The organism is Hafnia alvei, assembly GCF_964063325.1.
GTDB classification, from domain to species: domain Bacteria; phylum Pseudomonadota; class Gammaproteobacteria; order Enterobacterales; family Enterobacteriaceae; genus Hafnia; species Hafnia alvei_B.
The window spans coordinates 346,029-460,959 of sequence record NZ_OZ061315.1 but is presented as its reverse complement, the minus strand read 5'-3'; the positions used below and the strand labels follow the sequence as shown (position 1 = coordinate 460,959).

The window sequence follows — 114,931 nt, the reverse complement described above, 5'->3', positions numbered from 1 at the left end:
TTTCCTCTGGCCTACGCGGTGATTGTCGATGCGTTATCTATTCCCCTCACGCTGATGCTGATCGCATTGATTTTCCGCGGCGTCGCCTTTGAGTTTCGCTTTAAAGCACTACCTAATCATCGCGGATTCTGGGACAAGGCTTTTATCGTTGGCTCAGGCTGCGCCACGTTTATGCAAGGTATCGTGGTCGGTGCCGTGATTCACGGTTTCCCCGTGACAGAGCGCACCTTCGTCGGCGGTGCATTTGATTGGCTTACACCGTTTAACCTGTTCTGCGGTATCGGCCTGATGTGCGCCTATGCGCTGCTGGGCAGCACGTGGCTTATCATGAAAACCAGCCATCAGCTGCAAGATAAAATGTATCGCATTACGCGCCCTTTACTGCTGGCTCTGCTGGTTATTATTGCCATCATCAGCATTTGGACTCCGCTGGCGCACAGCGCCATTGCCGCGCGCTGGTTTAGCTGGCCAAACATCGTGTTCCTTTTGCCGGTTCCCGTGTTGACGCTAGTGTGTGCCGGAGTGATTTGGCGCGGAACGCGCCACGGCGATCACTATTTACCGTTTGTGATGACCCTATTGTTGGTTTTCCTCGGCTTCAGCGGGCTAGGGATCAGTATCTGGCCGCATATCATTCCGCCTGCTATCGACATCTGGCAGGCGGCAGCACCACCGCAAAGCCTTGGATTTATGCTGGTTGGTGCCTTGTTCATCATCCCCATTATTTTGGTTTATACCTTCTGGAGCTATTACGTTTTTCGCGGAAAAATCAGCGCAGATGAAGGCTATCACTGAGTCAGCGAGGTAAAAAATGACAACGATTGAAGCACAAACGCCCCGTTCTCCGTTATGGAAACGCATGCTGTGGTTAGCGGCTATCTGGGCTGGAAGCGTACTGGCGCTGGGCTGTGTCTCGATGGTATTCCGTTTATTGATGACGGCCGCCGGGCTGAAGTCACATTGAGCGCCATTAACCACACAAAAATGATAGAATTATGTTATCAAGCTGTAACATTAATACAGGTGAACGACCATGAGCGAAATTGAACGCATCCTTAAAGAAGAAATCGACAGGGTGAATAAAGCCGAACACCGCGATAATCGCCCACGCTTTAGCATCAGTTTTATTAAAAAACATCCCGGGTTATTCGTGGGAATGTATCTGGCCTATGCGGCTACGCTGGCGGTGATGTTGCAGTCAGAAACACTGGCAGACGTGACATGGGTGATGACGCTGCTGTTTGTGGGATTAAACCTGTTCTTCTTTTTTGACGTCAACCCACGCTATCACTACGACGATATCGACGTTCTGGACCTGCGCGTATGCTTCAATGGCGAATGGTATAACACGCGAATGGTACCGGACGCGCTGGTCGACAGTATTCTGCAATCATCTCAGGTAGATGAATCACGCAAACAGAAGCTACGCGCCATTATGCAGCGAAAATCTGAACTGTCGTTCTACGATATCTTTGCCGTGGGGCAGAATCGATCGCCGGTTTGATTGCCCTATTTAATTGTTAGCAACCCCCTCCCAGCCTCCCCCTTTGCAGGGGGAGGAGCAGACCGAGCACCTGATTAGTAACGAGCACAGATAAGCTCCCTCCCCTGCGAGGGGGAGGGTTGGGGTGGGGGCAATCGTGTTAAAGATGGGAGGAGGTAAAACTCAACTCAACAAACAATGATGATCCGGCTTCATCGGGATCGGCTTCTCATCATCTTCAATCATTTCTCGCAGATTAATCTCTATCGTGGCAGAAATCGCATTGAGCGGCAGATCGTTCGGCGCCATGCCAAAGGGATCTTCCAGTTCTTCAGCCAGTGAATCCAACGAGATAAAGGTATAGGAAATAAACACCGACACCAGCGGCGTGAGGTAGTGTAAATCCGACACCAAGGCAAATGGCAGCAACGCGCAGAATAAGTAAACGGTGCGATGCACAATCAGGCTATAGGCAAACGGGATCGGCGTATTGGAGATTCGTTCACAGCCGCCAAGAATAGAAGAAAGATGGTTCAAGTTGCTATCTATCGAATGAAAACTGATGTCGCTAATCCGTCCCAATCGACGCTGTTCACCTAACCACATCCCCATTTTCAACAACAGCGTATTACAGGGAGAATGGCTATTGAGCACCGAATTACGCTCCGATGGCGCCAGCAGCCGGTCCACATCAATACGCATATCGGTTTTACGCAGTTGATGCTTCAGGCAGTAGGTGAACGCAATCAGCAGCGAAGTGAAATAGCGCGCCTGTTCTGCCGGATCTGGCATCAGGCTTTTAACTTCCCTCAGCAGCGAACGTTCGGTGATGAGCAAATTCCCCCACAGCAGGCGCGCCTCGGTAAAACGCGCATAGCTGGCGTTGTTGCGAAACCCGAGAAAGATCGCAATGGCAACGCCCAGCAGGCTAAATGGAGCCAACGTCAGATTCACATCCAACATTTCATGCCACAGATAACAAACCACAGCGATGCAGGCAAAACCAAAATTTAAACTTAAGCGGAAGAGAATTTTAGGTAACACGGAGCCATGCCACACAAATAGGCGGCGAAACCAATGTTGTTGGGGTCTAACAATCATAATTAAGGTGTTTTGTAACGGATGGAGAAAAACCTGCGGCAGAACTTTTAGAAACGGTATTCATTAAAAACAATGTTCGCTGGAAATAATTTCCACCGGAAACAATGTTCGTTAAAAACGGCTTTCGTCAAAATCAGACAGGGACTGACGATCTCGGAATCGATCGACGCGCTAGTGTATGCCTGCATTTTACGTGCTTCAAGCGGTGATGCGCCTAGCGAGAATTATCTGATTAAAATCACGCCGAATCAGCTTTATTCCCGCGAATTCCCCCTGCGTTGATGCTTGTTTGCAGCCAGAGTGTTAGGCTGTGCCCTGCTTTTTTTAGCAACTCACATAGAAACAAAAAACCGCAACAATAAGGATAGGTTTCATGGAGACATTCAAAGCACAGACTCCGGCTGAAGAATATGGCGTGGGCATCACCCGCCGTAGCGGAGTTATCAGAAACGGCAAACCGGCCGCTGAGTTAACGTTTGAGTCTGGTGCTTTTAGCCAGCTACGCAAGCAGATGCAAGGTAACACCACGCATGTGGTTAGCGGAGAGTTTGAATTTACCGTTGGCGCAGAGACTCATCTGCTCATCGCCGGTGAATCCGTCAATATTCCCACTAACATAATCAGCGGATGCTTCTGCCTTTCCACGGGAGTTTTGGTGGAAACACCGCTCTAAAACGGCCCTCCCAGTGAATTAATATGAGAAAATTGTGATCCACATCAATTGTGGATCACCCTGAATCACCTTCTTTTACCCCGTTTTTCGTTCATTCACTCCTGCTTTAATGCATTTCATTCCTGCACTCAGGCTGTTCATTCCCAGAATGGATCGCTGCCCTATAGATAGCCTTAACATACTCACAGTTAATAAATATTTATCTGGAGCAGCATCATGAATATGACTGGCATGCAAAATTACAATCGCACCCGCTGGCTAACACTGGTTGGCACCATCATTACTCAGTTCGCTCTGGGTTCCGTTTATACCTGGAGCCTATTCAACGGCCCTCTGTCTGAAAAACTAGACGAACCCATCAGCCGCGTGGCCTTTTCCTTCGGCCTGCTGAGTCTGGCACTTGCCGTGGCCTCTTCCGTTGCGGGTAAATTGCAGGACCGTTTCGGCGTACGCAACGTCACTATCGCCGCTGGTGTGGTGCTAGCGCTGGGTTTCTGCTTAACCGCGCACTCGAACAACCTGATCATGCTGTATCTCAGCGCCGGTATTTTGGTCGGACTTGCCGATGGTGCTGGTTACCTGATGACGCTGTCTAACTGCGTAAAATGGTTCCCTGAGCGTAAAGGTATGATTTCAGCCTGCGCCATTGGTGCCTATGGTTTAGGTAGCCTTGGTTTCAAATATATCGATACCAGCCTGCTAGCCGCTTACGGCTTGGAAAACACCTTCATGATTTGGGGCGGCATCGCCATGGTGATGGTGATGGCCGGGGCAATGCTGATGAAAGATGCTCCAAAACAAGAAGTTGCTACATCAAGTGCGCAAGGTGAAAGCACCGCGCAGGATTACACACTGGCAGAAGCCGTGCGTCAGCCACAGTACTGGATGCTGGCACTGATGTTCCTAACCGCCTGCATGAGTGGCCTGTATGTGATTGGTGTGGCGAAAGATATCGGTGAAGGCATGGTTCATCTGCCTGCCATGACTGCCGCTAGCGCCGTGACCGTGATTGCCATTGCTAACCTGAGTGGTCGCTTGGTACTGGGCATCCTGTCTGACAAAATGGCACGTATTCGCGTTATCTCTCTGGCTCAGGTCATTTCTCTTATCGGTATGGGTACACTGCTGTTCGTGCCTTTGAATGAAGGCCTGTTCTTCGCCTCCGTTGCCTGCATCGCCTTCAGCTTCGGCGGCACCATTACCGTATATCCATCGCTGGTCAGTGACTTCTTTGGCTTAAACAACCTGACTAAAAACTACGGCCTGCTGTATCTGGGCTTTGGTATCGGCAGCATCATTGGTTCTATCATCGCGTCAATGTTTGGCGGCTTCATCGTGACCTTCTCGGTGATTATGACTCTGCTGGTGATTTCACTGGTGCTGTCCGCAACCATCCGCATGCCGGGACATCGTGAAGAGCATAACCAGCTAGCCCACGTCTAAATCTAGTTTTGAAGTAACACCTGCACTAAGCCACCGCCTGCGGTGGCTTTTTTCTTTATATTCCCCATCGCTGGCAGCATTGCTTTCCATCTTTGATTAGACCGATTTCCGACATTCTTTGCACCCACAGTATACTTGTCGTATGGCTATAATAAGCCAGAGATTTAGCTACCGAACGCAACCTCGAAAATGGAGTGTCATCATGTTAAATATCGATCGTAAAAGTTTGCTCGGTTTAGATGGAAACTTTCTCAAAAAACAGCGTACTTTGCTGTTAGTCATTTCCTTTCTGCTGCTATTAGGCGGAATTTTCTGCCTGATTAACCCCTTTGCTTCCGGTGCCGCGCTAAGTGCCATTGTGGGCACGCTGTTTGTGCTCAGCGGTCTGGGTTTGATTATTGGGATGATTGCTAACCGCACACGTAATTTCTGGCCGATGGTGGCAGGCATTCTAATGGGCGCCGCATACATCATTATGGGCTACGTATTTATTACCAATCCGTTGGTCGGGATTTTCACCATGTCGGTGATCCTAGCAACCCTATTTGCCATCGGCGGTATTATTCGTTTAAGTGCCGGTTTCAAACTGCGTGGCGTGAGCGGAGGATGGCTGCAAATCATCATTGGGATTTTAGACTTGGCAATTGCCGCCATGTTTATTACCGCTGGCCCAGCCATGTCATTCACGCTGGTCACTACCATCGTTGGGATTGAAATGCTGTTTAGCTCTTTCAGCTGCTTCCAGATCGCGGGGATGTTTAAGCGAGAGGCTTAATTTTGAAATATAGGTGAAAGGTTTCGTCCGCCTATTAGAAGCAATACAACTATGAAATCCTTGGTGTAGGCGTCCGATAAGAGGCCGCCAGCGCGCGGCCTCTTAACTCGCGCGCTTTTATCCGAGATGGCATTTTCGCTCCGGTTTGGTATCGCCCATCCCGGGCGCCCCAAACTCCACGCAGACGTCCTGTCTGCGTGGCTCGCCCTGCCAATGCTTAGACAAACTGCCCTCAGAGCTTTCGGCACAAAGGCCTACCCTTTTCGAAAATCAGTTTCTTTGCTTCATGGAAGTGCATGAGCTAATTGGCGTCCGAAATATTACACTTAAGCCTTCACTTAGCTCAGCATACAAACCTTCACATTGCCGCCCGATACAGCGCCCTGATCTCTGCGATTTTCGCCTCGCGCGGGTTCCCTCCGGTGCAAACATCGTCAAACGCAGCCTGTGCCAACTCAGCGATATCTTCCTCACGCACGCCAACTTCTTTCAGCGAAGCGGGAATACCCACGTCACTATTCAGTTTCTCTACCGCTTGAATCGCCGCTTCTCGCGCCTGTTCTAACGAGGCATGAACCACATCAACCCCCATCGCCTGCGCAATCTGGCGGTATTTTTCACCGGTATATGCGGCGTTATAACGCATGACATGAGGCAGTAAAATCGCGTTGGCAACACCGTGCGGGGTGTTATAAAACGCGCCAAGCGGATGGGCCATACCGTGCACCAAGCCTAATCCCACGTTAGAAAATCCCATCCCCGCCACATATTGCCCTAGCGCCATATCTTCAACCGCCTCAGGCAGACCGGCAACTGAGCTACGCAGCGAACGAGCAATGATTTCAATCGCCTTCAGATGCAGCGTATCGGTAAGCTCCCATGCGCCACGCGTGATAAATCCCTCAATCGCATGGGTAAGCGCATCCACGCCCGTTGCGGCTTTCAAACTGGCAGGCATGCCGTCCATCATATCGGCGTCGATAAAGGCCACCAGCGGGATATCGTGAGGATCGACACAAACAAACTTCCGGCGATTTTCCTCATCGGTGATCACGTAATTAATGGTCACTTCAGCCGCCGTTCCTGCCGTGGTTGGAATCGCTAAAATCGGCACGCTTGGGCTATGAGTCGGCGCTACGCCTTCCAAACTGCGCACATCCTCAAACTCAGGGTTAGCGCTGATGATGCCAATGGCTTTGCAGGTATCCTGCGGTGAACCACCGCCAATGGCGATCAGATAATCGGCTCCACTCGCGTTAAACGTTGCCAGCCCACGCTGCACAACGGCGATAGTGGGATTAGGCACCACGCGATCAAAAATCTGATATTCCAATCCGGCAGCATCAAGTTTAGCAGTCACCTTTTCCACCACGCCACAGGCAACCAACTGAGCGTCGGTCACGATCAACGCTTTACCATAGCCGCGGCGCAAAACCTCCGGCACTAACTCATTCACCGCGCCACGACCAAACCACGATGTTTCATTCAAAATCATTCGATTTGTCATAATGAAAACCCCTTAGTGAGAAATATTGTCGCCGCGCTACTCTTCCACTCGCAGGCCATAAGTCTTGAATTTCTCCAACACAATGGCGATCTCTTCATCAGACAATACCGGTACCGGATCAACGATTGGCAACGTTGCTAAATAAAGCTCGGCTAAAACTTCAACCTCGTGGGCCAACCATAAAGCCTTTTGTAAATTCGCTTCGCAGGCAATCATGCCGTGATGCTGTAACAGCGTGGCTTTGCGATTTTTCAACGCAACGGCGACATACTCAGAGAGTTGTTTGGTACCAAACGTCGCATAGGGCGCGCAGGGAATGGTGCTGCCACCGGCGGCGGCAATCATGTAATGAATGGCTGGGATGGGGCGATTCAGAATAGAAACCGCCGTACAGTTCACCGCATGGTTGTGCACCACCGCATTGGCTTCTGGGCGCGTTTGATACGCCACCTGATGAAAACGCCATTCACTGGAGGGCACTTTCCCCTCATCGTGTTTCCCATGCTGATCGATATAAACAATATGTGACTCGGTCAAATTCTCATAAGGAATACCCGTTGGGGTAATCAGCATCCCATCGCGGTAGCGCACGCTGACATTCCCCGCGGTTCCCTGATTTAGGCCCAGACGTGTCATTTCCAAGCAGGTATGAATTATTTCGCGAGCCAATGAGTCTCTTTCCATTTGTTGCCTCTCTGATTATTGATGGAATCAGTCATTTAAAAATAACGGTGTTGGTAGCTGTCATATTTATCCTGTAGAGAACAACAATAAAAACCCTGATTAAAATATGTGACACAGCTCAATAGAATTACATCGCCATTACATAAAAAGTGCATAAATAGGAAAAGAAAAATGTCCGTTTAAAATTCATTAAATAAAAACGGTCAAATCAAAAAAATAAACCAAGAACTGACCGTTTAAATTAAAAATAAAACAATCGGGCATTCTATTTGTGTTTTTTAAGCCTTATTTGATTAAAACGGGCATGTTTTTTGATTTATTAAAGTGACTGCCTTCACATTTCCGCCCCCAATAATATTGAATGTGACTGAACTCATACTTTTAGTGCTTTTTTGTTTTAAGAATAGCTTCACTTACCGCATAAACGGCATGATTGCACCCCGCCTCCGATTGAACGGAGAGTGCCTGAACGTGTTACTGCGGAAGAAGAACAGATTTATGCCAAAAATAACTGGCGCTGCATCCAGACTGTAAGAGAGTCCATCCCGATGAGCTGGTTTTAGCCGGTGATTCAGGTGACCAAGCGCAGTCGACACCGATGCAGCTTCAAGTATGAAGGGTATACACAATATCTCTGTATGACCTAACGAGGGCGCTATGGGAAACGTTTCAATCCAGTCAGAAAACTACCGCGTTGCCAGTCATGAGCGTAAAGGAAATTATTTAATTCCTTTTGCATTATTATGTTCACTTTTCTTTTTATGGGCTGTCGCTAACAACTTAAACGATATTTTACTTCCTCAGTTCCAGCAGGCATTTACCTTAACCAATTTCCAAGCAGGGCTTATACAGTCAGCATTTTATTTTGGTTACTTCCTAATCCCTATTCCTGCCGGAATACTAATGAAAAAACTCAGCTACAAGGCAGGGATTATTACTGGGTTATTATTTTACGCCATTGGTGCCGCACTATTTTGGCCTGCCGCCGAGGGAATGAATTACACTTTATTTCTCATCGGGTTGTTTATCATAGCTGCTGGGCTTGGCTGTTTAGAAACGGCGGCTAATCCTTTTGTTACCGTATTAGGGCCAGAAGAATCAGGACATTTTAGAATTAATCTCGCCCAAACCTTTAACTCATTTGGTGCCATTATTGCCGTAGTTTTTGGTCAGGGACTGATTTTATCTCATGTTCCACATCAGCCAGCCGAAGTGTTAAGCCAAATGGCACCGGAGCAGCTGGCGGCCTATAACCACAGCTTGGTGCTGGCGGTTCAGTCTCCCTACATGATGATCGTAGCCATTGTACTGTTTGTGGCCTTGCTGATTGCCTTCACAAAATTCCCGACCATCCAAAGTGATGCGCATAGTGATGATAAAGGTGGCTCCCTGCTGGCTTCGGTATCGCGTTTGCTGCGTATTCGTCATTGGCGCTGGGCTGTATTAGCGCAGTTCTGCTACGTCGGGGCTCAAACCGCCTGCTGGAGCTATCTGATCCGTTACGCCATTGAGGAGCTGCCAGGCACCACGCCAGGATTCGCCGCCAATTATCTCACTGCCACCATGGTGTGCTTCTTCATCGGGCGCTTTAGCGGAACGTGGCTTATTCGTCACTATGCGCCGCACAAGGTTTTAGCCATCTATGCCTTTATTTCCATGCTGTTATGCATCATTTCTGCGGCGGCAGGCGGACACGTTGGCCTCATCGCGCTCACGCTGTGCAGCATGTTCATGTCTATCCAATATCCAACCATTTTCTCCTTAGGGATTAAGGGATTAGACCAAGACACCAAATACGGCTCATCCATTATTGTTATGACCATCATCGGCGGCGGCATCGTCACACCGGTCATGGGCTTTGTTAGCGATGCGGCGGGCAACATCCCAACCGCAGAACTGATCCCGGCGCTGTGCTTCGCCATCATTTTCATCTTTGCCAAGTTCAGATCAAACATCATGCCGCGCGCAACGGCTTAAGCCATACAACCTTAATGCAATTCAACCTTAAAAAAGACAACCTACCGATTAACGTGAGGAAAATAAGAATGAATAGCCAACACCAGACCCTACAAAACCTGCCCAAAATTGGTATCCGCCCAGTCATTGATGGCCGCCGCATGGGTGTACGCGAGTCCCTTGAAGAACAGACCATGAATATGGCGAAAGCCACCGCGCAGCTATTAAGCGAGCAACTGCACCACGCCTGCGGTGCCGCAGTTGAGTGCGTTATTGCCGACGGCTGTATCGCTGGCATGGCCGAATCTGCCGCCTGCGAAGATAAATTCAGCCGCCAGAATGTGGGATTAACCATCACCGTTACCCCTTGCTGGTGCTACGGCAGTGAAACCATCGATATGGATCCAATGCGCCCCAAAGCCATCTGGGGCTTTAACGGCACCGAGCGCCCAGGCGCGGTTTATCTAGCGGCTGCGCTGGCGGCACATAGCCAAAAGGGCATCCCTGCGTTTTCTATTTATGGCCACGACGTGCAAGACGGCGGCGATGACAGCATTCCCGCCGACGTAGAGGAAAAACTTCTACGCTTTGCGCGTGCCGGTTTAGCCGTTGCCAGCATGAAAGGCAAAAGTTATATGTCGCTGGGCGGCGTCTCAATGGGAATAGCGGGTTCCATCGTTGACCATAACTTCTTTGAATCTTGGCTCGGCATGAAAGTGCAGGCTGTAGATATGACCGAGCTACGCCGCCGTATCGATCAGAAGATTTACGATGCCGAAGAGCTTGAACTCGCGCTTTCGTGGGCGGATAACAACTTCCGCTTTGGGCCTGACCTGAACGCCGAACAATATCGTCGTTCGCCAGAAAGCAGCCGAGCGGTATTACGTGAAAGCTTGCTGATGGCAATGTGCATTCGCGACATGATGCAGGGCAACAAAAAACTGGCTCAGCAAGGATTCGTCGAGGAATCGCTGGGCTATAACGCGATTGCAGCGGGCTTCCAAGGCCAGCGTCACTGGACCGATCAATATCCTAATGGCGATACCGCTGAAGCGTTACTCAATAGCTCGTTCGACTGGAACGGCGTGCGTAAACCGTTTGTGGTGGCCACTGAAAACGACAGCCTCAACGGCGTTGCGATGCTGTTTGGGCACATGCTCACCGGCACCGCACAGGTATTCGCTGACGTTCGTACCTACTGGTCACCTGAAGCCGTCAAACGCGTAACCGGAAGTGAGCTCACCGGCCATGCCAAAGACGGCATCATCCATCTGATTAACTCCGGCTCAGCGGCGCTGGATGGCTCGTGCCGCCAGCTTGATGAGCAGGGTAATCCAACCATGAAACCGCATTGGCAAATCAGCCAGAAAGAAGCGGATGCCTGCCTGCAAGCAACAGAATGGTGCCCTGCGATCCATGAATATTTCCGTGGCGGCGGCTATTCATCTCGCTTCCTAACCCGCGGCGGCGTTCCTTTCACCATGTCCCGCGTCAATATCATCAAAGGCATTGGGCCAGTATTGCAGATCGCGGAGGGCTGGAGCGTTGAGCTGCCGAAAGATGTACATGACACGTTAGATAAGCGCACCAACGAAACATGGCCAACCACGTGGTTTGCCCCACGCTTAACCGGCAAAGGGCCGTTTACCGATGTGTACTCTGTGATGGCGAACTGGGGGGCTAACCACGGCGTGCTAACCATTGGTCACGTAGGTGCAGATCTGATTACGCTGGCATCGATGCTGCGTATTCCAGTGTGTATGCATAACGTGGAAGACGGCGAAATCTATCGTCCATCGTCATGGGCCGCGCACGGCATGGATACCGAAGGTCAGGACTATCGCGCCTGCCAAAACTACGGGCCTTTGTATAAAAAATAATGTGCGGGAGTGACCCCCTCCCAGCCTCCTCCTTCGCAGGGGGAGGAGCACACCGAGTTCGGTTTGCGTCACTGAACGGCACCCTCCCCTGACAAGGGGAGGGTTGGGGTGGGGTAAATCTGTTTATATTTATTCACGAGGAGCCACCATGAACCATGATGTGGTGATCATTTTAGACTGCGGCGCTACCAATATTCGCGCCATGGCGGTAGACGCCAAAGGCATTGTGGTAGCTAAGGCGTCTATCGCTAATGCAAGCCGGCCCGCCGCAGAAAATGACCAATGGCATATCTGGTCATTAGATGACATTTTGCAGCGCTTTGCCGACTGCTGTCAGCGGCTCATGCCACAGCTAAACGGCTGCCAAATTCATGCGCTGAGCGTGACCACCTTTGGCGTTGACGGCGCGCTGGTCGATAAGAATGGCGAACTGCTCTATCCGGTTATTAGCTGGAAGTGTCCGCGAACGGCGGCGATTATGGAGAAAATTGATCGCTATATTACGCCCGGCGAACTGCAAACCATTTCCGGTATCGGTCAATTTAGCTTTAATACTTTGTATAAACTGATCTGGATAAAAGAAAATCGGCCTGAATTATTAGAACAAGCACACGCATGGCTGTTTATTTCGTCGCTGATTAACCACCGGCTGACCGGCGAATTCACCACCGATCGCACTATGGCGGGCACCAGCCAGCTGCTCGACGTACGCCAGGAAACGTTTAGCCAGACTATTTTACAACGCACTGGCCTCCCCTCCACGCTCTTCCCGCGCATGGCCGCCGCAGGAGAACATGTTGGCAATTTATTACCGAAAATCGCCGAGCGTCTTGGCATTCCCGCAGGCACACCGGTGATTTCCGCCGGCCATGATACCCAGTTCGCGCTATTTGGCTCCGGTGCTGAGCTTGATCAGCCCGTGTTGTCATCCGGTACATGGGAAATTCTGATGGTGCGCACACCGCAGGTAAATACGTCGCTGCTGCCGCGTTTTGCCGGTTCGACCTGCGAACTTGATAGCTGCCAAGGGCTGTTCAACCCCGGTCTTCAGTGGTTAGCGTCTGGCGTGTTGGAAAGAGTGCGCCAGCTCTATTGGCCTAACGAAAAAGTCCCCGATGCCTACGCCCAAATGATTACCGAAGCAGGCGTAATTCGCCCCGGCGCGGAAGGCCTTCGCATGAACTGCCAGCTGCTTGATAGCCACGCTCAAGCAGGTTGGCGCGGCATGCGTTTGCACACCGAGCGTGGCCATTTCTACCGTTCCGCTCTCGAGGGACTTGCTTGGCAACTACAGCAAAATCTCGCGGTGTTGGAAAACATCGGTGGGTTTACATCGAAGGAATTATTACTGGTTGGCGGCGGCAGCCGAAACGTGCTGTGGAATCAGATTAAAGCCGATGTTTTAAATCTCCCGATCAAAGTGTTGCACGATGCAGAAACCACCGTGCTAGGCGCTGCGATGTTCGCTTGGAGCGGCGTGGGTTACTACAATTCGCCAGAACAGGCTCGCCAGCAGGTGAATTATCACTATCAGTCTTATTATCCCGGCGAGCAACGCGAGATATATCAATCTCTTGCTCACGAAAATAATCTGCTTATGGAAGGAGTATAAAATGCTGAAAAATATCTCTCCGCTGATCTCACCTCAATTGCTCAAGACCTTGGCAGAGATGGGACACGGCGATGAAATCATTTTCTCCGATGCGCATTTTCCCGCTCATAGTATGGGGCCAAAGGTTATTCGAGCCGACGGATTAGCCGTTAGCGATTTACTGGCTGCCATCATTCCGCTATTTGAACTCGATAGCTACGCCCCGCCGTTGGTCATGATGGCTGCGGTTGAAGGCGATACGCTGGATGACAGCGTGGAGCAGCGCTATTTGCAGGCATTGTCGAGCCATGACCGCAGCGATCTTTCGGTTACTCGTATCGATCGCTTTGCGTTTTATGAGCGTGCCCAAAAGGCCTTTGCGATCGTCATCACAGGCGAGACGGCTAAATACGGGAATATACTGTTAAAAAAAGGGGTGACGCCTTAATCTCTTGCTCTGGATTTAACCATGCGCCAGCCATTAGGCCAGAACTCGGCGCATGGTTTTTCGTGAGAGGAGAGCCATCGTGAAAACAGATCGCCATCAGGCCATCGTAGAACTCATCCGACAGCATGAAACCCTGACAACCGAAGATCTTGCCGAGCTGCTGCACGTTAGCAAAGAGACGATCCGGCGCGATCTCAATACGCTGCAGGCACAAGGTAAGATCATCCGCCAACACGGTCGCGCCAAAAGTATAAAGCGCGATACGCAAGACAACGGCGATCCCTTCAGCGCTCGCTTGAAAAGCCATTTCACCAGCAAAGCCGATATCGCCCGCCAAACGCTTCCTTGGATCGATGCAGGAATGACGATTGCCCTTGATGCCAGCTCAACCTGCTGGTATTTGGCGAAACAGCTACCCGATATTGATATCACCGTGTTCACCAACAGCGTGCGTATTTGCCAAGAGCTATCGAAACGGGAACATATTCAGCTCATCAGCTCCGGTGGGCTGCTGCAGCGTAAATATGCATGCTATGTCAATCCAGCCATCCTTTCCCAGCTCAAAGAACTCGAAATCGATCTCTTTATCTTCTCGTGCGAGGGCATTGATAGAGAAGGCGTTTTATGGGATTCCAACAGCTACAACGCTGAATTTAAATCGCTGCTGCTTAAGCGTGCACTACAATCTTTATTGCTGATAGATAAAAGCAAAATGAACCGCACCAGTGAAATCAAGATTGGTGGTATTAGCGATGTAGTTCAGGTGATAACGAATTTAGAAACACCGGAAATTGACCCTTTATTGGAGGCCGAATATGAGGGCATCAGCCGTTAGTATGAAGTCTTACTTAAGCACGGATTAATCCAAAAATGCATGCGAACACTTGCCGGATGGGCATTATCTCCCTAGAGTTACGCCACTTTATGGCTTATCTGACAGGATTTTTAGGTATAACGCATTGGCTAAAACTATCCAACGAGAACACTATCTAGACTATATCCGCGCTACGCTCATGCTGTTGGGGATACCTTTCCATGTTTCACTGGTCTATTCAGCCCACCATTGGGTGGTGAATAGCACGCCTGAAAGCCTGACTCTCAGCTTATTTAATGATTTTATTCACGCCTTTCGCATGCAGGTCTTCTTTGTTATTTCAGGTTACTTTTCCTGCATGCTGTATCAGCGATACCCGCTTAAAAAATGGCTAAACATTCGCCTAACGCGCTTATTGATCCCCATGGCAACCGCGATGGTGCTGATCACGCTGCCCCAGTTCTGGTATATCCTGCATCACACGTCGGGGATCGGCGACTGGGATCAGGCTAATCTGTGGCAAAAAGCCAATATTTGCGTGTGGTATCTGATTTCACACCTTTGGTTTTTACTCACGCTAAGTTTGCTTACCGTCGTCAGCGCACCGCTGCTCAACGCCATCGTTAATCGCGGGCTTTGGAGCAAAGTATCACCCCACATGTTATTGCCAATTTTCATTACGTTAGGCGTGGTTTTTGCCGTTCTACACAAGCTTTGTGCAACGTTTATGCCCGACATTACCGGCTCAGCGTTATTTAACTTTTTAGTGGTTAATACATTGATGTATTTCCCATTTTATTTGCTAGGCGCTGTGGCATTCGTGCATATAAGGCATAAAGAAAACATCACGCGGGTGTCATTCAGCGATGGGCTGATTGCGGCGGCGTCGGTGGGATTATATTTGCTGAATGAAAATACACAGGTCTTCGCCCCGCTTCAGCTCAGCGTGCAATTTTGCCTGATTTTCATTATTGGCCTGACGATGACTAAAGTCGTGCTCACGCTAGGTCATCGCCTGTTGAACAGAGAGTCTCGCGGTGTCACCTATTTTGTTGGCGCATCGCTGTTTATCTATCTGGTTCATCATCCACTGACGATTATCTACGGCAGCCTGATGGAAAACGCGCATCCGAACCCATTCGTTGGATTCATTATTGGCATCACGCTGGTGGTATTAGGGTCGTTAGCGCTGTATGAAATACATCGTCGAGTGCCTCTGCTGCGCTACCTGTTTTCCGGTAAGCCACAGAAACCCGTGGTGAATTCAGTTAAATGATGAAATTTGCCAGCCGCTCTGGCTGGCAAATCATTTTGCAGGTTACGCCTTTGGCAGCTCTTTAATCAGCGCCTGACGCTGGTTGTCGAGCGTAGTAATGCGCGTGCAAACGTCTTTCCCGAAAGCTTTGAAGTCATCATCCTGTTTGCTCCACTCGGTACGGATCGCCTGCTGTAACCCACCCAGATTGCCCATAATGGCCTGTAACGGGTTATCAGACTTGGTAGCATTCGCAGCCTGTTTCAGCCCCATCTCATTGATGCTGTCTTGTAGAACGCCGCCCATGGTTTGGTTTACTAGATTCTGACCTTCCTGCTCAACTTTTGAAATGGCTTGGTGATGGAAGGTGTATCCATCGCTGCGCTTCTCTAGAATTTTTTGCATCTGCTCTTTGAGCTGAGAATCCAGTTTGGTCAGGCGGTTACGAATATTGCTGTCGCTACCCACCTGCTCAACGATCACTTTATCCAGAGAAACACGGGCTTTCTCCAAGCGTTGCTGAGCACCTTGATCGATCCACGGAAAATCAGTGCGAATACCCGATTGCAGATTCACCGCCTGCTGTTGCGCTTTAGCACTGAGCGCTACAGCTTTGCCATCGCGGGTCATATTGCCGTTTTTATCAATGGTAAGATTTCCGCTGGCACCCACGATCTGTACCTGCTGCGGATTAACAATGATGTCATCCTGCGGCTTAACGTTACATTCCCATGCTGCCTGTGCCTGCCACGCGGTTAGCATCAGCAGAGATAACCCTAATTTACGAATCATGCGTTCTTTCTCTCCTAAAAAATCGAGCGGCCAATGCGCTGTGCCAAGATTTCAAGCGCAGCGGTTCCCGCCAGTGAGTTACCCGAGGCATCCAGTTCTGGACACCAAACCGCGATACTCATTTCATGTGGAACAACGGCAATAATGCCACCGCCCACGCCTGACTTGCCGGGCATCCCGACACGATAGGCAAATTCGCCAGCGCCATCATACATACCGCTGGTTACCATCATGGCATTAATCTGGCGGTTCTGCCGCTCATTGATGAGAGGCTCATCCAGCGCAGGTGAATGCCCGTTATTGGCAAGATAGACAAAAGTACGCGCCAGTTCCATACAGCTCATTCTTAAAGCGCAGTAGTGGAAGTAGGTTTGCAGCACCGTAATTACGTCATTTTCGAAGTTGCCAAACGACTTCATCAGATACGCAATAGCCGCATTTCGATCTGAATGTTCAAACTCAGAGCGCGCAACACGAGCGTCATACACGATATCCGGCTCACCAGACAGCGCCCGTACCACTTCCAGCATACGCTGCTTAGGCGCGCTCAGACGCGACTGGAGCATATCGCACACCACCAGCGCACCTGCGTTAATAAAAGGGTTGCGCGGCTTCCCCTGCTCCAGCTCAAGCTGCAACAGCGAGTTAAACGGCTGACCAGACGGTTCTTTACCGACGCGCGCCCAGATATCCGACTCCGCATAGCGGCTCAGCGCCAAGGTCAAGCTCAATACTTTAGAAATCGACTGAATAGAAAAGCGCTCATCTGCGTCACCGGCTTGGTAGGTTTCGCCATCGACGGTACATACGGCAATCCCCAGCTTATTCGCAGGCACTTCAGCCAAAGCCGGGATATAGTCCGCCACTTTGCCCTGCCCAATCAAAGGGCGTACCTGAGCCAGAATATCTTCCAGCAGTTGATTACTCAGCTTAGTCGCCACACGCTACTCCACAATGCATCCAAAATACGTTCATAACGGGCGGGAGGATAAAGCAAATGCGCCGGAACGGAAAGGAGTAGCGGAGAGATAACGTGGATACAAAATAACTTTGCGAACAGCATTCCATAAGCTGTGGATCTCACTAGAAGATTAAAATGATCAGAGCTAGATTGCGCAAATTAACGCTATGGACAGAGAGTAAATCACATGGAATTTCTAGCGCTAAAACAGGGGGGCTTCACCCTGCATCTATGCCATTTCAGCATCCATAATCAACCGTTTACCTGTTTGTTTTCTTTGGTAGATCTTAATGATGCCAGCTACTTAATGTTTAGATCTGATGAGGTTGGTTTTTTATTGCAAGAACCTAGTTATGACGTCAAATTCGATCGCCAAGATAACTTTGAGTCTGGCCATTTTTATGCATCTCCGGTTTCACAAATAACGCGCTTTGGTTATCGAGAACTATTGGTGTTAGGCAAAATTCTCACGCGAATTATTGAACAGCATTATCAAACGTTTAATGCTAAATCCTATTTTGCCAACGCTGAAAATATACGCTTAAAACATTTCTACGATAGGCTTGTACGAAGAGGGGAAAATAGGTTAAATTTTGAACTCAATAACAATATTGGCCCTGGAGAACTCGGTTATGCTTTCAAGACCCCCAGTTTCAGAACTCAAAAAAATGACCGTACGTGAACGAAAGATTTTAGGTATGCAACTTGCCAAGCAAGCCTTCGATTTGGCAGTCAAAAACGATAAAATTGTGCGGATACCCTTCGCAAAACAATAAAAAACCCGCCGAAGCGGGTTTTTTTATACCTGTGGAAATCAATCCCACCAAACATCAAACAGATCGCTCACGACAACATTTTTCATGCCGTGTGCTTCCAGCCAGTCTTTAACCAGCTTCTGATGCTCTTCGGTGCACTGACCGATCTGCTGCAGGCAAATCAGACCTTCCCACGCCAGATAGCCACTGCCATCAAATGCCAGACCGTTTGGCTCAATCGCTTCATCGATGAATTTATCAACGGTAGTGTCGATAATGTCGATACCGGTGCCTTCTTCAAAGTTCCAGCTTACGCTGAAACCCAATTCCTGAAACTCATCGATATGCATCTTTTTACGCAAACGACGGCTGCGGTTTTTAGCCATTATTCTACCCTCTCAAACATCAAATCCCAGTTGCCATGCCCCAAACGCTGACCACGCAGTTCAAACTTCGTTAATGGACGCGAGTCCGGCCGAGGGACGTATGTATTATCGCTGGACAGGTTTTTGTAACCCGGTGCGTTGTTCATCACTTCCAGCATATGCTCGGCGTAGTTTTCCCAGTCAGTTGCCATATGGAAAACGCCGCCGATTTTTAACTTGCTCTTAATCTGCTGTGCAAACGGAGCCTGTACGATACGGCGCTTATGATGGCGCGCCTTATGCCATGGATCGGGGAAGAATAGCTGAACCATTGCCAGCGAATTCTCCGGGATCATCTCTTCCAATACTTCAATCGCATCATGGCACATCACGCGTAAATTGGTGATACCTGCTTCATGAGCTGCGGCTAAACATGCCCCCACGCCTGGCGAGTGGACTTCAATGCCGAGGAAGTTTTTCTCAGGATGCTGCTGCGCCATGGTAACCAATGACGCGCCCATACCAAAGCCGATTTCAAGCACGGTAGGCGCTTCACGGCCAAATAAAGCAACGAGATCCAGCGGTTGTGGCTGAAAATCTACGCCCATCACCGGCCAGAAGTTATCCAGCGCAAACTGCTGCCCTTTGGTCAGACGCCCTTGGCGGCGTACAAAACTGCGGATACGGCGCATAACGCGGCCGTTCTCATCAAATTCCGGTGATACAACGTCATTCATAGTGGTGCTTCATCTGCCTGAATGTGGATGTTTAACATAAAGTGAGCGCGCATTATGCAAAATTGGCCCGTTTTAACAAGTTTTGATTTTAACAGCTACTGGCAAGCTCTAGTCAGAAACTTTCATTAATTAGAGTTATTCGTTGAATAAAACACGTATTAATCATCGCTATTACATCACCATTTTAGCTATGGCCAACATCCTGTGAATAACAGGAAATCGCCTATTCGCACCAGCTTGAGAAAGATCCGGTTTACAGCAGGTAGGCTCTGTGCTGCAATCGCTGCCTATTTTTATCGGCCTCGCTTTCTTAACCAGCGCAGCCTATTGGGAACTTTTCACGCTTATGATGCTGGCGCAACAGTTCGCGCAGTCGGTGCTAACTTGGTACGACCGCTACGGACGTAAAACTTTGCCGTGGCAAAGTCCAAAAACACCTTATCAAGTATGGCTTTCAGAAGTCATGTTGCAACAAACACAGGTTGCGACGGTGATCCCCTATTTTCTGCGTTTTATGGAAAAATTCCCTGACGTGCGAGCGTTGGCCACAGCGCCTCAGGATGAGGTTTTACACCTGTGGACCGGTCTCGGCTACTATGCCCGTGGGCGTAATCTGCATAAAGCCGCGCAAACCATCGTTGAAAAGCACGGCGGTGAATTCCCAACCTCTTTTGAAGACGTATGCGCACTGCCTGGCGTTGGGCGTTCCACCGCAGGCGCGATCCTCTCTTTATCGCTTGGCCAGCATTACCCTATTTTAGACGGAAACGTAAAACGCGTATTGGCTCGCTGCTATGCGGTTGACGGTTGGCCGGGCAAAAAAGAGGTTGAAAACCGTCTGTGGCAAATCAGTGAGGAAGTCACTCCAGCCAAAGGCGTCAGCCAATTTAATCAGGCGATGATGGATTTAGGTGCAATAGTTTGTACGCGCAGCAAACCAAAATGCGAACTGTGCCCGCTGAGCGGCGGATGCATAGCTTACGCCAACAACAGTTGGAGCCAGTATCCGGGCAAGAAACCGAAACAGACCATTCCCGAACGAACCGGCTATTTCTTAATGATGCAAATAGGCGATAAGGTCTGGCTGGAGCAGCGTCCTAACGTTGGGCTATGGGGTGGCTTGTACTGTTTCCCACAGTTCACCAGCGAGGATGAATTACGCCAGCATGTCGAGTCTTTGGGCATGGGTCAGCCGAAGCTTCATCAGCTAACCTCATTTCGCCACACCTTTAGCCATTTTCATTTAGATATCGTGCCAATTTGGTTTGATATAACACAGCACAGTCACTGCATGGATGAAGGACCTGGACTCTGGTATAACTTAGCCCAGCCACCGTCTGTCGGTCTGGCAGCCCCCGTGGAACGTTTATTGCAGCAGCTGGCAAAAGAGCCCGTTGCTAAGTGAAAGTTATGACTTTCAATAAACTGAACCAGGCTCACCACATGAGGAATAATCATGAGTAGAACAATTTTTTGTACATTTCTGAACCAAGAGGCCGAAGGGCAGGATTTCCAGCTATATCCAGGTGAACTGGGTAAGCGCATCTATAACGAAATCTCTAAAGAGGCGTGGTCGCAGTGGATGTCGAAACAAACCATGCTCATCAACGAGAAAAAACTCAACATGATGAACCCTGACGACCGAAAACTGCTGGAACAGGAAATGGTGAAGTTCCTGTTTGAAGGCCACGACGTGCATATCGAAGGTTACACGCCGCCAAGTCAGTAAGCTTATTAATAAGTATATTGCGGGTTTAATAACGTTAAGCTCGCAATTTGAGACCCATTTTTCATCCAATATGGCTGTGAAGATGAAGAAAGTTTTAGCATTGATCCTGATCGCACCCTTGCTGATCTCTTGTTCTGGAAAGAAAAATACTCAGGACAGCGAAGCCTTTGTCAAAGATACCAATGGCTTCGATATTTTGATGGGACAGTTTGCCCATAACATTGAAAACATTTGGGGCATTAACGAGGTACTGATTGCGGGTCCAAAAGACTACGTAAAATATACCGACCGATACCTCACGCGTAGCCATATCAACTTTGACTCCGGCCAGATCACCATTGAAACCATCTCACCAACCGATCCCGCAGCCAGTTTAAAACAGGCGATCGTGAGCACTTTGCTGATGGGTGACGATCCGGGGTCTATCGATCTCTATTCTGATGTGAACGATATTCAGATCAGTAAAGAACCCTTCCTGTATGGACAGGTGCTAGATAATACCGGACAGCCGATTCGCTGGCAGGGGCGCGCCAGTAACTTTGCCGACTATCTGATCCAGCACAAGCTGATGAAACGTACGTCTGGCCTGCACGTCATTTACTCCGTGACCATTCAATTGGTGCCTAACCACTTGGATAAGCGTGCGCATAAATACCTTGGTATGGTGCGTAAAGCCTCAGAGAAATATGGCGTTGATGAGTCATTGATTCTGGCTATTATGCAAACCGAATCCAGCTTTAACCCGTATGCGGTAAGTGGCTCGGATGCGCTCGGCCTGATGCAGGTTGTTCAGCACACGGCGGGTAAAGACGTGTTTGTGCAAAAAGGAAAATGGGGTACACCAAGCCGTAGTTATCTGTTTGATCCAGAGAATAATATCGATACAGGTACAGCTTATCTGGCGATTTTGCAGAACAACTATTTGGGTGGTATTCAGAATCCAACCTCACGCCGCTATGCCGTTATTACCGCTTATAACGGCGGAGCAGGTAGCGTGCTGCGCGTGTTCTCTAGCGACCGTAACCGCGCGGTAAGTATCATCAACCAGTTAACCCCGGGTGATGTGTACGAAACGCTAACCAATAAGCATCCATCGGGCGAGTCTCGTCGTTATCTGAGCAAAGTTAACAACGCTCAGAAGAGCTATCGTCGCGGGAAGTAAGTTTTTGCATTAATTCCCACCCAGCCTCCCCCTTCGCGGGGGGAGGCTTAGATCGGACGAATGGCTAATACTTGAGCTAGAAATTAATCATGATGATGGTGATGTCCTTTCCCATCCTCATGCTGATGTTCATACTCTTCACCCGGCACAACCAGCAGTTTGCCGTAGCGAACGCCTCGTTCGGCAATCACCTTCTCGGCCAACCCTTTCACTTTTCCCGTCGCGCCTTTCAGCAAGGAAACTTCGAGGCAACTACCGTGATCGAGATGTACATGCAGGCTCGCAAGGGAGAGATCGTGGTGATCGTGAAAGCTTTTCGTTAGACGCTTAGAAAGCTCACGCGCTTCATGATCGTAAACGTAAAACAGCGCAGCCACACAGTTGCTGGTTTCATCGTTCGACGTTGGCGTTGCCGTAGCTTGCAGCCCCGCCCGCGCCAAATCTCGGATCGCCTCTGAGCGGTTTTGGTAATTACGTTCTTTAATGATGGCATCAATTTCTGCCATCAAATCGTCATCCAATGAAAGAGTGACTCGTTGCATAAAGTTAATTCCTGAAGCGGCATAATTCTTCAGAGTATGACATTGTTCCTATGCTGAAAAAAACGACCTCGGTCAGCTAATCCATCAACTCCAGCGGACCACCTTTGCTCAACGCGAGCTGATACGCTGGCCTTGCATGCAAACGCTTCAATAAGCCTCGCGCATGCGGCGCTTTATCTAAACCAGTACGGATATTCATCGCCTCAAGCGGAAAACTCATTTGTATATCAGCCAGACTAAAATGATCGCCTGCAAACCAGTTATTTTTGCTCAGATGATTTTCAATGAAACGAAGATGCGTCGCCAGTTGCTGATCGAGATACCCGCGCTGCACGCCTTTGCCAAGCAGGCTTCCAATTGGGCGAATCAGCCACGGAACCGGCGCTTTTCCCAAACGATTAAAAATCAGCTTCATCACTAATAACGGCATTAACGATCCTTCGGCATAGTGCAACCAATAACGGTATTGCATGCGTTCTGGTTTTTCTTGTGGCTTTAGCAGCGCCGAATGGTCATAGGTCTCTTGAAGATACTCAAGAATGGCGGCTGACTCCGCAATGGTCCACTCACCATCGGTCAGAACCGGAGCTTTGCCCAGCGGGTGAATTTTTTTCAGCGATTCAGGCGCCAGCATGGTCACTGGATCGCGTTGGTATTGCTCAATCTGGTAGGGTAAACCAAGCTCCTCGAGGGTCCAAAGCACACGGTGGGAACGCGAATTGTTAAGATGATGAACCGTAATCATTGGCTAACTCCGCTGGCTTATGTTTTCTAACTATAGCCAGCAGTGACGAAATCACACAGAAGATTATGAGCATGAGGAAAAACAAAGAGAGCCGCTAATGGGCTCTCTTCATGGGGTAAAACAAGTATTTAATAAGCTTGATTACAAACCACTATTAAACATTTTTGTCCTGCATTTCAAAGCGTGGAGAAATCAGGCCGTACAGTGTCCATCCTAAGAAGGTCACAATCGCACCGTACATCATGGCTTCTTCGCCAGATGAATAAAGCGCATAGAAGCTATACATAGCACCGATAAACGCGATGATATTCGCCATACGCGCCTTGCTAGGATTCACCTTCGCTACTTTCTGGATAATAACCAACGCCGCCATTGAAAGGATGTACGGAATAATGTTGGTCACCACCGCCAAGTTAACCAGCACGTTAAACTGTTTATTCAGCGACGGACTGATGGTCATCAAAGACAGCACGGTTTGGATGATCACGATAACGATCATGCCTTTTACCGGCGCTTCAGCTTTAGTCAATTTAGAGAAAACTTTAGGGAAATAGCCTTCATCCGCAGAGGATTTAAATACCTGCGCGATGGTGAACTGCCAACCCAGCAATGAACCTACGCAGGACATAATCATCAGAGCCATGATGATTTTACCCACGCCCGGCGTAAACATTTGGGCAAATGCCAAACCAAACGGCGCGGTTGAGTTAGCCAAATCCATGTTTGGCACAATACCTGCAATCACGTTGGTGGACACAATATAAATAACCGCTGCGCCTAACGTCCCGCCCAATACGGCGATAGGAACGTTGCGCTCAGGGTTCTCAACAACGTCGGTATTCGCACAGGCTGATTCTAAGCCCAAGAATGCCCATAACGTCATAGCAATAGAAGAACCGACGGCTTCAAATACAGGTAAATGATGCGGGTTCCATGATTGCACATACATGGTTGGGCTAAACCAGAACCAACCGATAATGGAAATCCCGACAACAGGAATGATGACGCCCCAAACGGTCACGCCGCTGATACGGCCTGTGATGCGTGCGCCACCGAAGTTAGCGATAGTCGCCAGCCACAGCACGCCAATAGTTGCGATACAAATTCCCAGTGGCGTTAGGTTCGCCCCCATTAATTCGGTACCGTAACCTACAGCCGAAATCGCGATTGCCACGTTAGCAATCAGCAGCGATACACCGTAGGTGTAGTTCGCCATAAAGTTGCCGGATTTGCCGAATGCATATTCAGCATACCCGCCCATACCGCCTGATTTACGGCTAAACATCCCGCACTTAGCAAATGCATAGGCCAAGGCCATCGACCCTAGCGCTGTCACCAGCCATGAAACGATGGAAAGCGTACCCACTTCCGCTAATTTGGTCGGCAACATGATGATCCCTGACCCCATCATGTTAACCGCTGTCAAAATTGTGAGCTGAACGACGCCCATTTTGTTACTGCCTTTAGACGTACTCATAAACAATCTCTCTTATGAAATCTATTGGCGGAGAGCTGGAAACGTCGCAACTCCCCGCTGTTTCTTTTATCGGAAAATCAGTTTCGGCCAGTACCCCTGCCGAGAAATGATTTCTAATTTATTGTTTAATAACATAACCATAAGCACGTTTACGTCCATCCTCGTCCTGTTGGATATAGACACCCTGTAGTTCAGGTGCGAACCCTGGCAGCAGGTTAATGCCCTCTTCCAATGCCAAGAAGTAACGCTGTACAGAACCGCCCCAGATTTCACCTGGGACTACGCACAGAACACCTGGAGGATAAGGAAGTGCGCCTTCAGCGGCGATGCGGCCTTCAACCTGATTGAGCGCAACCAGTTCAACGTTGCCACGGACAAACTCGATATTCGCCTGCTGTGGATTCATCACCACTTTCGGGAAGTGAGCTTTACGGAACATCTCTTTTTGCAGCTGTTTCACGTTATGGCTGACATACAGGTCATGCATTTCCTGACACAGCTGACGGATGGTGTAACCCTGATAACGTTCTTCGTAATTTTTGTAGATCGATGGCAGCACTTCTGACAGTGGCGCATCTTCTTCTAACAGGCGTTCAAAGCGAGCGATTTGTGCAACAAGATGCTGCATCTTCGCCATATCTTCCGCAGGCGTCATCAGGAACAGGATTGAGTTCAGGTCACATTTCTCTGGAACGATGCCATTCTCACGCAGGAAGTTGGCAAGAATAGTCGCTGGAACACCAAACTTATCGTATTCACCGGTTTGCACGTTGATACCCGGCGTGGTCAGCATCAGTTTGCATGGGTCCACAAAGTATTGATGCTCTGCGTAACCTTCAAATGAATGCCAACGTTCACCAGGAATGAAGTCGAAGAAGCGCAGATCGTTAGCCATTTCTTCGGTATCAAAGTCTTCCCATTTACGGCCATCGATGGTTGCAGGAACGAACGGACGAATGTGTTTGCAGAGTTTTAACAACAGCTTACGTGTTTCGATACCGACTTTAACGCAGTCCATCCACATACGTTTTCCGCTTTCGCCTTCGTGCATTTTGGCGTTCACATCAAGCGCAGCAAACAATGGATAGAACGGGCTGGTTGACGCATGCATCATGAAAGCATTGTTCATGCGTTTATGATTTACATAGCGATCTTGGCCTTTGATATGTTTATCTTTTTTGTGGATCTGTGAAGTCTGAGAGAAACCAGCTTGTTGTTTATGAACCGACTGAGTCACCAGAATGCCCGGATCGTTTTCATTCAGTTCCAACAGCAGAGGAGAGCAATCATTCATCATTGGAATGAACTGTTCGTAGCCTACCCATGCAGAGTCAAACAGGATGTAATCACACAGATGACCAATCTTATCGACAACCTGACGGGCGTTATAGATAGTGCCATCGTAGGTGCCTAACTGAATAACCGCTAAGCGGAATGGGCGTTTTTCTGAAGAGCGTTCTGGAGCCACTTCACGCACTAAATCGCGCAGGTATTTCTCTTCAAAACAGTGGGAATCAATACCACCGATAAAGCCAAACGGGTTACGCGCAGTTTCCAGATATACCGGCGTTGCACCCGCCTGAATTAGCGCACCGTGGTGGTTAGATTTATGGTTGTTACGGTCAAATAACACTAAATCACCCGGAGCCAACAGCGCATTCAGCACCACTTTGTTCGAAGATGAAGTGCCGTTTAATACGAAGTAGGTTTTATCAGCGTTAAAGACTTTGGCCGCATGCATCTGCGCGGTGCAAGGAGCGCCTTCATGGATAAGCAGGTCACCCATTGATACGTCAGCGTTACACAGGTCAGAACGGAATAATGTTTCACCAAAGTAATCAAAGAACTGACGGCCCGCAGGATGACGGCGGAAGAACTGGCCACCTTGATGCCCTGGGCAGTCAAATGCGGCGTTACCCTGCTGCACATATTCAACGAGGCTACCAAAGAAAGGAGGTAAAACGTCTTTCTCATATTTAACCGCAGCAGCCTCAAGCTGTTTACCGTAGAAATCAACGTTGCCATCACACAGCTCAAACACGCCAGTGACACGCGGCAGTACTTCTGCTGGCAATTCTTCTTCGCAGCAAACGGCGACAAAAACAGGAATACCGAAACCGGTTTGTTCAATCGTATCCAGCGTGCCTGAAACCGCATCTTCAACGGAAATAACGGCAGCAGAAACATCAGTAAAATTAGTATTATTAATATCTACAGTTTCACGTTCGGTACTAAAGCATTCAGAGGTGTTGTTATTAACTGCTATTTTTAGTTTTTCCATTTTATTTATGGTCTCTTATTTTATTAATAGTCATGAATTTAGGGTAAAGCATAGTCGTCAGATATTCCCCTTAGGGATCCGATGCGTAATTATTTTTTAAAGGCAATATTACCCCGCAATAATTCAGGTTATTGAATTACTGGAATAGGTAGATAAATGCCAGGTGGCTAAGCCACCAGATTGGCGCATGAGTTTATTGGGATAGTCAAAATCCGCTTACCGAATGATGGACAAAACTAGATTATTCAGCTAGATACTAGATTTACCAACGAATGAGATCGGGCAAGCATGACGATCCGCAACAACGGACGCCGTAGGAGGGGGGATTATTTAGAGTTGAAAAGGTGAAAATCAAAGCAGCTACGATGGGCCATCATCATAAGATGCGTGACGCGTCGGATATGCGGCATAGCTTTATTGTTATTTTCCATTTCCTATTTCCTCTTTATGTGGAAACCGAGGACATTGTAACCTGTGCGATTATGTAAACCGTGATATTTATCACTATTACGAGGTATATAATAAATAAAAAAATATTATTGTCCAGCCTTGAATGCATATTTAAGCATCGCTAATAGTTAGTAATATGTAACGAATTGCTTTTATCTGTATTATTAAAATAAATCCTATCATTAAAGAAATTCGGCAACATTGAATTTTTGAGTTTGTACAAATAATGCGGTTTTATTATAAATTGATACGAAATTGTAAAAAATATGTTTTGTAATTAACCGTGCTAAAAAATTTAATATGATTTTTTAATTAAAAAAAACGCTTAAAAATTCACTTTATAGATTAAAAACACAACCTTTATAATTTTAAGTTATGATTTTTATCTGTCAGGATCTGCACTTCATCGCGATGAATGCGTCATTATTGAGCGCTTAAACCATGAAAGTGATAAATTTATTGACGCGGCGGCGCTAATACGTTTTAATGCGCCCCGTTGCCCGGATAGCTCAGTCGGTAGAGCAGGGGATTGAAAATCCCCGTGTCCTTGGTTCGATTCCGAGTCCGGGCACCACTATTTAAAGAAACCAGCCTAAGGGCTGGTTTTTTGCTTTCTGGCATACGGACTCTTCATCGAACTTCGTTCGATAATTCGCCGCCAGCGGCTCACCCAGCGGGCCAACGCCGTACCAAAGCATTTGCCAGCGAGGAGGAAGACCATCCAGTCTTACGCGAAACCGCCGCCAGTGAAGTCCCCTGCATTTTCAGTACAGTGATAATGTCGGCAAAATGCCAGTCCGGTTGCATCAAACCGCCACCTCATCGATAAACTTCACGCCTTCAGATGTGCGGATCCAGCGCGGCGCTCTGAGTTCGTCGGCAAACTCACCAGCTCAAAAAGTAATCCGGTGAGCTATTTTTCTTCATCAGCATCAAAAGTGTATTTGATGAGTAGTGCATAGGTCAGCAATCTGACCGTTCTGCCATTGCCGTTACCAAATGGGTGTATCCAGCCAAATCGATGATGCACCAGCGCAACTTTCATCAGATCGTATTTTGGTTTATCTACGATCCAGTGGACTGCGTTTTGCCCGCTGAGATGAACTTAATCTGAAAGCGCATATCTGGAGCGTCCCTGCCCGGCGCAAGCCAGTTATCCTCGCGTCCCAGAAAACTCTTTTACGGTACGTCCTGCGTCTGCGGAGACGTCAAGGCGGCAATGATCTGGTTTTCGATGAATCAGGTTTTTCGAATAGCGATTTTATTAGGAAGATATAATCAGTCGGTAAGAAAATCTTTGGAAGTGAATAGCACCATTTATTGCGATACATACAGTGGTACTGATAGTACAACGAGGATATAATCAGCTAAACGAAAAAATAGCGAGAAATAATAAAGTGTTTACAAGTAAACTGCTATGGATTGCAATTTTTATTTTTGGTGTTGTACCACCAGTAATAATTCTTATTTTGTATGATTATTCAGTTAGTGGAGAATATTTTAGCCTCCTATCTAAAGGAATAAATATCAGCCTTTCAAAAAAGTCTGGCGACTGGTCTAATTTTGGTTCACTTTTATCGGGTGTATTCACTCTTTTGAGTGCAATAGCCTCTCTGGCTACATTGATCTTCCTACTACAACAACAAAAGAAAAATGATCAAGAACGTTCTGAACAACTTCGGATTCAAAAAGAGATTCAAAAAGAGATTCAAAAAGAGATTCAAGATAAAAACAATCTTCATCTTGAAGCAAAAAAGGAATTAATGAAATTTGAAATGTATAAAACCCACAAGGAAATGTTCGATGACGTACTAAATAAAATAGAGATAGCAAGCTCAGGGTTCAAATTTAAAGATAGAAATTCATTGTATAATAAAATATTCACAAATAATAGTTTTTTTAACATTGAAATAAAAGTAGAAATACAGTCAAATTTATTTCTTGATGTTATAAAAAAAAGATATCTACGTCTTCTAGAAAACGTGAAAAATAACTGGGGAATTGACAATAATGACTCTAAAATATTCTCTTATATATATGAATTTAAGCTCATCAATGATGAACTTGGTTTAGAATCTGTAGAAGAACCGAAGAGTTGGGATTTTTTATATGCTGGCAGACCAATTGGACTTAATGCATTAACTCCATGGGTCTCTTTTTTGACTTACCATAATATGATAAGTGATATCTTATCCTTTACCGGAAATGGTAGATTGCAAGATAAAATCATTTCAGACTGGGGAGAAATCATCTTTGAATCCATATCAAAAATAACATTACCTTTTGATTCAAATGATGTTATTACATATAAAAACTTTGGCTTACTGTGCCCTTACAATGAACTTGGCTCCTTAACAAACCTCATAGAACTTTATGAAATCTGCAAGAAAAATCGTAGGGTAGACCCCACGAGACTTCAATGTACCTATACACATATCATCTCTTCATACAGCCCATCTATTATTTACGAAAGGTTCCCTCGTAATATTAATGATGTATACAGAAAAGCACTAGATATATATAATTGTGAGTTAGCGAAAATATAGATTCTTAATCTGATTAGTGGATTCATCCAGAAATATAATTACATCATAATAATATTTTCCCCTGAAGCAAGGTCAGGATAAAATTAGAGAGTCGATACTGAAAAAGGAAATAAATAACATTATGATTATCGTTTACTAGATTTGCTTTATTAATATTAAAAACTGATTTCTATCATTTAATATTGACTCTTATCTGATAGTCATCCAGTCTTCCTTCAAGATCAGAAATTAGGTACTCAATAGTTTTTGAAACCTCCTCGTGACTATTAAATTCATCAGGAACACCTTCCATATATAGGGCTTGTATTATGTCGTTTTTAAAGGGATAAACGCCTCTGAGTTAGTCGCCATAAACACTAATCATTTTTTTGAACAATTTTCACCTAACATAGCTAACTTTCGTTTTCGAACCAATCTTTTTAACTACCCGCCAGCTTTACTTTTAGTATCCTATCTAAATAGCCCATTCATATTTTTATGCTCACAGGCAAAACATCAATTTCAAATTGATAAACTCCCCACCAAATCCCCCAGCGTCATCGGCGATGGCTCACAGATAAAAATTCCCGCGCCTCATTAGATAACGCGTGCACCAACATGCCACGAATACCGATGGTCTCCGCGGCCTGAATTACTCCGAGTCCGGGCACCACTATTTAAAGAAACCAGCCCTATGGCTAACATCGTTTGTTTAAGAAATCGAGATACTCGGCATAACACGCTGCTGGGCGCTTAGGCGGCTTACGCCGTTGCAACCCCATCGGCATGTTCTGCCTAAAATCGAGCTTAAGTGAACGGTGTTAATCCATAAGGCCGGTTGTTTTTTCTGAAATAAAATCTCTGTGATTATGGAGATCTTTTCAGCTGAAAATACTAATCCATATATAACTTACAGAACCATCTCACGAATAACGTCTACACGATTAACGAATCCGTTCAATTTATTATATAAGTCTTCAGAGTGTTCATTGCATGTGGGGTTTAATATATACAATATAGCATTTGCTGATTCATCAAGGCACAATCCCCCACCCCCGCCGTATTCCTGTTCATTCATATTCGTTGAAAGCATTTTTTTATAACCGCTGTTTGAATCCGCTATATCACTAGCATAACAGACCATTGCATAAAACCGCCATGCACTATCAATCAAACGAATTGAAATCGGATAAACGCCATCAATAAGTATTATGGCTTGCTGCTTATCATCCAAAAATACATCAATTCCTAACTGTTCAGATAAAAATGAAAGTTGATTTTTTATATACTGATTCATAGAAATTCCTCACGATTATTAATCCCACTCGTCATCATCATTCTCGCTCTGACTTTCTGAACTGATACTATCGTCATCAGAATATGCTTTTCTTCTATCATTAATGGCTCTATTTAAAATATCTTCTAACCCATTATTTGCATTGGGTCTTAAGTCAATTTTTTTTTTGCCGGCTCATCAAGTTCAGAAACCCCCACCCTTGCTGCTATGTTGTTTTATTCTATTTTTCAATTCATCCTCAAAGCTCATTTTTACTGGGATTTTTGTGTCAGTTTTATTTGAAGAATTTACTTTATTCTTATCTAGCTGATTATTTTCAATCGCTTCTACGGAAACCATTGGTGGAAGTGGCGGTGGTGGTGGAACATGCTGCGATAACGTCTTAGGTGGTGGCGGTGGCGGCGGTGGAACATTCTGCAACAACGGCTTTGGTGGTAGTGGCGGCGGCGGCGGTGGAACATGCTGCGACTTTGGCGGTGTTGGTGGCGGCGCATACTGCGATGACGACGTGGTCTGCGGTAATGGCGATAATGGCGCTGGCTGTTGTAGTACCGGCGTTTCTACATCCTCATCCACGGCGCGAAGAAGCGACTCCACAGATAGAGCTCTTCTCTCTATCGTGCCCATATTCTCCCTTGTCCTCTGGTTAAAACGAGCGGCATAGACTTGGTGGCGGCACACATCTTGAACTCCCGAAAGCAACAATTCTTCTTTCAGAAGCCCAGCCTCCTTAAGGAGACTATTCATATCTTCCGCTGTGAGGTAACAGCTTGAGCGCTCACTTAAATTAATTTCATTAAGATGATAGTCAGGAACTGCAACATCGTTTTCTATGTTAGAGAAAGCGGCCATAAACGTATCTGATGAGGCAGGCATTGACGTAATAAAATCCATCAGTGCCATTCTCAAAGAATGCACATTTTCTTGGTTACTAAAACGCTCTCGCCCCCCAATATTAGCGATTAACCCATCAACTTTTGATGATAAAATATCAAACAAATCGAAATCGCAGTTATTTACATGAGAGATATCAAAATCCTGGAATGATAATTTCAGTTTCCCTGTAATTGTTTTATCGTTCTCATCACATTCTTTATAAGAGGGGTTTGCTTTTGTTACTTTATCAAAAATTATAGACACATCTGATGACTCTATTTTCCCCTTCCCATTTAAATGCGCATTTACGATATCTTTAGCCCCTTCGCCATAAATATTCGCTAATGCTGAACTAAAGCATTCAATGGCTTTTGCTTCCCGATGTTCTAACGCCTCATATAGTTTTTTAATAAACCCGAGAGACCCTAAGCATGTGCTATTTAAAATAACAATAAAACGCTCTGCTAGCGAGCGCCCAGCGGTCAGACAGTTTTCCTTTCCATTATTTCTTACGGTAAGTACATCATTTTTACCACTCGTTCTTTCAACTTCATTATAATGCGAAATACCTAAGGTTCCACCTGTTGTTACTGCAGTAACCATAATACCCTCCGATTTAATACGCTCATGATCAACACAACAAAAAAACAATATTATTTTTTTAAAAAGCGCACCATGAGGTAATTACCTGAGGTTACTAAAAATAATAATATGCACTGAGTCATATACAAACGCGGATATCTATTCCCTGCTGCTTACTCCTCTTCCTAGGCATCATAGTCAATGTTTAACACCAGCCTTAACAGCGCAGCGACGGGTTCAAACAGCGATTCTGGGATCATTTCACCGTATTGCACTTCCTGAAACAGCTGGCGCGCCAAGGCAATATTTTCGACCACCGGAATAGACTCCCGCAGAGCAAGATTAACGATATGCTCAGCTCGGGCATCAACTCCTTTGTCTAGTATTCGAGGAATTGGCATATCAACGGGATCGTAGCCCAAACAAATCGCAATATGGGTTGGATTACGCACCACAACGGCGGATTGCTTCACGTTCTGCGCAAGGCTCCCACTTTGTAATTCGCGCTGCAAATCACGGCGACGCTTTTTCATCTGTGGGTCACCCTCCATATCTTTATTTTCCTGCTTCACATCCTCCTTACTCATTCGCTGCTGCTTCATGGTGTTGTGACTTTGAAAGGCGTAGTCAAAAACACCCAGCACTACGTAAAACGTCAGTAATGCATACCACATCCAACGAACGAAGGTCGAAAAGACAGGAATAGCACAGGCAGGGTCACAGTATGGCAACGCCTGAAAAGTGGGTGCGTAATAGCTAAACAGATACACGAAAATTAGACATAGCAAGACCACTTTTAGACTCGATTTAAGCAGCTCAATCAGACTATGCAGAGAAAATATCTGCTTGAGATTATTCACGGGATTAATCTTCTCGCCTTTAAAACCAACCGCTTTCGTTGCCAGCATAAATCCCACCTGAGCCAACACACTGGCCACGGTAGCGATGGCCAGCATCCCACCGAATAGGGCAAACATTCTCCCTCCAGCGTTAAGCAACGCCCGCGTCATCATGCTCACGGCATAGTCAAAGGGTTGATTAATTAGCTGTGCAGACAGCAGTATCAACTGAGCGACGCACTCGACAACCGCATCTGAAAAGAAATGAAAAAATGCCAGCACAGCGAGCAATTGCACGCCGGAGGTGATCTCTATGCTTTTAACCACCTGCCCCTCTTGGCGGCTATCACGTTTTTTTTTCTGCGTGGGCTGTTCAGTTTTTTCACTCATGGCTGGCTAACCATTGGCTCACATGTCGATACAACACTTCACTTTCCAACTGGTAGCGATGAAATGCATAGGGCAGCGACAGCAGTAGCAGAAAGAGCGCCAGCACGCTTTTTATCGGCATGGATAAAAAGAACACGTTAAGTTGCTGAGCGGAACGATTGAGCAATCCCAACGCTAAATCAGCCAATACCATGCTGAGTACGGCTGGCAGTGAAAAGCTAAGGCATAGACGATAAAGGATCTGCCACTCGGCAAGGAGAAAATCTAAAAAAGCGTGATTAAACGCCATCGTTTTGCCAACGGGAAAATAGTCGTATGACGCATACAGCGCAGAAAGAAGCAGATTAAAACCACCAGAAATAAAAAACAGCGCGCATAAAAACTGGCTAAACAACAAACCAAAAATTGAGGTTTGCACCGACATCGCCGGATTGAATACGGTTCCCATGGTGGCGCCACGCAGCGTATCAATCAGAAATCCCGCCATATCGACGGCCCAGAAAGGGATCGCGGCGCAAAACCCTAAGAGCAGGCCAATGATCATTTCGCCGGGAATAACGCTAACCCAACCCCAGCCTTGATGAACAATCGGCTGCGCATTAATGATCGGCCACATCGGTAACGCGATCGCCAGCAAGATACCGTTACGGATCAACGACGCTCCCAAACTGCCTATTTGTAGCAAAGGAAACAGCAGCGTAAGCCCCAGCGGCCTCATCATGGCCAAAGCAAGGGTGACCAGGCCGTCATTGATCTGACTAATCATCCGTGGACACCTATCTGTAATAACACCTGCCGGGTATAGGCCAGAAGTAAGCCCCCCAACCAGTGATAGGTCGCCATCAGCATTAGCGCAACGGCCAGCAGTTTGATCATAAACTGCAAGGTTTGATCCTGAATCTGAGTCAGTGCCTGAAATAAACTCACCGCAATCCCAACCACCGATGCCACCAATACCACAGGCAAAGAGGTCATCAGCACCAGCCACATTAGTTCAGTCACAAAACGAGCAAGATTGGCATCGCTCATAAGAAACTCTGCACAAGTTGAGAAAGAATCAGGTCCCATCCCCCTGCCAATAGAAAAATCAGTAACTTAAACGGCAGCGATATGGTCATCGGCGACACCATCATCATGCCCATAGCCAGCAAAATATTAGAGACCAACAGGTCAATCGCCAGAAAAGGCAGATAGATAAGCAACCCGATACGAAATGCCTGCGTCAGTTGGCTAACGGTAAACGCGGGGAGTAGGATCAAAAGCGAGTCCGGCTTCACCCGCCGACGCACCTCTTCAGGCCAGGTTTTAGCAACCAGATTGCGGAAATAACGCGCCTCTTTTTCATCCGAGTTTTTTTGCAAAAACTGGCGGTAAGGCCCGATCGCATGGCTATCCCAGCCGCTCATCCACGGCGGCGCTCCGGCTTCTGCTACCGGATGCCACTGTGCTTTCACCGCCAGCAAGGTCGGCGCCATAATAAACATGGAGAGCACCAGCGCCAGCCCATACAGCGCCATGTTTGGCGGCACCTGCTGAATACCTAACGCGTTGCGTAAGATCGAAAACACCACCGCCAACTTAAGGAATGAGGTTCCCATGACAATGGCCAGCGGCAATATCGATAGCAGGAACAGCAGGGCGATGAGCTGCCAAGGAGAATCAGGCAAAGACATGGTATTTCCTTAATGGATCCAACGATGAACCAGTTATAGCCACCGCCCAACGCCACCACTATCAGGTATTGACCGTATCCTCTTGTATCTGCGGCTGCTCCGCAGAATTCAGGTACCAATGGCTGATTCGCACAAGAAAGCTATCGCCACAGCCGATCAGTTCACCAAGGCCAATGACTCGCCCATTCAGGCGTAGCTTAACCTCAGAAGAGAACTGCGCCTCAGCGGGCAAGAGATCGCCCTCACTCAACGAGCGTAACGCCCCCAAGGAAATATCAACCTGCCCGACCTCCACCAGCAACTTTTGCGGCAGTTCGTTAACGTCGACCGTTAGAGACTGCAGGCAGTCGGTATTATCACGCTCTTCCTGCAGCAGGCTTTCTACATCCTGCACCAGCTCATTAATTTTCATGCGCTCCTCCGACACCATGCATACCCGCGCGACGATGCCCGCAGACAGCAACAAAACACACTCTCCGCCACGTAGATCGCCAAAGGCTTGTATCCGCAATCCCATGCCCACGCAGATATTTCTCAGCTCACTGAGCGAAACCAAACACCAGCCCACATAGCAAGCAAAAGTGATAGGTGGTAACAAACGTACAGGCCGTACTCTGGGCAAAACTTGCTTCGCGATCGTCTGAAAATATGTCGTAGGCCAATTGAATAACAGGGTATGAAATTGATAGTGCTCTACCTGCCAACTGAACGTTAGAGCAATTTGATCAGGCAAAAGACTGCATCGGATTGGGCGACTCATTGAACGTCGCATCTCTGCACCGCTTGCCGCGATTAATGGCGATAGCCCCCATTCGGCGATGCCAAATAGCAGGCCCGTATCAATAAATTCTGGCGCTGATGAACCAATCATCCCTTCACACCACGCTTGCCAGTCACTTTCCAGTAACCAGATTTCACTCCTTATCGTCCCTAACATGACTGAAAAGACGATGCCTTCCTGAGCATCTGTCCATTGCCGAGCACAAACGTGCAAGGGCCCTAACGCGATACCCTCTGAGGGGAGTAACCGAGCAATTTCGCTTTCCTCAGGTAGCATCTTGGGCATAGAACACCTCCAACGTAACGCTGTGCCCGGCAGCATGAAGTTCAGTATTAAGCCACGTGGAAAAACGGGTCAGCTGGGTAAATAACGCATACTGCGGCACCAGCACTTTTAAATGGGTTTTACCCTCAAGCACATTAATTTCACACACCAATCCAGCGGCTATTCCCCCGACTAATCGATAGCGACTCGTATGCTGACACAGCAATACCGATTGCTCGGTGGCGCTGCGCGGCGTCTTCACCATCGGTCCCATGAACCGCGTAAATTTGTGAGTATCGGACGAGCACGATCCTTCCTCTTCGCCATGACTTTGCACGGCATGCCAAATACAGCCTTCCGCTCTAATAACATTCATTGCTCAGTAACTCCTTCAGCTTTTCCTTCTTTTTCATGACGATAATCAGCTCTTGATGCAGCACATTTAGCCGTTCCTGCAGTCGTTTTTGTGCGTCTAACAGTGAACGTTGCTGTAGTGCCAAACTGTGTTCTTCATGAAATAGCCCCCCCATTGTTTGCTTTTGTTCCATCAACGCATTGGCGAGTAAGGTCCCAGACCACGTGAGTATCTGGTTGAGCAACTGCATTAACTCATCGCGCCGAGCTTGGCATTTGCGCTGCATAACCTCAGTTTGCACACGTTGACGCGTTAGCTCCGCCATTTGCCGCCGCAGACGATCTTCACGGCGATCTTTGATCTTGAGTAAACAGTGCAGCATCAGTTGCCCGTCAGATAACGTAGCTGTCGCAGCAGTTCGTCGAGATTGCATAATTCATTACCCTGTTGTTGCAAGAAATGGCAAATAGCGGGGTAGCTTTCCACCGCGCAATCAGCCTGCGGATCCTCTCCACGTGTGAACTCTCCCACCCGCACTAAAAGCTCGACATCACGATATATCGACAATCGCCTGCGCAGCATATTGGCAAGTTCGCGGTGCTCTACGCTGGTTACCATCGGCATAATTCGACTAAGGCTGGCTAACACATCAATGGCGGGGAAATGGGCAGACTCGGCCAAACGGCGTGAAAGAACGATGTGTCCGTCGAGCAACGACCTGACTTCATCGGCAAGAGGTTCATTCATGTCATCGCCCTCGACCAGCACGGTATAAAAGGCGGTGATGCTGCCACTCTCACCCTTGCCAGCCCGCTCAAGCAAACGCGGCAAAGCAGCAAAAACACACGGAGGGTAGCTACCTGGTACCGCAACCTCCCCGCTGGCGAGAGCTATCTCACGCGCGGCTCGGGCGTAGCGCGTGAGTGAGTCGGCAAACAGCAGAACACGCTTACCTCGATCACGGAATGCTTCGGCAATGGTGGTAGCAACAAACAGCGCGCGCATGCGTTCAAGCGCAGGCCGATCAGAGGTAGAGACCACCATGACACAGCGACTACGCCCCTCCTCACCCAGCTTTTGCTCAATAAATTCACGCACCTCGCGTCCACGCTCGCCAATGAGAACTAAGACGTTAATATCGCTATCTGGGCTGTTGCACAGCATCGACATTAGCGTGCTCTTTCCTACTCCCGCGGCGGCAAAAATGCCGATGCGCTGCCCCTCTCCGCAGGTAAGAACGCTATCAATGGCTCGAATACCGGTGAGCATCGGCGTATCAATCAGTTGGCGAGTTAGCGGAGACGGTGGCGGTGCATCATAGTCTCGCCACGGGCCTTGCAACGCGGGGCCTCCGTCTAAGGGTAGGCCCAATCCATCCACAACGCGTCCGAGTAAATCATCTCCCACTGCGACCAAATGCCGCCGCGCGAGCGGCTGGATGGGTTGTCCACAGAACAAGCCCGCGGTACTCACAAAGGGCGATAGCAATGCCGTTGCACCGTCAATCCCAACCACTTCAGCAAGCTCTCCATCGGGCAATAATCGGCAAACTTCACCCATAAAAACGCCGGGAAGGTAGGCATTAATCAACGTTGCGCCAATATGTAAAAGCCGCCCTGTTTTCAAATAACCATGCGGAGGCGGGCTCAGCGGAGTAAGACTCCTTTCCAAGGCCGCCAGAGATGTAGTTTTAATCTTCATCATTGGCCAACTCTTCTGCCGAAAGGTCAATGCTTTGCACTACCTGTACCGCGCAGTTGTCCCCCAACTCCTGCCAAGAGAGCACCGACACGTCAAACAGAGTAGGCTCGATAATTTTGCGTAGAAAACGACGGGCATCGATCGATGTCACCACACGCAAATCACCATGTTCGGCCTGCGCAGTGTGGATTAATGCGAGTATGCGAGTGCTTTGCGAAAGGCTCAAAGCCGCATAGGTCCCCATAGAGGTTTGGCGAATGGATTCACGAATGAGGTTTTCAATTCCCTCACCGACGCGCAGCACCCGCAGTACATCCCCATCGGATTTAAGCCGATGCAAAATATGCCTGCGCAGCGCGATACGTACATATTCAGTTAGCATCAGCACGTCTTTTTCACGCGGAGCCCATTCAATCAGCGTCCCGAAGATCATACGTAGATCACGGATCGACACGCTTTCAGCCACTAAACGCTGTAGGGTTTCGGTTATTTTGCTAATCGGCAGTTGGCGCTGTAACTCTTTCACCAGTTCTGAATAACGCTTTTCCATCGCGTCCATCAGATAACGAGCTTCCTGTACGCCGATAAACTCCGCCATATGGCGTAACAACACCTGCCGCAATAGCACCGTAACTCGCTGATTTCCGCCAAGCACCGACAGCCCAAGCCCCTGCGCTTTTTTGCCCATCTCTTGCGTCAGCCAAACAATATTGCCCATCCCTTCGGGCAGGGGCTTAACCGTACATTCCAACCGATCATCAGGCTTCAACAATAAATAGGGATGTGCAGGTATCTCGAGCGAAAAAACCGACTCTTGGTAAATAAGCACCGTCATACCCTTCACCCGATCTCGGCTATCAACCACGATGCTAACTTCCGGTAAAGGCACGCCGTACTCTTCAAACAGCGTCCAGCGTACGGCGTCAATATCTCTGGCTAACGTGCTGGTATTGAGCTCGGGCATCAAACGCAACGTTAGCGGACGGGCACCTGGCTGCATCACTTCTTCCGTTATTTCTTCAGAGCTCGGGGCTGCGCCTTCAGGACGACGTCTGCGATACCAGATAAATAGGAAAGGCAGCGACGTAAATACCGCCATCACAAAGAAATCGAAGAAGGGAAAACCCGGTATCAACGCGAATAAGATCAGAACCAGCGCGGCCAGCATCAGCGCCTGTGGCTGCTTGCCAAGCTGGGTAGAAAGCTCGCTGGCGAGATTCTGTTTTTTCTCGCCAGGCACACGGGTCACAATAATGCCCGCACTTAATGAAATCAGCAGTGACGGGATCTGGCCGCATAAGCCGTCGCCAATCGAGAGCACGCTATAGGTTTGTACGGCACTCCCCAGCGACATACCGTATTGCACAACCGCAATAATAATGCCGCCGATAATGTTCACTAGGACTACGATAATCCCTGCAATAGCATCCCCTTTTACAAACTTCATGGCTCCGTCCATCGCCCCCAAAAAGCGGCTTTCCTGCTGAACATGCTCACGTAATGTCCGCGCCTGATGAGCATCGATTACGCCCGCTCGCAGATCGCCATCAATGCTCATTTGTTTACCGGGCATACCATCGAGGGAAAAACGGGCGCTCACCTCAGCCACGCGCTCGGTTCCTTTGGTAATCACGATAAACTGCACGATGGTGATAATAGTGAAGATCACCAGCCCCACCGTAAGATTGCCCCCAACCACAAAATGGCCAAAAGCATCCACGATATTGCCTGCGTTATGCTGTAGCAGCACTAAACGCGATGTGCTGATGGTTAATGACAGGCGATACAGCGTAGTAATGAGCAACAGCGAAGGGAAAACCGAGAGATCTAACGGATCGTTGATATAGATGGCGATCAACAACAGGATCACCGAAAAAGTGATGTTGATCGTGATGAGAATGTCCACCATAAACGTCGGCAACGGCAGGATCATCATCACAATGGCGATAAGCAACACTACGGCCAATATGATGTCTTGACGCCCAGCGCAGGCTGCAATCGCCTGCTGAAGCCTTTTCAGACTTACTGTTTTCAAACTGACTACAGGGGGTTGCATAGCGACTCCAGAAACGCCTGTTGGCGGCGATGCAAACGAAGCCATAGCTCGGCGGTACTGTCGGCGGCAGGAGCACAGCTAATCACCAAGCCTCGACGCAGCTGGAAAAATCGCTGAGGGATGCCAACAAAACCGCATGGCTGCCAGCGATATAGCGCCAGCAGCAGCAAACCGTTATCAAACGATCCCTGAAGTAGGCATTGGCTGAGGTGTATTCGCCCATCGCGGAAGTTGAGATAGGTTTCATACTTCTCACGAGACCAACACATATCGGTTGTTACTCGGCAGGTGGGCATATCCGCTAGCTGAATGAATAGCTGGATATTGCGCTCTGTGACTAGATCTAACGTCATTAACACCTCCGCTTTAACATGGACACAGAGTTCCAGATGCGGCGCAGGCGCGGAATCAGGCGATAACCTGATCCCCCTTCATTCCACGTAAAACAGTGATAATTTGATCGCGTTGGTCGTCATCGCTAAAACAGCGGTCGGGCATTAACGAAAAAAGAGCATCCAGATGCTGTAATAGTCGATTGTAGAGCTGGCGTGAAGTCACAAGCGACGTTAGACGCGGTGCAAGCCACTCTTCAAACAACCAGCTTTCATTGGCCATATCTATCAGTAAAGGAAGCAGCGATTCTGCGGGGAGCTGGCAGAGCTTTTCTTCACGCTGGCACTCTTTTTCTAGCCCTAAAAACAGCAGTAGCCGACGTAGGCGAACCAGCACCGCCGCCAAGCGATGTTGTTGATCGCCTGCGACGCAGGCCGAAAGTTCAAAAGCCATAACGCGCAATAAAACCCTAACCCGCTGCCGCCGTTCTGGCCATGCCATAATGCGTTGAAACCATTCGGCCAACGTGACTTCCTCTTCGTCCATCGCCCGCTGAAAAAGCCGGTTAATCTGCGTTAATACCCCTTTATCCACCTGTCCTAGCTCTAACATGCCAAACAGGGCAATCTCCCAGCCGCCTTCTTCCATCAGCATAGAAAGCTGGTCGCTGAGCGCCTTCTTCTTTTTGCGCCCAATATCATCGGCGACCAGTTGGGCTGCAACGCTGAGGATCTGCTGGCCGATGTTTTGGCTAGCATTCTGCTGCTGCATCTGCGGTGGCATATCGCCCTGCTGCTGCATACGCTGCACCATCTTCAACAAAGCCTGCTGGCGCAGTTCCTGACGCTCTTTCATATCCGCTCGCTGATAGTCACGCAGTCGCCCACTGAGAACCATGCCTATCTCCTCCAGCGTTTCGGTCAGCGCACTGCCCGAAGCCTCCTGTAATTCCAGAAGTGCCATATCCATTGGCGATACCCTATTTTCAGTGTGAAGCGGCTGTGTGCTACCAGCGATTTCATGGTTCATCGCCGGTGTGATGTCCGATACTCTCATTTTGCTCTCCGGCTTCTCGCTGAGGGGAACGTAACCACGTCAGCAACTGTTGAAAATGATTGCTCAGGGAAAATGCCACTGAGAGTTGGGGAGACGCTAAAATCACGTGATCGTGGGCGAATTCTGGCTCAAGAACCAAGGTGAAACGCGAACCCAGCGCGGCGCGTACATTTTCCTGTTGGCTAGGATGAAGATGCAGCGTTAAAGCCCCTTCAGACGCCATCAGCTCAGCCTGCTTAGCTAATCGAGCGCAAAGAGTTTTGTCATCGGGCTGTTGGTCAAACCATGCGGTAAGCACCTGTTCAATGCTGTAATGAATGCGGTCCGAAACTGCATGCATCAATGCCCGCTCCAGCGCTTCATCCTGCAATAAATAAGTAATGTGCGTTTGCAACCACTGGGATTCACAGCGGCTAAGCGTGTCCTGCCGCAGTTGCTCTAATTCGTGGCGCGCCTTCTCATTCATTTGGCTACAGGTTTTGCGCGCGCTGCGGATCATGCTTTCCGCCTTCCGCCGCGCCGCATTAACAATAGCCACGGCGTCTTGGTGGGCGCGGCGCTTACTGTCAGCCTGCCGATACACAACGGCTAATAACTCAGCGGGAATAATTCGCCCCGATGGCGGTTGCCAATCAAGTTCGGTCAGCGGAATTTGGCGCATAGCGTTCGCTCCAATAAATTCATTGCAAGCCTAGGCACCGATGGCCATAACGCACGCTCGCACGGCGGCAACGTAATCAGTATTGCATAGAGAACAGCGTCGTCTTGAGCTGCATGATGAAGCACGGAGATACCAAGATTGAATGCGTTGTCGATCATCTCTGAAGGGGAAAACACCGCTCTATTTTTGCCTTGGCACAGGCCAAATAGCTGCCAAATCAACGACTCATCTAACCAGCGTAAAATTGCCAGCCGATAGTCAGGCAATAGGAAGTAGTCGTTGCATCCTAGTTTGAGCAAGCCTATCGCCAGCGCAAACGCGTTGATATTGGATACCATTTTTACCATGCGCCGCTGGCGATCGTTAATCTGCGCCGGCAGCCGTGGTGTCCCTCTGCGTCTCTGCAAAGCGAGGTTTAAGCAGCGATCTAGCGGCTGGCACTCCCCATAGCGCCAGCTCTCTTTCGGCGAGAAACCTAGCGATTCGAGCCATCGCGGATGAGCATAACGTGCAGGAGTCCACAGATAACGGTGTAGGCACAAAACAGCATCATCAACCGTGCCGGCGGTTATCGCCTTTTGCGCCACGTCATCCACATCAGAACGGTGAGAGCAAAAATCGCCAGAATCAATGCAGGTATCAAGGACCGCCGATGCAAGGTTAACCATTGTATCGCCCTCCACTGGGGTTCTTCGGTTGCGTTTACCACACTTTGCATCCTAAATTCAGCCGGTTGCATGAGAATACTGATTTGATCTTGCTGTACGCTGGGGATCGATTTTTCCACCAGATTTTTTATCTGTACGCGGAAAGACTCGAGGTTGACCTGAGGCGAAAATTTAATAAATACCGCCACCGATGAGGGCCCTGTCGCCCCTTCTTCGTCAGGCCCGTGGGACGCAATGGTCACATCGGCGTGAACCACACCGTCCATCTGGCTTAGCATGCCTTCGATACGTTGCTCTTTGAGAAACAGGATTTTTTGCTGCTCTTCAGCCGGTGAGACCACGAGTTGATTTGGCGGAAACATGGTGTCTGCAGAGATATAGCTGCGGCGTGGAAAGCCATTTAAGCGCAATAGTTCAACCGCATTGATGAACTGTGATTTTTCCACCCGCAGCGTGATACCGTCTTCTGCTGTCAGTTTTTCAGCATCAATATGATGCTGCATCAGAATAGCCAACATCTGATTGGCATCGTCTTCAGGCAGTGCGCTGTAAAGCTCAACTCGGCACCCTGTCAGCAGTAAAACCAGCGCGAGGAGCAACGCATGGCGTAACCGTTTCATGTCATATTGGCCAGTTTATTAACCGACTGAGACACCGATCCAGCGATCTTTGCTCCCAAATCAACGCCTACGGTGGTTCCGAGCGTCGCCGCCTGTCGCATTAACATCTGTGGTGCTGATAATGCTCCCACATCGCCCGGCGGGGTACCGGCATACAACAATTGGTTAAATGCCGAGATTTTTTCGCTGCTTGCTTCGCTTAATTTGGGGGCATTGATAGCGCTAGATGTTGCAGCGTAGTCGACCGCCGCCGCATTATTAATCATGCTCATAAGCAAACTCCTGTATCGATCAGAATAAATGGTTTCTCAATAGTTCAGCTTCAGGAAGAGTGATATCTACTAAGGTTTGCCGTGCTAGTTCAGGCTCATCAAGGCCCGCAAGCAACACGGCTAAACAAACCGCCCGCATTTCTTTATCCGGTACTAAATACGGCACTGCAGGCAGCATGGCGCGAACCTGCCTGTGCAGCCCGTGGTTTATCCCAGCAAATGCGGTTTCAACCAACAATCGCCGCTCGTTGTCAGTTAATGTCATATTTTGGAAATAATCCCACTGAGCATATCTTTGATGGTTTTAATCATCGCGCTCTCGTAGTTGATAAAGGTGGAATATTGCTGCACGGCAAATTGGGCTTTGAGCATGGCCTCAGGATTCGTTAAATCCTGGCCATTCATTTTATCTTCAACCGCCTGCCCAGCCTGATGTGCCAGACGCGATAGCGTATTGATAATTTGCTGAATATCCATAATGACCTCCCGATATAAGCGGGCAAATTTGGTCATCGTCGACCACCCGCTATAGGCATTATGGCCGCTGGTGTGGTGTTACCTATCGGGTGTTTGCCTGAATCATTATGTTCCAGTGCGCTGAGATTCATCGCGAGGGAAGAGGTGTGCCAGTAGACGGAAGAAAGGCACACTAACCTGCTGTCCAGTGACAGGACACCCCGCTGCGCCGTAGCGCATAAACGCCAGCGCACCGTAGGCCGCATTGTTCAGTAGGCGAAATATCGGCAGGCTTAGTCCCAAAGAAGAACACACCAGCGGCTGACCAATCACGGCAACCGTTAGCAACGCGCGTGATCCTAGAGATACCATTGAGCCTACATTTTGGCATTTCTGCTCATCATAGAAATGCCTTGCTATGTAATAGACCGCATTGGCAATGCTGTCATGCCCCATCGGCAAACTGTGTTTTTGGTGGTAAATCAGGCAAGCAATATCGGCAATCGCAATGGCTAATCCAACCCCTGCCAACACCAGCAACGGGGCCGCCCCTCCGCTGAGCACCGCGAGCACGATACCTGCGCTACAGCATAAAATCTGCCCCCCAAGGACGACTGCTTGCCAGCTGAATAGCGCCGGAGGAAAAACGCTGATCGCGCGTTTCGCAAGGCTTGCAAGCATACTTTTTTGCCCAGTCTCACAAGAAATCGCGCTCTGAACAGGCTCAACGTGTTGTGGTTTAGGTAAAACGGGGACGGGCAATTGATCGACCAGCCTTTGCAGCATTTGTCGCGTTTCTTCATCCACCGCTGAAACTTGGCTAGCGCGTATACCGTCTATCATGCAGGGCTAGCCTGAAATTCATTATGTTGCGCGCGATAACGCTGATAGCAGTCAACCAGCTGATTCACCATGGTTTGAATCATTTCGTCACTCAACGCACTATCGTCTGTTTGGGTCTGCGTTTCTTCACTCGTTGGCGCTGCCATGGCATCTTTCTGTCTACGTTCGATGTGGGCCGTGTGGATATCTAACAAACCACCAATCACGGTGAGCGAACCGGTGATCCCAAGCGAGATATTCCCCAAGGTTTCGGCCGTGCTGCCGGATAAATGTGCGGCAGGTAAAAACTGAGGGAAAAGCACAGAAGAGAGAGCAACACCGGCTCTTATCACAAAGGAAGCCACGTCACCGATAACTTCGGCCGAGCGTTCAGACCTAGAACAGCCGCTCTGCATCAGCTTTTTGACTAATAGCACAATACAATCATTGCTGGTTTGCAGCGGCTCGCGATCTTTGCGAACTTGAATGAGGTTATACAGCGCACAGCAGGCATCGCCTGCGGCAATAATCATCGCCGTCCCGGCCACCACGGCAATGGGAATGCCCGCCCCGCCAGAAAGTACCGAGGCTGCAATGGCAAGTCCAAAAGAGGTCGCGGACATGGCAAACCGGACCAAATGTTGGATAAAGTACCCCGTGTAGGCTTTACGTTTTAGCCGGTTCGCATCGCTAAGGATGTTTTCAGGCGCGGTTCTCTCGCTGCCCGGCGGCATGAGCGTAGGGATCATACTCGCCCTAACGCTCACATCAGAAGCGTGGCTATTGCCGTCTGTATTCGCAAACGGCGGAACTGCGCTAATCAGATGACTCATAATCAACCTCCAAACTCATCTCGTTATTGGTAAAAATCGACCAGACATAACGTTAGGTCAGCAGTTGACTCAGCATCAGCTCCGCATTTGCGCGAACATCGCTGTATGAAGGATCGTCATAGCTCATGGTCAGCGCCGTTTGCAGCGCCTCTCTTGCCGCAGAAGTTTCCCCCATCGCTTCTAGGCAAACCCCCATCTGATAAACCGGTTCAGGATGGCAGGCATCAAGCATTAGCGCATAGCCGTAGTAGTTCATTGCCATTACGTACTCTTTCTGCATCATTAATGCCCCCGCTAAGGCCACGTGAGCGCGCCAACTCCATGGCTGAGACATCACTAACCAGCTGAAATCAATCAGTGCTTGATCGTACAATCCCTCTTGCCAAGCCGCATATCCCTGGGCGTATACCTCTTCAGGATCGAGCGCCATCGCCTGTTTGATAATGGGGGTTTGCCAAATATCTTGGCCGCGTTTATGCGATGTTGAATCCATGCAAGAGCTCCATACAATGATCGATTGTTTTACTATCAACTTGGCAAAACTTACTTTACCGCTGCTTTCGCTGATGAAGCAGTTTGTCAGCCGAAATATCTAACCAACTGTCACCGTCCTTAAGCACTACCGTCGCCCCCATTTTATATAACAGGCGTTCTAACTGATGGCGCTGAGCCGATAGCTGCGGATCAAATACCTCCGTAATAACCAGCATCCTGATGCTTTTGAGCCATAGCATACGGTGGAAAACACGCTGCAAGATCCCCCATAATCTTAACAACGACGATAGGTGCGGTGCGCTATCAAGGACTCGGCTAAAACTGCATAGGATAAGATGGCTATCCTCAACTCGATAAATAAGCTGATAGGGATAAAGCACCACCTGCTGCCCTATCAGCAAGCCACTGCCCGCTAAAAACGTCGGCTGTGGATGTAGCCCTTCATGACGCAGTAGACGCGTAATTTCATCCATTCTGACTCCTGAACCCTAGCGTGAGATTGAGCGCAATACTTGGCTGAATACTTCAACCAAACTGCGCCCCATATCCATCATTTGCTGCATAATCTCACGGGCTTTTATCAGCGTATCATCCAAGGTTTTCGCATAAGACTGCGCCCCTTTATTCTGCAGATCGGCAATGGCTTTCTCTCCATCTGCGTCACGGGTTTTACTACCTGCAACCCAGTTACCAATTCCTCCCGCTATTTGCCCCGTCGCATTTCCTACCGCCATACCGACCTCGCCGAAAGGCGCGCCCGCAACCATTAATAAGCCAGAAAAAATGCCGCCAACAGCACCTGATTTAGCCGCCTCATAGCTGTCATCAATCGCAGTCATACTTTGCTTTAACGTGTTAATTTCCAGCCCCCAACCCAGCTCCTGCTTCTTCTGGTTATAAAATTGCATGGTGTCGCGCAATTGTTTGGCCAGCATCAGCAACTTGCTCCAGATTTCATCAAACAGCGCAAAAAAAGCGTTTAAATCCATCGGTGCCTTACTTCCGCCTGCGCGAACCGCGTCACTGCCATCAATGTGAGTCGGTTTATTCACCCCGGCAGCCGAGCTACGTTGTGCATCGTTAATGGGTGAATCGCTGACGGGCCATTGGTTTTGGATCTGTATCCGATCGGCTATCCGTAATTGATCGTTCGAATTTCCTATGTTCTGTTGCGCGCTGTTAAGCGGGTTTTGCCCCAATACGGGGGTCATTCCGATATTCGCCATACCACCTCCTCAGGCCCGCGCTCCGGCAATATTTGCCAGCACGGTGCCACAGTTATCAATCGTGTCTGAGGCGATTCTCATCGCATTCGCGCCATCTTGATAGGCTTCGTTTAATCGTTTTTGCTGTGTTTTCTTACGCTCTTCGGTCCAGCTCTGCATGAAATCAATAAAGCCTTGTTGGACAATCAGCTTTTCAATGGTTCTTTGCAGCTCCGCCGTTCTATTCGCCACGACTGACATAGAGATTTTATTCGCCCCACCCACGCAGGCGCGCGTTGCCAGCAACGCTTTACTGCTACTGTCGCGGATTATGGTGGAAACAATGCTTCGACGGAGCTTCTGTAAAATCGCGTCGCGGAGCTTTTCAGCAACGATCTCTTCGCCTTTGTGGAGTAGCTCTTTACCCGCTGTTTCAACGGCAGTTTTCACCAGCGTTTCGACGCCAGCGCGCGTAAAGCTTTTGCCCATACGCGCAACCATATTCAATTCGGACTCTGCGCTATGCGCCACGGCCTCAATGGCCATATCGCCGATCTCAACCATCTCGCGCTCAACTGCCATGCCAAAGTCTTGACTCAGCATTCGTCCCACTTCCTGCCCGACCTTCTCTGCGAGCACCTTCAGTTCATCTTCAGCACCTTTGGCAACCGCCTCTATCAGCTGCGTACCCATTTCCTTTTCAAGCACCTCTCCAACGGACTTGGTTACCGCTCGAGCCGCCCCAATGCCGCGGCCAATCTGCATAACGTCCAATGCTAATGCCACCCCCTCACAGGTATTTTGTACGATACCTGCCACTTTGATGATTTCACCGCAGGTCTCTTTATCTGCCCCGAGCGCCATCGCCGTTTCTGCACCCGCTTTTACCATTCCAGCAATACCGGCGGAAAAATAAGCCGCACCATCTGCCATCGCCAGAGGATCGGCGGTGACAAAGCCCTCCACTATTTTCAGCACGCCGATAACGGCCTCAACGCCACCGATGATCCAATCAAACACCGCGCTCATGATCCCCGCTTTGCGTGCCTGATCGGCCTGCTCAACCGCCTTGTTGATCTGTTCCTGATATTCCGCCACCTGCTTGTTTCGGAGCTCGGCCTGAAGCTCGGTTGCACGCTCTAGCTGCTTGCAAATAGAACTGGCCGTATTACCGGAGTTGCTTAGCACTAGCTGCGTCATCATCATCGACAACACCATCGGGTCCATCTCCAGCACATCGCGGATCGTGGGGTTACGAGCACCCGCAGTCCCGGCACCGATTAGCCGCTGTAGGGCATTTTCAGCCTGCTGCTGGCTAACGTATTGCTCCCCTTTCAAGCCATCATGTTCCTCATCAAAACCGTGTTTGGCGCTAAGACGGTGGCCTAATGCACCGCTGGAAGTGCTCGCGGTTTGCACTGCGATTTTAGGCAGAGTGCCACTAAGCTCTGTTTTGACATCGGGAACACCGTCAATCTGTATCGAACCACTCATGCTCATCTCCTGCTTTCGCTAAGCCCGCCCGCGCACGTTGGCGAATGTCCGCCTGCTCCATGCCATCACGCTGTTCTCCCTCACGCTCTGTTCCGCACACCAACAACGCTGCTCGAAAGGCTTTGGCCGCCAGCGGGCGATTACCGCAGGCGAGATAACATTCACCGGCAGCGCAAGGAACTGCCGCCGCCGAAACCCGTATTTGAGCCGCTCGTCCGTAGGCATAAATTGCATCAACCCAAGCCTGCTCGGCCTGACAGCACATACCTAGTTCAAACCAGTAATCAAACGACCATCCGTCGTAAATCGTCAGTACTTTGAATAGCCGCGCTGCCGCGCCATATTCACCAACGTCAGCAAGTTGCTTGGCATAGCGAAACAACACGTCCAGTTCGGGGCTGGCATCTGTGCCCAGCAACATGCGCAATGCGCCGCCGCGCTGAAAAAATTGCAGCATTGCCTGCGTTTCTTGGCTTTCCATAGGCAACGTCATCCGAACATCTTCTGCGCAATCATGCTAAGTAAATCCCCCCACTTGCTGAGCAACCCTGTCATTTGAGTGATCACGGCATTGATCTCTTGCGTCATTTTCTGAATGCTTAACTGCCCCTGCGTCATCAGATCGGTGTCACGGTTTGCGCTGTTATCCAGTGCCGCTTTGACGGCCTGTAGAGAGCCCTTATCCAGCCCCTCCGCACCACCATGTGTTTTGATGTAATCATCAATCGTCACACCATCAACGAGGATGCCGTTGTCACGCATATACTTGACGACTTCGTCCGGTACTGGCTTGCGGGTTTTGTCATCCCCCTTCGCCGCCTCGGCAATAACCTCATCCATTCGGTTAGACATATCCTGTGTATTACGCGCACGTTCAGTGCTCTTCTTTATATTTCCATAGAGCGAATTAGCGATTTGTTGTAATACCAATGAAAGGTCATTGAGAACAGAATAACCAAACGCGAAAGGGTTATCTTGATCGCTATTATTTCCCGAGATGCCATAGTCATCGACACCCTGTTTTTTCTGCATGGTGTTATTGTTACTGACATAAGGAGATTCAAATATATCTCTAGGCCTAGTTGTAATTTCACCCATAATGTTTTCCTCAGCTACTTATCCGAGTTTGAAATGGCGTAATTTAGCTGTGATTGCACTTTTTTAAGCGCGACACTCAACGTTTTCATATCCCGTCTAGCATTCTGTTCCATACCCTGAATGCCCTCGGGGAACAGGGCTTCCAACTGTCTTAGTTTTTCCCTTGCCTGCGGATCGGTCTCGGCATTGGCAACTAATTCAGCCATTGCACTTTTTATAAAAGTAAAATCCGAAAAAAACTTATCCAGTCGTAAACACTCCCTTTCGATCCGTTTTTTTTCCGCTTCAATATTTATTTGCATAGCGACTCCTTATTGCATTAAAAATTAAATTTTAATACGCATGACCTTTATGATTTTCTTTTAATATTTATTCATGAGTAATGACACTTAATTATTCAGTGAATTTTATTCGGTCATTGTGATAACGAAAGTAAATCACGTTGATAATATCTTCGGCCTGAATGACCGCTTCCAACAATAAGGTGAACTGCTGATATTGCTCTTGCGGCATTGGGTTTTGCATTGCTTCCAGCAGGCGTGATTTCACCGCCGCCAGCGCGGTTAAACGTTCTCGGGTCTGCTCATCAGAATCACGTAGGCGATCTTCTAACTCTGTCAGCGTAGCTATGGCATTTACCCCTCAAAAATTGAATGGGGTGTTAATCAGCGCCCCTTGGTATTTGAGCGTGACCGCCCGATCGTTTAGGGCAACCACTTCGCTGCCGTCAGGAAGCTGGCTTCCCAATCTCAACCGTTCATTATTTTCCAGTATCAGGTAGATCCCCTGTCGACCATGGATAATTGCAGCAATCGGTGAAGGGAAGCGCTGGTTTCCTTCGTTGGACGCCGAGACATTTTGATAGCTCAATGCAATATCGGGAAACTGCTGACGCACTTGGGTTAAGAGCTGATTTAAAATTTGCTGTTGCTCAGTGTCCAGCACCCCGCTGATAACAAACGCTTGCCCCACCGGGGTAACGCTAACGCTGCCCGCTAAACCATCTTGCAACACCCTGTCGATGATAGCCTTGTCCTGCGCCTCGTAAGGATTGTCAATTTTCCAATGCGTTAGCCCCGGTAACTCAGCGAGCTGTGGTTGAACAATAGCCCAGCGTTTGCCCATCGTAATATCGGCGGTGATGTGCACTTCACCCGGAACAACGTTAGTCACATGCGCATTGACATACCCCGCCGGCGTCAAAATATCACTAACATCCCGGATAAGCTGATCGGTGCAAACCACGCTGTCTCGGTAAAGCACTCCCCACGATTCCAGTTTCAAGCGCGCGGTTTGCAACACGGCGCTGTTTTGGCAGTAGCCTGACAGTTGCAGCGTTCCATCCTGATCCCAACGAGCCACGGTTTGTGTTAGCCCTTTTTGCCGTAGCAGCGCATCGACTTGTGTGGAGAGGCTTGGAGGCGACTTAGCGCTATGGTCGCTCCAAGTGACGAATACGCCGACCAGCACGAAAAGCGTTAGCATCAGCATCATTCCCCAGTAAACCGCAGGTAAACCGGTTGGTAGCCGATAGTGCGACAAATTGGCTTCATGGCGACCAAATGCCATCGCCAACCCCATCGTTTGTAATAATCCCTCATCGGGCAACGGTAAGTTGGTTTTATGCCTTCGGCCATTGACCCTAACGGTCGCGCGCCCCGCATCTACGAACATCTGTCCATCGTTGATAGACAACACCACCTGGCCTTCCCCGTTGAGAGGGATGCAAAGATCGCAGCCATGTTCACCGATGGAGAGTTTCCCATCCTCCAGCCATATTTCTCGACCATGGAGGATGCCGCCAATCAAACGGACTTTTCGCTCGTTACCCATGACTATTATTATCGTCGTTAGCCACCGTCGCCTTAATCAGGAACAGTCGGATAACGCTGTTAGTTTGGTTGCTATCACTGCGAAACAGACGCCCAATAACCGGAATATCTCCCAGCAATGGGATCTTATTTTGCACCTGCATTTGTTTGTCCTGTTTAAAGCCGCCAAGCAGTAAACTTTGCCCCGCTTGCAATGTGGCCTGCGACGCAATCTCCGAGTTTTGAACCTGCGGTAATGGCTCACTTTGGCTCAGTGGTGCATTTTGTTGCCCATCTTGAATATTGAGATTAAGCATAATGTTTTGCTTGCCATGCTCGCTCAGCAGGCGCGGCGTCACCCGGAGTAACGAGCCCGTGGTAATCGACTCCAATTTAGCCACTTTCTCCCCCTCCAACTTGGTATAAAACGTGACGTTTTTATCCAGAACCGCCTGAATGTTATTGAGCGTCACCACCGATGGCTGCGACAAAATATAGGCATGAGAGCTTTTCTCCAACGCGACCAAACGCGCCATAAAGCTTGGCGTGTTGCTAATCACCGTTGAAAAACCGCCGCCGGTATTGCTATCAGGGCCATTAAAGGAGAGCGCGCCACCACCCAGTGATATCGCCGCGCTCCAATCAATACCGAGCTCGCTGATATCACCCGCGTCAACATCAATAATGGTTACCGATATTTCAATCATCTGTGGGCGCTGATCGAGCTCGCTAATAAGCTTGCGGTAACCGGCTATATTGACTGAACGATCGCGCACGATTACCGCATTCTGACGCGGATCGGCAGAAAACATCGGCAGCCCCTGAGTTGCTGGCGAAGAGGATGTCGTAGACGGCGCACTGCTTTGACTCATATCACGCAGCACGCTGACAATACCCGGCACGACAACCGTTTGATCGCGATACTGGTAGCGATCATCCATCGCAGTGGCATATTTCAGTGGATAAACAATTAAGCTCACGGCGTCATCCTGACGCTTTGTCATTTCACCATCCAGCATCGAAGCCAACTGTGTAATACGGGATAAACAGGCAGGCACGCCGCTGATATCAAGCGCATTCATTCTGGGAACGCGATGGACTTCACAACTGTTTTGCGCGGGCACATCACGATCGCGCAAATAACGAACAAACGTACTGGCAGGTAACGTATTTAACGTGACGATGCGGTGCGTAATTAGCGAGGAGGGATAAATAAATAGCGTATTGCCATCAAGATACGTGGCTAAGTTATATTGCGCGGATATTTTATTTAAAATATCGATTGGTGGAGAGCAAAGAATCACACCATTGAATATATCGGTAATTGAAGGGTCTATAACAACCTGAGTATCATAGTTTTCAGCTAGATTTTGCAATACTGTCGATAGCGGTATTTTTCTTGCCCGCAATGAAAAACTCTCACCTTTCCATGCCAGTGTTTGCCCCTGAGCTAGGGCACAGAAAATCAGCATAGAAAAAAAAGTCGCACAGTTTATTTTCATGCTATTTACCCCGTTCAGTCTTTACTTGGCAAGCGATGACACTGGCTAAATACCGGGTTAAAGCCAGATGCTTTTCAAGTTCTACCGCCATTATTTCAGCAGCCATATTTTTGCCGTAATAACAACAAAGCCACCCGCCATCTTGGGTTAACTGCAACGCATAATCATGAGTTCCCTGACATCCAGCCAGCACGTTAGTGATATATCTCACAGTTTCTAGAGGAAAATTTTCAAGAGTGTCAAGAAAAATAGCCAGAACTAGAGAGAGCGTACACAAATATCCACGCGCAGCTCGTTCTTCTATTTCCATTAATAGGCACCCATCGCCAGTAGAAATACGGACATTATCGAGTAAAGGGATTTTTTTTAATTTACTCAGCATTGATATGACCTCCTAAATAGCAAAGCCATACTCAGTGTAAAACCCTTAGGTGTACATCAGTAAAAGACCTGATTCCCATTTATATCAATATTGCTATCATATTCACTTACAAATTAACACGGCGACTTCCTCAGTATTTATTACCCTTTTTATATTGAGATAGTTTTGTGCGCTAAATAAGAAGAGTTACGTTGCGAAATTCATTCGTACGTAGAAAAACCTAAGGCATTTCTTTTAAGGCTATTGCCTAAGGATAACAATAATGAAAAGAAAACATTCTTTGGTGGGTAAAATAACGCTACTTATATCCATTAGCCTGCTTATCATATGGCTAATTAGTATGCTCTCTGCTACCTATTTTTCATTAAACCAAAGCCGTCAGCGGTTAATTGAAAATTTATCTCATATTTCCAATCTAAGGGTTGGATTGAGTAATCACCGATTCGAGGGCGCAGAACACGATGCTCAGACATTGGCGTACAGCTATGGCCGATACCATTACGTTTCTGTCAACACACCTGCAGCGATCAAAAATGAAAGTCGCTTTTTCCCTATTGATGCCAGCACCTGTACGCCGCAAAACAGACAGGAGAACGATCTGAGTTTCATTCAAGTCTATGGTACCGCCGGTCAAACTTACTATCTTGATAGTTTTGTTCTCGATCGACGCTATGGCATCTCTTTGCTGCCACCGCGTGAACATTCGCCTAATTATTTAGCCCGCCGACAAACTGAATTGACACAATTACCTCGTCGCGCAACTCACGACAATCTGTTTTGGGGTAAGCCAGAATATATTGCAGGAGCGGGCTGGAGCGTTCCGATTGCCGCGGCAAACCCGCAGGGTATCCTCGTCGGTTTAACGGTAAAACTTAACGACCTTTTGTCGTATGGGCATCCGGTATCTAGCAACGACATCAGCCTATGGCTGGATCAACACAATATGATCCTGCCCTTTTCTCACCTGCCAGAGAGTGAATCTAAGCAAATTCAGGCTTTATTGCTTAATACGCCGTTGCACGATGGTTGGCAGCATCTACCGGGGTATCTGGTACTTCGTAGCCAACTAAAAGGCCCCGGTTGGCAACAGGTTATTTTGTATCCGACTAGCGGCGTAATGCAGCGTGCATTAGCCATTGTGGCAAGCCAGTTACCATTCGCCCTCACCACCCTGTTGCTGTTAGCAGGAATGCTGTTCTGGCTACTTCATCGTTATTTGGCAAGGCCACTGTGGGATTTTGTCGATATCATCGGGAAAACGGGGCCAAATTCACTTGCTGCGCGATTACCTGAAAACCGACATGACGAGTTAGGTAGCATTGCACATGCCTATAATTTGCTGCTCGATACCCTGCATGCTCAATACGACAATCTCGAAAATACCGTCGCCGAACGCACGCGGGAGCTGACCGTAGCCAAACAACAGGCCGAACAGGCGAATAAACGTAAAAGTAGCCATCTCACCACGATCAGTCATGAATTGCGCACACCGCTCAGCGGCGCACTAGGGGCCTTAGAGCTGTTACAAATGACGCCCATGAGCGATAAGCAGTCCCAACTCGTCAATACAGCCAGCCAATGTACTCATTCTTTACTCGGAATTATCAATAACCTATTGGACTTTTCACGTATTGAATCTGGGCAACTTTCCCTGCACGTTGAGGAAACTGCGCTGCTTCCTTTGCTAGATCAGGCGATGCATACCATTGAAGGACCGAGCCATACCAAGGGGTTAACCCTAAAAACATTCGTTGGTCACAAAGTGCCGCTGCATGTTGAGGTCGACGGCACGCGCCTGCGACAAATTTTGGTGAACCTGCTGGGAAATGCGCTGAAATTTACCGAAAACGGCGGCATTTGTCTCACCGTTAAGCGCTGCGACGATCGTCTCATTTTTGCCGTCAGCGATAGCGGGCAAGGCATTTCTCCAGCCGATCAAAAAACCGTCTTTGAGCCATTTTTTCAGAGTCAGGGACATATTCAAGGCACCGGCCTTGGGCTGACGATTGCCTCTAATCTGGCCAAAATGATGGGCGGATGGCTTGAGCTACGCAGCTCCTCTGGCTTGGGGACATGCATCTCGTTTCTGCTGCCGCTGGGCTCTTATCGTATGCCTGTGCCTTTGGTTGGTGAAATTGCTGCTCCGCTGGCTTTACACCGGCAGCTTTCGGCCTGGGGTTTACGCTGCGAGATGACAAAGCAAGAGAACATGTTTAGCGCCGATGAACTGAATTTCTTGCCGGGAAAGCTGCGGGATACCGTTATTCAGGTTTTGTCAGGAGAATTAGACGGTGAGGCCGAGCCTTTACCGGTTCAACCTTGGCGACTGCGCATTCTGTTAGTGGATGATGCGGCAATCAACCGAGACATTATTGGCATGATGCTGACCTCGCTAGGCCAAGATGTCAGCATTGCGGCAAACGCAAATGAGGCGTTAATTCAGGGGCAACAGCAGAGCTTTGATCTGGTGCTCATGGATATCCGTATGCCGATGATAGACGGGATGGAATGTGCTCAGCGGTGGCGACAAGATGTCAATAACCTCGATCCCAACTGCATGATCATGGCGCTATCAGCGAATACGGCGCCGGAAGAAATTGCACGCTGCAAACAGGCAGGCATGCAGCATTACCTCACCAAACCCGTCACGCGGGCACAGCTAGCAGATAAGATCGGTATTGCGGCGGAATACCAGCTGCGGCGTGATATTCCGTTGCAAGAACAAGACGCAACCAACGACCCACTGCTGTCGCTCAATGACGCAGGCATACGGCAAAAAATACAGCGATCTCTTCAGGCATTGCTGTGTGAACTTGAACGTCATTTGAATTGCCCAGAGAAAATGTCCACGTTGCTGCATACCTTGAAAGGATGCTTAGGTCAGGCGGGATTAAATCCTTTGGTTTGTATCGTTATTGATATGGAAAACCGTGTACAGCATGGATTGCCGTTATCCACAGAAGAAATTGCAGAGCTACGACATGCCTTGGATTTGGCTCTGAACGCTTAAATCAGCTTCAGTCAACGCTACTTTTTATCAAGAGGTAACAAAAATGCACGATCATAAAATCCTGCTTGTCGACGACCATGAACTGATTATTAACGGCATTATTAGCCTGCTTTCACCTTATCCACGCTTCTCGATTACCGCGCATATTGATGACGGCCTAGAGGTATACAACGCCTGTCGGATCCATCAGCCTGATATCGTGGTGCTCGACTTAGGGCTGCCCGGCATCAATGGCATTGATTTAATCCCACAGCTCCACTGTCGCTGGCCACAGATGGCTATTTTGGCATATACCGCCCATATGGAGGAGTTTATAGCCATACGCACCCTTGCCGCGGGTGCAATGGGGTATGTGCTGAAAAACAGCAGTCGTCAGGTGCTGTTAGCTGCACTACAAACCGTCGCCGCAAATAAGCGCTATATCGATCCCGCACTCAATCGTGAAGCGATTAACATTGCGCTGAGCGTTAACCATGATAACGGTGAAATTCTCACGCCACGTGAACGGCAAATTCTACGACTTATCGCCGATGGCTACACTAACCGGCTAATCAGCGAGCGCCTGTGCATTAGTGTAAAAACCGTTGAAACACACCGGTTAAATATTATGCGGAAATTAAATGTGCATAAAGTGACAGAGCTGCTTAATTGCTCACGCCGCCTTGGCCTGACTGATTAAATATCGTTGTCTTCAGCTTAACGTTAAAGGGAAATATATCCTTTTTTTACCCGATAGTTGCCTGCAACACATTTTTATAATATGCAATTTTCATTAACGCGAAGCTGGAGAACACCATGAGTATGAGCATTATTGGCAACGGGCCAAGCATTAACGAAACACAATTACATGCCATGCTAACCGGAAATGTAAACAATGCGACCAAGCTGGATGGCTGGGATGCTTTCATAAATTTCTTTATTAAATTACTCAATCATCTACCGGGCGTTAGCTTAGAAGATAAAGAAGCCTCTCTGCGCAACATTTACAACAAGATTTATAGTACAGAAAACGCCACAGTATCCGGCGAGAATACAAAACTATTTGAGCCCATCTGGCTTGCATTAGATAAACTTATTCATCTAATGCAAAAAGATAAAGCTCAAACGATGACCTTTGATATTCAGTGTCCCAATGATGCAGACGGCATGCAATACAATCATCAATCGGGTGAAATACGCTTAAATATCACCATCGATGGATGCCAGCTAGCCGATATATCGTGTACTCATACGAATCTCAATAATGACATGCTATACAGCATTTTAACGAATTACATGCTTCCAAAAATGGATGATAGAAAGGGAGCCTTATCTGGAGTATACCAATTTAATCCCAATATTCTTGGCATCGAAGAAAATGACGTCTATTTTGATCCCGTCGCCAAAGCGGCCAACAGTCACGGTTTTAACATTGTCAAAGAAATTGATAAATGCCGTTCATTTTTAGACAAAAACCTTCATAAATGCGTCGTTACCGAAACGAATTTTACTGATGAAGCAGAACAAATAGAGCGTAACCAACGATTGATATCAACGCTACAAACGCTAAAAATGGATGAAAATACGGCAACCACATCGTATAACGTCTTGATTGATGACACCATTAACGAGTTGAACAATCGTCTGATGACACAGCAAGCGTTATATAAAGAAATCAATGCCGAATTTGTTGATTCGTTGGTGCAGAAATGGACTCTCAAGTTAGATCAAAATCAGCCACTGTTAAAGGCAGAAATCAATGAGGATATAACCACGATAACAATGATTGATCCGCGAGCGTTGGACCTGTTTACAGAAGCAGACCGTGATCGCCTTAGCCAACTGCCAGAGCAATTGAAAGTTGTTAGCCAAATCGCTGATTTAAAATCCCAAACGAGCAGTCCAACAGAATTCACCCAGAAATATTTTCCGGCCTTAACAAGCATACTTATTGGCACAGGGTCTGGCCCACTCACAAAAACATTAATGACCCACGGCCAGAAAATCATTGAGCATAAAACTGACACAGAAGACCAAGAAAATATAAATAAACGGCAGCTCCAAGCGTTGACCAAAAAGATGGATAACTTGATAACCCAAGTAAAAACGCTGCCAATGACCAGCCCAGATTCTGATACACAACAAACACCAGCCATCTCCAACAATACGTCCGGTCAAGCTATACCAGCCATAACATCACAGTTAGCATTATTTAAAAATGAAATTAACCAACAAAACCTACCTCAGGAAAATAAAGTTTCGTTAAGCAATAAAATCGATAATTTAATTGTCCAGCATGAAAAAATGAAGATAATTGAAAACAAACTAAATAATTATGAAATCCAAAATACACGGGCAACGAATAAAGACTTAAGGGATATTAACCTTGAAAAAGATAGTGTAATGCCATGCAAACGGCGAAGTGATATTGAACAACGGATCACGGCATTGATAATAAAAAACATTCAATTCGATGAAATCAGTGCAGACTTAATCGGTGTTAAATACAGCATTGCCAGTGTTAATAAAAATCTAGCCGTTTATTCACCTACATTCGAAAGTCGTCTCGCTAGAATTGAGGTTCGAGCGAACGCACTACAACTAGCCGAAGCAGAAAAAAAACCTCTGCTGACCAATATTGCCTCTACTAAAGAGGAACTACTCAAGCTGCAGCAGCGGGATGCGGTATATACCCGAGTTCGGACACTGCTAGAACAGAAAACCTCGTCAGCAGCGCTGTCTGGCGAAAATTGGCGCACGGTATTATCCCAATTACGCCTCGTAATCATCGACCTAAAAAAATTACCTGCCAGCCCCCGTAAATTAGAGCTGGCGAAACAATTTAGCGAAGATGTTAATGCAGCCCTGACTTTACTAGAGCAATTTATCAAAGGGAGTCCGACAGGCCAAGAAAAGGCCCGTTATATGGCTGATAGGGAAAAAGACTATATCTTATTGAGAGATCTGGTGCGTTCAAACAAGCTCCCTAACAATGCTCAACTAGAGGAAAAAATAACCAAAATTAAGCATGAGAATAAGTTTAAATCGACGCCTTTTATGCAAAAATTCCTGAAATAACCCTATCTACTCTTATAAACACGTTATGTTGTAAAAAAACCCGCCAAAGGCGGGTTTTATATCTATGGGAATGAATAGCCGTATTTAATTCACAATAACTGCTGGCTAAACACCACTTCATCTTCATTCGCGGTTATAGATTCATTCCCCACAGCATAACGCTGTAAGTTGCGGGAAACAGCGCCGGTAACCTCTTCACGCAGCGCTTCGCGTTTGCGGAACGCAGAACGATGCTGGCTTTTTACCGTTTCAATATCGCGCTCTGGCTCGCTTTTAGGTAAGCAGTACCATCCTTGCCTATTCAACTCGCCGCCACACTCAAGCCAAAAATTATCGTAGCTCGATTTCAAATGTTGGCTTTTGATATGTGCTTTATTCGCCACGCCAGCGATGGTTGAAATATGAAAATGCTGCGCCAGCGCATACAGCGCCGAAATAAGCAGGTTTTTCGGACGCATGCCATGCATCAGCTTGGTCATACTCTTAACGATCTCTGCCCCGTTTTCAGCATTCGGCCCCTGCAATCCGGAGAGATAAAGCTCACCTTTCGGCCCAAAAGAAAACGTCAGACCATAAACATCTTCTTGGTTTTCATTAAATAGATATAAGCCAAGATCCCCCTCACGAGTGAATCTGGAGCGCATAAGCTTCAACTGAGCAATATCGCCGCTCTTAAGCTCAATATTAGCCAGCACAATGCCGTCGTTGTCTGCTGAATAGAGCGTTTCTAGCGCTTGACGTGAAAAAGCATGTTCAATGATATCCAGCGTTTTCATCGCAGTACGTAGTTTCTGTTTACCAGACCAATTGCGATTGAGGTACTTGTTGACGGGTCTTTTGATGAAAGGATGCGAAATAGTATTCGTCACTGGAGTCAACAATTGAGCACTGTAATATTCATTACACATCTTTTTATATTTGATGTACTCAAACGTTGGCAGTGCCGCGATACGACAACCAAGTTTAACGGAATCATAGCCCGTATTCAGTGAACGCCACAGCCCACTTTGGCGCCGCCATTTTTTGAGAAAGCTCATATTGGCCCCAACAAATTAGTGATAATTAGAGATCCCAGCTGCAGATGGCTCCCTGAGGTAAAAACCCAAAAAACGGGAGAGACTGGAAGTGGTTTAGCTATAAGTTTGAGCTATGAAAATTCAACGAAACATAAACAGAAAGAGATTTGACGGGGTGTAGTACCGATACAGAGGGAAGATGATGAAACAATCCCTTACCACAGATGAAAATATCGAAACATTCTGCGGTGATTAATATTTCGTCCAGCAGGAAAAAAACTTAGGGTTCATCCATGAACCCGTTCAGGTTATGCCGCAAGCCCCTCTACGATTTTCCTCAGCTGCATTTCTTGCTGCTGACTAAGCTCACGCGCGGCAGAATGCCCCTGGTTCTGAATAATCATCTCGCTTAACCCCACCAGCCAATCATAAATATAAAAACCCGTATTGTTCGATGGAGTCGCGGAAAGCTTAGTTAAACGTTGGGATTTGTCCCACCCCGCAGCGTTCATGGCTGGCGGTTTGGCAAAGATCTTTTGCCCACGATTCACGCGGCTATCCGGCTTTTCCGCTTCAGCAACGCTATGAAATCCTAACCACGCCACAAAATTACCTAATACGCCGAGTACGTGCGACACGTGTCGATCGGCCAGCATCTGATAATCAGCGCCGGTCAGCTCAGTGTTAAATACCGTCTGCGACAGCGAACGCGGGATCTCCATGCGCACGCTGGCCGTGATTAGCTCTTGCAAAAGAAGCTCCAGCTCCGGCTTTGCAACGCCAAGTAGCGTTAATAACGCGCCGTTCTCAGATAGATTACGTAGATGGTTCACCCAATATTGATAGGTCTGGGTGGCAAAATTACCCACAGGTAACGATTGTTGCTCTGCCGCGTTTGGCTCGCTCACCGTATCCGCCACCAGATCAATATTCATTTCAATACCAAACGGATCGTTATTCATCATGGGTAACGCGTTTTCGCCGCCGTTCGCCGCTGACTCAGTGACAAATCGTTGCTGTAGCCGTTGCTGCAAATAAAGGCGTCGAAGCTCATCACGCGTTGGCAGCAGCCGTTCCAGCAGTTCCCCATGCACGCCGGTACGCGTTTGCAGGGTTTTCAGCAGAGTCTGTGCAATGCGCTGTTTTTCTTGCCCTTCTTGATGCTCATTCAATAACAACCAATTTCCTAACAGATTCTCGGTCAGATCTCGGCGCAACGCCTCTAGCTTTATCGTTAACTGCCTTAGCGTTGCGTCACTGTTTGCCTCGGAGGCTAAGTAGTCCACCATGCGGCGAACGCCGCTTTTATCCGTGACCAACATTGACCCCCAGTTATCACCGGGTAAACCAACATGGCGCTGCACGGCCTCATCGTAGTTTTTACCCTGCGTAACCCGCTGGTCGAAAGCGGTCAACGCCCAAATCAGCGTTGGCTTACGCTGTTCTGCATCACCGCGCATACCTTTTGCCCAATGAGCCAAAACTTTGCCCACGCGATGGGTTTGAGATCGTGCCGTTGCCGCCGTGCACACCATTAATGCGGCCATCTGCTGATTATCGGTATAGCGCTCAAGGAATCCATAAACCTTGGCTTGCTGCAAAACGTGAAGCAGCGAACGTGCGGGTTCAAATTCACTTTCAAGAGACTGCCCTAAACCGGGGATATCCAGCACGTCTATTGGCTGAAACTGAGCTTCACGCGACATACTTGCCAGCGGCAGCGTTATCTCACGCGCCAGTATCGCTAGCTCAGAAATGGACAACTCAACGGGCTTCATCGCTCTTCCCTTCACCAGCGGACAAACTTGTACGCTAAAATCGAGCGGCGAATTTGCGTTGTCTAACACGTCAACGCTGAGCACGCCTTCCGTCGGCAACTGCATACTATCAACCAGAACACTGAGCGGAGCAGCAACGCGCTCAACGCTGGATAAGCGCTGCAAGATATGGCCCAAGCCAACGTACGCTGCGGTCAGTTCTTCCTGCTCAGACCATAGTAACGAAAATAGGCGAGCGCGGTTATCCACGCTCAAATACGGCGCCAGCCGCACAGCCGAAGGCCAAAAATAGCGATCCAGCGTTTTCCCGCGTGAGCCAATGCGGTGATTCACCGCATCCCATAGCGCAACCGCATCCTCTTCGCTAAATCCGGCAACGGGCTCTGGCAAACATAGTGCAGACAAGGCGGAAAGGTGCTCGGCAATAAGCCCCTCGTCATGCTCTTGGGCAGCATCATCCGTTGCAAAGTCATGAATAAAAGCATCAACCATAACTTTCGCCAGCTCATGCTCAGCCAGCATGGCGATCTCTATCGGGTAATCATGGTTATTAAGGCCGGGCCGATGAGTGAATCTTGTTACCACCCCACAGGCCTGATTCCCCGGATTGATATGAGTATCAAAATCCAGCGTGCGCCCTGCCAGATTCAAGGCTAACCGGCCAGACTCATCCGCCGCGAGCGCGCCTATCAGATGGGATTTTCCCGCCTGCGAGAGGCCAAAAAAACCGATACTTGGCAAATGCTGCGGCAGTTCTTGCATCGACGCAGCCTGATACCGGCAGCGATGTAGTTTTACACGCAGGCTGTCAGCCTCAATATTTAATCTTGGCGAGTGCTGACGGGCGTTTTCTAACCAATCAAGCGCCTGATCGACATGGTGCGTGATAACCTGAAGTTGGTTGTTAATTTGTTTTGAATTCAATGGTTTCATTGGCTAAATACGCTCCCACTATCGATCCAATAATGAGTGCTATCCGATAAGGTATTCAGTTTTAGTTTTAAGTGATGTAGAGGCACGGGAGTGCCGTCATCCAGCGTCACTTCAGCCAGTTTAAAGCGCTCAGGGCCTTGTTCTGGGGTTTCCGCTTCGATAGCTAATCTCACGTGTAGCACGCTCTCGCCCGCCACTTTGCGCGCCAGTTGTTGGTCAGCAATAGATAAGCGATACAACGGCGATGCGGGCCAACGATCGTTATCGAGCTGGCGGAACCCCAAGCACACAGGGCCACGCATTTGGAAAGAACCGTCACTCGGTAGCTCAAAATCCGGGTTATCGAGATCGATATCGCTATAACAAACATCGCTGGTCATTAATGTCTGATTACCATCCAACATGCCGAGATAACACACCGTCGAGTAGGGCTGGAAATCTCCGGCTTTGCAGTTAAAGCTAGCCAAGCGCAGATTCACCGCCAGTAAGCAGAGCATTGCCCCCACCGCAGCGGTAGATTTCGGGTTATCAATGCGTCCGCGCTTATTAAACGGATACCATTCACTGGTGTGATAGCCCTCAAGCGGCAAAATGCGGTTAATCGGCAACGGCTGCAAATGGCGGAATAGCGCCTGGATGCCGGGAAAGCGCGAAGGGCGCCCCGTCAGGAGCAATACATCGCAGGAGTACAGCGCAACCACTTCGCACAGTGAACGCAGATGCTGCGTGATACGCATGCGCGGAGATAAGAACTCCGCGTGAAGTTTGCTTAACTTGATGATCAGCGGAACCTGCAAAATATCAAAAGGTACCGCATCAGCTGGCTGAGCACGCTGTACGCTGTTATTAATATATTCCTGCACTTTATCCGTTGGCAGTTGAGACAGAAGCTCGCCAAAGGTTGCATCGATTTCAGCGGCGGTATCTAAGGGGTCGTAACGTTCGTAGGACTCAAGAATAGCGCGCCCAATCGGGCTAAATACCTGCAACGTTGCCTGCTGGCGTAGCGCAGAAATACTGCCGTCGCCAAACAGCTTGTTCATCAGCTCATCACTGTCGGCAACCCCTGCCTTCCGGCACGCATTCTGCAAGGCAGGCAGCACATATAAGCGAATGACATCTAACAAAATATCGTCGCCTGCTAGCTTGAAGCCTTCTCGGAAGAGCAGACGCGGAATAATTTTGACGTTGCTGCCAGCGCCATCGTCCAAACGGTACTGGGTGATCGCTAAATCGGTGGTGCCGCCGCCAATATCAATCGACGCAATACGCAGCGTTTTTCCGGCAACTTCACCTTCAGCCAGCTCGCGGTCGGTTCGCGCTTGGCTAGCAAAAAACTCTTCACTACAGCCGCCAAAATTAACCTGAGTTTCGTTATACAGATACACCATTTGCCCACAGGTGGCTTCGTCCCACTCCATCTGCACGTCAGGCACCGGCACCGTGCTTTCTGCCCGATCTGCCTCGCTGGAGAAATCGTGGTCAGCCGGATGCCAGCCCATGCTTTTCCACACCAAGCCAATGGCCTGATACATCCGCCGACGGAAGATTTCACGCTCAGGTTTTGGCATGGCAGAAGGCAGAGTCAAAATAATGCTGCGCAGCTGGCGAGGCGCTGAGGAATGCGTCATTTTCAGGCGTTGGGCGACGCTGTTTATCTGCATCAGCGCCTGTGACAATAGCTCAGATAGCATAAACGTCATCAGCGAGCTGCGGCTGTAGTGAGCTGAAAATACCGGTAAACGCTCATCTAATGGCTGATCGTAGAGTGGCTGCCCTTGGTCGTTTAACAAAAACGTCAACGGCAGTGCGGTCGCAGACGGCTCTTGTTGGGCTTGGTTCAGCGCATTAAAGCGCCAGCCGTGCAGGTACTCTTCTTCATCCCATAGATAGCGACGTGGGCTTGAAAGCCCGGTTGAGCCTTCGGAGCCCATTCTCTGCGATGCCATGCGGCTGGCTTCTCGGCCAACACGTACAATCGATGGCCACACGAATGCCTGTTCGCGACCGCTTTCTACAGAAAAATTACGCTTACCAAACTCAGCCTGAGAAAACTCAACGCGGCTATCAAACAGCTCGTTATACACATAGTGCGGCTGGCTTAGGTCACGCAGATTCAATTCGTAGGTTTGCTTCAGACCATTGAGTTCATCAAGATGATCTTCAACCAAAATTCCGCAGGTGTGAGAGTTCCCAACATCCATAATCAAATCGACATGCACAGTGGGCTCTTGCAGCGTGCTGGTATTGAGCTTGATAGTGGGAACATTAAGCTGCTTGCCTAACAGATACAGGATATTGAGGTAGTGCGCCTGATACTCAAACTCACGTAGCGCGGTTTGGACACCGACAGAGTGTCGGTCTTCCTGTTGTATCACTTGCTGGGTGAAGACCTCGCGTAGCCAGCCATCCACCCAAGTCAGGTCAAGAAATTCAGCCAACTCTTCACTGCGATAGGCCAGCGCAAAACCCGCACCGCTTTTAACATCATTTTCGCTGGGTTGTAGAGATTCATGACTGTGGCCATCGGCGGAAATAGCCGTATCAAATGCCATGCATACGCGATAGGTATTCCCGTCTCGATCGGGCTTATCTAGCGCTAAAACCTGCATTCTTGCCCAGTTATCTGGCCCACCTAAAAACGTGCGCGGAGGGTTGAAGCGGAAAAAAGGCAAAGGCAGCCATATCCCATCCAGCAATTGCAGCGACTGCTCCAACGAAATGCTCGATTCCGGCTTGACCCGTTCCGGCGGTGTGCCTGCTGGCGCGGGCAGCCAGTAAGTATCGCTTTCAGCATTGTGCAATAAGCGCAGCAGGGGGCCATTCGCCGTTTGGCGTACAAATTTGCCGGGGAGCTCCGCCGAGAAAGTGGGCTTGAGGGCAAAATCCAAAAACTGAATGCCGCTGTTCTGAATGAGCGCAACCTGATGCTTGTAATCGGTGATGGTGGCTAACATGGTTTTATTCATCCATTTTTACTGAGATGACTTGCTGATGCGCGTCATATTGATTGGCAAGATAGTGTCGGCGTCATAGCGCCCATTGCAGTCAGCCACGTCGTTTTCACCCGATTTACAAATCAGCTGTGGAATTTTGTAACGCGAGCCGTCGCTGCATTTGGCTTTAGTGCGGCTATCTATCACTAAGCTTCCCGAACTCATGAGACCCACGGTGACATTGGCATTACAGCTGATGCCATCGCCATGGATGATTTTCACGCTGCCTTTGCTGTTTTTAATTTGATAAACCAAGCTGGGTGGTTTGCCAAGGCGCGGGGTTTTAATGTCCAGACTGGCGCGCCATTTGCCATTCATAAAACGCGTCGAACCTAATTTCACCGCCTCAGCGGGCATCACTAGTGCGTCGGCGGATATCGTTGTTTTTTGCACTTCAACAGGCTTCACCTCGGGCGTTTTTACCACTTCAACCACCGGCGTTGGTGTTGGTGCGGCTATCTGCGCAACGGGTAAATGTGTTTTTGGTGCAGCGACACGGGATGGCAGAGCCCGCTTTTCACTCTCAGGGGCTGTTTTCTTTACCGTCTCCGAGGCTTTCACCACCGGTTTAGGCGCATCGCCTTTTGCACGGATTTGGAAGAAAAGTATTCCCAACACCACCAGCGCCAGCGGTAACCACCACAGCTGACGCCAGTCTCGGCGGCGCACCACTTTGCTGGGTTCAACCGCTGCCGTATTGTTATTCTGCGGTGCGGGTTCGGTTGGCGTCGGTGTGGGTATAGCGATAGGTTGCGGTGTTTCAGGGATTCTATTTTTGCTGGTCGCAGCGTCACTCTGCGTGGCTCTCAGACAATCAAAAGCATCGGCTCTGGATTTTTTATCCAGATTCACAAAGCCCCAAAAAGTCAGTACGGGTTTGCCATCCACCAAGAAGACATGATTAGCGCCGGGGAACTGCATGGCTTTCGCCAATAAAATACCAAACAGACGCAACGCCGATTTCTCTGACAGTTGAGCCTTCTGGCTGAGTTCATTAACCGTTTGCTGGCAATCCTCTAGCTGGCGCAGCGCATAGGCGCGCTCTTCATCGCTCGCAGCGATCCACGAGGTTATTTTCCCTGAGGTAGGCGCGTACCAATCAATGCGATCGCCGCTTTCATTAGGCTGTGGGACTGCCAACATATCGGCAATACGTTGCTGATGACGCAGGCGTAGCGTTTCTCTTAGCTGTAGCGCTGAAGCGTAAACAGGCTGGCCGTTTTCGCCTAACGCGAGAAAATCATCCAAGCTGCCGCTGCGTAATAATTGTTTTGCCACGAATTAACCCTTTGATAGACGTCTGACTACAACAGCTACTTTAAGATCTTCTCTCGGCAATCAAACGGTCAAAAAAGTGGCTAAAATGGCGGGTGCTAAGCCAATCAATTCACATACTTGTGCTTTACTTTAGTCATTCTAGGCAAGCTCTACCCTCTTTCACTCCAAACATCTGGCTGAATGGGCGAATCATTTCCTTCACTTTAAATTAATCTTAGATCTATTCATTTCTGAAATCTGCGCCACATAGGCTATGCTCCACTCAGAGCAAGACAAATGCATTATTTCATACGTAATAAGCATTCACAGATGAAATTATTGGCCATTGAAGGCCGCTTCAATATCCATCAGGAGAAAGGTTTGTCCGATACCCCCGCAGTGCCCCAGTGCAGCCGACGATTTACTCCGCAAAGGATTATTAATATCTGCTTCTTTGCTGTCTTCATTTTTACATCGTTGCTTTTCTGGCGTCAGGGGCAAGTGCTGAACAATGGCTATCAGGCAAGCCAACTAAACCGACTGGAGAACGTGAGCGCACAGCTTGGAAGTCGCATGCAGTTTCGTTTGGATAACCTGCTTTTCTTACGTAATTACATGCGCTATATGCTTTCTCAGCCCATCATGCCGGAGCAAAAACGGCTGCTTGAAGCTGAAATGGCTACGTTGCGCGTGCAAGATATCTGGCAAACTGGCCATGCTCATTCGGCGTCACCGCCGATCAATGGGATTGGTGATAGTCAAATTGGTTTACTCCCCTCAAGCGACCGTCCGAATAACGAGCTGTGGCTAACAGAACTCAATGCCGCTATGCGTCTAAAAGCGTTGCTGCCGCTCACCAATCTTAATCAGGCATTACAGCCGCGGATTTACTATATCTCGCGCTCGGGCTTCTACTTGTCTTCTACGCCGCCACGGGATAAGTCGCTGATTTCAGGTCTGTATACGCATATGTTGGCGCGCCCTTACATCCCAATGGCGGCACCAGAAGCCAATCCACACCGAAAAGCATTTTGGAGCCGCATGTTTGACAACCAGCAAGATGGGATGCTGATCAGTGCAACTGCGCCTGTCGATTATGGCGATCGTTGGTGGGGGATTTTGGGGATGGATTTCTCGATTAAGCGATTGAACTACTATCTGCAAGCGGCGTTGCCTTCCCATCCGCACAGCGTTTTTATGTTGTACGACAGTCACTTTGAACCGATTACATCTTCCGATAAAAGCTGGTATCGAGGTAAATACTTTTCGGAGGCGCAGCGCCTCTCGCTGCAACAAGCTGTATTAAAGCAAAGCGAAGGTACAACCCGTATCGGAACCAGCTTTGTGACATTTACCCGCATGGAAAACCCGAATATCACCTTGATTAGCCTGCAATCCTTGCGTCAGGGCCTGCAGGATCAATATGGCCGCATCAGCCTGACGCTGGTCGCGCTGTGGTGCCTCTTTGTTATCACCCTGATCGGCACCCATTACGTCATATCGCGGCTAGTACGCAATATGGAAACCTTACAAAATCAGCTGAGCTGGCGCGCGGAACACGATCCGCTTACCGAACTACTCAACCGTAGAGGTTTCTTTGATAAAGCCGAAGAGATAACGCGCAAAGGCCAGTGCTACGGACGTTCCATGGCTATTATTCAGGTCGACTTGGATAAGTTTAAGAATATCAATGATGTTTATGGCCACCACGTTGGCGATCTGGCGCTTAAACATGCCGCAGACACGATGACATCAATGCTACGCAAGCAGGACATCATTGGCCGTATTGGCGGCGAAGAGTTCTGCATCATGCTGCCAAACACCGTGTTTTCTGAGGCGGTGGCGATTGCTGAACGTATTCACGCGCAGTTTAATCGCCAAAATTTGGCACTTTCTGACGGAAGAACCGTAGAAGTGACCGCATCAATGGGGGTTTCTGCTTGTTCTGGCACGACAGGTTGCAGTATAGAAAGCCTGCAGTCGCAGGCCGATAAACGCCTGTATAAAGCGAAAACGGCAGGACGTAACCAAGTTTGTGCCAGCGATATGGATGCATAACCGGTCAGCGACGTGTCGATAAAAGTGACCCCGATCACGTTTTGTATCTGCATGAATTATATAAATATTCATGCAGATTTATTTTCCTTTCAAGAAACTTCTTAGCCGTAGATATATTTAAACTAAATCCTATTTAACGAATATTTATTCGATAAAAGAGAAATGATGTTATTTATCGTTATATTCAAAAAAAAATAAAAATAAGTAAATCCCCGACCATGCTTTCTATACATAAATTTACTCATTACATGAAAGAATAAGAGATGTTTATTTTAAGTCCGTAACGAAATTATGATGATTAAATATCAATCGCTTGTAAACGTTATAATTAAGACTATTCCTACCTGAAGTGGATTTTCTCTAAACAAAAACTAAACAAACTCGCACAAAAAACACTACTATTTGATTTTATTGATAAAAAAATAATTCAATTTTCGTACAGGGATCGCTATTATTATCTAGCGTCTTCATTTTTGTGACAACTGTCACATGATGATATAGTTTCACAAGTAAAATACTTATTAAGTTGGAATCTATCATGAAAAAATTAACTAGCCTGGCCGTAATTATCGGCTTAGCAACTTCTGTTTCTGCTTTTGCTGCTAACTCTGAAAACACTGGCTATTATGCTGGTGCTAAAATGGGTACCAGCCTGGAGCAAATCCACGGTCAGAAATCTGCAACTGGCAGCAGCGTACCGCGTGATACCAAACAAGCTGGCACCGCTGGCCTGGTATTCGGTTATAACTTCCAGAATGAATTCAATCTGCCAGTTCGTGCAGAATTAGATTATTCATTCCGTGATACTACTGATACCGATCACTTCATCAAAGCTGACAACACTCGTACTCACAACCGTGTACGTCTGCAGACCGCTATGCTGAACGGTTACTACGACATCAATACCGACACTGCTTTCACTCCATACATCAGTGCTGGTATCGGTTACGCTAACGTAAACCTGAAAAACACTCAGGGCGGCACTAGCCACTCTGGTAACGGTGATAACTTCGCGTGGAGCGTTGGTACTGGTGTTGCTTACGCTATCAACAACCACATGGATCTGGATCTGGGCTACAAATATTTGGACGCTGGCGATGCAACTGCACAAGCTTCCAAAGTTAAAGTGGCTACCCACGATTTCACCGCTGGTGTTAACTACTACTTCTAAGACCTTTTCTTCTAGGCTTTACGCTTAGAGAACGTCTGGTAAGTATGAGTAATAAAAAACCCGCCATTGGCGGGTTTTTTTACATTTGAAAACGACAGAATTGTTAGTTCACGCCGCGCAGCGCCATCATCTGGCGCAGGTGAGCAAACACGTTCCCCACCCGCAGACCATTGTGTTCAAATTCACTGGTGATCCACGTTTCCACGTTGCCAATATGCTTGGCCGTTTCCAGCGATAACCCGACATCCACATACATGTCATGGTAATAAACCGCCGCAACGACCGGCACGGTATTCGCTGCCAAGCGATCCGCGTCGTACAACGGTCGCCATTCTGAACGCTGCGCCAGCTGATGAACCGCATCGCGGAACGGTCGCAAACACTGCATTTCGTCAAACATCCACGGATAGATCATCTCACCCGTTAACAATAGCGGACGGCAATCTGCTTGAAACTCAGGCAGCGTGTCATGCACGCGCTGAGCTGCCCAGTTGGTCGCCCCACTGCAGCTATCAGCATAAATGCTTTCATGCAGTACAGCGTACAGAGGGTGCTCGGTGAAGCCGGTGAGATGCATCACCTGCGATAAAAATGTATCGCTCAGCTCACCTTCATGATTAAAGGCTTCATCAAACAGCCACAGCAGATTTTCATAGCCTTCACTCATACCCAATTGAATGCCCAGCGTTTGCAAACGCTGTACGGTGAGAATATCGCCATCGGGCAGATATACATCCTGCTCTTTCAGCACGTCCGCAATGCGGTTGATTTGCTGTTGCATGTGAGGATAGCGGGAGAAGAAAATCTGATTCTTTTCCTTCAATTTCTGATAGGTGCGCTGATACAACAGCTCGGCATCGGGTTTAATTGATGGTAGACCGCCGGTGATATAGCAGGCCTCAAGCCCTTCTGGGGCCTGAGATAAATAGGTCAGGGTGATAAAGCCACCAAAGCTCTGCCCTAAGGTGCTCCATTTACGGCCACCAAACTGCGTTTTTCTGAGGTGTTCGGCATCCGCCACAATAGAATCAGCGCGGAAATAGCTGAGATAGTCAGCGGTTTGATCCACGTTCATATTGCGGATCACGCTCGATTCGATCCTGCTGCTCTGCCCCGTACCGCGTTGATCAAGCAAGATCACCCGAAAGCTTTTCAGCGCCTCGCCTAACCATCCGCCTTTGCTGGTCGGTCGCGGCGATTTTCCACCGGGGCCGCCTTGTAAGAACAACAAACATGGCAAATCTTCTGCCGCTTTGCCGCCCTCTGATAACTCACGCGCAAAAACCGTAATACGGCGCGGATCATTTTCATCAAACCAGTTCAGCGGTACCGATACACGATGCTCTCGCACCCACATACCGGCTAACAGATATTCCTTTTCAATCATGGCAGACCACTCCTGCGGTAAAATTCGTTTTTATCGCTCAACAATGCTCAAGCCGCCTTCGCGGTAGCGCATCATTTGCTCACTCGGCGTATTACCAAAGAAACGTTTATATTCGCGGCTAAACTGCGAGGCGCTCTCATAGCCAACACGAATGGCCGCAGTGCTGGCTTTGAGCCCATCGTGCAACATCATCATCCGCGCCTTATGCAAGCGGAAGGATTTGATGTATTGCAGTGGAGAGGTTGCCGTAACGGCTTTGAAGTTATGGTGGAACGCAGAAACGCTCATATTCACTTCCTGCGCCAGCAAATCAACGTTGAGGCTATCAGAGTACTGCTGTTCGATCAGGCGCAGCGCCTTAGCGATCTGGCTGAAGTGGCTGTGACGGTTGGCTAGCGCCTGCAGCGCTTCGCCACCGTCTCCACACAGCGCGTGGAACAGCATTTCGCGCACAATTTGCGGCCCTAATACACGAGCTTGTAATGGATTGGCCATCGCGTCGACCAAGCGCTCGGTGGCACAAAACATCGACTCATCCAATGACACCGATTTCACACCGCTCGATTGGCAGCGCTGCTTGGCGGCCAAACCGTCACCGATATCCATTAAGAGATCCTGCAACATGCTGGTGTTTACCCGCACTGATAAACCGATCAGCGGCTCATCCGGAGTGGCAAACGTCTCACATTCACAGGGTAATGGCAGCGTCATGAGCAGATAATTAGTGGGATCGTAGCGAAATACCTGCTCGCCGAGATAGCCCACTTTATGCCCTTGCAGCACAATGATAATACAAGGCTCATACATCACCGGCGTACGCGGCTGATGCTGATTTGCATAGATTATTTTTACATTCTCAATCGGTGACGCACTCACTCCAGGCTGAGCCACCTGACGGCTTAGCTGCTGTGCAAGCTGAGTCCACCGCTCATCGATTAACATTGACCAATCCCCGCCGAACCAAATAAAGTGCAATAAATGATGCCAAATACATCTCTATTTCTACAGTTGATTGTAGAAATAGGCAAGTCATCAACAGAAATGAGCATTGAGCCACACGCTCATTGCGCCCAGAATAGCATTCAGAAAATGCAATGGCGTCGACGGCCAAAGCATAACGAATCAAAATAAATACTGAGGCTAATTTCAATGCAAAATTTTACACTCCACACCCCAACTAAAGTTCTGTTCGGCGAAGGCCAAATCGCTAATCTGCGCAACGAAGTACCCGAAAATGCCCGCATCCTGATCACCTACGGCGGCGGCAGCGTAAAACGCACCGGCGTTTTGGATCAGGTTCACGCGGCGCTGAAAGGTTTACACGTATTTGAATTCGGTGGCATTGAGCCAAACCCGTCTTACGAAACGCTGATGAAATGCGTTGAAGTGGTTCACAACGAAAAAATCGATTTCCTGCTGGCAGTGGGCGGCGGTTCCGTTATTGATGGCACCAAGTTCATTGCCGCAGCGGCAAACTACGTCGGCGAGCCTTGGGACATTCTTGAAACCTACGGCAGCAAAATCACCAGCGCAATCCCATTGGCAGCGGTATTAACCCTGCCAGCGACCGGTTCTGAAATGAACAAGGGCGCAGTTATCACTCGCCGTGCAACAGGCGACAAACGTGCATTCCAGTCTCCATTCGTAATGCCTCAGTTCGCTATTCTGGATCCGGTTGTAACCTACACGCTGCCAGCTCATCAGGTAGCAAACGGCGTAGTGGATGCGTTTGTTCATACCGTTGAGCAATATCTGACTTACCCTGTTGACGCTAAAGTTCAGGATCGCTTTGCAGAAGGTCTGCTGTTGACCCTGATCGAAGAAGGCCCACGTGCGCTGGCTGAGCCTGAAAACTATGACGTTCGTGCCAACATTATGTGGAGTGCCACTATGGCGCTGAACGGCCTGATCGGTGCAGGTGTGCCACAGGACTGGGCAACGCATATGCTGGGTCATGAGTTAACTGCGATGCACGGCATGGACCACGCGCAGACCTTAGCCGTAGTTCTGCCTTCTCTGCTGCAAGCAAAACGCCAGCAGAAACACGCTAAGCTGCTGCAATATGCAGAGCGCGTATGGAATATTCGTGAAGGTAATGAAGAACAGCGCATTGATGCAGCGATTGCCGCTACGCGTAAATTCTTCGAAGAAATGGGCATTAAAACGTATCTGAAAGATTACGGCGTTGATGCCAGCTCCATCCCAGGCCTGCTGGCAAAACTGGAAGAGCACGGCATGACTGCGCTGGGCGAAAACAGTGATATCACGCTGGAAGATAGCCGTAAGATTTACGAAGCGTCGCTGTAAAAATAACTGAAAGACTGACCCCACCCCAGCCCTCCCCTTCACAGGGGAGGTTGGGAGGGGGTTAAGCCTAACGGTTACTCGCCGACATACTCCATCGTCACACGCGGAGTCAGCTTGGTAATCAATTCGTAAGCACTGATCCCCGTGTAGCTTGCAATCTTCTCAACCGGTAGTTCAGCACTCCACAGCACCACTTCATCGCCCACTTTATCTTTGGCTTCAGGACCTAAATCGACTGAAATCATATCCATAGATACACGGCCAACAATCGGCACTTCACGACCGTTCAGCAGCACCGGGGTTCCCGAAGGCGCACTGCGCGGATAACCATCGCCATAGCCAATCGCGACCACGCCTAAACGCGTATCACGCTGGCTGACCCAAGTTCCGTTATAGCCAACGGGCTCACCGGCCTTGTGCTCACGCACGGCAATTAGGCTAGATTTTAGCGTCATCACCGGCTGTAAGCCGTAATGATCGGCATAAGGTTCCGCTAAAGGCGATACGCCATACAGGATAATCCCTGGGCGCACCATATCGCGGTGCGACTGGGGCCACAGCAGAATACCGCCGGAAGCCGCTATCGACTGCAAGCCCGGCTTACCCGTAGCAAATGCATCGAAACAGGCCAATTGAGCTTCAGTCATTCCCGTTTCGGGCTCATCCGCACGACTAAAGTGACTCATGATATTCACGGGCTGCTCAACGTTGCGACAGTTGGAAAGACGCTGATAGAAAGCTTCCGCGTGCTCTGGACGTACTCCCAAACGATGCATGCCCGTATCGAGTTTCATCCAAACCTTAATCGGGCGCTCTAAATCAGCCTCTTCTAAAGCCTGCAGCTGTTCATCGCTGTGAATAGCCGTCTCGATATTGTTAGCAACTAAAACCGGCAGATCATCGGCAGAGAAAAAACCTTCCAACATCAGGATAGGTTTCACGATACCGCCTGAGCGCAGTTTCAGCGCTTCTCCGATACGCGCCACGCCATAGCAGTCTGCATCTTTTAACGTTTTGGCAGTTTCTAAAAGCCCGTGCCCATAGGCATTGGCTTTTACAACGGCTATCAGTCGGCTGTGCGGCGCAAATTGACGAATTTGCTGAAAGTTGTGTCGCAGAGCGCGGCGATCAATGACTGCGGTTGCCGCTTTCATTTCTATTCCTTCCCGATTTCTCAAATGAGTTAATAAATACACCTACTACTAAACGAGCTCAATGTTGCTGCTCGTTCGATTATTCGTCGTCGTACTGCGGGCCCGCGTAGTTATCAAAACGTGAGAACTGGCCGTTAAAGGTTAAGCGAACCGTGCCGATTGGGCCATTACGCTGTTTACCCAGAATAATTTCAGCAATACCTTTTAAATCGCTGTTCTCGTGATAAACCTCGTCACGATAGATAAACATGATCAAGTCGGCATCCTGCTCGATTGAGCCCGATTCACGCAGGTCGGAGTTAACCGGGCGTTTATCAGCACGCTGCTCCAAGGACCGGTTAAGCTGAGACAGCGCCACTACCGGAACCTGCAACTCTTTCGCTAACGCTTTGAGTGAGCGAGAAATTTCCGCGATTTCCAAGGTACGGTTATCTGATAAAGACGGAACCCGCATCAACTGCAGGTAGTCGATCATGATTAGGCTAAGGCCGTCATGTTCGCGGAAAATACGGCGCGCGCGCGAACGCACTTCCGTTGGCGTCAGGCCGGAGGAATCATCGATATACATGTTCCGTTTTTCCAGCAGAATCCCCATGGTGCTGGAAATTCGCGCCCAATCTTCATCATCTAATTGGCCGGTACGAATTTTGGTTTGATCGACGCGCGCCAAGGAAGCCAGCATACGCATCATGATCTGCTCACCGGGCATTTCCAGACTGAAAATCAGCACCGGTTTATCCTGAGTCATCGCGGCGTTTTCACACAGGTTCATCGCGAAGGTGGTTTTCCCCATTGATGGACGCGCAGCCACAATAATTAAATCAGAGCGCTGCAAACCTGCAGTTTTCTTGTTCAGATCCTGATAGCCGGTATCAACGCCAGTTACACCATCGTGTGGCGTCTGGTAGAGCTGTTCAATTCGCGCGACCGTTTGTTCGAGAATACGATCGACGCTTTTCGGCCCTTCATCTTTGTTCGCACGATTCTCAGCAATCTGGAATACGCGAGACTCCGCTAGATCCAGCAGATCTTCACTGCTACGCCCCTGAGGATCGTAGCCCGCATCGGCGATCTCGTTAGCTACGGAGATCATATCGCGAACTACCGCACGTTCACGCACGATATCAGCATAGGCACCGATGTTTGCCGCACTTGGGGTGTTTTTTGACAGCTCAGCCAGATAAGCGAATCCGCCCACCGATTCTAATTCACCACGCTGTTCTAATGATTCAGACAGCGTGATCAAGTCGATAGGCTTGCTCATTTCTAGCAAGCGCTGCATTTCAGTAAAGATGAGGCGGTGTGGACGGCTGTAGAAATCGTTAGCGACGACGCGTTCTGCCACGTTATCCCAGCGCTCGTTGTCCAGCATCAACCCGCCCAACACGGACTGTTCCGCTTCCAGCGAATGTGGTGGTAGCTTGAGCCCCTCCATCTGCCTGTCGCGCGGGGTCTCGTTTGATTTGTTGGTGGGTTTATTTCCTGCCATAGTGGGAATGCTTTACCTGTTAATGAAAGACGCGTCAGTATACCTGAATGTGCCCGATTTTCGATTATAACAATGACACTATGCATCTGAGGAAAGACGATGGCAAAACGTATCCAGTTTAACGCCCACGGCGGGCCAGAAGTTCTTGAATATGTAGAGTTTACGCCAAAAGATCCCGCGGCTGGTGAAGTGCAAATCAGCAATAAAGCGATCGGAATCAACTACATTGACACCTATATTCGTGGCGGACTGTACCCAGTTCCCCAGTTTCCATCAGGGCTAGGAACCGAAGCGGCTGGCGTCGTGACAAAAGTGGGCGCAGGCGTAACCAGCATAGAAGTGGGTGACCGCGTAGTTTATGCGCAAAGCTCGCTCGGCGCCTACAGCACCGTTCATAACGTACTGGCCGAGAAAGTTGCGTTGCTGCCCGAAGCCATTAGCTTTGAACAAGGTGCCGCCGCATTCTTAAAAGGCCTGACCGTGCACTATTTGCTGCGTCAAACCTATGAAATTAAAGCAGGTGAAATCTTCTTATTCCATGCCGCAGCCGGTGGCGTCGGCCAAATCGCCTGCCAGTGGGCAAAAGCGTTAGGTGCCAAACTGATTGGCACCGTGGGCTCCGATGCCAAAGCAGAGCGCGCCAAACAGGCGGGGGCATGGGCAACCATTAATTATCAAACCGAAGACATTGCCCAACGCGTGTCCGAGCTGACTCATGGCGAAAAAGTGAGCGTGGTTTACGACTCGGTAGGAAAAAGCACTTGGTTGGCCTCACTCGATAGCCTGAAAAAACGCGGCCTGATGGTGAGCTTCGGCAATGCTTCAGGCCCTGTTACCGGCGTCGATTTGGGAATTTTAAACCAGAAAGGATCGCTGTATGTCACGCGCCCCTCTCTCAACGGCTACATCAATAACCATCAGGATTTACTCAGCGCCAGTCACGAACTATTTTCGCTGATCGCCAGCGGCGCGATTAACGTAGATGTGCCCGATGCGCAAAAATTTGCTTTAGCGGATGCGAAAAAAGCGCATGAAACCCTGCAGAGTCGCGGAACACAGGGATCGAGTTTGTTGATACCGGAGTAGTTACCGATGTAATCACAGTGAAAAATTATGTTTAATGACACCGTCTCAGAGCCGCCAGCAGGGAAGCTGGCGGCAGGTTGAGGGCGCACAGGATGTGCGCTCCGAGACCGGTCTGGCAAGCGACTCAGTGAAAAGCGCGAGAGTCGAGAGGTTGCGCGCCAGCAACCTTTCGTCGGACGCCTACATCTGTGATTCATGGGAAAGCTTATGCATTCAGGCGGACGAAACTCTTCGCCGAACGAGCATAGAATAGATACCTAATAATAACGCCTCGTCTGTGGTTTCTGCATGGAGCGATAAATCCACACCACCACAATAGCCAAAGCAATCCACGGCAGCAGTTTAAAGACCATCACAAACAGGCCACCAAACAACATGAACAGTGTGGCAACGGCCACGGCGGCGATAATGCCGAGAATTGAAATTCCGGTCACCATCAGCATGACAAAAAAGCCAAGAATAAAGAGGACTTCCAACATGGTGATCTCCTGAGTGAAATACAACGGTGATACCGTCGACTACTCAGTGATTTACAAGAATCATGCCAAGAATAGAAATTACGTAACCATATGATTTTACAAGATAGCGCTGCCGCTTATGCAACAGCGCCTGATGAGTTTTACTAAAATTTAGTTTTATTCGCCACGTGGCTGGCTAACAAATTGCAACGCAGCTTCAACCACTTCAACACCAGCTCCCGCCTTGTGCGCATTTTCACTCAGATGACGACGCCATTGGCGAGCGCCCGGAATGCTCTGGAATATGCCGAGTATATGGCGCGTGATATGGCCCAGATAGGTTCCATTAGCCAATTCACGTTCAATATACGGATACAAAGAACGTACCACGTCAATGCTGTTCGGTACTTCTACAGTAGGATCAAATAACTCGCGATCGACATGCGCCAAAATGCTTGGGCTCTGATAGGCTTCGCGCCCCATCATCACGCCGTCCAGATGCTGCAGATGAATTTTGGCGTCTTCCAGCGTTTTAACCCCGCCGTTGATGGCGATGTTTAGATGGGGGAAGTCACGTTTTAACTGATAAACACGCTCATAATCGAGCGGCGGGATCTCACGGTTTTCTTTCGGACTTAAGCCTGAGAGCCACGCTTTGCGCGCATGAACCGTAAAGCTATTACATTCGCCTTTACCTGAAACTATGCCGATAAAATCACACAAAAATTGGTAGCTATCCTGATCGTCAATACCAATACGCGTTTTCACGGTAACGGGAATAGAAACCACGTCGCGCATAGCCTTAATACCGTCGGCAACCAGTTGGGCTTCGCCCATCAGGCACGCGCCGAAACGACCATTTTGAACGCGATCCGAAGGACAGCCTACGTTGAGGTTAATCTCATCATAGCCGCGCTGCTCGGCCAAACGCGCACAATGCGCTAGGGCTTCAGGATCGCTTCCTCCCAGCTGCAACGCCAGCGGATGTTCTTCTTCGCTGTAAGCTAAGTAGTCGCCTTTACCGTGAATAATGGCACCGGTGGTCACCATCTCGGTATATAGAAGCGTCTGTTTAGTCAGCTTACGATGAAAATAGCGGCAATGGCGATCGGTCCAATCCAGCATCGGCGCAACGGAAAAGCGACTCTGGCTGAATGGCATAGCAGAAGAAGGATTATTGGCGTTTTGGGTCATTATTCTCAGGATTTCAGTCAGTTTGAATCAGATACGGCGCTTAGAAAAAACAGTATCACCGTGGATATTGGGCAAGTATACCGTGAATTTGGGCTTAACCCACAGACTTCCGCGCTCATACCTAGTAGCCAGAGGCTCAAGCACACTGTTCGAGAAAACGTGAGATACCTGATTTTTCGGCAGAACTGAGATACTCTTACTGCCATTAGCGACTGTGGCTAGCGTTACTCTGTGTGTAAACATATCCATACATGCGTGATCTGGTTCACAGATTTACTTGATTATTGACTTAGACCAACCGGTCTACTATAGTAACTCACATGAACAAAACGACGAGCACGACCAATAACACCTGCGAGCACATTTTAGATGTGGGTGAAGAATTGATTTTAAACCTTGGCTTTACAGCGATGGGTTTAAATGAGCTTCTGGCTACCGCAGGGGTACCAAAAGGTTCGTTCTACCATTACTTCAAATCTAAAGAGAAGTTTGGTGAAGCTATGCTTACCCGTTATTTCAGCGATTACGTGATCATGCTGAAAGAGAAATTTTCGGATGGGCAAAAGACACAGCGTCAGCATTTGTTAGATTATTTCTCACATTGGATGACGCAAAGCTGTGAAACGGTATGTCACAGCAAGTGCTTGGTCGTAAAACTGGCGGGTGAAGTCAGTGATTTATCAGAGGTTATGCGTGAAGCATTAGATTCTGGTATCACACGCGTCATCGCCCAGTTGCAGTCGAGTATCGAGTCTGGCGTTGAAGAAGGGTCGCTGGTGATTGAAGAATCCCCCGAACTACTCGCAGATTCACTATACTCTTTATGGTTAGGCGCAGCGTTACGGGCAAAGGTCAATAGATCTGATGCACCGTTTGTTTCAGCCATGCAGCGTACGGAACGCTTGCTGAAGCCCGGCACCATTTAAAGAGACAATCGCAGCACAATGAATGCCTGCGTGAAAACGTTTGGCATTATTTTTTACCCTTTAACTAGACGACTGGTCTATTAAATCAGTATCTAGATCACACATTTAGCGAGATGACACCATGAAAACTATCACTTTGACCGTACTAATGACTCTGGCCCTTGCGGGTTCCGCTTTTGCACAAAGCTTTTCAGATATGACTGCTAGCGAACAACGCGCAACCGTCGTTAATCATCTGAACAACGGTAGTGCTCAAGCTCATCAGATCACTATCAATAAATAATCGGCATTGCCCAGTGCCATACAGAATTGAATTCGTTATTAAAACCTGCAAAGTAGGTCAGTGAGTCGCCACTGTGTGCCCTGACCTACTTCAAAAAATTTAAAGAAGAGAAAATCATGAAAACTTCAATCTTACTGTCTGCTATCGTTGCTCTTACCCTAACTGGTTCGGCCTTCGCTCAATCATTTTCTGACCTCAGCCCAGCAGAACAAAGCACCTTGGCATATTCAAACCGTAACGGCTCTGCTTACGCTCATCAGATGATGGCTAAGCAAAAACTGCATGAAGCCGGTATTGCAACACCGACGGTTCACGGTAGCGCAACATTTTCACAGCTGAGTGCACAGGATCAACGCGCAACTGTTATCAATAATCTGAATAACGGCGACGCCTATGCTCATCAGTCTGAAATCAAATAACAGATTGTATATTTGCCACTGCCGCCTTAAGTAAAAGCGGGCTGACGGGAATCCCCTGTCAGCCCGTTTTATTTTGGGTATCAGGCAAACGCAGCCAACAAAAATGTAGCTTGAGCCATTGACGGGTATATACCCAAAATAATTCGAGTTACATTGAGGCGGCAAGCGAGTGAATCCCGAATCACTGACTCAAGTCAGTGATTCGGGTGAAGGAACGCAGCCAACAAGAATGTAGCTTGAGCCATTGATGGGTATATACCCAAAATAATTCGAGTTACATTGAGGCGGCAAGCGAGTGAATCCCGATGAGCTGACTCAAGTCAGTGATTCGGGTGAAAGAACGCAGCCAACAAGAATGTAGCTTGAGCCATTGATGGGTATATACCCAAAATAATTCGAGTTACATTGAGGCGGCAAGCGAGTGAATCCCGATGAGCTGACTCAAGTCAGTGATTCGGGTGAAGGAACGCAGCCAACAAAAATGTAGCTTGAAGTATGACGGGTATAACTATGTTAAAATAACGGCACCCTATTGGCTTGGCCGGAAGCAAAACATCATGACCACAACCTCGTTAGAGCGACTGCTCGCACAGGCAGAAGAGATTTGTCTGCAACGCAATGTTCGACTGACTCCGCAAAGAATGGAGGTATTGCGTCTGATGGCTTGCCAGAAAGGCACGATTAGTGCCTATGATTTACTGGATCTGCTGCGTGTTTCTGAGCCGCAGGCTAAGCCGCCGACTATCTATCGCGCCCTCGATTTTTTGCTAGAACAAGGCTTCATTCACAAAGTGGAGTCCACTAATAGCTACGTGATGTGCCATCACATCGAAGAGCCAAGTCATACGTCAGCATTATTTATTTGCCATCGCTGTGGTCAAGTGACTGAACAAACCACACAGGATGTGCAGGAACATTTAGAAAAGCTTGCAGCACTGACTGGATTCTCGCTGCAGCATAGCGTGGTAGAAGCACATGGTTTATGTCGAGACTGTGGGAAAATAGAATCCTGCGATAACCGCGATACGTGCCATCACGATCATTCAGAACCAAAAAAGAAAAAATAGTTTTTATATAATAGAATGAAAAAGAGCCGCACCTGCGGCTCTTTTTTTAATCATCTGCAATTAATATCAGCAGTGGCACATTATTAATAAAGGAATATTTTCCGTTTTAATATTCGTATCCGTTCTTTATTTATAATGCGTGTTTGCAGAGCGATTATTTAGCAAGTAGGATTAAATATCACCAACGATATTTATTATGATCTTCCCATGCTTTAACTTCTTTCTCAGCGGCTTCTTTCTGATAGCCGTAGCGTTCCTGGATTTTACCTACCAGCTGGTCACGTTTCCCTTCGATTACGGTAAGATCATCGTCGGTTAACTTACCCCATTTTTCTTTCACTGTTCCCTTGAACTGCTTCCAGTTACCGCTCGCTTGATCTTTATTCATAATAACTCCGTATCACTTATGTAATGGAATATATTCCCCACACATCTGTACTCGATTAAATTAATAACTGCGATGTGAGGCATCAGTTAACGTTCACCATTAAGACTAGCGGATACTGAGCATAAAAATATTTTCAGCTAGATAATCGGCAATATTAAACAAAAAACTTTCGCAACAAGGCGTAAAAGCAGAGAGAAAACAGGGAATAAGCGGAGAATAATTTTTATCAGTTAGAATGTAAGCAAATATTAATAACGCGTCATTTTAGGGCAATGCAAAAACTATCGGAATTATCACATTGCCATGATTATTTAACGCTATAACGACCTAATTTAATTCAACATTATTGGCTGGAAACCATGTTTTTTCCCGCCAATGACGCCGCCAGACGATCCACAAGGAAAGACCACGTAGTGATAAAAATACCGCTAAAGCTAGCCATAAACCGTGATTACCTAACCAAGGGAGCGTTAATAACGTTAAGCCATAACCTGCAGCGGCAACGGCCATGCTATTACGCATTTCAGCACCGCGCGTCGCACCGATAAACATCCCATCCAGCAGGTAACACCATACGCCCAGCAGCGGTAAAACAATTTGCCATGGCAGATAGTGCAACGCCAACGATTGTACTTCTGGCAACGAGGTTAATATCTGAATGATTTGCTGGCCAAATACGGCATACAGCATGGCAAAAAATACCGCTACGATACCGGCCTGCCGACAGGCGGAATGCCAAATTTTCTGCAGTTTACGACCGTCGCGTGCACCATAGGCCTGCCCTGAATGAGCTTCCACCGCATAGGCAAAGCCATCCAGAGCATAGGCGGTAAATGTCAGTAAATTCATCAGAACCGCATTCACCGCCACCACTTCGCTTCCCATTCTGGCCCCAAGGATAGTCAGCGATGAAAAGCATAATTGCAGCAATAAAGAACGCAGCATGATGTCACGGTTTAACGCCAATAGGCGGCGAAGATTTCCCCGCCACGCATTGCGGAAATATTCCAGATGCAGGCCGCGCAGCTTCATCACGTGCCAAACAAGGCCGATCCCGAGTAAAAAGGTCGCGTAGTCAGCAATCACCGTGGCACTTGCCGCTCCGGGCACTTTCCAGCCCAGACCAACAACAAACCACAGGTCGAGCGTGATGTTAATAACATTGCCCACAACCAGCAATATGACCGGCGCACGGGCATATTGAACGCCTAGCAACCAGCCAAGAATAACGAGGTTTGCCAACGTAGCAGGCGCACTAAGCCAGCGGATCTGCATAAACAAACGAGCCTGCTCCAGCACATCTTCATGGCCGCCGACAATCCGCAGCACGCCGTTAATCAAAGGTTGTCGCAGCGCGATAATAGCAACCCCTGCCAGCAACGCTATGAGCAGCGGCTGCACAAGCGCGCGAGCCAGCGCCGTTTTATCCCCCGCGCCGAATGCTTGCGCAGTCAGCCCCGTGGTGCTCATGCGTAAAAACAACAGCAGCATAAATAAGAATGACGTAGCCATCGCGCCAACGGCTACGCCACCAAGATAAACAGGGCTATCCAAGTGCCCAATCACAGCGGTATCGACTAACCCTAATAAAGGAACAGAGATATTCGACAGGATCATCGGCAGTGCAAGGATCCACAGCGCCTTATCGGTTGGTGTAAGCATTTTCATTTTTTGAATTCATTCCAGATAACCTACTCGTTATCCCAACAAAAAAAGGTTTCAGACATGAACAAATATGCCGCATAAAAAAGCCCCAATTAAGGGGCTTAGTCTATCGGTGTGATGTTAAACACAACAGCCGAAGTTTTAGATCCAGTCACCGTTACGAATAACGCCCACCGCTAAACCTTCGATCGTGAAGTTTTGCTCGCGCAGGTCAACAACGATAGGCTCGAAGTCGCTGTTTTCTGGCAACAGCTTGACAATATTACCTTGCTTTTTCAGACGCTTAACCGTTACTTCATCTTCGATACGCGCAACCACAACCTGTCCATTACGCACATCCTGGGTTTTATGTACGGCCAGCAAATCGCCGTCTAAAATACCGATATCACGCATCGACATGCCGTTAACACGCAGTAAGAAATCCGCGTTTGGCTTAAATAAAGCAGGATCCACCTGATAGTGGCCCTCAATATGTTCTTGCGCTAACAGCGGCTCACCCGCTGCCACACGGCCAATTAAAGGCAGGCCCGTTTCATCTTCCATTAGCAAGCGAATACCACGGGAAGCACCGGAAACGATCTCAATAACACCCTTGCGCTGCAACGCTTTTAAATGTTCTTCGGCCGCATTAGGAGAGCGGAATCCCAAGCGCTGAGCAATTTCAGCTCGGGTTGGCGGCATGCCAGTTTGTTCAATATGGTCACGAATCAGATCGTAGACTTCCTGCTGTCTGGCTGTAAGTGCTTTCATTCCACCACCTGTTTGTTTATACAGTTTTGCTGTGAGTATATACAGGTAGCGACCATTTTGAAACCGTGAAATACATAAAGATTGAGCCGTAGCGCAACTGAACTACATTGAGCGTGCATTTTTTGTATTTTCAGCCAGCTACCCGTCAATAATCTGCCAATTCATCAGCCTTTTTTGGCCGTTTCTGGCGCTCTATAGGTTCGCTGTGGGCGGCCAACCTTTCCATACACGATTTCAGCCATAATCAGATGGCGACCCGCGCAAAACTCTAAGTAGCGCCGTGCCGTTGTTCGGCTAAGTTTAAGCTCCTGCGCAACGGTTTCAGCGGTATGACGCGCCTCGGGATCGGCAAATAGCTTTTGCACCTTATCTAAGGTCAGCGCATCAATGCCAACCGGCAGCTCTTCTTTCTGTTCACCACGCGCATAGGCATTGAACATATCATCGATCTGACGTTGGCTGGCGCTATCGTTATTGGCTAGCATTCGCTTGCGCACATGGTAGCGCTCAAGCGTTTGCCCTAAGCGCTCGTAGGCAATCGGCTTCACCAAATAGTCAAATACGCCGCAGCGCACCGCATCTGACACCGTATCCATATCACTCGCAGCAGTGGTAAAGACCACACCACCGGGGAAACGAGCCTGAGTTAACTCGTGCAGTAGCGTGATGCCTTTGCCATCGGGTAAATAGTTATCCAGCAAGATCAGATCGGGTTTGAATCGCTCAATCATCATTCTGGCCTGAGCAAGATTTCCCGCCAACCATACCTGACCACAGCCTTGGAAATGGCGAATAAACTCCGCATGCATCTCTGCAAGCGGAGTCTCGTCTTCAACAATTAGAATCGTTATTGGTTGTGTCATAAGTCTTTTTCACTTTCGGAATAAATACGGAAAATAAAGTTCCGCAAGGTTCGTTGTCTTCCAACGTAATCACACCACCACAGCGGCCAACATAGCTGGCAATCAGATATAGTCCTATACCATGCTCACCGGCGTCTTCTGTTTTGGTGCTTACCCCTTGCTCAAAAATAGCCTCACGTAAAGACTCAGGAACGCCACATCCTTGATCGGCTACTTCCACGATCACATCCTCGCCTTCGTCGCTAAGATACAGCTCGATGGTTTTATTACCCTGCAAATTCTTCAGGCTAGCATCAAAGGCATTGTCGAGTAGATTACCCACGATGGCCGCAAACTCCGTGCTATCTAGCCCTTCAGGCAACTGACGTAGCTGGCTGCCTTCAACCAAATTAAACGTTAGTCCTAGTTCACGAGCGCGCTGTGCTTTGCCAAAAAGCAGCCCCGCAACCTGACGATCGTCGAAAGAACCTCTCAGGTTATCAATAAGCTGCTGCTGCGCCTGTGACTCACCTTTTACCATTGCGAGCGCACGATCATATTCTTTCATTTGTAATAGCCCGTTGAGCGTCGACATCCAGTTAAGATGCTCATGGCGTAACGTGCGCAGGCTTTCAACATATTGTTTGATCTGCGTGAGCTGGGCGTTAAGCGTGCTAATTTCATCTTTGCTACGAAAACTGATAATTGCGCCCAATAGCTCATCGCCGAAATGTATGGCGGCACGGTTAGCAATCACGCTTAAGCCGTTAAAAGTGCAAATGACATCTTGCCGCTTTTCTTCAATCTGTTCCGTGAAAAAGCCCGCAGGATCAACAACCTCTTCGATAGGTTTCCCCAACCATTGCCTTCCTGGCGAGCGTAACCCTAACATTTTGCGCGCATTTCGGTTGATCGCAGTAATCAACCCATCGGGATCGACCGCAATAAGTCCCTCATATACTGAACCAAACAGCGCGTCTTGTTGGCGTACCACGCGCGCAATTTGGCGCGGTTCCATCCCTAGCATCTGTCGACGAATGTGCGAAGCAAACATCCACGATAGCAGCATCAAGATAATCAGAATCAAGACAAATACGCCTGCCAAAGGCAGTAAAAAGTCTAGCCGCCAGCTATCTATTTTGCTGACCAAATAGCCAAGCGAAACGACACCAATAATTTTGCCCTGCTCATCAAAAATTGGCGTTTTCGCGCGCATTGCCATACCGATAGAGCCTTTGCCGGTGATAAAATAACTCTCACCACGCTCCAGTGCCCCGGGCTTACTCCACTGCATAGGAAGACCAATTTTGGCCGGGTTGGGATGATATAAGCGGATAGAATTTTTATCCCCGATAACAACATAGTCAAAATCCGAACCGGTACCTAATTTATTGGCGATAATGGCAAGACGTTTGGTATCTCTATTTTTCACCGCCGTGACAACACTATCAATTGAAGCAATGATTTTGGCTTGGTTCATTGCCATATCACGTACATGATTGCTGAGATAATCTTCAAAAGAGGCGGATAGATATTTCCCCAACGCTGCGACCAATAATGTCGAGACTAGGAGTAATAAAAGAAATATTCGTAAAGGAAATGCGATGCGGCTAAAAAACCTAAATTCTTTAACATTTGGTTTGCCAAACATCGATATTTCCTCTTTTTTGCGGCGAAAAGATGGACTAGTATCAGGGAAATGTAATGAATATGTTTCCTTGTTTTCTACCCACTATGGATTAGATCGTTGCAGATTCTACGGATTAAATCAATTAAACAAATAAAAACCACGTTAGTTATGCAAATAAAGATAATTAAAGAAATAAAAACCATTAAGTCTATTTAATTCTGATAACTCTTTGTGAAATAGGTCAAGATTTCCCGCCTTAATACTCCTTACGATCATTCCGTCAACGCAAAAATATAAACGAATAAGATTAAAGCGTTGCGTCGAGCAATTGAAAATAAAACGTTATTAATATGCAACAAATCACAACAATTGTGACCCTACTGCACGCATGCGGCAAGCAACAGGAAACTTTATGTTTGGTAATACCGTATTTTCTCAGGTTAAGCGTTCGGAAAATAAGAAGATCGCTGTCATCGCTCATTTTCTTCGAGAAAATGGCCTGAGCATTGATTCCACGGTGGAAGTATTTATTACCGTCACCCGTGATGACCAGCTAATCGCCTGCGGTGGGATAGCGGGGAATATTATTAAATGTGTTGCTATCAGTGAATCTGTTCGTGGTGAAGGCCTCGCGCTCACCCTCGCCACAGAATTAATTAATCTGGCGTATGAAAAGCACTGCACTCATTTATTTATATACACAAAAACCCAGAACGAAGCGTTATTCAAGCAGTGCGGCTTTTATACCGTCACCAGCGTACCCAACGTCATGGTGCTGATGGAAAACAGCGCCACACGAATTCAGCGCTACGCCAGCTATCTCACGACGCTACGCCACGACGGCAATAAAATTGGCAGCATCGTTATGAATGCCAACCCGTTTACCAACGGGCACCGTTATCTGGTTCAGCAGGCGGCGGCGCAATGCGATTGGCTGCACCTGTTCTTGGTCAAAGAGGATACTTCACGTTTTCCTTATGAAGACCGCCTCGAACTGGTGCGTGCCGGAACTTCTGATATCAAGAACTTAACGGTGCACCGTGGCTCGGAATACATCATTTCTCGCGCAACATTCCCTTGCTACTTCATCAAAGAACAAGGCGTTGTTGACGATTGTTACACCGAGATCGACCTTAAAATTTTTCGTCAGTATTTGGCTCCAGCCTTGGGTATTACCCATCGTTTCGTCGGTACCGAACCGTACTGCCAGGTGACGGCCAAATACAACCGTGACATGCGCCACTGGCTGGAGACGCCGTCTCTGCCCGCACCACCGATTGAACTGGTGGAAATTGAGCGTTTGCAACACCACGACACCGCGATCTCCGCCTCGTGGGTACGCAAACTGCTGGTGCAAAAAGATCTTCCGGCCATCGCGCCTTTGGTGCCTGAAGCGACCCGCGCTTATTTACAACGCTTGCTCGTTCCTCGCTCAGAAAACGCGACTGACCGGCCGCAGGAATCCGCATTAGTAACAGGTGAAAAATGAAAATAACCCAAGCAGCCGTCGCTGGCACTTTGGAGTCTAGCGATGTGATGGTGCGAATAGCGCCTATCGACACACCAGAGATTGATCTGCAAATCAGCAGCAGCGTTGAGAAACAGTTCGGCGACGCGATCCGCGCTACCGTTATGGAGATTCTCAAGCGTCATGATATTAGCGGCGTTCAGCTCATCGTTGATGACAAAGGTGCCTTGGACTGCATCCTGCGCGCCCGTTTGGAAACGCTGCTAGTTCGCGCCAGCGATGTGAAAAACCTGCCTTGGGAGGAACGCGCATGACTTCCCGTATCGCACAAGAGCGTAAATCTCGCACTCGCCGCAGCATGCTGTTTGTACCGGGTGCAAACGCGGCTATGGTCAGCAACTCCTTTATCTATCACGCCGATGCGCTGATGTTTGACCTAGAAGACTCCGTGGTTCTGCGCGAAAAAGATGCCGCTCGTCGTCTGGTTTATCACGCATTGCAGCATCCGCTGTACCAAGACATTGAAACCATCGTGCGCGTCAACGCGCTGGATTCTGAATATGGCGTAGCCGATTTGGAAGCCGTAGTTCGCGGTGGCGCAGACATCGTACGTCTGCCGAAAACTGACACTGCCCAAGACGTCATTGATATCGAAAACGAAATTGCCCGCATTGAAGCCGAATGTGGCCGTGAAGTTGGCAGCACCGGCCTTCTAGCGGCGATTGAATCCGCTCAAGGGATTACTCAAGCTGTAGCCATTGCTCACGCTTCTCCACGTTTAATCGGTATTGCTCTGGGTGCAGAAGACTACGTGCGTAACCTGCGCACCGAACGCTCTCCAGAAGGTGTTGAACTGCTATTCGCTCGCTGTTCAATTCTGCAAGCCGCTCGCTCTGCAGGCATTCAGGCTTTCGATACCGTCTATTCCGATGCCAACAATGAAGAAGGCTTTCTACGCGAAGCTGCGCATATCAAACAGTTGGGCTTTGACGGTAAATCACTGATCAACCCACGCCAAATTGAGTTATTGCACAACCTTTACGCCCCAACTCAGAAAGAAGTCAATCACGCGAAACTCGTTGTTGAAGCGGCAGAAGCTTCTGCACGTGAAGGCCGTGGCGTTGTTTCACTGAACGGCAAAATGGTTGATAGCCCAGTGATTGAGCGCGCCCGTTTGGTTCTGTCTCGTGCAGAACTGTCTGGCATCCGTGAAGAATAAGGCGAAAAAAAATGACTCAGAAAAAAGAACTTCTTCAACGACAGGAACGCGTTTCGGCCTATACCCGCCAAACTGAAAGCGCACTGCCAAGCTATAAAAACGTTTCAAAATTAAATCTGCAGGCACAAAAGCCACGCGATAAAAAATTATGCAGCACGCTGGAAGAGGCGATTCGCCGCTCAGGCCTGCATGACGGCATGACCATCTCTTTCCACCACGCATTCCGCGGCGGCGATCTGACCATCAACTTAGTGATGGCTACTATCGCGCAGATGGGCTTCAAGAATCTTACATTGGCATCCAGCTCGCTGAGCGACTGCCACTCACCGCTGGTAGATCATATCCGCAACGGCGTTGTCAGCCGTATCTATACCTCTGGCCTGCGTGGCCCATTGGCGGAAGAAATCTCCCGTGGTCTGCTGGAAGAGCCGGTACAAATCCACTCTCACGGTGGCCGCGTACATTTAGTTGAAAGCGGCGAGCTGAATATCGACGTTGCTTTCCTAGGTGTTCCTGCCTGCGATCCGTTTGGTAATGCTAACGGCTACACCGGCAAAGCCTGCTGCGGTTCTCTTGGCTATGCCAAAGTCGATGCTGAAAATGCCAAACAGGTAGTTCTGCTGACCGAAGCACTGCTGCCGTACCCGCATAACCCAGCCAGCATCATGCAGGATCAGGTTGATTTGATCGTGCAAATCGAACAGGTTGGCGATGCCGACAAGATCGGTGCAGATGCAACCCGTATGACCTCTAATCCGCGCGAACTATTGATCGCTCGCAGCGCGGCTGACGTAGTGGTTAACTCCGGCTACTTCAAAGAGGGCTTCTCGCTGCAAACCGGCACCGGTGGTGCATCACTGGCGGTAACCCGCTTCCTCGAAGACAAAATGCGTAGCCGCGATATTCATGCTGGCTTTGCGTTAGGCGGCATTACGTCCACCATCGTTGATCTGCATGAAAAAGGTTTCATCAAGAAACTGCTGGACGTACAAAGCTTCGACCGTGCAGCCGCAGAGTCTTTGGCTCGTAACCCGAACCACATCGAAATTAGCGCTAATCAGTATGCAAACTGGGGCTCAAAAGGCGCCTCCGTTGATCGCTTAGACGTCGTGGTGCTGAGTGCGCTGGAAGTGGACACTCACTTCAACGTGAACGTGCTGACCGGTTCTGACGGTGTTTTACGCGGAGCCTCCGGTGGCCATTGTGACACCGCCGTAGCTGCTGCGCTGTCCATTATCGTTGCACCATTGGTGCGTGGCCGCATTCCAACGCTGGTTGATGAAGTCACCACCTGTGTCACTCCTGGTTCAAGCGTCGATATTCTGGTTACTGACCACGGTATTGCCGTTAACCCTGCGCGCCCAGAGTTGGCCGACCGCCTAAAAGCCGCTGGCTTGAAAGTGGTTTCCATCGAATGGCTGCGTGAACGTGCACAAATCCTTACCGGACAACCTCGTGCGATCGAATTCACTGACCGTGTTATCGCCGTTGTGCGCTATCGCGATGGTTCCGTGATCGACGTCGTTCGTCAGGTTAAGGAATAAACCATGTTTTACCTGCTCCCAACTTTGGCGACCAGCCACACCGTTACATTGCCGGAACTGCTATTCAGCCGTGAATGCAGGCAGTCCCGGCAAACGGAGTGGCTGGCGCGCCATACCTCAACGCTGATCTCGTTTACCGTGGTCGCGCCTGGGCCGATTAAAGATAGCGTGATGACACGCAAAATCTTTAATCATGGCCTGAAAGCGCTGTGCCAGCGGGTTGAACAATCAGGTTGGGAATTGAAGGAGCAGGCTTCTTTTGCGTTGGCGACCGGCCCCGAAGGGTTGCTCGCCATCGACGCACCGGCTCGCGTGGTTAAAGAAGCCATGATCGCACTCGAACAACAACATGTGCTTGGGCGTTTATGGGACATCGACGTATTGAACCCGCTAGGAAAAATTCTCTCTCGTCGTGACTTTTTGCTGCCTAGCCGAACCTGTTTGCTGTGCCAACGCGAAGCGGCCGTATGCGCACGCGAAAGAGCACACGCAATTCCCGATCTGATCACCCGCATGGAGGCATTACTGCATGATGCCGATAACGCAGCAGCCGTCTGATTCCACCGCTACCGATGAGCATTTCGTCGCTCATTGCAGCGAGCTTGCTTACCGTGCCATGTTGGCTGAGGTCAATCTCACGCCAAAACCGGGCTTGGTCGATAGAAATAACTGCGGCGCACATAAAGATATGGCGCTGGAAGATTTTCACCGTAGCGCATTGGCGATCCGCCAATGGTTACCACGCTTTATAGAATTTGGTGCATCTAGCGCCAATCTTGCTGAATCAGACGTGCTCACCGGGCTACGTCCCATTGGCATCGCCTGCGAAACTGACATGTTCCGCGCAACTGTTGGCGTGAATACGCATAAAGGCAGCATTTTTTCTTTGGGGTTACTGTGCGCGGCTATCGGGCGTTTGCACCAAAGAAAAAGCGCTATCACACCAGAACTAATCTGTAGCACCGCCGCCGCTTTTTGCCGTGGGCTGACCGAGCGTGAACTGCGAAATAACCATAACAATCAACAAAAAACCGCAGGACAACGGCTCTATCGACAGCTCGGTCTCACCGGCGCGCGCGGCGAAGCTGAAGCCGGCTATCCATTAGTTATTCAGCTAGCTCTGCCACATTATCAAGCCCGCCTCGCGCAGGGCACCGATCCTGAACTTGCATTGCTTGATACGCTGTTAGTGCTGATGGCACATAACGGCGACACCAACGTCGCCTCTCGCGGGGGCCAAAGCGGCCTCAGTTGGCTGCAACAGCGCGCTAAGGCATTGCTGCGTCAGGGTGGCATTCGCCAGCCCTCCGATCTCAAGCACCTCCATGATTTCGACCAGGAATGCATTCAACGCAACCTCAGCGCTGGCGGCTGCGCCGACCTGCTAATTATTACCTGGTTTTTAGCTCAAATTTCGCACTTCAATTATTCACATTAAACTTTAAAAATTCCTTCTTGGAGAATCAGTTATGTCTGTTTCAAAAGATAAGATATGGAAATTAGTTGCACCTCTGCTGGTTATGGCAGTGATGTTACTTATTCCTGTTCCTGATGGTATGCCTCCGCAGGCGTGGCACTATTTCGCCGTGTTTGTGGCTATGATCGTTGGGATGATTTTGGAGCCTATCCCTGCTACGGCGATCAGCTTTATCGCCGTGACTATCTGCGTTATCGGCAGCAATTATCTGCTGTTTGATGCCAAAGAGCTTGCCGATCCGGCTTTTGATGCTGGCAAACAAGCGCTGAAATGGGGTCTGGCTGGATTCTCCAGCACCACCGTGTGGTTGGTGTTTGGCGCATTCATTTTTGCTCTGGGTTATGAAGTCACTGGTCTAGGCCGTCGTATCGCGTTGTTCATGGTTAAGTTCATGGGTAAGCGAACACTTACTCTTGGCTATGCCATTGTTATCATTGATATCATGCTGGCACCGTTCACGCCGTCTAACACCGCGCGTACCGGTGGTACCGTATTCCCAGTCATCAAGAACCTGCCTCCGCTGTTCAAATCATTCCCTAACGATCCCTCATCACGTCGCATCGGCGGCTATTTGATGTGGATGATGGTGATCAGTACCAGTCTGAGTTCTTCCATGTTCGTAACTGGCGCTGCGCCAAACGTTCTGGGCTTGGAATTCGTGAGCAAAATCGCGGGCATTCAGATTAGCTGGCTGCAATGGTTCCTGAGCTTCCTGCCAGTGGGTCTTATCCTGCTGATCGTGGCGCCATGGTTATCTTATGTGCTGTATAAACCAGAAGTTACGCACAGCGCAGAAGTCTCTGAATGGGCCGGTGGCGCATTAAAAGAGATGGGCCGCTTAACCAGTAAAGAGATCACCCTGATTGGTTTAGTGCTGCTGAGCTTGGCCTTGTGGGTCTTCGGCGGCGATTTCATCGATGCCACTGCGGTTGGTCTGTTAGCAGTATCTCTGATGTTGGCCTTGCACGTTGTGCCTTGGAAAGACATCACGAAGTACAACAGCGCATGGAATACGTTGGTTAACCTCGCCACGTTAGTGGTTATGGCAAACGGTCTGACTCGTTCAGGCTTTATCGATTGGTTTGCTAACACCATGAGCACGCATCTGGAAGGCTTCTCGCCAAATGCGACCGTGATTGTGCTGGTATTGGTGTTCTATTTCGCTCACTACCTGTTTGCCAGCCTGTCTGCGCATACTGCTACCATGCTGCCAGTGATTTTGGCGGTTGGTAAAGGTATCCCAGGCGTGCCAATGGAACACCTGTGTATTCTGCTGGTGCTGTCTATTGGTATCATGGGCTGCTTGACCCCATACGCCACTGGCCCTGGGGTTATCATCTACGGCTGCGGATATGTAAAATCGAAAGACTACTGGCGCTTAGGTGCCATCTTCGGTGTGATTTACATCTCCCTGCTGCTGCTGGTGGGTTGGCCGATTCTGGCACTGTGGAGCTAAACCGCTCTGTTCGACCTGCTTAGATAATATTAAGGCCACCCAAGGGTGGCCTTAATGCATTATGAATGTAAGTACATACTCACATTACATGTAGTGTCCCCACAGGATGCTGACCCAAATAAAAGCAGACAGCCATAGGGCAACAAATACGGCGGCAGAGCCCATATCTTTCGCGCGCCCAGAGAGTTCATGGAACTCAGACCCGATGCGGTCGACAACGGCCTCAATCGCGCTGTTAACGATTTCTAAGATCACCACCAGCGTGACGCAGCCTATTAGCAAGATACGTTCTACAATAGAGACATCCAACCATGCAGCAATCACCACGGCCACAATCATCAGCATCAATTCTTGGCGGAATGCAGCCTCGTGTTTCCACGCCGCTTTCAATCCCTTCACCGAGTAACCAGCGGCTTTAACAATTCGAGTCAATCCGGTAGTGCTATTCATTTTAATTCCATCAAAATTTAGAAGTCTTATGTGATTTTAGCGACTTCTCATTCACTCATCACCACAGATCTCAAACCGTGTTTCTGGTATCCTTGCGGCGAATGGCTAACAAGAGGCTTTCTGTTTTATGTCAGGTTGGCGTAAATTTTACTATAAGTTATTGAATCTACCGCTGAAACTACTGGTTAAAAGCAAGGTAATCCCTTCTGAACCGGTGGCTGAGCTACGTTTAGACACCACCCGCCCGGTGTTGTATGTCTTACCTTATAACTCAAAAGCGGATTTATTGACCTTCCGAGATCGCTGTTTGGCTCAGGACCTGCCTGATCCGCTCGACGATAATGAAATTGACGGCACTATATTGCCACGCTACGTCTTCATTGACGATGGCCCGCGCGTATTCCGTTATTACGCGCCGAAGCAAGAATCCGTCAAACTGTTCCATGACTATCTGGATCTGCACCGCAATAACCCTGCACTGGATATCCAAATGATCCCGGTGTCGGTTATGTTTGGGCGCTCTCCGGGTCGTGAAGGCCATCACGGAGCGCCGCAGCTGCGTTTACTTAACGGTATCCAAAAATTCTTTGCCGTTATTTGGTTAGGCCGTGACAGCTTCGTACGTTTCTCTAACGTCGTTTCACTACGTTATATGGCAGACGAACACGGCACCGATCAAACTATCGCCCAGAAACTCGCACGCGTGGCGCGTATGCACTTCTCCCGCCAGCGTTTAGCCGCGGTGGGTCCAAGCCTGCCCGATCGCCAAGCGCTGTTTAATAAACTGCTCTCATCCAAAGCGATAGAGAAAGCGGTTGAGGACGAAGCGCGTAGCAAAAAAATCTCCCGTGAAAAAGCACAGCAAAATGCGGTTGCTTTGATGGAAGAAGTTGCAGCCAACTTCACCTATGAAGCGGTGCGTTTATCCGACCGCGTGCTGAGCTGGACATGGAACCGTTTGTACCAAGGGATCAACGTCCATAACGCCGAGCGCGTGCGTAAATTAGCGCAGGACGGCCATGAGATTGTTTATGTGCCCTGCCACCGCAGCCACATGGACTATCTGCTGTTGTCCTACGTGCTTTATCACCAAGGCTTGGTACCGCCGCACATTGCTGCCGGTATCAACCTGAATTTCTGGCCAGCCGGTCCGATTTTCCGCCGCTTAGGTGCGTTCTTTATTCGCCGTACCTTTAAAGGGAATAAGCTTTATTCCACCGTATTCCGTGAATACCTAGGCGAGCTGTTTAGCCGCGGTTATTCGGTTGAATACTTTATGGAAGGCGGCCGTTCACGTACGGGTCGTTTGCTTGAGCCTAAAACGGGTACGCTGGCAATGACCATTCAGGCCATGCTGCGCGGCGGTAAGCGTCCAATCACGCTGGTTCCGGTGTATATCGGTTATGAGCACGTGATGGAAGTAGCCACCTATGCCAAAGAGCTGCGCGGTGCCACTAAAGAGAAAGAAAGCCTGATCCAGATGGTTCGCGGGCTGCGTAAGCTGCGCAATCTGGGACAGGGTTACGTAAACTTTGGTGAGCCAATCCCAATCAACAACTGGCTGAATCAGCACGTTCCTGAATGGCGCGAGTCTATCGATCCAATCGAAGCGCAGCGCCCTAGCTGGTTAACACCAACGGTTAACGCAATCGCCAATACCGTGATGGTGAACATTAACAAGTCAGCGGCAGCTAACGCGATGAACCTCTGTTCAACCGCGCTATTGGCTTCTCGCCAACGTGCGCTGACGCGTGAACAACTGTTAGAACAGCTAGACTGCTATCTGCAGCTGTTGCGAAATGCGCCTTATGCCGAAGATGCCACCACGCCGAACCAAACCGCTGAGGAGCTACTGCAACATGCTCTTCAAATGGATAAGTTTGAAGTGGAAAAAGACAACATCGGCGAGCTAATCATCCTGCCACGCGAACAGGCAGTATTGATGACGTATTACCGTAACAATATTCAGCATATGCTGGTGCTACCGTCGCTGATTGCCAATATGGTGATGAACCATAACAGCATCTCGCGCACGGAGCTGCTGCGTCAGGTCGATTTACTCTACCCAATGCTAAAAGAAGAGCTGTTCTTGCATTATGAGCGCAGCAACTTACCGCAGGTGCTTGAACCGATTATTACTGAACTATGTCGCCAGCAATTGATTTGCGCGAAGGGCGACGAGCTGGTGATGAATCCGGGCCGTATCCGCACGCTACAGCTTTTGGCTGCCGGCGTTCGTGAAACACTGCAACGTTATGCCATTACTTTCTCTCTGCTCAGCGCGAATCCAAGCATCAGCCGCGGTGCGCTGGAAAAAGAGAGCCGTATTATGGCGCAGCGTTTGTCGGTTCTGCACGGTATCAATGCACCTGAATTCTTCGACAAAGCAGTGTTTGCAACCTTGGTAGGGACCTTGCGTTCCGAGGGCTATATCAACGACGTCGGCGATGCGATCCCTGAACACACCATGGAAATCTATAACCTGCTAGGTGCCATGATAACGCCAGAGATCAAGCTGACCATTGAAAGCGTTAGCGCGCCTGAAATGGAAACCTTACCTCCAGCGCAAACCGCCGCCGAAGACGATAGTGATAAGAGCGAATAACGTCTCGTTAATCACTCTTGGGTAAATAAGAAAAGGCGCCAATTGGCGCCTTTTCTCTAGTTTAAAACCCGCGTTTTTTAGATTCTAATGTCAGATCCAAATTGAAAGCGCAATGCCGATAAACAGCACCAGTCCGGCATAGTTGTTATTCAAGAAAGCTTGGAAGCACGGCATACGCTCACGCAGTGCAATCAACTTCTGTTGGTGAATAAACAGCGCCCCAGCCAGTAAAATGCCCCAGTAATAAGCGCCGCTCAGCTGGTTTAAATAACCAATCCACACCATCAACAACAGCGTCGCCAGCTGTAACAGGCCAATGATGAGCTTATCGAAGCGGCCAAACAGAATCGCCGTAGACTTGATACCAATGCGAAGGTCGTCGTCCCTATCCACCATCGCATACTGGGTGTCATAAGCTACCGTCCAACAAATATTCGCCAGAAATAGCAACCAGCAGCTCAGCGGCAAACTTTCGCTTACGGCGGCATACGCCATCGGGATTGACCATCCAAACGCCATACCCAGTACAACCTGTGGCAAATGGGTAAAGCGCTTCATAAATGGATAGACCCAAGCCAGCGCAAGAGCCGCAACCGATAACCAAATCGTCATGGCGTTAAGCGTTAATACCAGCCCAAAAGAAACCAGCACCAGCGCCACAAACAGAATCTTGCTCTCTTTCTCCGTTACTGCACCGCTTGGCAATGGACGATGCGCCGTGCGCTTAACGTGACCGTCTACACGACGATCGGCAAAATCATTAACCACACATCCGGCGGCACGCATGAAAAAGACCCCTAGCGTAAATACCACCAGCAGCTTTAGGCTTGGAATTTGGCCGCCCGCTAGCCATAACGCCCAATAGGTGGGCCAGAGCAATAATAGCGAGCCAATCGGCTTATCAATTCTCATCAGGCGGCAATAGGCCTGCCATTTAGTTTGAGTCACGAATCCCTCCAGTCATTCATTCCAATGATGACGACATCACAATTCATTATTAACACCATACAACGGAGACTCAGACAAAAAAAGTTCGGTTAACAACAAAGGTTTACCCGACAAACGTAAACGGCTGCGCCGCGCCCACAGTTCTCTCTGAGAACCCACCTGAATAAAATCGCGCGTAAGCTCCGCGGCGTTGAATAAATAGCGCCCAAGTGGAACCGTGCCTAACGTCAATAAGGAAACCTCTTCCCCGGTAAGAGACGTTTCGGGGATCAGCGTACGGCCAAACAACCACGGCACATTATCACCACACAACAAAACTTCGCGTAGCCAAAAGCGCTCACAGTTTGGCAACAGCATGGCTTCTTCACCTAAAGATTGGGCAGTGATGAAACCTTCGCGCCGTGGAACGATAGTGACTTTGTCGCAGTAGCGCTCGAAGCGCGCGGTCATGGATTGACACTCGCCCAGCCAGCTGCGCTGCTGCGCAGTCAAATCGACTTCATGAATGGGGTGCCAATGAGTAACGTCCAACGACGGATGACAGTCAGTCATTCCGGTGACTCCAAAACAGAATTTAGCGCCGACCCTCGCCCACGCTGAAAATAGGACGTTCATTGTAACTCAGATTACCCGACGTAGGCAGAGCAGTAGCAATAGATGATCAATTTGGTAACAAGGAGGGAAAATATAAAATAAAAAAAGGTGCCCCGAAGGGCACCCAGTCAAAGAGCCAGCTTTCACAGCGCGGGTTTAACCCTTGCCTTTCACACTGTGAATAAAGGTTTCACGGGCAGTGGTTGAACCAAGTTGTTCAGCTTCATTCATCAATTTCAACGCTTTATCGATATCTCCGCCTTTCACTGCATCACGGATACCTTTATTGAAATATTCATCGGTATCTTTGAGCATTGGCTGAGCCGGTTTTGACGGCGCGGCAGCAACCGGTGCTGTAGCAGCGCCTACCACGATGGGCTGCTCTTTTTGGACCATAGGCAGGATCCCGCCGATCATCACGTTGCCGGTGTTCTGCTCTGCTTTCACTTTGATCTTGATCGTACCCGTAGACTGATGGATCGCGATCGGATCAGGAATATTTGGCACCGCATTGCCTACGCCAGCCGCGTAGGCTTTCGCAGGATCGACCATCTGGGTTGTTTTGGCTAAATCCTGCGACGTGGTGTAGATCACCATGTAGATCTGTTTTTGCCCTAATGCAGGCGTTAATTTCAGGGTACCTTCCAGACGATCGCCGCTCATCACGCCAGGTTGCTGATAGCTAAAATAGCTGCTTGGATAAAATGCCGCAGGACGCATATTTTCATCTAAAACCATTACGCTTGGGGCATAGACTCTTTTGCCTTCCACTAAGCTGCTGATGGTAATTTCAAGCGAGCCCCGATCGGCCGGTAATGCAAAAGCCCCTACCGCCCCTTGGATATCACCGACGTGCAGCTGCGCGCTGCTGCTGGTCAAGGTAGCCGTTTTCGTCACCGGAGGAACCAATGGCTCCCAAGGTAGCTGATGTAATGTATTGGCAGGGATGGCCGGCGCGGTAGCAACATTCGCAGGCTGGATACCGCTGTCCGCCTGAACGCTAAGCGGCATGGCGCTGAACATCGCCAAGGCGACGCTCAACGCGATGGTATTCTGTTTCATGACAGCTTTGATTTTATTATTCATTTTGCTTTTCATTATGAACCACCTTAGAGACAGCTCGGCTGCTATGGCAAGAAAGCCGCCGAGCTCAATCAAACGCGGCGGGATCACCCCGCCGCCGTCAAACAGCCGTTACCACCAAACTTCCATCTGCGCGCCGAAGGTGACTTCATCGTCATTTCCACGGCTGAATTTGTGGGTGTTGTTATCGTTGTATGCAACGCCGTCGCTGTAACCAGTATCGGTGTTAGTTGCATAGCCCCATTTCTCATCCCATTTCGCGTAGGTTGCAAACAGGCGGATTGCCGGGCGTGACCAGATGCTGTCGCCAGCCTGCCACTGCTGCGCCAACGTCACTTTGTACTGGTTGTTGTTGTCACCAGTGCGCTGTGATTTCACGTTGTCATAGCCGAATTCCATCAAGGTGCTCATGATTGGTGTCCATTTGTACATCGGGCGAATACCCGCGGTGTACCAAGTAGTACCATTTTTGTCATCGCGATCGATGTCCTGATACATACCTACATACATCAACGCCCACTTGTCGTTGAAGTCGATGCCGCCGTGATCCAGAACGCGGATCATATGACCGTTGTTGTTGATGCTGGAGCCTTCGGAGTGACCTGAGTTATTTGAGGTCATGGAATCAGTCGCATACTGAACGACAAATTTGTTAAAGCCGCTGTAGATCGACTGGGTGTGTTCCGCGGTCACCATGAAGCCGTCTTTTGAGGCATCTTTGGCGCGATGGTAGCCATCGGTTGGGTTAGAACGACCGTAGTCAAAACCTAATTCCAGCGTACCGCCTGGGTTGGTTTCCAAACCGGCTAAACGCACGTCGTAAACGTCGTTGGCGGTGTCTTTAATTAAATCGCGTTGGTCTTGAGAACTGAAATTGGTTGAGCCGCCGGTTTCGGTATTACGAGTTGCGGCGATAGACAATTTACCGAAGCCCAGATCGATATTTTCTAAACCTGCGCCCGGGCCTGAAATATCCCAGTAGTAGAAGTCGATCATATGAACGTCATGACGTTGATAGAAACGCTTACCTGCCCACAGCGTTGAGCCTGGAGCCCATTCGATGACGTTTTTGGCTTGGATATTGGCTTCACGGAAGGCTGGATCTGTCGCTTCCCAGTCATTGGTCTGCTGCACGGAGTACGCTACGTTGGTGTCAAAGTAGAAACTCTTGTCGCCATCTTTCCACAGCTCTTGGCCCAGCTTCAATTCCGCATAGGTTTCACATTCGTTACCCAAACGATATTTGCTTTGAGCACCCGTCGCTTTGAAGCATTGTTGTTCGCCGCCGCTTGCGGTCCAGCCGATACCGGAACGAGCATAACCGTGGAAATCTACAGCCAGTGCCTGTGTTGACAGCACCGCACTCGCAACAGCCAGTGCTAAAGGTACCTTGCGCAAAGTCATCATCATTCTCCTGAAGGGGTTGCCTGACGGCATAAAGTTATAAGTGTTCTCTGTCTAACGTATGGTCTAACGTACTGTTAACTAACATCTCTCTAACCCAGAGCTAGACGCCTAGCTCCTTATGCAGCCGTCGGCAAGCGACACCATCTTCTCGGAACAGATGACAGCGTTCAGGTGGCAGGCCAATGGCAAATTTTGCACCTTCGTTTACCAGCACCACGTCGTTCTGGCGATAAACGAGGTTTTGACGAATAGCGGGGATCTGAATATGGATTTGGGTTTCGTTGCCTAACTGCTCAACAACCTGAACATCCCCTTCCAAGGTGACTTCAGCATCATGGCTCGGCAGCAAATGCTCAGGGCGGATCCCCAATGAGAGATTGCCCCCAACCTGCACATTGGTGCCTTCAACCGGCAGCCATACTAATTGGCGGTTAGGTAATTCAATCTGAACCCGCTGTGGTTCTGCGGCAGTCACTTTGACGGGCAGGAAATTCATTTTTGGCGAGCCAATAAAGCCCGCAACGAAGCGGTTAGCCGGATAGTGGTAGAGCTCCAGCGGCTTACCGATCTGCGCGACGCTGCCGCCATCCAGTACCACAATTTTGTCTGCCAGCGTCATGGCTTCCACCTGATCGTGGGTGACATAAATCATGGTGCGCTCTAGGCGCTTATGTAGGCGGGAAATCTCGATACGCATTTGTACGCGCAAAGCGGCGTCTAGGTTTGATAACGGTTCATCAAGCAGGAATACGTCGGGTTCGGCCACCAGCGTACGACCAATCGCGACGCGCTGACGCTGGCCACCGGATAATGCTTTAGGGCGGCGATCGAGCAAATGCGCCAGCTGTAGCACTTCAGAAACCTGATTCACCCGCTGGGTTATCTCTGATTTTTTGGTTCCAGCTAGTTTGAGGCCAAACGACATATTGTCGGCAACGGACAGATGTGGATACAGAGCGTAAGATTGAAAAACCATGCCAATACCGCGCTCAGCGGGCGGCACTTCATTCATGCGCTTGCCTGCAATGAGTAGCTCACCGGAAGTAATATCTTCTAAACCTGCAATCATGCGCAGCAAAGTCGACTTACCACAGCCAGACGGCCCAACAAAAACTACAAACTCGCCGTCTTGGATTTCAAGGTTAACGTCTTTAGAAATGACGACGTCTCCGTAAGCCTTATATACGTTTCGCAGTGCTACGCTCGCCATGCGTTACTCCTGTCTGTCACTAATGAGGTCCACTAACGCGACATCTCAGCCGGCCTAATCCTTAGCCATGCCGTTCAGCAGATGCGCCTTATCGATTGCTGCCGATAGTGCGCGTTAAGCAAAGAAGCGTAATCATCCGTAACAAAGTTTTTCATGGGGGAGGAGATAGGAGGATGAGAGAAAATAGCGTGCGGTGAAAAGTTCATACCTTTCAGTGAATTCGTGATCCTGCTTGCAAAAATAACCCTGTGATTTTGTGTCTACATCCACAGAATAGGCGGTAGTGTTAAGTAGATCACAAGAAACCCCCTTGGGGCGTAGAAGGGGGGAGGATGAGAAGCAATCTCGTGTAAAGGAGTATGACACTGCGTCAGAAATCCCCGACAAGCAGGGGCCTAACAACGATTCGTACTCTACGGCTTATCTGAACCGCTTCGGCTTCCATGCTCGGTGGTACAGACATCAACTCATACCTCGACAGAAACAGAACAAGAAGGATTGGATAATGACTAAGAAATCAGGCATCAGAACGCTCGCCCTTTCGGCACTGGCTACGCTGGTTCTCTCTTCTTCCGCGTTCGCTAAAATTGAAGAAGGCAAACTGGTTATCTGGATTAACGGCGATAAAGGCTATAACGGCCTGGCCGAAGTCGGTAAAAAGTTTGAGAAAGAAACAGGTATCAAAGTGTTGATTGAGCATCCAGACAAGCTGGAAGAAAAGTTCCCGCAGGTCGCGGCTACCGGCGATGGTCCTGATATCATTTTCTGGGCTCATGACCGCTTCGGGGGTTATGCACAGTCTGGCCTGTTGGCTGAAATCCATCCGTCTAAAGCCTTCCAAGAGAAGCTATATCCGTTCACATGGGATGCCGTGCGTTTTAACGGCAAACTGATTGCTTACCCAGTGGCTGTTGAAGCGCTATCGCTGATTTATAACAAAGACCTTCTGCCTGAGCCGCCAAAAACATGGGAGGAAATCCCAGCGTTAGACAAAGAACTGCGCGCTAAAGGCAAAAGCGCCATCATGTGGAATCTACAAGAACCGTACTTCACATGGCCAATCATCGCAGCCGACGGTGGCTATGCCTTCAAATATGATAACGGCACCTACAACATCAAAGACGTGGGCGTGAACAACGCGGGCTCTCAGGCTGGCTTACAGTTCATCGTCGACTTGGTGAAAAATAAGCATATCAATGCTGATACCGATTACTCCATCGCGGAGGCCGCGTTCAATAAGGGACAAACCGCGATGACCATCAACGGCCCTTGGGCGTGGTCAAACATCGATAAGAGCAACATCAACTATGGCGTTGCCCTACTGCCAACCTTTAAAGGTCATCCATCCAAACCGTTTGTTGGCGTGCTCAGCGCAGGCATCAACGCCGCGAGCCCGAATAAAGAGCTGGCCACCGAGTTCTTAGAAAACTATCTGATGACCAATGCCGGCCTAGAACAGGTTAACAAAGATAAGCCACTGGGCGCGGTTGCACTGAAGTCTTACCAAGAAACGCTGGAAAAAGATCCGAAGATCGCCGCCACCATGCAAAACGCCCAAAAAGGCGAAATCATGCCAAACATCCCGCAGATGAGCGCATTCTGGTACGCCGAGCGTAGCGCGATTATCAACGCGGTAAATGGGCGTCAGAGTGTGAAAGAAGCATTGACCGGCGCTGAGCAGCGTATCGCCAAATAAGTTCACCAGTAAATGACCCCACTCTACCCCTCCTCTTCACAGGGGAGGGGATTGCTCAGAGATCTCTGTATGGGCTGGAGAGGGTCTGAACACCGAAATTTAAGTTGTCCGTAACCGCCTCCGGCGTAAGAGAAATGAGGGAGAGTTTTATGTCGTTATCCCATACAGAATATCCAATCGCGAAGCCGGATAAATGGTGGCAGAGTGACATACTAAAATGGATAGTTATCGCCGCTATGTGCCTGTTTACGGGCTATCTCACCATTGTGATGTACGCACAGGGTGAGTACCTGTTTGCCATGCTGACGCTGGTTTTACTGGGTTCAGGACTCTACATTTTTGCCAATCGCAAAGCCTATGCGTGGCGCTATGTCTATCCGGGACTCGCGGGAATGGGGTTGTTCGTCCTGTTTCCACTTATCTGCACCATCGCCATCGCATTCACCAACTACAGCAGCACTAACCAGCTCACCTTTGAGCGTGCACAATCGGTATTAATGCAGCGCCAATTCACCACGGGTAAAACCTACGGTTTTGGCCTCTACCCCGTAGGCGATCAATGGCGTTTACAACTGACCAATCCCGACAATGATCAGCGTTTTATCTCAGAGCCCTTTAGCTTTAGCGCTCAAGAACAGCGCTTAACCATGAAGCCAGAAAGCGCTGAACAGACGGGCGATCGCGCTACGCTTCGAGTTATTACTCAAAACCGTCAGGCCTTGAATAACATCGTGGCGGTTTTGCCTGAAAGCGGCGAATTACGCATGAGTTCGCTACGCCAATTTGCCGGTACCAGCCCGCTATATGCTCTTGAGCAAGACGGTGAAACGCTCAAAAATAATCAAACGGGCACCGTTTATCGCCCGAATACCGACGTAGGATTCTATCAGGCGGTGAATGCACAAGGGCAATGGGAAAATGAGCAGCTGAGCCCTGGATTCACCGTTTCTATTGGCTGGAAAAACTTTTTACGCGTAGTGCAGGACGAAGGTATCCGCCAGCCGTTCGTCAGCATCTTTATCTGGACCATTATCTTCTCGGTCTTAACGGTGGTGTTCACCGTTGCCGTCGGCATGGTGCTGGCGTGTGTGGTTCAATGGGAGGCATTAAAGGGCAAGGCGCTGTATCGCGTGATGCTCATTCTGCCTTATGCCGTACCGTCGTTTATTTCGATACTGATATTTAAAGGGTTGTTCAACCAAAGCTTCGGTGAAATCAACATGATGCTCAGCCATCTGTTCGGTATCAAACCCGCTTGGTTTAGCGACCCACTCACCGCCAAGAGTATGATTTTGATCGTCAATACTTGGCTCGGCTATCCGTACATGATGATCTTGTGCATGGGCTTGCTCAAAGCTATTCCAGACGACTTGTACGAAGCCTCGGCAATGGACGGCGCAGGCCCAATGCAGAATTTCTTCCGCATTACTCTGCCGCTGCTGATTAAGCCGTTAACACCGCTGATGATTGCCAGTTTTGCCTTCAACTTTAATAACTTTGTTTTGATTCAGTTATTAACTAACGGCGGTCCAGATATGCTCGGAACCTCTACGCCGGCAGGCTATACCGATTTACTGGTGAGCTATACCTATCGCATCGCCTTTGAAGGTGGTGGTGGGCAAGACTTTGGTTTAGCGGCAGCGATTGCCACGCTGATTTTCCTGTTGGTTGGTGCACTGGCGATACTGAATCTGAAAGCCAGCAAAATGAATTTCGACTAAGGAGAGGGACCACAACATGGCTATGGTTCAACCGAAATCCCAGCGTTTACGCCTGCTATTTACACATCTGATGCTGCTAGCCTTTATCTGCACCATCATGTTTCCACTGCTGATGGTCATCGCTATCTCGCTGCGCTCTGGCAACTTTGCAACTGGAAGCCTCATTCCTGAGAATATCTCTTGGGAACACTGGCAATTGGCGTTAGGTATGACCGTGACTAACGCAGATGGCAGCGTCACTCCGCCACCGTTCCCAGTCCTTTTATGGCTGTGGAACTCGATTAAAATTGCCGTGGTCACGGCGATAGGCATCGTGACACTTTCCACCACCTGCGCTTATGCCTTCGCTCGCATGAAATTCAAAGGCAAAAGCTCGTTGCTGAAAGGCATGTTGATATTTCAAATGTTCCCGGCAGTGCTGTCGCTAGTGGCGCTGTATGCACTCTTTGATCGTATCGGCCAGTATGCGCCATTCCTTGGTCTTAATACCCACGGCGGCGTGATTTTCGCTTACATGGGCGGAATTGCGTTGCATGTTTGGACAATTAAAGGCTATTTCGAAACGATCGATAACTCGTTAGAAGAGGCCGCAGCTCTCGATGGCGCTACGCCTTGGCAGGCTTTCCGCTTGGTACTTTTACCGTTGTCAGTGCCTATTTTAGCGGTGGTCTTCATCTTGTCATTTATTGCCGCGATTACCGAAGTGCCGGTGGCGTCTCTGCTTTTGCGCGATGTGAATAGCTATACGTTGGCCGTCGGCATGCAGCAATACCTTAATCCGCAAAACTATCTGTGGGGTGACTTTGCCGCTGCGGCGGTGCTGTCTGCAATTCCAATTACGGCTGTATTCTTGCTGGCTCAGCGCTGGCTGGTGGGCGGACTCACGTCCGGCGGTGTGAAAGGGTAATGCGTTAAAACCTGTGTCTTTGTTGTGCCATTGCAGTTATTCGATCCCGTTATCGCTTTAGCTATAACGACTTTGGCGGCCTATTGGCCGCCTTTTCTTTTCGCCTTATTCTCGCTTGAGCTTTTCTGTATTCGCTAAAAATAGTGCCACCACAAGAACCAAAATGGCCGCCGAATAAATCAGCGTATCGGCCGGGTTTTTGTGGTCGACAATAATCAAACGAATGATTGCGGTTATACCGATGTAGATAAAATAACGTAAGGGAAAGTGATATCCCGACTGGAAATACTTCACGATTAGCGCAATAAACTCGAAGTAAAGGAAGTAAATAACAATCCCTTCAATGAGCAGATAAGAAGATGCGGTTTCGCTGGCGTTGAACAGCACCGTCCCCAGCGTGAAGGTTTCTTTCGCCAGAAACACCACTAAAATCACGGCCAGCATTAATAGGCCAGCATTCAAAATCCACTGCAAAATCTTCGCGATAGCGCTCGCTTGTTTGGTTCCTGGCATCGATGTTCCTCTGTGCCGTTAATCATTTTATGTGATCAAGTTAACAAAATGGCTATTTTGTCGTCTATCCCCAAACCAAAATAAATCTGCATATCCTCAGACAGAAACTTAACGGCCCTCACATTTCGCGACATTTTTTTGCTAATCGTTTTACTATGTCGTCCGGCCAACTTTCGCCTTATCGCGAATGATTACCGCAGCTTATGCCAGGGTGTTCTAACGATTGAGAAATAAAACAATATGAAAATACTACGTCATTATGGTTTTACTATTTGCTTACTGCTAGGGATTATCCTCGGTGGGCTATCCGGTATCGTTTTCGGAGAAAAGGCCGCAATTGTGCAGCCGATCGGGGATCTTTTCCTTAATCTAATGTTTGTCGTCATTGTGCCGCTGGTGTTTCTCAGCATTTCGTCTTCTATTGCAGAAATGAAACAGATGGCGCGTCTGGGTAAAATTATGGGAACGGTTTTTGCCGTATTCCTGAGCACCGCGCTCATTGCCGCGGTTATCGCCTTCATCGGCACCCAGATTTACAACCCATTCCAAAACGTTGACGTCAGTACGCTGATTGCACATTTACCACCTGCACCTGATTCACACGGCAAAAGCCTCGGCGAAATCATCGTAAATACCTTTACCGTTCCTGATTTCCTGCAGCTGTTTACCAAATCTAGCCTGCTGCCACTCATCGTGTTCTCCGTGTTGTTAGGATTAGCAACCTCGATGTCGGGGGAAAAAGGTCAGCCGATCGCCAACTTTCTGACCTCAGGTACCGTCGTTATTCTTCGCATGGTGAAAATCATCATGTATGCCGCACCGGTTGGCTTAGGCTGCTACTTTGCCGCTACCGTCGGTCATTTAGGGCCACAGATTATCAATGGCTATCTGAATGCTTTCCTGCTCTATCTCATCCTGACTGTGATCTACTTCTTCGGCGCAAACACGCTGTATGCGTTTGTTGCAGGTGGAAAACTGGGCGTTAAAGTCTTTTGGTCTAACGTACTGACGCCAGCGATTACCGCTGTCGCTACCTCATCCAGCGCGGCCTGTATTCCAGCAAACCTGATTGCGACTAAAAAAATGGGCGTCCCCCATGATATCGCTGAAACCGTCATCCCTTTGGGTGCCAACACGCATAAAGATGGCTCGGTAATCGGCGGCATCATTAAAATCGTATTTCTGTTTACGTTATTCCATAAAGATATGAGCGATCCGATGAATATCGCTGCCATCATCAGCGTCGCATTCTTGGTCGGTGCAGTCATGGGCGCGATTCCAAGCGGCGGAATGACCGGTGAATTGATGATTTGCTCAGTATTAGGTTTCTCACCTGAACTGGTCGGTACCATCATGATTATCAGCACCATCATCGACGTTCCTGCCACGTTGCTGAACTCCACAGGGAATACCGTCTGCGCCATGATGGTTACACGATTTGTGGAAGGCAAGGATTGGTTGAAGCGCAAAGCCTGTATGCAAGGTTAAATACCCTGCGATACGCTTCGCAAAGCTAGCGAAACACCGTGGAAGTCCCCCTCTGAACAAGGGATAACGCCCGTCTTTGGACGTTACTTTTTTAGAGGGATTTTCCATGGCATTAGATAAAAAACTTCAGATGTTACAACAGCATTTCGATTCACTCGCACAACGCACCGATTCTGATGGTATTGAGTTTTGGTTCGCACGCGATCTCCAACCTCATCTTGGCTACGCTCGTTGGGAAAACTTCCAAACCGCCATCATCAGATCCATTGAAGCCTGCCGTTTATCTGGCTTTAAAGAGCTCGACCATTTTCGTGGCGTCACGAAAATGGTTCTGCTCGGCAGCGGCGCAGAACGGGCGGTTGAAGATCTGATTTTGACGCGTTACGCCTGTTATCTTATTGCCCAGAATGGCGATCCGCGTAAGCCGGAAATTGCCTTTGCTCAGAGCTACTTTGCGGTACAAACGCGCAAACAAGAGCTTATCGAAGATCGTATGCGCCTATATGCGCGCTTAGAAGCAAGGGATCGATTGAAAGAATCAGAGAAGGCTCTATCACAGAATATTTATGAGCGCGGCATTGATGATGCCGGTTTCTCTCGTATTCGCTCTCGAGGAGACGCGGCATTATTTGGTGGGCATACCACTCAAGATATGAAAGATCGGTACGGAATTGTGAAAAACCGACCATTAGCCGATTTTCTTCCCACTTTAACCATTGCCGCTAAAAATCTAGCAACCGAGATGACCAATTATAACGTGCAACAAATTGACCTTCACGGTGAGCAGCCTATCACGTCAGAACACGAACAAAATAATGTCAGCGTGCGTGACATGTTGGGATTAAGGCATATAAAACCAGAGGAGTTGCCTGCTGAAGAGGATCTTAAAAAACTCCAGCGTCGAGTCAAAGCCCAAGACAAAAAGCTAGGCTCAAAGGGACTACAAACACCTATCACTAAAAAATAGGGACCATTTTCGTGGCGCCACGAAAATGGTCTTGTTCAACCAACAAAAACGCCACCCTCTCGGATGGCGTTTTTTATGTATTAATTTAAAGGGTTAGCTAAATTATGCACGCCAGTTTTTAAAACGATTAATCAACGCATTAGTTGAACTATCGTGACTGTTTACCTCTTCGCTACCGCTCAACTCAGGCAGGATACGGTTCGCTAGTTGTTTACCCAGCTCCACGCCCCATTGGTCAAAGGTGAAGATATTCAGAATTGCACCCTGAGTGAAGATTTTGTGTTCGTACAAGGCGATTAACAAGCCCAAGCTATATGGCGTGATTTCACGCAGCAGAATGGAGTTCGTTGGGCGGTTACCTTCAAACACTTTGAACGGTACGATGTGCGCCACTTCTGCCGCAGTTTTACCGGCTTTCGCAAACTCTTCTTCCACTTCTTCACGTGACTTACCGAAGGCAAGCGCTTCAGTTTGAGCAAAGAAATTAGACAGCAGTTTGCTGTGATGATCGCCTAACGCATTGTGGCTAATCGCAGGAGCGATAAAGTCACAAGGAACCAGTTTAGTTCCTTGATGAATTAACTGATAGAACGCATGCTGGCCGTTCGTACCCGGCTCGCCCCAAATGATTGGGCCCGTCTGGTAAGAAACAGGATTGCCGTTACGATCCACGTATTTGCCGTTAGACTCCATATTTCCTTGCTGGAAATAGGCTGGGAAACGGTGCATATATTGGTCATATGGCAGAATCGCTTCGGTTTCTGCACCGAAGAAATTGTTATACCAGATGCCAATGAGTGCGAGCTGTACTGGCAGATTTTGCTCAATTGGCGTATTGGCAAAATGTTGGTCCATCGCATGAGCGCCGCTCAGCAACTGTTCAAAATTATCGAAACCAATGCTCAACGCAATAGACAGGCCGATAGCAGACCACAGCGAGTAACGACCGCCGACCCAGTCCCAGAACTCAAACATATTGGCAGTATCAATGCCAAACTCACCAACCGCTTTACCATTGGTAGAAAGCGCGGCAAAGTGCTTCGCAACGTGGGCTTCATTACCAGCTGATTTCAGGAACCAATCACGCGCGCTGTGGGCGTTAGTCATGGTTTCTTGTGTGGTGAAGGTTTTAGAAGCAACGAGGAAAAGCGTAGTTTCTGGGTTTAAGGTTTTCAACGCTTCGGCTATATGAGTACCATCGACGTTAGAAACAAAATGCATGCTCAAGTGATTTTTGTATGGTTTCAGCGCTTCGGTCACCATGTATGGGCCTAAGTCTGAACCACCGATACCAATGTTCACCACGTCAGTAATGGTTTTACCGGTATAGCCTTTCCACTCGCCGCCGATAACGCGTTCGCAGAACTGTTTCATCTTAGCCAGCACCGCATTCACTTCAGGCATCACATCTTTGCCATCCACGATAATTGGAGTGTTGCTGCGGTTACGCAAAGCAATATGCAGAACAGCACGGTCTTCGGTACGGTTAATCTTTTCGCCAGCAAACATGGAGGCAATTGCCCCCTGCAAATCCGTTTCTTTGGCTAATGCCTGCAGCTTTTCGAGGGTCTCTGTGGTGATGCGGTTTTTAGAGAAATCGACCAGCATCTGGTCATCAAAGGTAGCAGAGAACTTAGAGAAGCGGTCGGCATCTTGAGCGAACAGATCGCGCATCTGCACAGATTTCATTTGCTCGAAATGCTGCTGCAGCGCATGCCAGGCAGCGGTTTGACTAGGATTGATATTTTTCATAGCGACGCCTTTATGCTTGAGAATAAAAGAAAGTTTGTTCTTCAGACATGTGTTCTTCTGAACATCGAGGCCAGCAAGTGACCAAACTCGGCGGTTCCACGAAAACTGGAATGACGACGAGCGGGTACTGAGCCATCTTTTCCCAACGATTTACCAAATTGTATCCTTTTCCCCCCGGGTTGCGATCACTTTTGTTGCGATAGTTGAAAACTGTTAACCCCTTTTGCCACCTGATACTGACTCCTTTCAGCCAAACAGCTGCGCTCCGCCATATTGTTGCTAAACTGTCATGATAACCAACTGTTTTTGTTAACCGTTTCTAAGGTTTATATTATGGAACTATCAACCCCCTTAATGCTGGTGATTATCGGCATTAGCTCACTCGTGGCCCAGTGGTTAGCCTGGAGGTTACGAATTCCTGCGATTTTACCCTTGCTTATCATGGGCATCACGCTTGGCCCCCTCTCACATGTAGTTAACCCTGACGCCCTCTTTGGCGAGCTGCTTTTTCCACTCGTCTCTCTCTCGGTCGCCATTATTTTATTTGAAGGTTCGCTGACTCTACGCTTTGAGGAGATTCGCGGATTGGGCGGCGTTGTTCGCAATTTGGTCAGCATCGGAATGCTCGTAACCTTCGCCATCATTTCCGTTTCATGTTGGTGGCTGCTCGGTTTTTCTGCTGAGCTCTCTGCGCTAGTGGGGGCGGTGACGGTTGTGACAGGCCCGACCGTCATTGCGCCGCTAATGCGCGTGGTTCGCCCCAAAGCAAGTATAAACCGCGTACTGAGGTGGGAAGGGATTGTCATTGATCCTGTCGGTGCGATTTTCACCGTACTGGTATTTGAGTTTATCGTTCTGCGCCAAAACTCCGAGGCATGGACCCACCTGTTTGTCACCTTTGGCAAAACCGTGGTACTTGGCCTGCTGATTGGCGCCCTATTTGGCTATGTGCTCGGCGTGGCGTTGCGCAAGGTGTGGATCCCGCGCTATCTGCAAAATTTAGCGGTATTGGCGGTTATGCTCAGCGCTTTTGGGTTCTCGAACGCGGTCGCAGAAGAGTCCGGCTTATTGGCTGTTACCGTCATGGGTATTTGGCTTGCCAACATGCGCGACGTTGATATCAGCGACATTCTGGCGTTTAAAGAAGAGCTTTCGGCCATTTTGATTTCAGCACTGTTTATCATTTTGGCGGCGCGACTGGATGTCGATGCGCTTTGGAATATGGGCTGGCCGCTGGTCATCGTGTTGCTGATTGTGCAGTTTATTGCTCGCCCGCTGTGTATAGCCGTGTCAACTGCGGGTTCATCGTTGAAGTGGCGGGAAAAAGCGCTGCTGTCTTGGATTGCTCCACGCGGAATTGTCGCCGCCGCCGTTAGCTCTCTGTTCGCGCTAACGCTACAACGAATGAATTATCCTGAAGCAGATAAACTCGTCACGGTGGTTTTTGCGGTC

The 114,931-nt window shown here is 48.8% G+C and carries 109 protein-coding genes, 1 tRNA gene and 3 pseudogenes (2 of these 113 only partly in view); 43 read left to right on the top strand and 70 right to left on the bottom strand.

What is annotated here, in order from left to right; translation table 11 throughout:
• From cydB to AB3Y96_RS02130, 3 genes are all read left to right on the top strand, one after another.
• Positions 1–795 carry the 3' portion of a cytochrome d ubiquinol oxidase subunit II gene (gene cydB / locus AB3Y96_RS02140; RefSeq protein WP_367298385.1) on the top strand. It extends 213 nt beyond the left edge of the window, so only the last 795 of its 1,008 coding nucleotides appear in the window; the start codon falls outside the window, past its left edge; the stop codon is at positions 793–795.
• 16 nt (positions 796–811) lie between these two features.
• Positions 812–964 (top strand): DUF2474 domain-containing protein, encoded by a 153-nt coding sequence (locus tag AB3Y96_RS02135; RefSeq protein WP_367298384.1) that lies wholly within the window; start codon positions 812–814, stop codon positions 962–964.
• A gap of 69 nt (positions 965–1,033) precedes the next feature.
• Positions 1,034–1,504, top strand: a complete 471-nt coding sequence (locus AB3Y96_RS02130; RefSeq protein WP_025798632.1) for a YlaC family protein — start codon at positions 1,034–1,036, stop codon at positions 1,502–1,504.
• Positions 1,505–1,666: 162 nt separating this feature from the next.
• Here the strand turns inward: AB3Y96_RS02130 and AB3Y96_RS02125 are convergent, their stop codons facing one another.
• Positions 1,667–2,584: a bestrophin family protein gene (locus tag AB3Y96_RS02125; RefSeq protein WP_043490559.1), complete on the bottom strand. Its 918-nt coding sequence runs from the start codon at positions 2,582–2,584 to the stop codon at positions 1,667–1,669.
• Between the two features lie 373 nt (positions 2,585–2,957).
• Here AB3Y96_RS02125 and AB3Y96_RS02120 point away from each other — a divergent pair, with 373 nt between their 5' ends.
• The 3 genes from AB3Y96_RS02120 to AB3Y96_RS02110 all read left to right on the top strand — a co-directional run bounded on the left by AB3Y96_RS02120 (position 2,958) and on the right by AB3Y96_RS02110 (position 5,475).
• Positions 2,958–3,257 carry a cupin gene (locus tag AB3Y96_RS02120; protein ID WP_072307877.1) on the top strand — a complete coding sequence of 100 codons (300 nt, stop codon included), beginning with the start codon at positions 2,958–2,960 and terminating at the stop codon, positions 3,255–3,257.
• A gap of 216 nt (positions 3,258–3,473) precedes the next feature.
• Entirely contained in the window at positions 3,474–4,700 is a 1,227-nt protein-coding gene (locus AB3Y96_RS02115; RefSeq protein WP_367298383.1) for an MFS transporter, read from the top strand.
• Positions 4,701–4,902: 202 nt separating this feature from the next.
• The gene (locus AB3Y96_RS02110; protein ID WP_072307879.1) at positions 4,903–5,475 is read left to right on the top strand and encodes an HdeD family acid-resistance protein; all 573 of its coding nucleotides are present in this window, start codon (positions 4,903–4,905) and stop codon (positions 5,473–5,475) included.
• A gap of 358 nt (positions 5,476–5,833) precedes the next feature.
• Here the strand turns inward: AB3Y96_RS02110 and fucO are convergent, their stop codons facing one another.
• Together fucO and fucA are read right to left on the bottom strand one after the other, a co-directional pair.
• On the bottom strand, positions 5,834–6,982 hold the full coding sequence (gene fucO / locus AB3Y96_RS02105) for a lactaldehyde reductase (RefSeq protein ID WP_367298382.1): 1,149 nt from the start codon (positions 6,980–6,982) through the stop codon (positions 5,834–5,836).
• A gap of 36 nt (positions 6,983–7,018) precedes the next feature.
• Complete coding sequence (gene fucA / locus AB3Y96_RS02100; protein WP_367298381.1) at positions 7,019–7,666, bottom strand: L-fuculose-phosphate aldolase; 648 nt, start codon at positions 7,664–7,666, stop codon at positions 7,019–7,021.
• A gap of 657 nt (positions 7,667–8,323) precedes the next feature.
• Here fucA and fucP point away from each other — a divergent pair.
• The 6 genes from fucP to mdoC all read left to right on the top strand — a co-directional run bounded on the left by fucP (position 8,324) and on the right by mdoC (position 15,631).
• The gene (gene fucP / locus AB3Y96_RS02095) at positions 8,324–9,643 is read left to right on the top strand and encodes an L-fucose:H+ symporter permease (protein ID WP_072307881.1); all 1,320 of its coding nucleotides are present in this window, start codon (positions 8,324–8,326) and stop codon (positions 9,641–9,643) included.
• A gap of 68 nt (positions 9,644–9,711) precedes the next feature.
• Positions 9,712–11,502 (top strand): L-fucose isomerase, encoded by a 1,791-nt coding sequence (gene fucI, locus AB3Y96_RS02090; RefSeq protein ID WP_367298380.1) that lies wholly within the window; start codon positions 9,712–9,714, stop codon positions 11,500–11,502.
• Between the two features lie 148 nt (positions 11,503–11,650).
• Complete coding sequence (gene fucK / locus AB3Y96_RS02085) at positions 11,651–13,114, top strand: L-fuculokinase (RefSeq protein WP_367298379.1); 1,464 nt, start codon at positions 11,651–11,653, stop codon at positions 13,112–13,114.
• Between the two features lies 1 nt (position 13,115).
• Positions 13,116–13,541 (top strand): L-fucose mutarotase, encoded by a 426-nt coding sequence (gene fucU / locus AB3Y96_RS02080; protein WP_367298378.1) that lies wholly within the window; start codon positions 13,116–13,118, stop codon positions 13,539–13,541.
• Between the two features lie 79 nt (positions 13,542–13,620).
• Positions 13,621–14,376 carry an L-fucose operon activator gene (fucR, locus tag AB3Y96_RS02075; RefSeq protein ID WP_072307885.1) on the top strand — a complete coding sequence of 252 codons (756 nt, stop codon included), beginning with the start codon at positions 13,621–13,623 and terminating at the stop codon, positions 14,374–14,376.
• 124 nt (positions 14,377–14,500) lie between these two features.
• Complete coding sequence (mdoC, locus tag AB3Y96_RS02070; protein WP_367298377.1) at positions 14,501–15,631, top strand: glucans biosynthesis protein MdoC; 1,131 nt, start codon at positions 14,501–14,503, stop codon at positions 15,629–15,631.
• A 42-nt stretch (positions 15,632–15,673) separates the two neighbouring features.
• On the opposite strand, the gene AB3Y96_RS02065 is transcribed toward mdoC, so the two are convergent.
• Positions 15,674–16,402, bottom strand: a complete 729-nt coding sequence (locus tag AB3Y96_RS02065) for a DUF2884 domain-containing protein (protein WP_367298376.1) — start codon at positions 16,400–16,402, stop codon at positions 15,674–15,676.
• Positions 16,403–16,416: 14 nt separating this feature from the next.
• Positions 16,417–17,343 (bottom strand): glutaminase B, encoded by a 927-nt coding sequence (gene glsB, locus AB3Y96_RS02060; RefSeq protein ID WP_072307888.1) that lies wholly within the window; start codon positions 17,341–17,343, stop codon positions 16,417–16,419.
• Positions 17,344–17,550: 207 nt separating this feature from the next.
• Between glsB and AB3Y96_RS02055 the strand changes: the two genes are divergently transcribed.
• Positions 17,551–18,045 carry a hypothetical protein gene (locus AB3Y96_RS02055; RefSeq protein WP_367298375.1) on the top strand — a complete coding sequence of 165 codons (495 nt, stop codon included), beginning with the start codon at positions 17,551–17,553 and terminating at the stop codon, positions 18,043–18,045.
• A gap of 132 nt (positions 18,046–18,177) precedes the next feature.
• Here AB3Y96_RS02055 and AB3Y96_RS02050 read toward each other — a convergent pair whose 3' ends face one another.
• Positions 18,178–18,504 (bottom strand): YggL family protein, encoded by a 327-nt coding sequence (locus AB3Y96_RS02050; RefSeq protein WP_025798599.1) that lies wholly within the window; start codon positions 18,502–18,504, stop codon positions 18,178–18,180.
• A complete protein-coding gene (trmB, locus tag AB3Y96_RS02045; protein ID WP_072307890.1) occupies positions 18,504–19,220 on the bottom strand; it encodes a tRNA (guanosine(46)-N7)-methyltransferase TrmB in 717 nt (238 codons plus the stop codon). Before trmB ends, AB3Y96_RS02050 begins: the two co-directional genes overlap by 1 nt.
• Positions 19,221–19,566: 346 nt before the next feature.
• On the opposite strand from trmB, the gene mutY reads away from it, so the two are divergent.
• From mutY to mltC, 3 genes are all read left to right on the top strand, one after another.
• Positions 19,567–20,625: an A/G-specific adenine glycosylase gene (gene mutY, locus AB3Y96_RS02040; protein ID WP_367300266.1), complete on the top strand. Its 1,059-nt coding sequence runs from the start codon at positions 19,567–19,569 to the stop codon at positions 20,623–20,625.
• A gap of 51 nt (positions 20,626–20,676) precedes the next feature.
• Complete coding sequence (locus AB3Y96_RS02035; protein ID WP_025798592.1) at positions 20,677–20,949, top strand: oxidative damage protection protein; 273 nt, start codon at positions 20,677–20,679, stop codon at positions 20,947–20,949.
• 82 nt (positions 20,950–21,031) lie between these two features.
• On the top strand, positions 21,032–22,111 hold the full coding sequence (gene mltC / locus AB3Y96_RS02030; RefSeq protein ID WP_072307891.1) for a membrane-bound lytic murein transglycosylase MltC: 1,080 nt from the start codon (positions 21,032–21,034) through the stop codon (positions 22,109–22,111).
• Between the two features lie 83 nt (positions 22,112–22,194).
• Here the strand turns inward: mltC and nikR are convergent, their stop codons facing one another.
• From nikR to speFL, 5 genes are all read right to left on the bottom strand, one after another.
• Positions 22,195–22,653: a nickel-responsive transcriptional regulator NikR gene (nikR, locus tag AB3Y96_RS02025; RefSeq protein ID WP_367298374.1), complete on the bottom strand. Its 459-nt coding sequence runs from the start codon at positions 22,651–22,653 to the stop codon at positions 22,195–22,197.
• 76 nt (positions 22,654–22,729) lie between these two features.
• On the bottom strand, positions 22,730–23,398 hold the full coding sequence (locus tag AB3Y96_RS02020) for a glutathione S-transferase family protein (RefSeq protein ID WP_072307893.1): 669 nt from the start codon (positions 23,396–23,398) through the stop codon (positions 22,730–22,732).
• A gap of 154 nt (positions 23,399–23,552) precedes the next feature.
• A complete protein-coding gene (potE, locus tag AB3Y96_RS02015; protein ID WP_063585968.1) occupies positions 23,553–24,875 on the bottom strand; it encodes a putrescine-ornithine antiporter in 1,323 nt (440 codons plus the stop codon).
• A 118-nt stretch (positions 24,876–24,993) separates the two neighbouring features.
• Entirely contained in the window at positions 24,994–27,156 is a 2,163-nt protein-coding gene (gene speF, locus AB3Y96_RS02010; RefSeq protein ID WP_072307895.1) for an ornithine decarboxylase SpeF, read from the bottom strand.
• Positions 27,157–27,482: 326 nt separating this feature from the next.
• Positions 27,483–27,587 (bottom strand): leader peptide SpeFL, encoded by a 105-nt coding sequence (gene speFL, locus AB3Y96_RS02005; RefSeq protein WP_016361109.1) that lies wholly within the window; start codon positions 27,585–27,587, stop codon positions 27,483–27,485.
• Positions 27,588–28,104: 517 nt separating this feature from the next.
• On the opposite strand from speFL, the gene AB3Y96_RS02000 reads away from it, so the two are divergent.
• Positions 28,105–28,180: transfer RNA gene (locus tag AB3Y96_RS02000), tRNA-Phe, on the top strand.
• Positions 28,181–28,275: 95 nt separating this feature from the next.
• Here the strand turns inward: AB3Y96_RS02000 and AB3Y96_RS01995 are convergent.
• Together AB3Y96_RS01995 and AB3Y96_RS01990 are read right to left on the bottom strand one after the other, a co-directional pair.
• Positions 28,276–28,413: pseudogene (locus tag AB3Y96_RS01995) on the bottom strand (transcriptional regulator); the annotation flags it as partial.
• A gap of 124 nt (positions 28,414–28,537) precedes the next feature.
• Positions 28,538–28,672, bottom strand: a pseudogene (locus tag AB3Y96_RS01990) (Fic family protein); the annotation flags it as partial.
• Positions 28,673–29,003: 331 nt separating this feature from the next.
• Between AB3Y96_RS01990 and AB3Y96_RS01985 the strand changes: the two are divergent.
• Entirely contained in the window at positions 29,004–30,152 is a 1,149-nt protein-coding gene (locus AB3Y96_RS01985) for a hypothetical protein (RefSeq protein ID WP_367298373.1), read from the top strand.
• A gap of 560 nt (positions 30,153–30,712) precedes the next feature.
• Here AB3Y96_RS01985 and AB3Y96_RS01980 read toward each other — a convergent pair.
• From AB3Y96_RS01980 to AB3Y96_RS01820, 33 genes and pseudogenes are all read right to left on the bottom strand, one after another.
• Positions 30,713–30,796: pseudogene (locus tag AB3Y96_RS01980) on the bottom strand (GNAT family N-acetyltransferase); the annotation flags it as partial.
• Positions 30,797–31,041: 245 nt separating this feature from the next.
• Positions 31,042–31,428 carry a CesT family type III secretion system chaperone gene (locus AB3Y96_RS01975; RefSeq protein ID WP_367298372.1) on the bottom strand — a complete coding sequence of 129 codons (387 nt, stop codon included), beginning with the start codon at positions 31,426–31,428 and terminating at the stop codon, positions 31,042–31,044.
• Positions 31,429–31,611: 183 nt separating this feature from the next.
• On the bottom strand, positions 31,612–32,907 hold the full coding sequence (locus AB3Y96_RS01970) for a hypothetical protein (protein ID WP_367298371.1): 1,296 nt from the start codon (positions 32,905–32,907) through the stop codon (positions 31,612–31,614).
• A gap of 164 nt (positions 32,908–33,071) precedes the next feature.
• Positions 33,072–34,115, bottom strand: a complete 1,044-nt coding sequence (locus AB3Y96_RS01965; RefSeq protein ID WP_367298370.1) for an EscU/YscU/HrcU family type III secretion system export apparatus switch protein — start codon at positions 34,113–34,115, stop codon at positions 33,072–33,074.
• On the bottom strand, positions 34,108–34,881 hold the full coding sequence (locus tag AB3Y96_RS01960; protein WP_367298369.1) for an EscT/YscT/HrcT family type III secretion system export apparatus protein: 774 nt from the start codon (positions 34,879–34,881) through the stop codon (positions 34,108–34,110). Before AB3Y96_RS01960 ends, AB3Y96_RS01965 begins: the two co-directional genes overlap by 8 nt.
• On the bottom strand, positions 34,878–35,144 hold the full coding sequence (locus AB3Y96_RS01955) for an EscS/YscS/HrcS family type III secretion system export apparatus protein (protein WP_072307121.1): 267 nt from the start codon (positions 35,142–35,144) through the stop codon (positions 34,878–34,880). Before AB3Y96_RS01955 ends, AB3Y96_RS01960 begins: the two co-directional genes overlap by 4 nt.
• Positions 35,141–35,788: a type III secretion system export apparatus subunit SctR gene (gene sctR / locus AB3Y96_RS01950; RefSeq protein ID WP_367298368.1), complete on the bottom strand. Its 648-nt coding sequence runs from the start codon at positions 35,786–35,788 to the stop codon at positions 35,141–35,143. Before sctR ends, AB3Y96_RS01955 begins: the two co-directional genes overlap by 4 nt.
• Positions 35,789–35,849: 61 nt before the next feature.
• Positions 35,850–36,854, bottom strand: coding sequence for a YscQ/HrcQ family type III secretion apparatus protein (locus tag AB3Y96_RS01945; RefSeq protein ID WP_367298367.1), 1,005 nt, complete (start codon positions 36,852–36,854; stop codon positions 35,850–35,852).
• The gene (locus AB3Y96_RS01940; RefSeq protein ID WP_367298366.1) at positions 36,835–37,209 is read right to left on the bottom strand and encodes a Secretion system apparatus protein ssaP; all 375 of its coding nucleotides are present in this window, start codon (positions 37,207–37,209) and stop codon (positions 36,835–36,837) included. The genes AB3Y96_RS01945 and AB3Y96_RS01940 overlap by 20 nt, the downstream gene beginning before the upstream one ends.
• Positions 37,196–37,621 carry a hypothetical protein gene (locus AB3Y96_RS01935; RefSeq protein ID WP_247650354.1) on the bottom strand — a complete coding sequence of 142 codons (426 nt, stop codon included), beginning with the start codon at positions 37,619–37,621 and terminating at the stop codon, positions 37,196–37,198. The genes AB3Y96_RS01940 and AB3Y96_RS01935 overlap by 14 nt, the downstream gene beginning before the upstream one ends.
• The gene (locus AB3Y96_RS01930; protein WP_367300265.1) at positions 37,570–38,889 is read right to left on the bottom strand and encodes an EscN/YscN/HrcN family type III secretion system ATPase; all 1,320 of its coding nucleotides are present in this window, start codon (positions 38,887–38,889) and stop codon (positions 37,570–37,572) included. Before AB3Y96_RS01930 ends, AB3Y96_RS01935 begins: the two co-directional genes overlap by 52 nt.
• The gene (locus tag AB3Y96_RS01925; RefSeq protein ID WP_367298365.1) at positions 38,879–40,945 is read right to left on the bottom strand and encodes an EscV/YscV/HrcV family type III secretion system export apparatus protein; all 2,067 of its coding nucleotides are present in this window, start codon (positions 40,943–40,945) and stop codon (positions 38,879–38,881) included. The genes AB3Y96_RS01930 and AB3Y96_RS01925 overlap by 11 nt, the downstream gene beginning before the upstream one ends.
• On the bottom strand, positions 40,930–41,298 hold the full coding sequence (locus tag AB3Y96_RS01920; RefSeq protein ID WP_072307114.1) for a type III secretion system protein SsaM: 369 nt from the start codon (positions 41,296–41,298) through the stop codon (positions 40,930–40,932). Before AB3Y96_RS01920 ends, AB3Y96_RS01925 begins: the two co-directional genes overlap by 16 nt.
• Positions 41,299–41,353: 55 nt before the next feature.
• A complete protein-coding gene (locus tag AB3Y96_RS01915) occupies positions 41,354–42,334 on the bottom strand; it encodes an HrpJ domain-containing protein (protein ID WP_367298364.1) in 981 nt (326 codons plus the stop codon).
• Positions 42,297–42,995 (bottom strand): type III secretion system stator protein SctL, encoded by a 699-nt coding sequence (sctL, locus tag AB3Y96_RS01910; RefSeq protein WP_367298363.1) that lies wholly within the window; start codon positions 42,993–42,995, stop codon positions 42,297–42,299. The genes AB3Y96_RS01915 and sctL overlap by 38 nt, the downstream gene beginning before the upstream one ends.
• A complete protein-coding gene (locus AB3Y96_RS01905; protein WP_367298362.1) occupies positions 42,977–43,582 on the bottom strand; it encodes a type III secretion system domain-containing protein in 606 nt (201 codons plus the stop codon). Before AB3Y96_RS01905 ends, sctL begins: the two co-directional genes overlap by 19 nt.
• Positions 43,564–44,283 (bottom strand): EscJ/YscJ/HrcJ family type III secretion inner membrane ring protein SsaJ, encoded by a 720-nt coding sequence (gene ssaJ, locus AB3Y96_RS01900; protein WP_367298361.1) that lies wholly within the window; start codon positions 44,281–44,283, stop codon positions 43,564–43,566. The genes AB3Y96_RS01905 and ssaJ overlap by 19 nt, the downstream gene beginning before the upstream one ends.
• Positions 44,280–44,555: a type III secretion system inner rod subunit SctI gene (gene sctI, locus AB3Y96_RS01895; RefSeq protein WP_367298360.1), complete on the bottom strand. Its 276-nt coding sequence runs from the start codon at positions 44,553–44,555 to the stop codon at positions 44,280–44,282. The genes ssaJ and sctI overlap by 4 nt, the downstream gene beginning before the upstream one ends.
• 19 nt (positions 44,556–44,574) lie before the next feature.
• Positions 44,575–44,820 (bottom strand): EscG/YscG/SsaH family type III secretion system needle protein co-chaperone, encoded by a 246-nt coding sequence (locus tag AB3Y96_RS01890; RefSeq protein ID WP_072307109.1) that lies wholly within the window; start codon positions 44,818–44,820, stop codon positions 44,575–44,577.
• A complete protein-coding gene (sctF, locus tag AB3Y96_RS01885; RefSeq protein ID WP_072307108.1) occupies positions 44,817–45,032 on the bottom strand; it encodes a type III secretion system needle filament subunit SctF in 216 nt (71 codons plus the stop codon). Before sctF ends, AB3Y96_RS01890 begins: the two co-directional genes overlap by 4 nt.
• 105 nt (positions 45,033–45,137) lie before the next feature.
• The gene (locus tag AB3Y96_RS01880) at positions 45,138–45,854 is read right to left on the bottom strand and encodes a pathogenicity island 2 effector protein SseG (RefSeq protein WP_367298359.1); all 717 of its coding nucleotides are present in this window, start codon (positions 45,852–45,854) and stop codon (positions 45,138–45,140) included.
• Positions 45,851–46,666: a hypothetical protein gene (locus AB3Y96_RS01875; protein WP_367298358.1), complete on the bottom strand. Its 816-nt coding sequence runs from the start codon at positions 46,664–46,666 to the stop codon at positions 45,851–45,853. Before AB3Y96_RS01875 ends, AB3Y96_RS01880 begins: the two co-directional genes overlap by 4 nt.
• A gap of 52 nt (positions 46,667–46,718) precedes the next feature.
• Complete coding sequence (locus tag AB3Y96_RS01870) at positions 46,719–47,159, bottom strand: SycD/LcrH family type III secretion system chaperone (RefSeq protein WP_367298357.1); 441 nt, start codon at positions 47,157–47,159, stop codon at positions 46,719–46,721.
• A gap of 55 nt (positions 47,160–47,214) precedes the next feature.
• A complete protein-coding gene (locus AB3Y96_RS01865; protein WP_072307104.1) occupies positions 47,215–47,634 on the bottom strand; it encodes a secreted effector protein in 420 nt (139 codons plus the stop codon).
• A 15-nt stretch (positions 47,635–47,649) separates the two neighbouring features.
• Entirely contained in the window at positions 47,650–48,387 is a 738-nt protein-coding gene (locus tag AB3Y96_RS01860; protein ID WP_367298356.1) for a type III secretion system effector protein, read from the bottom strand.
• A 9-nt stretch (positions 48,388–48,396) separates the two neighbouring features.
• The gene (gene sctE / locus AB3Y96_RS01855; protein WP_367298355.1) at positions 48,397–49,860 is read right to left on the bottom strand and encodes a type III secretion system translocon subunit SctE; all 1,464 of its coding nucleotides are present in this window, start codon (positions 49,858–49,860) and stop codon (positions 48,397–48,399) included.
• Positions 49,838–50,353, bottom strand: coding sequence for a CesD/SycD/LcrH family type III secretion system chaperone SscA (sscA, locus tag AB3Y96_RS01850; protein WP_367298354.1), 516 nt, complete (start codon positions 50,351–50,353; stop codon positions 49,838–49,840). The genes sctE and sscA overlap by 23 nt, the downstream gene beginning before the upstream one ends.
• Complete coding sequence (locus AB3Y96_RS01845; protein WP_139130861.1) at positions 50,350–50,892, bottom strand: secretion protein; 543 nt, start codon at positions 50,890–50,892, stop codon at positions 50,350–50,352. Before AB3Y96_RS01845 ends, sscA begins: the two co-directional genes overlap by 4 nt.
• Positions 50,893–50,972: 80 nt before the next feature.
• A complete protein-coding gene (locus AB3Y96_RS01840) occupies positions 50,973–51,260 on the bottom strand; it encodes a hypothetical protein (protein WP_367298353.1) in 288 nt (95 codons plus the stop codon).
• 91 nt (positions 51,261–51,351) lie between these two features.
• Positions 51,352–51,579, bottom strand: coding sequence for an EscE/YscE/SsaE family type III secretion system needle protein co-chaperone (locus tag AB3Y96_RS01835; protein WP_211095740.1), 228 nt, complete (start codon positions 51,577–51,579; stop codon positions 51,352–51,354).
• A gap of 21 nt (positions 51,580–51,600) precedes the next feature.
• Positions 51,601–52,791: a type III secretion system inner membrane ring subunit SctD gene (gene sctD, locus AB3Y96_RS01830; RefSeq protein WP_367298352.1), complete on the bottom strand. Its 1,191-nt coding sequence runs from the start codon at positions 52,789–52,791 to the stop codon at positions 51,601–51,603.
• Positions 52,784–54,241 (bottom strand): EscC/YscC/HrcC family type III secretion system outer membrane ring protein, encoded by a 1,458-nt coding sequence (locus AB3Y96_RS01825; RefSeq protein WP_247650356.1) that lies wholly within the window; start codon positions 54,239–54,241, stop codon positions 52,784–52,786. Before AB3Y96_RS01825 ends, sctD begins: the two co-directional genes overlap by 8 nt.
• A 31-nt stretch (positions 54,242–54,272) precedes the next feature.
• Positions 54,273–54,653 carry a pathogenicity island protein gene (locus AB3Y96_RS01820; protein WP_072307098.1) on the bottom strand — a complete coding sequence of 127 codons (381 nt, stop codon included), beginning with the start codon at positions 54,651–54,653 and terminating at the stop codon, positions 54,273–54,275.
• 262 nt (positions 54,654–54,915) lie between these two features.
• Here AB3Y96_RS01820 and AB3Y96_RS01815 point away from each other — a divergent pair, with 262 nt between their 5' ends.
• The 3 genes from AB3Y96_RS01815 (at position 54,916) to AB3Y96_RS01805 (ending at position 60,720) form a co-directional block, all read left to right on the top strand.
• The gene (locus tag AB3Y96_RS01815) at positions 54,916–57,663 is read left to right on the top strand and encodes a two component system sensor kinase (protein ID WP_367298351.1); all 2,748 of its coding nucleotides are present in this window, start codon (positions 54,916–54,918) and stop codon (positions 57,661–57,663) included.
• Between the two features lie 43 nt (positions 57,664–57,706).
• A complete protein-coding gene (locus AB3Y96_RS01810; protein ID WP_072307096.1) occupies positions 57,707–58,342 on the top strand; it encodes a two component system response regulator in 636 nt (211 codons plus the stop codon).
• A 116-nt stretch (positions 58,343–58,458) separates the two neighbouring features.
• Positions 58,459–60,720 carry a hypothetical protein gene (locus AB3Y96_RS01805; protein WP_367298350.1) on the top strand — a complete coding sequence of 754 codons (2,262 nt, stop codon included), beginning with the start codon at positions 58,459–58,461 and terminating at the stop codon, positions 60,718–60,720.
• An 89-nt stretch (positions 60,721–60,809) separates the two neighbouring features.
• Here the strand turns inward: AB3Y96_RS01805 and AB3Y96_RS01800 are convergent, their stop codons facing one another.
• The 4 genes from AB3Y96_RS01800 to AB3Y96_RS01785 all read right to left on the bottom strand — a co-directional run bounded on the left by AB3Y96_RS01800 (position 60,810) and on the right by AB3Y96_RS01785 (position 68,721).
• Positions 60,810–61,757, bottom strand: a complete 948-nt coding sequence (locus AB3Y96_RS01800) for a DUF535 family protein (RefSeq protein ID WP_072307094.1) — start codon at positions 61,755–61,757, stop codon at positions 60,810–60,812.
• A 287-nt stretch (positions 61,758–62,044) separates the two neighbouring features.
• A complete protein-coding gene (locus AB3Y96_RS01795) occupies positions 62,045–64,447 on the bottom strand; it encodes a putative virulence factor (RefSeq protein WP_367298349.1) in 2,403 nt (800 codons plus the stop codon).
• Positions 64,444–67,404: a virulence factor SrfB gene (locus AB3Y96_RS01790; protein WP_367300264.1), complete on the bottom strand. Its 2,961-nt coding sequence runs from the start codon at positions 67,402–67,404 to the stop codon at positions 64,444–64,446. The genes AB3Y96_RS01795 and AB3Y96_RS01790 overlap by 4 nt, the downstream gene beginning before the upstream one ends.
• 18 nt (positions 67,405–67,422) lie before the next feature.
• Positions 67,423–68,721 carry an SrfA family protein gene (locus AB3Y96_RS01785; protein ID WP_367298348.1) on the bottom strand — a complete coding sequence of 433 codons (1,299 nt, stop codon included), beginning with the start codon at positions 68,719–68,721 and terminating at the stop codon, positions 67,423–67,425.
• A 309-nt stretch (positions 68,722–69,030) separates the two neighbouring features.
• On the opposite strand from AB3Y96_RS01785, the gene dgcQ reads away from it, so the two are divergent.
• Positions 69,031–70,758, top strand: a complete 1,728-nt coding sequence (gene dgcQ, locus AB3Y96_RS01780; protein WP_367298347.1) for a cellulose biosynthesis regulator diguanylate cyclase DgcQ — start codon at positions 69,031–69,033, stop codon at positions 70,756–70,758.
• A gap of 538 nt (positions 70,759–71,296) precedes the next feature.
• Positions 71,297–71,929 carry an outer membrane protein gene (locus tag AB3Y96_RS01775; protein WP_072307090.1) on the top strand — a complete coding sequence of 211 codons (633 nt, stop codon included), beginning with the start codon at positions 71,297–71,299 and terminating at the stop codon, positions 71,927–71,929.
• 103 nt (positions 71,930–72,032) lie between these two features.
• Here AB3Y96_RS01775 and AB3Y96_RS01770 read toward each other — a convergent pair whose 3' ends face one another.
• Together AB3Y96_RS01770 and AB3Y96_RS01765 are read right to left on the bottom strand one after the other, a co-directional pair.
• Complete coding sequence (locus AB3Y96_RS01770) at positions 72,033–73,316, bottom strand: alpha/beta fold hydrolase (protein WP_367298346.1); 1,284 nt, start codon at positions 73,314–73,316, stop codon at positions 72,033–72,035.
• Positions 73,317–73,346: 30 nt separating this feature from the next.
• Positions 73,347–74,258, bottom strand: a complete 912-nt coding sequence (locus AB3Y96_RS01765; protein WP_367298345.1) for an AraC family transcriptional regulator — start codon at positions 74,256–74,258, stop codon at positions 73,347–73,349.
• A gap of 207 nt (positions 74,259–74,465) precedes the next feature.
• Here AB3Y96_RS01765 and yqhD point away from each other — a divergent pair, with 207 nt between their 5' ends.
• Positions 74,466–75,623, top strand: coding sequence for an alcohol dehydrogenase (gene yqhD, locus AB3Y96_RS01760; RefSeq protein WP_025802396.1), 1,158 nt, complete (start codon positions 74,466–74,468; stop codon positions 75,621–75,623).
• Positions 75,624–75,697: 74 nt separating this feature from the next.
• On the opposite strand, the gene alr is transcribed toward yqhD, so the two are convergent.
• Positions 75,698–76,777: an alanine racemase gene (gene alr, locus AB3Y96_RS01755; RefSeq protein ID WP_072307087.1), complete on the bottom strand. Its 1,080-nt coding sequence runs from the start codon at positions 76,775–76,777 to the stop codon at positions 75,698–75,700.
• A gap of 79 nt (positions 76,778–76,856) precedes the next feature.
• Complete coding sequence (dnaB, locus tag AB3Y96_RS01750) at positions 76,857–78,266, bottom strand: replicative DNA helicase (protein WP_004093484.1); 1,410 nt, start codon at positions 78,264–78,266, stop codon at positions 76,857–76,859.
• A 99-nt stretch (positions 78,267–78,365) separates the two neighbouring features.
• Here dnaB and AB3Y96_RS01745 point away from each other — a divergent pair, with 99 nt between their 5' ends.
• Complete coding sequence (locus AB3Y96_RS01745) at positions 78,366–79,352, top strand: quinone oxidoreductase (RefSeq protein ID WP_367298344.1); 987 nt, start codon at positions 78,366–78,368, stop codon at positions 79,350–79,352.
• A gap of 257 nt (positions 79,353–79,609) precedes the next feature.
• On the opposite strand, the gene pspG is transcribed toward AB3Y96_RS01745, so the two are convergent.
• The gene (gene pspG, locus AB3Y96_RS01740; protein WP_025802403.1) at positions 79,610–79,831 is read right to left on the bottom strand and encodes an envelope stress response protein PspG; all 222 of its coding nucleotides are present in this window, start codon (positions 79,829–79,831) and stop codon (positions 79,610–79,612) included.
• Positions 79,832–79,987: 156 nt separating this feature from the next.
• On the bottom strand, positions 79,988–81,004 hold the full coding sequence (gene dusA / locus AB3Y96_RS01735) for a tRNA dihydrouridine(20/20a) synthase DusA (RefSeq protein WP_072307085.1): 1,017 nt from the start codon (positions 81,002–81,004) through the stop codon (positions 79,988–79,990).
• A 320-nt stretch (positions 81,005–81,324) separates the two neighbouring features.
• Between dusA and AB3Y96_RS01730 the strand changes: the two genes are divergently transcribed.
• The 4 genes from AB3Y96_RS01730 (at position 81,325) to zur (ending at position 83,699) form a co-directional block, all read left to right on the top strand.
• Positions 81,325–81,930 (top strand): TetR/AcrR family transcriptional regulator, encoded by a 606-nt coding sequence (locus tag AB3Y96_RS01730; protein WP_040044772.1) that lies wholly within the window; start codon positions 81,325–81,327, stop codon positions 81,928–81,930.
• A gap of 121 nt (positions 81,931–82,051) precedes the next feature.
• The gene (locus AB3Y96_RS01725; RefSeq protein ID WP_165490603.1) at positions 82,052–82,213 is read left to right on the top strand and encodes a hypothetical protein; all 162 of its coding nucleotides are present in this window, start codon (positions 82,052–82,054) and stop codon (positions 82,211–82,213) included.
• Positions 82,214–82,329: 116 nt separating this feature from the next.
• Complete coding sequence (locus AB3Y96_RS01720; RefSeq protein ID WP_072307084.1) at positions 82,330–82,632, top strand: chemokine-binding protein; 303 nt, start codon at positions 82,330–82,332, stop codon at positions 82,630–82,632.
• A 557-nt stretch (positions 82,633–83,189) separates the two neighbouring features.
• On the top strand, positions 83,190–83,699 hold the full coding sequence (gene zur / locus AB3Y96_RS01715; protein WP_043490474.1) for a zinc uptake transcriptional repressor Zur: 510 nt from the start codon (positions 83,190–83,192) through the stop codon (positions 83,697–83,699).
• A 178-nt stretch (positions 83,700–83,877) separates the two neighbouring features.
• Here zur and AB3Y96_RS01710 read toward each other — a convergent pair whose 3' ends face one another.
• The 5 genes from AB3Y96_RS01710 to dpiB form a co-directional block, all read right to left on the bottom strand.
• Positions 83,878–84,087 carry a CsbD family protein gene (locus tag AB3Y96_RS01710; RefSeq protein ID WP_025802413.1) on the bottom strand — a complete coding sequence of 70 codons (210 nt, stop codon included), beginning with the start codon at positions 84,085–84,087 and terminating at the stop codon, positions 83,878–83,880.
• 327 nt (positions 84,088–84,414) lie between these two features.
• Positions 84,415–85,755: an MATE family efflux transporter DinF gene (dinF, locus tag AB3Y96_RS01705; RefSeq protein WP_367298343.1), complete on the bottom strand. Its 1,341-nt coding sequence runs from the start codon at positions 85,753–85,755 to the stop codon at positions 84,415–84,417.
• 138 nt (positions 85,756–85,893) lie between these two features.
• On the bottom strand, positions 85,894–86,502 hold the full coding sequence (gene lexA / locus AB3Y96_RS01700) for a transcriptional repressor LexA (RefSeq protein ID WP_367298342.1): 609 nt from the start codon (positions 86,500–86,502) through the stop codon (positions 85,894–85,896).
• 164 nt (positions 86,503–86,666) lie between these two features.
• The gene (gene dpiA / locus AB3Y96_RS01695) at positions 86,667–87,365 is read right to left on the bottom strand and encodes a two-component response regulator DpiA (protein WP_072307082.1); all 699 of its coding nucleotides are present in this window, start codon (positions 87,363–87,365) and stop codon (positions 86,667–86,669) included.
• Entirely contained in the window at positions 87,334–88,995 is a 1,662-nt protein-coding gene (gene dpiB / locus AB3Y96_RS01690; RefSeq protein ID WP_072307081.1) for a sensor histidine kinase DpiB, read from the bottom strand. The genes dpiA and dpiB overlap by 32 nt, the downstream gene beginning before the upstream one ends.
• A 391-nt stretch (positions 88,996–89,386) precedes the next feature.
• Between dpiB and citC the strand changes: the two genes are divergently transcribed.
• Genes citC through AB3Y96_RS01655 form a run of 7 tightly spaced genes read left to right on the top strand, consistent with a single transcriptional unit; the run spans position 89,387 to position 96,138 of the window.
• Complete coding sequence (gene citC / locus AB3Y96_RS01685) at positions 89,387–90,463, top strand: [citrate (pro-3S)-lyase] ligase (protein ID WP_072307080.1); 1,077 nt, start codon at positions 89,387–89,389, stop codon at positions 90,461–90,463.
• Positions 90,460–90,756: a citrate lyase acyl carrier protein gene (citD, locus tag AB3Y96_RS01680; RefSeq protein ID WP_046457562.1), complete on the top strand. Its 297-nt coding sequence runs from the start codon at positions 90,460–90,462 to the stop codon at positions 90,754–90,756. The genes citC and citD overlap by 4 nt, the downstream gene beginning before the upstream one ends.
• A complete protein-coding gene (citE, locus tag AB3Y96_RS01675) occupies positions 90,753–91,661 on the top strand; it encodes a citrate (pro-3S)-lyase subunit beta (RefSeq protein WP_025802426.1) in 909 nt (302 codons plus the stop codon). Before citD ends, citE begins: the two co-directional genes overlap by 4 nt.
• A gap of 11 nt (positions 91,662–91,672) precedes the next feature.
• Entirely contained in the window at positions 91,673–93,205 is a 1,533-nt protein-coding gene (gene citF / locus AB3Y96_RS01670) for a citrate lyase subunit alpha (RefSeq protein WP_072307079.1), read from the top strand.
• Between the two features lie 3 nt (positions 93,206–93,208).
• Complete coding sequence (gene citX / locus AB3Y96_RS01665; RefSeq protein WP_367298341.1) at positions 93,209–93,763, top strand: citrate lyase holo-[acyl-carrier protein] synthase; 555 nt, start codon at positions 93,209–93,211, stop codon at positions 93,761–93,763.
• Positions 93,735–94,643: a triphosphoribosyl-dephospho-CoA synthase CitG gene (gene citG, locus AB3Y96_RS01660; RefSeq protein ID WP_367298340.1), complete on the top strand. Its 909-nt coding sequence runs from the start codon at positions 93,735–93,737 to the stop codon at positions 94,641–94,643. The genes citX and citG overlap by 29 nt, the downstream gene beginning before the upstream one ends.
• 31 nt (positions 94,644–94,674) lie before the next feature.
• Positions 94,675–96,138: an anion permease gene (locus tag AB3Y96_RS01655; protein WP_072307076.1), complete on the top strand. Its 1,464-nt coding sequence runs from the start codon at positions 94,675–94,677 to the stop codon at positions 96,136–96,138.
• Positions 96,139–96,222: 84 nt separating this feature from the next.
• Here the strand turns inward: AB3Y96_RS01655 and AB3Y96_RS01650 are convergent, their stop codons facing one another.
• Positions 96,223–96,588 carry a diacylglycerol kinase gene (locus AB3Y96_RS01650; RefSeq protein ID WP_025802436.1) on the bottom strand — a complete coding sequence of 122 codons (366 nt, stop codon included), beginning with the start codon at positions 96,586–96,588 and terminating at the stop codon, positions 96,223–96,225.
• 127 nt (positions 96,589–96,715) lie between these two features.
• Between AB3Y96_RS01650 and plsB the strand changes: the two genes are divergently transcribed.
• Positions 96,716–99,193: a glycerol-3-phosphate 1-O-acyltransferase PlsB gene (gene plsB, locus AB3Y96_RS01645; RefSeq protein ID WP_367298339.1), complete on the top strand. Its 2,478-nt coding sequence runs from the start codon at positions 96,716–96,718 to the stop codon at positions 99,191–99,193.
• Positions 99,194–99,283: 90 nt separating this feature from the next.
• Here the strand turns inward: plsB and ubiA are convergent, their stop codons facing one another.
• The 5 genes from ubiA to malK form a co-directional block, all read right to left on the bottom strand.
• Positions 99,284–100,153, bottom strand: coding sequence for a 4-hydroxybenzoate octaprenyltransferase (gene ubiA / locus AB3Y96_RS01640; protein WP_040044761.1), 870 nt, complete (start codon positions 100,151–100,153; stop codon positions 99,284–99,286).
• 24 nt (positions 100,154–100,177) lie between these two features.
• On the bottom strand, positions 100,178–100,693 hold the full coding sequence (gene ubiC, locus AB3Y96_RS01635) for a chorismate lyase (RefSeq protein WP_072307074.1): 516 nt from the start codon (positions 100,691–100,693) through the stop codon (positions 100,178–100,180).
• A gap of 198 nt (positions 100,694–100,891) precedes the next feature.
• Positions 100,892–101,797: a maltose operon protein MalM gene (gene malM, locus AB3Y96_RS01630; RefSeq protein WP_072307134.1), complete on the bottom strand. Its 906-nt coding sequence runs from the start codon at positions 101,795–101,797 to the stop codon at positions 100,892–100,894.
• Between the two features lie 132 nt (positions 101,798–101,929).
• On the bottom strand, positions 101,930–103,225 hold the full coding sequence (locus tag AB3Y96_RS01625; protein ID WP_072307073.1) for a maltoporin: 1,296 nt from the start codon (positions 103,223–103,225) through the stop codon (positions 101,930–101,932).
• Between the two features lie 100 nt (positions 103,226–103,325).
• Positions 103,326–104,435 (bottom strand): maltose/maltodextrin ABC transporter ATP-binding protein MalK, encoded by a 1,110-nt coding sequence (gene malK / locus AB3Y96_RS01620; protein WP_072307072.1) that lies wholly within the window; start codon positions 104,433–104,435, stop codon positions 103,326–103,328.
• A gap of 505 nt (positions 104,436–104,940) precedes the next feature.
• On the opposite strand from malK, the gene malE reads away from it, so the two are divergent.
• The 3 genes from malE (at position 104,941) to malG (ending at position 108,759) form a co-directional block, all read left to right on the top strand.
• On the top strand, positions 104,941–106,131 hold the full coding sequence (malE, locus tag AB3Y96_RS01615) for a maltose/maltodextrin ABC transporter substrate-binding protein MalE (RefSeq protein ID WP_025802450.1): 1,191 nt from the start codon (positions 104,941–104,943) through the stop codon (positions 106,129–106,131).
• A 149-nt stretch (positions 106,132–106,280) separates the two neighbouring features.
• Complete coding sequence (gene malF, locus AB3Y96_RS01610; RefSeq protein ID WP_367298338.1) at positions 106,281–107,852, top strand: maltose ABC transporter permease MalF; 1,572 nt, start codon at positions 106,281–106,283, stop codon at positions 107,850–107,852.
• A gap of 16 nt (positions 107,853–107,868) precedes the next feature.
• The gene (gene malG, locus AB3Y96_RS01605) at positions 107,869–108,759 is read left to right on the top strand and encodes a maltose ABC transporter permease MalG (protein ID WP_072307070.1); all 891 of its coding nucleotides are present in this window, start codon (positions 107,869–107,871) and stop codon (positions 108,757–108,759) included.
• A 105-nt stretch (positions 108,760–108,864) separates the two neighbouring features.
• Here malG and psiE read toward each other — a convergent pair whose 3' ends face one another.
• Complete coding sequence (gene psiE, locus AB3Y96_RS01600; RefSeq protein WP_025802457.1) at positions 108,865–109,272, bottom strand: phosphate-starvation-inducible protein PsiE; 408 nt, start codon at positions 109,270–109,272, stop codon at positions 108,865–108,867.
• 240 nt (positions 109,273–109,512) lie between these two features.
• On the opposite strand from psiE, the gene AB3Y96_RS01595 reads away from it, so the two are divergent.
• Positions 109,513–110,760: a dicarboxylate/amino acid:cation symporter gene (locus AB3Y96_RS01595; protein ID WP_367298337.1), complete on the top strand. Its 1,248-nt coding sequence runs from the start codon at positions 109,513–109,515 to the stop codon at positions 110,758–110,760.
• A gap of 106 nt (positions 110,761–110,866) precedes the next feature.
• Positions 110,867–111,727 carry a DNA damage-inducible protein D gene (gene dinD / locus AB3Y96_RS01590; protein ID WP_052439879.1) on the top strand — a complete coding sequence of 287 codons (861 nt, stop codon included), beginning with the start codon at positions 110,867–110,869 and terminating at the stop codon, positions 111,725–111,727.
• 102 nt (positions 111,728–111,829) lie between these two features.
• On the opposite strand, the gene pgi is transcribed toward dinD, so the two are convergent.
• Positions 111,830–113,479: a glucose-6-phosphate isomerase gene (gene pgi / locus AB3Y96_RS01585; RefSeq protein ID WP_367298336.1), complete on the bottom strand. Its 1,650-nt coding sequence runs from the start codon at positions 113,477–113,479 to the stop codon at positions 111,830–111,832.
• A 333-nt stretch (positions 113,480–113,812) separates the two neighbouring features.
• Between pgi and AB3Y96_RS01580 the strand changes: the two genes are divergently transcribed.
• Positions 113,813–114,931, top strand: partial view of a cation:proton antiporter gene (locus tag AB3Y96_RS01580; RefSeq protein WP_367298335.1) — the 5' portion only. Its footprint extends 684 nt past the window's final position; the window shows 1,119 of its 1,803 coding nt (coding positions 1–1,119); the start codon lies at positions 113,813–113,815; its stop codon lies off the right edge, out of view.

Excerpts from the sequence above, each read along its gene's own strand:
- AB3Y96_RS02135 (WP_367298384.1), top strand. The coding sequence starts at position 812 with ATGACAACGATTGAAGCACAAACGCCCCGTTCTCCGTTATGGAAACGC.
- AB3Y96_RS02130 (WP_025798632.1), top strand. The coding sequence starts at position 1,034 with ATGAGCGAAATTGAACGCATCCTTAAAGAAGAAATCGACAGGGTGAAT.
- AB3Y96_RS02125 (WP_043490559.1), bottom strand. The coding sequence starts at position 2,584 with ATGATTGTTAGACCCCAACAACATTGGTTTCGCCGCCTATTTGTGTGG.
- AB3Y96_RS02120 (WP_072307877.1), top strand. The coding sequence starts at position 2,958 with ATGGAGACATTCAAAGCACAGACTCCGGCTGAAGAATATGGCGTGGGC.
- AB3Y96_RS02115 (WP_367298383.1), top strand. The coding sequence starts at position 3,474 with ATGAATATGACTGGCATGCAAAATTACAATCGCACCCGCTGGCTAACA.
- AB3Y96_RS02110 (WP_072307879.1), top strand. The coding sequence starts at position 4,903 with ATGTTAAATATCGATCGTAAAAGTTTGCTCGGTTTAGATGGAAACTTT.
- fucO (WP_367298382.1), bottom strand. The coding sequence starts at position 6,982 with ATGACAAATCGAATGATTTTGAATGAAACATCGTGGTTTGGTCGTGGC.
- fucA (WP_367298381.1), bottom strand. The coding sequence starts at position 7,666 with ATGGAAAGAGACTCATTGGCTCGCGAAATAATTCATACCTGCTTGGAA.
- fucP (WP_072307881.1), top strand. The coding sequence starts at position 8,324 with ATGGGAAACGTTTCAATCCAGTCAGAAAACTACCGCGTTGCCAGTCAT.
- fucI (WP_367298380.1), top strand. The coding sequence starts at position 9,712 with ATGAATAGCCAACACCAGACCCTACAAAACCTGCCCAAAATTGGTATC.
- fucK (WP_367298379.1), top strand. The coding sequence starts at position 11,651 with ATGAACCATGATGTGGTGATCATTTTAGACTGCGGCGCTACCAATATT.
- fucU (WP_367298378.1), top strand. The coding sequence starts at position 13,116 with ATGCTGAAAAATATCTCTCCGCTGATCTCACCTCAATTGCTCAAGACC.
- AB3Y96_RS02065 (WP_367298376.1), bottom strand. The coding sequence starts at position 16,402 with ATGATTCGTAAATTAGGGTTATCTCTGCTGATGCTAACCGCGTGGCAG.
- AB3Y96_RS02055 (WP_367298375.1), top strand. The coding sequence starts at position 17,551 with ATGGAATTTCTAGCGCTAAAACAGGGGGGCTTCACCCTGCATCTATGC.
- AB3Y96_RS02050 (WP_025798599.1), bottom strand. The coding sequence starts at position 18,504 with ATGGCTAAAAACCGCAGCCGTCGTTTGCGTAAAAAGATGCATATCGAT.
- trmB (WP_072307890.1), bottom strand. The coding sequence starts at position 19,220 with ATGAATGACGTTGTATCACCGGAATTTGATGAGAACGGCCGCGTTATG.
- mutY (WP_367300266.1), top strand. The coding sequence starts at position 19,567 with ATGATGCTGGCGCAACAGTTCGCGCAGTCGGTGCTAACTTGGTACGAC.
- AB3Y96_RS02035 (WP_025798592.1), top strand. The coding sequence starts at position 20,677 with ATGAGTAGAACAATTTTTTGTACATTTCTGAACCAAGAGGCCGAAGGG.
- mltC (WP_072307891.1), top strand. The coding sequence starts at position 21,032 with ATGAAGAAAGTTTTAGCATTGATCCTGATCGCACCCTTGCTGATCTCT.
- nikR (WP_367298374.1), bottom strand. The coding sequence starts at position 22,653 with ATGCAACGAGTCACTCTTTCATTGGATGACGATTTGATGGCAGAAATT.
- AB3Y96_RS02020 (WP_072307893.1), bottom strand. The coding sequence starts at position 23,398 with ATGATTACGGTTCATCATCTTAACAATTCGCGTTCCCACCGTGTGCTT.
- potE (WP_063585968.1), bottom strand. The coding sequence starts at position 24,875 with ATGAGTACGTCTAAAGGCAGTAACAAAATGGGCGTCGTTCAGCTCACA.
- speF (WP_072307895.1), bottom strand. The coding sequence starts at position 27,156 with ATGGAAAAACTAAAAATAGCAGTTAATAACAACACCTCTGAATGCTTT.
- speFL (WP_016361109.1), bottom strand. The coding sequence starts at position 27,587 with ATGGAAAATAACAATAAAGCTATGCCGCATATCCGACGCGTCACGCAT.
- AB3Y96_RS01975 (WP_367298372.1), bottom strand. The coding sequence starts at position 31,428 with ATGAATCAGTATATAAAAAATCAACTTTCATTTTTATCTGAACAGTTA.
- AB3Y96_RS01970 (WP_367298371.1), bottom strand. The coding sequence starts at position 32,907 with ATGGTTACTGCAGTAACAACAGGTGGAACCTTAGGTATTTCGCATTAT.
- AB3Y96_RS01965 (WP_367298370.1), bottom strand. The coding sequence starts at position 34,115 with ATGAGTGAAAAAACTGAACAGCCCACGCAGAAAAAAAAACGTGATAGC.
- AB3Y96_RS01960 (WP_367298369.1), bottom strand. The coding sequence starts at position 34,881 with ATGATTAGTCAGATCAATGACGGCCTGGTCACCCTTGCTTTGGCCATG.
- AB3Y96_RS01955 (WP_072307121.1), bottom strand. The coding sequence starts at position 35,144 with ATGAGCGATGCCAATCTTGCTCGTTTTGTGACTGAACTAATGTGGCTG.
- sctR (WP_367298368.1), bottom strand. The coding sequence starts at position 35,788 with ATGTCTTTGCCTGATTCTCCTTGGCAGCTCATCGCCCTGCTGTTCCTG.
- AB3Y96_RS01945 (WP_367298367.1), bottom strand. The coding sequence starts at position 36,854 with ATGCCCAAGATGCTACCTGAGGAAAGCGAAATTGCTCGGTTACTCCCC.
- AB3Y96_RS01940 (WP_367298366.1), bottom strand. The coding sequence starts at position 37,209 with ATGAATGTTATTAGAGCGGAAGGCTGTATTTGGCATGCCGTGCAAAGT.
- AB3Y96_RS01935 (WP_247650354.1), bottom strand. The coding sequence starts at position 37,621 with ATGCAATCTCGACGAACTGCTGCGACAGCTACGTTATCTGACGGGCAA.
- AB3Y96_RS01930 (WP_367300265.1), bottom strand. The coding sequence starts at position 38,889 with ATGAAGATTAAAACTACATCTCTGGCGGCCTTGGAAAGGAGTCTTACT.
- AB3Y96_RS01925 (WP_367298365.1), bottom strand. The coding sequence starts at position 40,945 with ATGCAACCCCCTGTAGTCAGTTTGAAAACAGTAAGTCTGAAAAGGCTT.
- AB3Y96_RS01920 (WP_072307114.1), bottom strand. The coding sequence starts at position 41,298 with ATGACGTTAGATCTAGTCACAGAGCGCAATATCCAGCTATTCATTCAG.
- AB3Y96_RS01915 (WP_367298364.1), bottom strand. The coding sequence starts at position 42,334 with ATGAGAGTATCGGACATCACACCGGCGATGAACCATGAAATCGCTGGT.
- sctL (WP_367298363.1), bottom strand. The coding sequence starts at position 42,995 with ATGCGCCAAATTCCGCTGACCGAACTTGATTGGCAACCGCCATCGGGG.
- ssaJ (WP_367298361.1), bottom strand. The coding sequence starts at position 44,283 with ATGAAACGGTTACGCCATGCGTTGCTCCTCGCGCTGGTTTTACTGCTG.
- sctI (WP_367298360.1), bottom strand. The coding sequence starts at position 44,555 with ATGAGCATGATTAATAATGCGGCGGCGGTCGACTACGCTGCAACATCT.
- AB3Y96_RS01890 (WP_072307109.1), bottom strand. The coding sequence starts at position 44,820 with ATGACATTAACTGACAACGAGCGGCGATTGTTGGTTGAAACCGCATTT.
- sctF (WP_072307108.1), bottom strand. The coding sequence starts at position 45,032 with ATGGATATTCAGCAAATTATCAATACGCTATCGCGTCTGGCACATCAG.
- AB3Y96_RS01880 (WP_367298359.1), bottom strand. The coding sequence starts at position 45,854 with ATGATAGACGGTATACGCGCTAGCCAAGTTTCAGCGGTGGATGAAGAA.
- AB3Y96_RS01875 (WP_367298358.1), bottom strand. The coding sequence starts at position 46,666 with ATGAGTCATCTGATTAGCGCAGTTCCGCCGTTTGCGAATACAGACGGC.
- AB3Y96_RS01870 (WP_367298357.1), bottom strand. The coding sequence starts at position 47,159 with ATGGATTCAACATCGCATAAACGCGGCCAAGATATTTGGCAAACCCCC.
- AB3Y96_RS01865 (WP_072307104.1), bottom strand. The coding sequence starts at position 47,634 with ATGGATGAAATTACGCGTCTACTGCGTCATGAAGGGCTACATCCACAG.
- AB3Y96_RS01860 (WP_367298356.1), bottom strand. The coding sequence starts at position 48,387 with ATGGCGAATATCGGAATGACCCCCGTATTGGGGCAAAACCCGCTTAAC.
- sctE (WP_367298355.1), bottom strand. The coding sequence starts at position 49,860 with ATGAGTGGTTCGATACAGATTGACGGTGTTCCCGATGTCAAAACAGAG.
- sscA (WP_367298354.1), bottom strand. The coding sequence starts at position 50,353 with ATGACGTTGCCTATGGAAAGCCAAGAAACGCAGGCAATGCTGCAATTT.
- AB3Y96_RS01845 (WP_139130861.1), bottom strand. The coding sequence starts at position 50,892 with ATGCAGAAAAAACAGGGTGTCGATGACTATGGCATCTCGGGAAATAAT.
- AB3Y96_RS01840 (WP_367298353.1), bottom strand. The coding sequence starts at position 51,260 with ATGCAAATAAATATTGAAGCGGAAAAAAAACGGATCGAAAGGGAGTGT.
- sctD (WP_367298352.1), bottom strand. The coding sequence starts at position 52,791 with ATGGGTAACGAGCGAAAAGTCCGTTTGATTGGCGGCATCCTCCATGGT.
- AB3Y96_RS01825 (WP_247650356.1), bottom strand. The coding sequence starts at position 54,241 with ATGCTGATTTTCTGTGCCCTAGCTCAGGGGCAAACACTGGCATGGAAA.
- AB3Y96_RS01820 (WP_072307098.1), bottom strand. The coding sequence starts at position 54,653 with ATGCTGAGTAAATTAAAAAAAATCCCTTTACTCGATAATGTCCGTATT.
- AB3Y96_RS01815 (WP_367298351.1), top strand. The coding sequence starts at position 54,916 with ATGAAAAGAAAACATTCTTTGGTGGGTAAAATAACGCTACTTATATCC.
- AB3Y96_RS01810 (WP_072307096.1), top strand. The coding sequence starts at position 57,707 with ATGCACGATCATAAAATCCTGCTTGTCGACGACCATGAACTGATTATT.
- AB3Y96_RS01805 (WP_367298350.1), top strand. The coding sequence starts at position 58,459 with ATGAGTATGAGCATTATTGGCAACGGGCCAAGCATTAACGAAACACAA.
- AB3Y96_RS01800 (WP_072307094.1), bottom strand. The coding sequence starts at position 61,757 with ATGAGCTTTCTCAAAAAATGGCGGCGCCAAAGTGGGCTGTGGCGTTCA.
- AB3Y96_RS01795 (WP_367298349.1), bottom strand. The coding sequence starts at position 64,447 with ATGAAACCATTGAATTCAAAACAAATTAACAACCAACTTCAGGTTATC.
- AB3Y96_RS01790 (WP_367300264.1), bottom strand. The coding sequence starts at position 67,404 with ATGTTAGCCACCATCACCGATTACAAGCATCAGGTTGCGCTCATTCAG.
- dgcQ (WP_367298347.1), top strand. The coding sequence starts at position 69,031 with ATGAAATTATTGGCCATTGAAGGCCGCTTCAATATCCATCAGGAGAAA.
- AB3Y96_RS01775 (WP_072307090.1), top strand. The coding sequence starts at position 71,297 with ATGAAAAAATTAACTAGCCTGGCCGTAATTATCGGCTTAGCAACTTCT.
- AB3Y96_RS01770 (WP_367298346.1), bottom strand. The coding sequence starts at position 73,316 with ATGATTGAAAAGGAATATCTGTTAGCCGGTATGTGGGTGCGAGAGCAT.
- AB3Y96_RS01765 (WP_367298345.1), bottom strand. The coding sequence starts at position 74,258 with ATGTTAATCGATGAGCGGTGGACTCAGCTTGCACAGCAGCTAAGCCGT.
- yqhD (WP_025802396.1), top strand. The coding sequence starts at position 74,466 with ATGCAAAATTTTACACTCCACACCCCAACTAAAGTTCTGTTCGGCGAA.
- alr (WP_072307087.1), bottom strand. The coding sequence starts at position 76,777 with ATGAAAGCGGCAACCGCAGTCATTGATCGCCGCGCTCTGCGACACAAC.
- dnaB (WP_004093484.1), bottom strand. The coding sequence starts at position 78,266 with ATGGCAGGAAATAAACCCACCAACAAATCAAACGAGACCCCGCGCGAC.
- AB3Y96_RS01745 (WP_367298344.1), top strand. The coding sequence starts at position 78,366 with ATGGCAAAACGTATCCAGTTTAACGCCCACGGCGGGCCAGAAGTTCTT.
- pspG (WP_025802403.1), bottom strand. The coding sequence starts at position 79,831 with ATGTTGGAAGTCCTCTTTATTCTTGGCTTTTTTGTCATGCTGATGGTG.
- dusA (WP_072307085.1), bottom strand. The coding sequence starts at position 81,004 with ATGACCCAAAACGCCAATAATCCTTCTTCTGCTATGCCATTCAGCCAG.
- AB3Y96_RS01730 (WP_040044772.1), top strand. The coding sequence starts at position 81,325 with ATGAACAAAACGACGAGCACGACCAATAACACCTGCGAGCACATTTTA.
- AB3Y96_RS01725 (WP_165490603.1), top strand. The coding sequence starts at position 82,052 with ATGAAAACTATCACTTTGACCGTACTAATGACTCTGGCCCTTGCGGGT.
- AB3Y96_RS01720 (WP_072307084.1), top strand. The coding sequence starts at position 82,330 with ATGAAAACTTCAATCTTACTGTCTGCTATCGTTGCTCTTACCCTAACT.
- zur (WP_043490474.1), top strand. The coding sequence starts at position 83,190 with ATGACCACAACCTCGTTAGAGCGACTGCTCGCACAGGCAGAAGAGATT.
- AB3Y96_RS01710 (WP_025802413.1), bottom strand. The coding sequence starts at position 84,087 with ATGAATAAAGATCAAGCGAGCGGTAACTGGAAGCAGTTCAAGGGAACA.
- dinF (WP_367298343.1), bottom strand. The coding sequence starts at position 85,755 with ATGAAAATGCTTACACCAACCGATAAGGCGCTGTGGATCCTTGCACTG.
- lexA (WP_367298342.1), bottom strand. The coding sequence starts at position 86,502 with ATGAAAGCACTTACAGCCAGACAGCAGGAAGTCTACGATCTGATTCGT.
- dpiA (WP_072307082.1), bottom strand. The coding sequence starts at position 87,365 with ATGACACAACCAATAACGATTCTAATTGTTGAAGACGAGACTCCGCTT.
- dpiB (WP_072307081.1), bottom strand. The coding sequence starts at position 88,995 with ATGTTTGGCAAACCAAATGTTAAAGAATTTAGGTTTTTTAGCCGCATC.
- citC (WP_072307080.1), top strand. The coding sequence starts at position 89,387 with ATGTTTGGTAATACCGTATTTTCTCAGGTTAAGCGTTCGGAAAATAAG.
- citD (WP_046457562.1), top strand. The coding sequence starts at position 90,460 with ATGAAAATAACCCAAGCAGCCGTCGCTGGCACTTTGGAGTCTAGCGAT.
- citE (WP_025802426.1), top strand. The coding sequence starts at position 90,753 with ATGACTTCCCGTATCGCACAAGAGCGTAAATCTCGCACTCGCCGCAGC.
- citF (WP_072307079.1), top strand. The coding sequence starts at position 91,673 with ATGACTCAGAAAAAAGAACTTCTTCAACGACAGGAACGCGTTTCGGCC.
- citX (WP_367298341.1), top strand. The coding sequence starts at position 93,209 with ATGTTTTACCTGCTCCCAACTTTGGCGACCAGCCACACCGTTACATTG.
- citG (WP_367298340.1), top strand. The coding sequence starts at position 93,735 with ATGATGCCGATAACGCAGCAGCCGTCTGATTCCACCGCTACCGATGAG.
- AB3Y96_RS01655 (WP_072307076.1), top strand. The coding sequence starts at position 94,675 with ATGTCTGTTTCAAAAGATAAGATATGGAAATTAGTTGCACCTCTGCTG.
- AB3Y96_RS01650 (WP_025802436.1), bottom strand. The coding sequence starts at position 96,588 with ATGAATAGCACTACCGGATTGACTCGAATTGTTAAAGCCGCTGGTTAC.
- plsB (WP_367298339.1), top strand. The coding sequence starts at position 96,716 with ATGTCAGGTTGGCGTAAATTTTACTATAAGTTATTGAATCTACCGCTG.
- ubiC (WP_072307074.1), bottom strand. The coding sequence starts at position 100,693 with ATGACTGACTGTCATCCGTCGTTGGACGTTACTCATTGGCACCCCATT.
- malM (WP_072307134.1), bottom strand. The coding sequence starts at position 101,797 with ATGAAACAGAATACCATCGCGTTGAGCGTCGCCTTGGCGATGTTCAGC.
- AB3Y96_RS01625 (WP_072307073.1), bottom strand. The coding sequence starts at position 103,225 with ATGATGACTTTGCGCAAGGTACCTTTAGCACTGGCTGTTGCGAGTGCG.
- malK (WP_072307072.1), bottom strand. The coding sequence starts at position 104,435 with ATGGCGAGCGTAGCACTGCGAAACGTATATAAGGCTTACGGAGACGTC.
- malE (WP_025802450.1), top strand. The coding sequence starts at position 104,941 with ATGACTAAGAAATCAGGCATCAGAACGCTCGCCCTTTCGGCACTGGCT.
- malF (WP_367298338.1), top strand. The coding sequence starts at position 106,281 with ATGTCGTTATCCCATACAGAATATCCAATCGCGAAGCCGGATAAATGG.
- malG (WP_072307070.1), top strand. The coding sequence starts at position 107,869 with ATGGCTATGGTTCAACCGAAATCCCAGCGTTTACGCCTGCTATTTACA.
- psiE (WP_025802457.1), bottom strand. The coding sequence starts at position 109,272 with ATGCCAGGAACCAAACAAGCGAGCGCTATCGCGAAGATTTTGCAGTGG.
- AB3Y96_RS01595 (WP_367298337.1), top strand. The coding sequence starts at position 109,513 with ATGAAAATACTACGTCATTATGGTTTTACTATTTGCTTACTGCTAGGG.
- dinD (WP_052439879.1), top strand. The coding sequence starts at position 110,867 with ATGGCATTAGATAAAAAACTTCAGATGTTACAACAGCATTTCGATTCA.
- pgi (WP_367298336.1), bottom strand. The coding sequence starts at position 113,479 with ATGAAAAATATCAATCCTAGTCAAACCGCTGCCTGGCATGCGCTGCAG.